General features: G+C 67.6%; 106 protein-coding genes (2 of these 106 running past the window's edge). 56 read left to right on the top strand and 50 right to left on the bottom strand.

Annotated features, from left to right (window positions below; translation table 11 throughout):
• The 4 genes in view from G6N35_RS18360 to G6N35_RS26945 are tightly spaced (at most 25 nt apart) and all read right to left on the bottom strand, a layout consistent with a single transcriptional unit that may run on beyond the window.
• Nucleotides 1-469: the 5' portion of an ATP-binding cassette domain-containing protein gene (locus G6N35_RS18360; protein WP_163805543.1), read on the bottom strand. It extends 353 nt beyond the left edge of the window; the window shows 469 of its 822 coding nt (coding positions 1-469); it begins with the start codon at nucleotides 467-469; the stop codon falls past the left edge of the window.
• Nucleotides 466-918: a MarR family winged helix-turn-helix transcriptional regulator gene (locus G6N35_RS18355; RefSeq protein ID WP_163805542.1), complete on the bottom strand. Its 453-nt coding sequence runs from the start codon at nucleotides 916-918 to the stop codon at nucleotides 466-468. The genes G6N35_RS18360 and G6N35_RS18355 overlap by 4 nt, the downstream gene beginning before the upstream one ends.
• A 25-nt stretch (nucleotides 919-943) precedes the next feature.
• Nucleotides 944-1444, bottom strand: coding sequence for a metallophosphoesterase family protein (locus G6N35_RS18350; protein WP_163805541.1), 501 nt, complete (start codon nucleotides 1442-1444; stop codon nucleotides 944-946).
• A 12-nt stretch (nucleotides 1445-1456) separates the two neighbouring features.
• A complete protein-coding gene (locus tag G6N35_RS26945) occupies nucleotides 1457-1633 on the bottom strand; it encodes a hypothetical protein (RefSeq protein WP_170313137.1) in 177 nt (58 codons plus the stop codon).
• A gap of 71 nt (nucleotides 1634-1704) precedes the next feature.
• Between G6N35_RS26945 and G6N35_RS18345 the strand changes: the two genes are divergently transcribed.
• Genes G6N35_RS18345 through G6N35_RS18335 form a run of 4 tightly spaced genes read left to right on the top strand, consistent with a single transcriptional unit; the run spans nucleotide 1705 to nucleotide 4042 of the window.
• Entirely contained in the window at nucleotides 1705-2004 is a 300-nt protein-coding gene (locus G6N35_RS18345; protein WP_163805540.1) for a hypothetical protein, read from the top strand.
• A 24-nt stretch (nucleotides 2005-2028) separates the two neighbouring features.
• The gene (locus tag G6N35_RS18340; RefSeq protein ID WP_163805539.1) at nucleotides 2029-3231 is read left to right on the top strand and encodes a CoA transferase; all 1203 of its coding nucleotides are present in this window, start codon (nucleotides 2029-2031) and stop codon (nucleotides 3229-3231) included.
• Nucleotides 3228-3386, top strand: coding sequence for a hypothetical protein (locus tag G6N35_RS27715; protein ID WP_322790615.1), 159 nt, complete (start codon nucleotides 3228-3230; stop codon nucleotides 3384-3386). Before G6N35_RS18340 ends, G6N35_RS27715 begins: the two co-directional genes overlap by 4 nt.
• Nucleotides 3383-4042: an acyl-CoA thioesterase gene (locus G6N35_RS18335; RefSeq protein ID WP_322790614.1), complete on the top strand. Its 660-nt coding sequence runs from the start codon at nucleotides 3383-3385 to the stop codon at nucleotides 4040-4042. Before G6N35_RS27715 ends, G6N35_RS18335 begins: the two co-directional genes overlap by 4 nt.
• Before the next feature lie 52 nt (nucleotides 4043-4094).
• Here G6N35_RS18335 and G6N35_RS18330 read toward each other — a convergent pair whose 3' ends face one another.
• Nucleotides 4095-4739: a TetR/AcrR family transcriptional regulator gene (locus G6N35_RS18330; protein WP_163805538.1), complete on the bottom strand. Its 645-nt coding sequence runs from the start codon at nucleotides 4737-4739 to the stop codon at nucleotides 4095-4097.
• Nucleotides 4740-6035: an acyl-CoA dehydrogenase family protein gene (locus G6N35_RS18325; RefSeq protein ID WP_163805537.1), complete on the bottom strand. Its 1296-nt coding sequence runs from the start codon at nucleotides 6033-6035 to the stop codon at nucleotides 4740-4742. It abuts the gene before it with no gap.
• A 140-nt stretch (nucleotides 6036-6175) separates the two neighbouring features.
• Between G6N35_RS18325 and G6N35_RS18320 the strand changes: the two genes are divergently transcribed.
• The 6 genes from G6N35_RS18320 to G6N35_RS18295 all read left to right on the top strand — a co-directional run bounded on the left by G6N35_RS18320 (nucleotide 6176) and on the right by G6N35_RS18295 (nucleotide 11010).
• The gene (locus tag G6N35_RS18320; RefSeq protein ID WP_163805536.1) at nucleotides 6176-7030 is read left to right on the top strand and encodes a magnesium transporter MgtE N-terminal domain-containing protein; all 855 of its coding nucleotides are present in this window, start codon (nucleotides 6176-6178) and stop codon (nucleotides 7028-7030) included.
• Nucleotides 7027-8265, top strand: coding sequence for an NRAMP family divalent metal transporter (locus G6N35_RS18315; protein WP_163805535.1), 1239 nt, complete (start codon nucleotides 7027-7029; stop codon nucleotides 8263-8265). The genes G6N35_RS18320 and G6N35_RS18315 overlap by 4 nt, the downstream gene beginning before the upstream one ends.
• Nucleotides 8266-8310: 45 nt before the next feature.
• Nucleotides 8311-9111 carry an enoyl-CoA hydratase/isomerase family protein gene (locus G6N35_RS18310; RefSeq protein WP_163805534.1) on the top strand — a complete coding sequence of 267 codons (801 nt, stop codon included), beginning with the start codon at nucleotides 8311-8313 and terminating at the stop codon, nucleotides 9109-9111.
• On the top strand, nucleotides 9108-10001 hold the full coding sequence (locus G6N35_RS18305) for an SDR family NAD(P)-dependent oxidoreductase (protein WP_163805533.1): 894 nt from the start codon (nucleotides 9108-9110) through the stop codon (nucleotides 9999-10001). Before G6N35_RS18310 ends, G6N35_RS18305 begins: the two co-directional genes overlap by 4 nt.
• Before the next feature lie 9 nt (nucleotides 10002-10010).
• On the top strand, nucleotides 10011-10616 hold the full coding sequence (locus G6N35_RS18300; RefSeq protein ID WP_179967384.1) for a GNAT family N-acetyltransferase: 606 nt from the start codon (nucleotides 10011-10013) through the stop codon (nucleotides 10614-10616).
• Nucleotides 10617-10686: 70 nt separating this feature from the next.
• Nucleotides 10687-11010, top strand: a complete 324-nt coding sequence (locus tag G6N35_RS18295; protein WP_163805532.1) for a hypothetical protein — start codon at nucleotides 10687-10689, stop codon at nucleotides 11008-11010.
• 30 nt (nucleotides 11011-11040) lie between these two features.
• Here G6N35_RS18295 and G6N35_RS18290 read toward each other — a convergent pair whose 3' ends face one another.
• The 8 genes from G6N35_RS18290 to G6N35_RS18255 form a co-directional block, all read right to left on the bottom strand.
• A complete protein-coding gene (locus tag G6N35_RS18290) occupies nucleotides 11041-12090 on the bottom strand; it encodes a glycoside hydrolase family 183 protein (RefSeq protein ID WP_163805531.1) in 1050 nt (349 codons plus the stop codon).
• 225 nt (nucleotides 12091-12315) lie between these two features.
• Nucleotides 12316-14448 carry a glycogen debranching protein GlgX gene (gene glgX / locus G6N35_RS18285; protein ID WP_163805530.1) on the bottom strand — a complete coding sequence of 711 codons (2133 nt, stop codon included), beginning with the start codon at nucleotides 14446-14448 and terminating at the stop codon, nucleotides 12316-12318.
• 103 nt (nucleotides 14449-14551) lie between these two features.
• On the bottom strand, nucleotides 14552-14980 hold the full coding sequence (locus G6N35_RS18280; protein ID WP_163805529.1) for a hypothetical protein: 429 nt from the start codon (nucleotides 14978-14980) through the stop codon (nucleotides 14552-14554).
• Nucleotides 14977-15714 carry a pyrimidine reductase family protein gene (locus tag G6N35_RS18275; RefSeq protein ID WP_163805528.1) on the bottom strand — a complete coding sequence of 246 codons (738 nt, stop codon included), beginning with the start codon at nucleotides 15712-15714 and terminating at the stop codon, nucleotides 14977-14979. The genes G6N35_RS18280 and G6N35_RS18275 overlap by 4 nt, the downstream gene beginning before the upstream one ends.
• A gap of 23 nt (nucleotides 15715-15737) precedes the next feature.
• The gene (locus G6N35_RS18270; RefSeq protein ID WP_163805527.1) at nucleotides 15738-16427 is read right to left on the bottom strand and encodes an HAD family hydrolase; all 690 of its coding nucleotides are present in this window, start codon (nucleotides 16425-16427) and stop codon (nucleotides 15738-15740) included.
• A 427-nt stretch (nucleotides 16428-16854) separates the two neighbouring features.
• A complete protein-coding gene (locus G6N35_RS18265; RefSeq protein ID WP_163805526.1) occupies nucleotides 16855-17712 on the bottom strand; it encodes an LLM class F420-dependent oxidoreductase in 858 nt (285 codons plus the stop codon).
• A 14-nt stretch (nucleotides 17713-17726) separates the two neighbouring features.
• Nucleotides 17727-19379: a SulP family inorganic anion transporter gene (locus tag G6N35_RS18260; RefSeq protein WP_163805525.1), complete on the bottom strand. Its 1653-nt coding sequence runs from the start codon at nucleotides 19377-19379 to the stop codon at nucleotides 17727-17729.
• Entirely contained in the window at nucleotides 19376-19753 is a 378-nt protein-coding gene (locus G6N35_RS18255; protein ID WP_163805524.1) for an ArsR/SmtB family transcription factor, read from the bottom strand. The genes G6N35_RS18260 and G6N35_RS18255 overlap by 4 nt, the downstream gene beginning before the upstream one ends.
• A 99-nt stretch (nucleotides 19754-19852) precedes the next feature.
• Here G6N35_RS18255 and G6N35_RS18250 point away from each other — a divergent pair, with 99 nt between their 5' ends.
• Nucleotides 19853-20863: a PHP domain-containing protein gene (locus G6N35_RS18250; RefSeq protein ID WP_163805523.1), complete on the top strand. Its 1011-nt coding sequence runs from the start codon at nucleotides 19853-19855 to the stop codon at nucleotides 20861-20863.
• Here G6N35_RS18250 and dinB read toward each other — a convergent pair.
• The 3 genes from dinB to G6N35_RS18235 form a co-directional block, all read right to left on the bottom strand.
• Nucleotides 20848-22047 carry a DNA polymerase IV gene (gene dinB / locus G6N35_RS18245; protein ID WP_163805522.1) on the bottom strand — a complete coding sequence of 400 codons (1200 nt, stop codon included), beginning with the start codon at nucleotides 22045-22047 and terminating at the stop codon, nucleotides 20848-20850. The two genes, G6N35_RS18250 and dinB, sit on opposite strands and share 16 nt — an antisense overlap.
• A gap of 31 nt (nucleotides 22048-22078) precedes the next feature.
• Nucleotides 22079-24613, bottom strand: a complete 2535-nt coding sequence (gene ponA2, locus G6N35_RS18240) for a transglycosylase/D,D-transpeptidase PonA2 (RefSeq protein WP_163805521.1) — start codon at nucleotides 24611-24613, stop codon at nucleotides 22079-22081.
• Nucleotides 24614-24693: 80 nt separating this feature from the next.
• Nucleotides 24694-25341: a TetR/AcrR family transcriptional regulator gene (locus tag G6N35_RS18235; protein ID WP_163805520.1), complete on the bottom strand. Its 648-nt coding sequence runs from the start codon at nucleotides 25339-25341 to the stop codon at nucleotides 24694-24696.
• A 76-nt stretch (nucleotides 25342-25417) separates the two neighbouring features.
• On the opposite strand from G6N35_RS18235, the gene G6N35_RS18230 reads away from it, so the two are divergent.
• The gene (locus G6N35_RS18230; RefSeq protein WP_163805519.1) at nucleotides 25418-26887 is read left to right on the top strand and encodes a flavin-containing monooxygenase; all 1470 of its coding nucleotides are present in this window, start codon (nucleotides 25418-25420) and stop codon (nucleotides 26885-26887) included.
• Here the strand turns inward: G6N35_RS18230 and rraA are convergent.
• From rraA to G6N35_RS18205, 5 genes are all read right to left on the bottom strand, one after another.
• Nucleotides 26884-27366 (bottom strand): ribonuclease E activity regulator RraA, encoded by a 483-nt coding sequence (rraA, locus tag G6N35_RS18225; protein ID WP_163805518.1) that lies wholly within the window; start codon nucleotides 27364-27366, stop codon nucleotides 26884-26886. The genes G6N35_RS18230 and rraA overlap by 4 nt on opposite strands.
• Nucleotides 27367-27371: 5 nt before the next feature.
• Nucleotides 27372-27878 carry a hypothetical protein gene (locus tag G6N35_RS18220; protein ID WP_163805517.1) on the bottom strand — a complete coding sequence of 169 codons (507 nt, stop codon included), beginning with the start codon at nucleotides 27876-27878 and terminating at the stop codon, nucleotides 27372-27374.
• An 89-nt stretch (nucleotides 27879-27967) separates the two neighbouring features.
• Entirely contained in the window at nucleotides 27968-28489 is a 522-nt protein-coding gene (locus G6N35_RS18215) for a copper resistance CopC family protein (protein ID WP_163805516.1), read from the bottom strand.
• Nucleotides 28486-29175, bottom strand: coding sequence for a YcnI family protein (locus tag G6N35_RS18210; RefSeq protein ID WP_163805515.1), 690 nt, complete (start codon nucleotides 29173-29175; stop codon nucleotides 28486-28488). Before G6N35_RS18210 ends, G6N35_RS18215 begins: the two co-directional genes overlap by 4 nt.
• Nucleotides 29176-29180: 5 nt before the next feature.
• Nucleotides 29181-29837, bottom strand: coding sequence for a DUF6474 family protein (locus G6N35_RS18205; RefSeq protein WP_163805514.1), 657 nt, complete (start codon nucleotides 29835-29837; stop codon nucleotides 29181-29183).
• Nucleotides 29838-30007: 170 nt separating this feature from the next.
• Between G6N35_RS18205 and G6N35_RS18200 the strand changes: the two genes are divergently transcribed.
• From G6N35_RS18200 to G6N35_RS18190, 3 genes are read left to right on the top strand one after another with little or no spacing between them, the layout of a single operon-like run.
• Nucleotides 30008-31069 carry a hypothetical protein gene (locus G6N35_RS18200; RefSeq protein WP_163805513.1) on the top strand — a complete coding sequence of 354 codons (1062 nt, stop codon included), beginning with the start codon at nucleotides 30008-30010 and terminating at the stop codon, nucleotides 31067-31069.
• Between the two features lie 48 nt (nucleotides 31070-31117).
• Nucleotides 31118-31609, top strand: coding sequence for an ImmA/IrrE family metallo-endopeptidase (locus tag G6N35_RS18195; protein ID WP_163805512.1), 492 nt, complete (start codon nucleotides 31118-31120; stop codon nucleotides 31607-31609).
• Nucleotides 31606-32739: an MFS transporter gene (locus G6N35_RS18190; protein WP_163805511.1), complete on the top strand. Its 1134-nt coding sequence runs from the start codon at nucleotides 31606-31608 to the stop codon at nucleotides 32737-32739. The genes G6N35_RS18195 and G6N35_RS18190 overlap by 4 nt, the downstream gene beginning before the upstream one ends.
• A gap of 45 nt (nucleotides 32740-32784) precedes the next feature.
• Here G6N35_RS18190 and G6N35_RS18185 read toward each other — a convergent pair whose 3' ends face one another.
• The 3 genes from G6N35_RS18185 to G6N35_RS26940 all read right to left on the bottom strand — a co-directional run bounded on the left by G6N35_RS18185 (nucleotide 32785) and on the right by G6N35_RS26940 (nucleotide 34618).
• Complete coding sequence (locus tag G6N35_RS18185; protein WP_163805510.1) at nucleotides 32785-33183, bottom strand: helix-turn-helix transcriptional regulator; 399 nt, start codon at nucleotides 33181-33183, stop codon at nucleotides 32785-32787.
• Nucleotides 33184-33754: 571 nt separating this feature from the next.
• Entirely contained in the window at nucleotides 33755-34288 is a 534-nt protein-coding gene (locus tag G6N35_RS18180; protein ID WP_163805509.1) for a peptidase, read from the bottom strand.
• A 171-nt stretch (nucleotides 34289-34459) separates the two neighbouring features.
• On the bottom strand, nucleotides 34460-34618 hold the full coding sequence (locus G6N35_RS26940) for a hypothetical protein (protein ID WP_170313136.1): 159 nt from the start codon (nucleotides 34616-34618) through the stop codon (nucleotides 34460-34462).
• A 568-nt stretch (nucleotides 34619-35186) separates the two neighbouring features.
• Here G6N35_RS26940 and G6N35_RS18175 point away from each other — a divergent pair.
• Nucleotides 35187-36248 (top strand): DUF4328 domain-containing protein, encoded by a 1062-nt coding sequence (locus tag G6N35_RS18175; RefSeq protein WP_163805508.1) that lies wholly within the window; start codon nucleotides 35187-35189, stop codon nucleotides 36246-36248.
• 4 nt (nucleotides 36249-36252) lie between these two features.
• Nucleotides 36253-37077, top strand: coding sequence for a glycerophosphodiester phosphodiesterase (locus G6N35_RS18170; RefSeq protein WP_163805507.1), 825 nt, complete (start codon nucleotides 36253-36255; stop codon nucleotides 37075-37077).
• Here G6N35_RS18170 and G6N35_RS18165 read toward each other — a convergent pair.
• The 3 genes from G6N35_RS18165 to G6N35_RS18155 all read right to left on the bottom strand — a co-directional run bounded on the left by G6N35_RS18165 (nucleotide 37074) and on the right by G6N35_RS18155 (nucleotide 39934).
• A complete protein-coding gene (locus G6N35_RS18165; RefSeq protein ID WP_179967482.1) occupies nucleotides 37074-38213 on the bottom strand; it encodes an LCP family protein in 1140 nt (379 codons plus the stop codon). The two genes, G6N35_RS18170 and G6N35_RS18165, sit on opposite strands and share 4 nt — an antisense overlap.
• Nucleotides 38214-38379: 166 nt before the next feature.
• On the bottom strand, nucleotides 38380-39081 hold the full coding sequence (locus tag G6N35_RS18160) for a CPBP family intramembrane glutamic endopeptidase (protein WP_163807766.1): 702 nt from the start codon (nucleotides 39079-39081) through the stop codon (nucleotides 38380-38382).
• Between the two features lie 82 nt (nucleotides 39082-39163).
• Nucleotides 39164-39934: a DUF2470 domain-containing protein gene (locus G6N35_RS18155; RefSeq protein ID WP_163805506.1), complete on the bottom strand. Its 771-nt coding sequence runs from the start codon at nucleotides 39932-39934 to the stop codon at nucleotides 39164-39166.
• A 93-nt stretch (nucleotides 39935-40027) separates the two neighbouring features.
• Between G6N35_RS18155 and pheA the strand changes: the two genes are divergently transcribed.
• From pheA to G6N35_RS18125, 6 genes are all read left to right on the top strand, one after another.
• The gene (gene pheA / locus G6N35_RS18150) at nucleotides 40028-40948 is read left to right on the top strand and encodes a prephenate dehydratase (RefSeq protein ID WP_163805505.1); all 921 of its coding nucleotides are present in this window, start codon (nucleotides 40028-40030) and stop codon (nucleotides 40946-40948) included.
• Nucleotides 40945-41631 (top strand): histidine phosphatase family protein, encoded by a 687-nt coding sequence (locus tag G6N35_RS18145; protein ID WP_163805504.1) that lies wholly within the window; start codon nucleotides 40945-40947, stop codon nucleotides 41629-41631. Before pheA ends, G6N35_RS18145 begins: the two co-directional genes overlap by 4 nt.
• A gap of 407 nt (nucleotides 41632-42038) precedes the next feature.
• A complete protein-coding gene (locus G6N35_RS18140) occupies nucleotides 42039-42299 on the top strand; it encodes a hypothetical protein (protein WP_163805503.1) in 261 nt (86 codons plus the stop codon).
• Between the two features lie 79 nt (nucleotides 42300-42378).
• A complete protein-coding gene (locus G6N35_RS18135; RefSeq protein WP_163805502.1) occupies nucleotides 42379-43950 on the top strand; it encodes a S53 family peptidase in 1572 nt (523 codons plus the stop codon).
• 16 nt (nucleotides 43951-43966) lie between these two features.
• Nucleotides 43967-45187, top strand: a complete 1221-nt coding sequence (locus G6N35_RS18130) for a phosphatidylglycerol lysyltransferase domain-containing protein (RefSeq protein ID WP_163805501.1) — start codon at nucleotides 43967-43969, stop codon at nucleotides 45185-45187.
• The gene (locus G6N35_RS18125) at nucleotides 45184-45924 is read left to right on the top strand and encodes a hypothetical protein (protein ID WP_163805500.1); all 741 of its coding nucleotides are present in this window, start codon (nucleotides 45184-45186) and stop codon (nucleotides 45922-45924) included. Before G6N35_RS18130 ends, G6N35_RS18125 begins: the two co-directional genes overlap by 4 nt.
• Nucleotides 45925-45942: 18 nt before the next feature.
• Here G6N35_RS18125 and G6N35_RS18120 read toward each other — a convergent pair whose 3' ends face one another.
• Entirely contained in the window at nucleotides 45943-46293 is a 351-nt protein-coding gene (locus G6N35_RS18120) for a metallopeptidase family protein (protein WP_163805499.1), read from the bottom strand.
• Complete coding sequence (locus G6N35_RS18115) at nucleotides 46293-47678, bottom strand: septum formation family protein (protein ID WP_163805498.1); 1386 nt, start codon at nucleotides 47676-47678, stop codon at nucleotides 46293-46295. Before G6N35_RS18115 ends, G6N35_RS18120 begins: the two co-directional genes overlap by 1 nt.
• A gap of 140 nt (nucleotides 47679-47818) precedes the next feature.
• Here G6N35_RS18115 and serS point away from each other — a divergent pair, with 140 nt between their 5' ends.
• The 5 genes from serS to G6N35_RS18090 all read left to right on the top strand — a co-directional run bounded on the left by serS (nucleotide 47819) and on the right by G6N35_RS18090 (nucleotide 51730).
• Nucleotides 47819-49072, top strand: a complete 1254-nt coding sequence (gene serS, locus G6N35_RS18110) for a serine--tRNA ligase (protein WP_163805497.1) — start codon at nucleotides 47819-47821, stop codon at nucleotides 49070-49072.
• Nucleotides 49069-49884, top strand: a complete 816-nt coding sequence (locus G6N35_RS18105) for a DUF5718 family protein (protein ID WP_163805496.1) — start codon at nucleotides 49069-49071, stop codon at nucleotides 49882-49884. Before serS ends, G6N35_RS18105 begins: the two co-directional genes overlap by 4 nt.
• 321 nt (nucleotides 49885-50205) lie before the next feature.
• Complete coding sequence (locus tag G6N35_RS18100; protein ID WP_163805495.1) at nucleotides 50206-50529, top strand: contact-dependent growth inhibition system immunity protein; 324 nt, start codon at nucleotides 50206-50208, stop codon at nucleotides 50527-50529.
• Between the two features lie 278 nt (nucleotides 50530-50807).
• Nucleotides 50808-51419 (top strand): hypothetical protein, encoded by a 612-nt coding sequence (locus tag G6N35_RS18095; protein WP_163805494.1) that lies wholly within the window; start codon nucleotides 50808-50810, stop codon nucleotides 51417-51419.
• Nucleotides 51420-51475: 56 nt separating this feature from the next.
• Nucleotides 51476-51730 (top strand): hypothetical protein, encoded by a 255-nt coding sequence (locus tag G6N35_RS18090; protein ID WP_246224350.1) that lies wholly within the window; start codon nucleotides 51476-51478, stop codon nucleotides 51728-51730.
• Here the strand turns inward: G6N35_RS18090 and G6N35_RS18085 are convergent.
• Entirely contained in the window at nucleotides 51727-52065 is a 339-nt protein-coding gene (locus G6N35_RS18085; RefSeq protein WP_163805492.1) for a hypothetical protein, read from the bottom strand. The genes G6N35_RS18090 and G6N35_RS18085 overlap by 4 nt on opposite strands.
• Entirely contained in the window at nucleotides 52062-53612 is a 1551-nt protein-coding gene (locus G6N35_RS18080; RefSeq protein ID WP_163805491.1) for an MBL fold metallo-hydrolase, read from the bottom strand. The genes G6N35_RS18085 and G6N35_RS18080 overlap by 4 nt, the downstream gene beginning before the upstream one ends.
• A gap of 74 nt (nucleotides 53613-53686) precedes the next feature.
• Between G6N35_RS18080 and G6N35_RS18075 the strand changes: the two genes are divergently transcribed.
• Genes G6N35_RS18075 through G6N35_RS18065 form a run of 3 tightly spaced genes read left to right on the top strand, consistent with a single transcriptional unit; the run spans nucleotide 53687 to nucleotide 56016 of the window.
• Nucleotides 53687-54460, top strand: coding sequence for a lysophospholipid acyltransferase family protein (locus G6N35_RS18075; RefSeq protein ID WP_163805490.1), 774 nt, complete (start codon nucleotides 53687-53689; stop codon nucleotides 54458-54460).
• A 6-nt stretch (nucleotides 54461-54466) separates the two neighbouring features.
• Nucleotides 54467-55204, top strand: coding sequence for a lysophospholipid acyltransferase family protein (locus G6N35_RS18070; protein ID WP_163805489.1), 738 nt, complete (start codon nucleotides 54467-54469; stop codon nucleotides 55202-55204).
• Nucleotides 55201-56016, top strand: coding sequence for an HAD family hydrolase (locus tag G6N35_RS18065; RefSeq protein ID WP_163807764.1), 816 nt, complete (start codon nucleotides 55201-55203; stop codon nucleotides 56014-56016). The genes G6N35_RS18070 and G6N35_RS18065 overlap by 4 nt, the downstream gene beginning before the upstream one ends.
• Here G6N35_RS18065 and G6N35_RS18060 read toward each other — a convergent pair.
• Both G6N35_RS18060 and G6N35_RS18055 read right to left on the bottom strand, forming a co-directional pair.
• The gene (locus G6N35_RS18060) at nucleotides 56013-57653 is read right to left on the bottom strand and encodes an N-acetylmuramoyl-L-alanine amidase (protein WP_163805488.1); all 1641 of its coding nucleotides are present in this window, start codon (nucleotides 57651-57653) and stop codon (nucleotides 56013-56015) included. The genes G6N35_RS18065 and G6N35_RS18060 overlap by 4 nt on opposite strands.
• Before the next feature lie 160 nt (nucleotides 57654-57813).
• Entirely contained in the window at nucleotides 57814-58773 is a 960-nt protein-coding gene (locus G6N35_RS18055) for a hypothetical protein (protein WP_163805487.1), read from the bottom strand.
• A gap of 246 nt (nucleotides 58774-59019) precedes the next feature.
• Here G6N35_RS18055 and glf point away from each other — a divergent pair, with 246 nt between their 5' ends.
• From glf to G6N35_RS17985, 14 genes are all read left to right on the top strand, one after another.
• Complete coding sequence (gene glf / locus G6N35_RS18050) at nucleotides 59020-60252, top strand: UDP-galactopyranose mutase (RefSeq protein ID WP_163805486.1); 1233 nt, start codon at nucleotides 59020-59022, stop codon at nucleotides 60250-60252.
• On the top strand, nucleotides 60249-62180 hold the full coding sequence (locus tag G6N35_RS18045; RefSeq protein WP_163805485.1) for a glycosyltransferase: 1932 nt from the start codon (nucleotides 60249-60251) through the stop codon (nucleotides 62178-62180). The genes glf and G6N35_RS18045 overlap by 4 nt, the downstream gene beginning before the upstream one ends.
• Nucleotides 62173-62718, top strand: coding sequence for a phosphatase PAP2 family protein (locus tag G6N35_RS18040; protein ID WP_163805484.1), 546 nt, complete (start codon nucleotides 62173-62175; stop codon nucleotides 62716-62718). The genes G6N35_RS18045 and G6N35_RS18040 overlap by 8 nt, the downstream gene beginning before the upstream one ends.
• A complete protein-coding gene (locus G6N35_RS18035; RefSeq protein WP_163805483.1) occupies nucleotides 62715-63629 on the top strand; it encodes a decaprenyl-phosphate phosphoribosyltransferase in 915 nt (304 codons plus the stop codon). The genes G6N35_RS18040 and G6N35_RS18035 overlap by 4 nt, the downstream gene beginning before the upstream one ends.
• Nucleotides 63595-65616, top strand: coding sequence for a terminal beta-(1->2)-arabinofuranosyltransferase (gene zomB, locus G6N35_RS18030; protein WP_407664560.1), 2022 nt, complete (start codon nucleotides 63595-63597; stop codon nucleotides 65614-65616). Before G6N35_RS18035 ends, zomB begins: the two co-directional genes overlap by 35 nt.
• A 108-nt stretch (nucleotides 65617-65724) precedes the next feature.
• Complete coding sequence (locus G6N35_RS18025) at nucleotides 65725-66777, top strand: esterase family protein (RefSeq protein WP_407664559.1); 1053 nt, start codon at nucleotides 65725-65727, stop codon at nucleotides 66775-66777.
• A gap of 120 nt (nucleotides 66778-66897) precedes the next feature.
• Nucleotides 66898-67914, top strand: coding sequence for an esterase family protein (locus G6N35_RS18020; protein WP_163805482.1), 1017 nt, complete (start codon nucleotides 66898-66900; stop codon nucleotides 67912-67914).
• Between the two features lie 160 nt (nucleotides 67915-68074).
• Complete coding sequence (locus G6N35_RS18015) at nucleotides 68075-68965, top strand: esterase family protein (protein WP_163805481.1); 891 nt, start codon at nucleotides 68075-68077, stop codon at nucleotides 68963-68965.
• Nucleotides 68966-69047: 82 nt separating this feature from the next.
• On the top strand, nucleotides 69048-69572 hold the full coding sequence (locus G6N35_RS18010) for a DUF732 domain-containing protein (RefSeq protein ID WP_246224349.1): 525 nt from the start codon (nucleotides 69048-69050) through the stop codon (nucleotides 69570-69572).
• 90 nt (nucleotides 69573-69662) lie between these two features.
• Entirely contained in the window at nucleotides 69663-70610 is a 948-nt protein-coding gene (gene culp6, locus G6N35_RS18005) for a carboxylesterase Culp6 (RefSeq protein WP_163807760.1), read from the top strand.
• A 268-nt stretch (nucleotides 70611-70878) separates the two neighbouring features.
• Complete coding sequence (gene fadD32, locus G6N35_RS18000) at nucleotides 70879-72771, top strand: long-chain-fatty-acid--AMP ligase FadD32 (protein WP_163805480.1); 1893 nt, start codon at nucleotides 70879-70881, stop codon at nucleotides 72769-72771.
• A gap of 204 nt (nucleotides 72772-72975) precedes the next feature.
• Nucleotides 72976-78297 carry a polyketide synthase Pks13 gene (gene pks13, locus G6N35_RS17995; RefSeq protein ID WP_246224638.1) on the top strand — a complete coding sequence of 1774 codons (5322 nt, stop codon included), beginning with the start codon at nucleotides 72976-72978 and terminating at the stop codon, nucleotides 78295-78297.
• Nucleotides 78294-79844 carry an acyl-CoA carboxylase subunit beta gene (locus G6N35_RS17990; RefSeq protein ID WP_163805478.1) on the top strand — a complete coding sequence of 517 codons (1551 nt, stop codon included), beginning with the start codon at nucleotides 78294-78296 and terminating at the stop codon, nucleotides 79842-79844. The genes pks13 and G6N35_RS17990 overlap by 4 nt, the downstream gene beginning before the upstream one ends.
• A gap of 129 nt (nucleotides 79845-79973) precedes the next feature.
• Entirely contained in the window at nucleotides 79974-82205 is a 2232-nt protein-coding gene (locus tag G6N35_RS17985) for a molybdopterin-dependent oxidoreductase (protein ID WP_163805477.1), read from the top strand.
• Here G6N35_RS17985 and G6N35_RS17980 read toward each other — a convergent pair.
• A complete protein-coding gene (locus tag G6N35_RS17980) occupies nucleotides 82202-83488 on the bottom strand; it encodes a glycoside hydrolase family 27 protein (RefSeq protein WP_163805476.1) in 1287 nt (428 codons plus the stop codon). The genes G6N35_RS17985 and G6N35_RS17980 overlap by 4 nt on opposite strands.
• Before the next feature lie 14 nt (nucleotides 83489-83502).
• Here G6N35_RS17980 and G6N35_RS17975 point away from each other — a divergent pair, with 14 nt between their 5' ends.
• The 8 genes from G6N35_RS17975 to G6N35_RS17940 all read left to right on the top strand — a co-directional run bounded on the left by G6N35_RS17975 (nucleotide 83503) and on the right by G6N35_RS17940 (nucleotide 91060).
• Nucleotides 83503-83736, top strand: coding sequence for a hypothetical protein (locus G6N35_RS17975; protein WP_163805475.1), 234 nt, complete (start codon nucleotides 83503-83505; stop codon nucleotides 83734-83736).
• Nucleotides 83737-83886: 150 nt separating this feature from the next.
• Nucleotides 83887-85332: an alpha/beta hydrolase gene (locus G6N35_RS17970; protein WP_179967383.1), complete on the top strand. Its 1446-nt coding sequence runs from the start codon at nucleotides 83887-83889 to the stop codon at nucleotides 85330-85332.
• A 47-nt stretch (nucleotides 85333-85379) separates the two neighbouring features.
• Nucleotides 85380-87263 (top strand): ArnT family glycosyltransferase, encoded by a 1884-nt coding sequence (locus G6N35_RS17965; RefSeq protein WP_407664630.1) that lies wholly within the window; start codon nucleotides 85380-85382, stop codon nucleotides 87261-87263.
• 40 nt (nucleotides 87264-87303) lie between these two features.
• Nucleotides 87304-88062: an SCO6745 family protein gene (locus G6N35_RS17960; RefSeq protein WP_163805474.1), complete on the top strand. Its 759-nt coding sequence runs from the start codon at nucleotides 87304-87306 to the stop codon at nucleotides 88060-88062.
• Nucleotides 88063-88300: 238 nt separating this feature from the next.
• Nucleotides 88301-88939, top strand: coding sequence for a porin MspA (locus G6N35_RS17955; RefSeq protein WP_163805473.1), 639 nt, complete (start codon nucleotides 88301-88303; stop codon nucleotides 88937-88939).
• Between the two features lie 34 nt (nucleotides 88940-88973).
• On the top strand, nucleotides 88974-89366 hold the full coding sequence (locus tag G6N35_RS17950) for a hypothetical protein (RefSeq protein WP_163805472.1): 393 nt from the start codon (nucleotides 88974-88976) through the stop codon (nucleotides 89364-89366).
• Nucleotides 89363-89785, top strand: a complete 423-nt coding sequence (locus G6N35_RS17945) for an RDD family protein (RefSeq protein ID WP_163805471.1) — start codon at nucleotides 89363-89365, stop codon at nucleotides 89783-89785. Before G6N35_RS17950 ends, G6N35_RS17945 begins: the two co-directional genes overlap by 4 nt.
• 9 nt (nucleotides 89786-89794) lie before the next feature.
• On the top strand, nucleotides 89795-91060 hold the full coding sequence (locus G6N35_RS17940) for a serine/threonine-protein kinase (RefSeq protein WP_163805470.1): 1266 nt from the start codon (nucleotides 89795-89797) through the stop codon (nucleotides 91058-91060).
• A gap of 187 nt (nucleotides 91061-91247) precedes the next feature.
• Here G6N35_RS17940 and G6N35_RS17935 read toward each other — a convergent pair whose 3' ends face one another.
• The 8 genes from G6N35_RS17935 to G6N35_RS17900 all read right to left on the bottom strand — a co-directional run bounded on the left by G6N35_RS17935 (nucleotide 91248) and on the right by G6N35_RS17900 (nucleotide 107056).
• A complete protein-coding gene (locus G6N35_RS17935) occupies nucleotides 91248-92747 on the bottom strand; it encodes an APC family permease (RefSeq protein WP_163805469.1) in 1500 nt (499 codons plus the stop codon).
• Between the two features lie 38 nt (nucleotides 92748-92785).
• Nucleotides 92786-96013, bottom strand: coding sequence for an arabinosyltransferase domain-containing protein (locus G6N35_RS17930; RefSeq protein WP_163805468.1), 3228 nt, complete (start codon nucleotides 96011-96013; stop codon nucleotides 92786-92788).
• A complete protein-coding gene (locus G6N35_RS17925) occupies nucleotides 96010-99288 on the bottom strand; it encodes an arabinosyltransferase domain-containing protein (RefSeq protein WP_163805467.1) in 3279 nt (1092 codons plus the stop codon). Before G6N35_RS17925 ends, G6N35_RS17930 begins: the two co-directional genes overlap by 4 nt.
• An 88-nt stretch (nucleotides 99289-99376) precedes the next feature.
• Nucleotides 99377-102610 carry an arabinosyltransferase domain-containing protein gene (locus G6N35_RS17920; protein WP_163805466.1) on the bottom strand — a complete coding sequence of 1078 codons (3234 nt, stop codon included), beginning with the start codon at nucleotides 102608-102610 and terminating at the stop codon, nucleotides 99377-99379.
• Nucleotides 102611-102612: 2 nt separating this feature from the next.
• On the bottom strand, nucleotides 102613-104454 hold the full coding sequence (locus tag G6N35_RS17915) for a galactan 5-O-arabinofuranosyltransferase (RefSeq protein ID WP_163805465.1): 1842 nt from the start codon (nucleotides 104452-104454) through the stop codon (nucleotides 102613-102615).
• Nucleotides 104455-104456: 2 nt separating this feature from the next.
• Nucleotides 104457-105236 carry a decaprenylphospho-beta-D-erythro-pentofuranosid-2-ulose 2-reductase gene (locus G6N35_RS17910; protein WP_163805464.1) on the bottom strand — a complete coding sequence of 260 codons (780 nt, stop codon included), beginning with the start codon at nucleotides 105234-105236 and terminating at the stop codon, nucleotides 104457-104459.
• Nucleotides 105237-105254: 18 nt separating this feature from the next.
• Complete coding sequence (locus G6N35_RS17905; RefSeq protein WP_163805463.1) at nucleotides 105255-106655, bottom strand: decaprenylphosphoryl-beta-D-ribose oxidase; 1401 nt, start codon at nucleotides 106653-106655, stop codon at nucleotides 105255-105257.
• Between the two features lie 35 nt (nucleotides 106656-106690).
• Complete coding sequence (locus G6N35_RS17900; RefSeq protein WP_179967481.1) at nucleotides 106691-107056, bottom strand: GtrA family protein; 366 nt, start codon at nucleotides 107054-107056, stop codon at nucleotides 106691-106693.
• A gap of 113 nt (nucleotides 107057-107169) precedes the next feature.
• Between G6N35_RS17900 and G6N35_RS17895 the strand changes: the two genes are divergently transcribed.
• Nucleotides 107170-107793 (top strand): HD domain-containing protein, encoded by a 624-nt coding sequence (locus tag G6N35_RS17895; protein ID WP_163805461.1) that lies wholly within the window; start codon nucleotides 107170-107172, stop codon nucleotides 107791-107793.
• Nucleotides 107794-107798: 5 nt separating this feature from the next.
• On the opposite strand, the gene G6N35_RS17890 is transcribed toward G6N35_RS17895, so the two are convergent.
• The gene (locus G6N35_RS17890) at nucleotides 107799-108413 is read right to left on the bottom strand and encodes an SHOCT domain-containing protein (RefSeq protein WP_163805460.1); all 615 of its coding nucleotides are present in this window, start codon (nucleotides 108411-108413) and stop codon (nucleotides 107799-107801) included.
• 90 nt (nucleotides 108414-108503) lie between these two features.
• Between G6N35_RS17890 and G6N35_RS17885 the strand changes: the two genes are divergently transcribed.
• Complete coding sequence (locus G6N35_RS17885) at nucleotides 108504-108938, top strand: pyridoxamine 5'-phosphate oxidase family protein (protein WP_163805459.1); 435 nt, start codon at nucleotides 108504-108506, stop codon at nucleotides 108936-108938.
• Here G6N35_RS17885 and G6N35_RS17880 read toward each other — a convergent pair.
• Nucleotides 108935-110440 carry an HNH endonuclease signature motif containing protein gene (locus G6N35_RS17880; RefSeq protein WP_163805458.1) on the bottom strand — a complete coding sequence of 502 codons (1506 nt, stop codon included), beginning with the start codon at nucleotides 110438-110440 and terminating at the stop codon, nucleotides 108935-108937. The genes G6N35_RS17885 and G6N35_RS17880 overlap by 4 nt on opposite strands.
• A gap of 41 nt (nucleotides 110441-110481) precedes the next feature.
• Nucleotides 110482-111105, bottom strand: a complete 624-nt coding sequence (locus tag G6N35_RS17875; RefSeq protein ID WP_163805457.1) for a DJ-1/PfpI family protein — start codon at nucleotides 111103-111105, stop codon at nucleotides 110482-110484.
• An 80-nt stretch (nucleotides 111106-111185) separates the two neighbouring features.
• Here G6N35_RS17875 and G6N35_RS17870 point away from each other — a divergent pair, with 80 nt between their 5' ends.
• Complete coding sequence (locus tag G6N35_RS17870; protein WP_163805456.1) at nucleotides 111186-112523, top strand: aminotransferase-like domain-containing protein; 1338 nt, start codon at nucleotides 111186-111188, stop codon at nucleotides 112521-112523.
• Between the two features lie 16 nt (nucleotides 112524-112539).
• Here G6N35_RS17870 and wzm read toward each other — a convergent pair whose 3' ends face one another.
• The 4 genes in view from wzm to G6N35_RS17850 are tightly spaced (at most 4 nt apart) and all read right to left on the bottom strand, a layout consistent with a single transcriptional unit that may run on beyond the window.
• On the bottom strand, nucleotides 112540-113370 hold the full coding sequence (wzm, locus tag G6N35_RS17865; protein WP_163805455.1) for a galactan export ABC transporter permease subunit Wzm/RfbD: 831 nt from the start codon (nucleotides 113368-113370) through the stop codon (nucleotides 112540-112542).
• Nucleotides 113367-114260 (bottom strand): galactofuranosyltransferase GlfT1, encoded by an 894-nt coding sequence (gene glfT1 / locus G6N35_RS17860; RefSeq protein ID WP_163807757.1) that lies wholly within the window; start codon nucleotides 114258-114260, stop codon nucleotides 113367-113369. Before glfT1 ends, wzm begins: the two co-directional genes overlap by 4 nt.
• On the bottom strand, nucleotides 114257-115069 hold the full coding sequence (gene wzt / locus G6N35_RS17855) for a galactan export ABC transporter ATP-binding subunit Wzt/RfbE (RefSeq protein WP_163805454.1): 813 nt from the start codon (nucleotides 115067-115069) through the stop codon (nucleotides 114257-114259). The genes glfT1 and wzt overlap by 4 nt, the downstream gene beginning before the upstream one ends.
• Before the next feature lie 4 nt (nucleotides 115070-115073).
• Nucleotides 115074-115343, bottom strand: the 3' portion of a protein-coding gene (locus tag G6N35_RS17850; RefSeq protein WP_163805453.1) for a bacterial proteasome activator family protein. The gene runs 243 nt beyond the window's last position; 270 of the gene's 513 nt are visible here — the last part of the coding sequence; its start codon lies off the right edge, out of view — the gene reads right to left on this strand; the stop codon is at nucleotides 115074-115076.

Here is a 115343-nt window from a genome sequence, read left to right as displayed (position 1 = left end):
GGGACGGTCTGGTCACCAGCGCCTGGGCCAGTTCGAGGCGACGCACCATGCCGCCGGAGTAGGTGCCTGCCAGCCGGTCGGCGACCTCGGTGAGCTGCATGGCCTCCAGCGCCTCGCGGACCCGGGCGCGTCGCTGTGAGCGGGGGACGTCGTAGAGTCGCGCGAACCACTCCACATTCTGCTGGCCGGTCAGCGCGGGTTCGATCGAAAGTTGTTGGGGCACATAGCCGAGGTTGTAGCGAATATCCATGGTGTCGCGCCGGGCGTCGAGGCCGAAGATCCGTACCTCGCCGTCCTGGATCGGGGTGAGCGTGGTCAACAGCCGCACGACCGTGGTCTTGCCGGCCCCGTTGGGCCCGAGCAGACCGAGTGTCTCACCGCTGCGGACCTCCAGTGAGAAGCCGTCGACGGCGGTGAAGTCGCCGTAGCGGTGGGTCAGCTGGCGGCAGTCGATGGCAGGTGTGGTCATGATCGGTTCTCCTGCAGTGTGTCGGTGATGGCGGCGAGCACCCGAAGCCCGGCAGTCAGCGCGCGGACGTCCTCGTCGTCCAACTGCCCGAGCGCCTCGGCCAGTGCGGCCCGACGGGCGGAGCGGGACGCGTCGGCGAGCTGCTGGGCCGGCTCGGTCAGGGCCAGCCGGCCCACTCGCCGGTCGGCCGGATCGGGCGTGCGGACCAGCAACCCGTCGGTGGACAGCTTGGACACCAGGGTCGACGCGGTGTTGGGTGCCAGCGCCAGCTCGGCCGCTGCCGCACTCACCGAGATGCCGGGCTGGCGGCCGACCAGACGGAGCAGCTCGGCCTGCGACTCGGTGAGACCCGGAGCAGCGAACGGGCCGCCGGCCGAGCGCCGCAAGGTACGCCGGAACCGGCCCACGGTCCTGAACAGGTCGGTGACGAGGTCGGTGCGGGTGTCCACACCCAAGAATACCTCTGTAACAGAGCTAATGCTTCGCGATCTCGTGCAGCCGGACTTCGCGCAGGCTGCCCGCGCTGGTCACCGCGGTCATATAGGTGCAGAAGGGCTGACGTCGCCGGTCGGTCGGTGAGCCCGGATTCAACAGGCGCAGCCCGGTGCGGGCGGTGGTGTCCCACGGGATGTGGCTGTGCCCGAACACCAGGACGTCGGTATCCGGGTACAGCTGAGCCATCCGCGCCTCGCGGCCCGAGGCGGCTCCGGTCTCGTGCACCACGGTGAACCGCAAGCCGTCCAGGGCGACGTCGGCGCGTTCGGGAAGCCGCGCGCGCAGCTCCGGGCCGTCGTTGTTGCCCCAGCATCCGATCAGCCGCCGCGATCGTTGCGACAACTCATCGAGGACTGCCGCCTCGATCCAGTCACCGGCGTGGATCACGACATCGCAGCGCGCCACCTCGTCCCAGACCTGTTCCGGTAGGTCACGCGCCCGTTTGGGAATGTGGGTGTCGGCCAACAGCAGCAGGCGCATGGCCCGATCTTCTCACCGCCCGTCGCGCTCGGCGCGGGCCTCCGCACCCGTCTCGCCGGCGTCGAAGCTGTCGTCGGGTCCGGTCTCCCCGACGTAGGTGCCGCTGCCGCCGTCCTTACCTGCGCGGGAAGAGGCGACGTTCTCGTCGGCGGCGACGTCTTCGCTGTGCTCGTCTGTCGGGTGGGTCATGCCGGCGGGCTACCCCGCGAACGTGGTGGCCAACCCTGTTTGTCGGGGCCTAGGCTGGGAACGAGGTGACCATGTCGAGCAATGACGTCGAGAAGCGCTGGCACGACCCGGCCATGTTCCGGTCGGCGGTGACCTATGTGGTCTGCTTTGTCGCCGTGGCGGCGGTGGCGTTCGCGGCCGCCGTCGCCTGGAACTCCCTGCTCGCGGGCATCCTGGTACCGGCCTCGCTGTTCGTCGGCGGGGTCGGGGCGTTGGTCCGGGCCTACCGGGTGTGGAAAGCCGAGGGCGTCTGGCCGATCTGGCAGGGTGCCGGCTGGTTCCTGCTGATGCTCACGCTCATCTGCCTGGGCGTACCGGTCGCGGTGGCGTGATCCGCCGACCGCCATACTCTTCGGGTGAACGGAACACCTGACCTGCCGCTGGCCGGCGTCCGCATCGTCGAGATCTCCAGCTTCGTGGCGGTACCGCTGGCCGGTATGACGCTGTCCCAACTCGGCGCCGAGGTGATCCGGGTGGATCCCGTCGGCGGGGCCGCCGACTACCACCGCTGGCCGCAGACCGACGCCGGCGAGAGCATCTACTGGGCCGGCCTGAACAAGGGCAAGCGCTCCGTCGCCGCGGACATGCGCTCGCCCGAAGGTCAACGCCTGGTCGCCCAGCTCATCATCGACAGCGGCATCCTGATCACCAATGTCGCCGGGCGGCAATGGCATTCCTACGAAACGCTGAGCGCGCTGCGGCCTGACCTGATCCATCTCGAAGTCGTGGGCCGCGCCGACGGCTCCACCGGGGTGGACTACACGGTCAACGCCGCGACCGGCTTCCCGATGGTCACCGGGCCCGCCGAGCACCGTGAACCGATCAACCACGTGCTGCCGGCCTGGGACGTCACCTGCGGGCTCTACGCCGCGCTGGCGATCGTGGCGGCGCTGCGCCGCCGGGACACCTCCGGCCAGGGCAGCGCCATCCGGCTGCCGTTGGACGATGTCGCGCTGGCGACGGCGGGCAACCTCGGCTTCCTGACCGAGGTGATGATCAACGGCACCGAACGGCCGCGGCTGGGCAACAGCCTGTTCGGCCAGTACGGCCAGAACTTCACCAGCAGTGACGGAGTGTCGTTCATGATCGTCGCCCTCACCGCACGGCACTTCCGCGATCTGGCCGAACTCACCGGAACCGCGAAAGCCGTTGCCGCCGTGGCAGAAGCGCTCGACGCCGACTTCACCGACGAGGGCCAGCGCTACGCCCACCGCGATGTGCTCTCGGGGCTGTTCGCCGCGTGGTTCCGTACCCACACCGCCGAGGAGGTCACGGCGGCGCTGTCGGCCAGCTCGGTGCTGTGGGATCGCTACCTCAGCTTCACCGAGGTCGCCGAACATCCGCGGGTCACGGCCAACCCGCTGTTCACCCCGCTGGACCAGCCCCGGATCGGCACCTATCTGGCGCCCAGCCTGCCGATGTCGGTCGACGGCGCTCACGTCGCGCCACGGCCCGCACCGGCGCTGGGCGACGACACCGCGGCAGTCTTGGCGCAGCATCTCGGTCTGAGCCCGGCGCAGATCGCCGATCTGGTCGAATCCGGCACTGTCGCACTGTGACTGACGTACTGCCTGGTCTGCTGGACGTCACGCCCGATGGTTCGGCGGCCGACCAGTTCACCGGCGCCGCTGCCGGACCGCCCGACAAGCGGGCCTACGGTGGGCACCTGGGCACCTGGGCGCCCAGGCGCTGGCCGCGGCGTGCCACACCGTGAATCCCGGGTTCTCACCGACCAGCCTGCACGTCCAGTTCCTGCGCGGCGGTGACGCCGGGGCCGCGGTCGACTACCAGGTCGAGCGGGTCTACGACGGCCGCACCGCGGCGTCCCGGCGGGTGCTGGCCCGCCAGGCCGGCCGGCTGCTGGTCAGCGCGACCGCCTCCTTCTCGGTGCCGGCCCACGGTCCCGAACACGCCCACCGCATCACCGCCGGGGACCCCGGGGCCATGACCGCCAACGGGCCGCTGGGCCCAGCGCCCTCGTTACCCATCAACGAGATCGACATCCGATCCGAAGACGGTTGGAGCACAGGGGAATTCGTGCGGCGGCTGTGGTGGCGGATCACCGTGCCGATGCCCGAGGACCCGCTGGTCCACGCGCGTGCCGCCGTCTACGTCACCGACATCTACGGCGTCGACCCGATCTTGCAGGTGCACGGACACTCGATGGTCGACCGCAGCCACCGCGCCGCCACCACTGAGTCCTCGGTGTGGTTCCACCGCCCGATCCGGGCCGACCGGTGGAACCTGCTGGAATCCCGCTCGCCGGCGGCGGCCCGAGGACGGGGACTGATGACCGCCGGCCTCTATGACGCCGACGGAGTCCTGACCGCCACCCTGGCACAAGAGGGACTGGCCGTCACCCGCACTTGATTCCGCGCGGTACCGTCGGCAGACACGCTCGCCGATATTGGGATCGTGTAAGTCACGCTCGCGAAGGACTGCGCCGGGCGCGGCGGGCCTGGCGTTCCCCGGCCAGTTCGCGGGTCTCGGCCGACGGTGCGCCGGCCAGCATCGCCGCGACGGTGTCGACGAGGTGGCTGGTGAACAACCGGTCGTCGGTGTGCGGCGCCGATGCGGCCCGCCTGCCCAGCTCGACCGCCGTGTAGATCACGGCGGCCAGCCGGGTGTGCAGCGCCACCGCCACCGGATCCAGCAGCGGCTCCACCGTGTCGCGCCAGCGCCGCATGCTGCTGTCCGGACCGCCGGTGACGTCGAACGCCGGCACCGGCCGGTTCAGCAGGTCGGCATGGATGCGCAGGAAGGCGGGGCCGCCGTCGGGATCGTCGAGTTTGGCGGCCAGTGGCCGCACCAGCGCGGCGGCCATCGAGCGTATCGAGGCATCGGCGGTGTCGAGCAGCGCATTGCGGCCGGCGTCGACGTCCGGCACATGCTTGGCGGCGATGGCCGCGAGCACCCCGGCCCGATCGGTGAAGTGGTACTGCACGGCCATCACGTTGCGGGTGCCTGCTGCCCTGGCAATCTCACGCAGGCTCACCGCGTCCACCCCGCGCTCGGCGAACAGGGTCTCGGCTGCGGCGACCAGATTGGGCCGGGTGTCCAGGGCCATCTAGAGTTCGGCGACGTCGTGTTCGATCAACGCGGCCAGCCGGGCCTGTGCGGCGGCGCGGCGGGTCGGAATGTGCCCGGAGCCGAATAGCGAATCCGCCGGCTCGTACTCCTTGAGCGTGCGGCGCGCCACCGTCAGCTTGTGCACTTCGGTCGGCCCGTCGGCGATGGCCAGCGACTGGGCCGCCACCATCATCTTGACGAACGGCATCTCGTCGGACACCCCGAGCGCGCCGTGCAGGTGCATGGCCCGCTGCACGACGTCGTGCAGCACCTGCGGCATGGCGACTTTCACCGCCGCGATATCGCGCCGCACCTTCTGGTAGTCGTGATACCGGTCGATCTTCCACGCCGTGCGCAGCACCAGTAGCCGGAACTGCTCGATCTGGATCCAGCTGTCGGCGATCTTCTCCTGGGTCATCTGATAGTCGCCGAGTGGGCCACGGCGGGTCTGCCGTGACACCGCCCGCTCGCACATCATGTCGAAAGCCTTGCGTGCCAAAGCAATCGTGCGCATCGCGTGGTGAACGCGGCCACCGCCGAGGCGGGTCTGCGCGATCGCGAACGCCTGACCCTCACCGCCGAGGATGTGGTCGGCGGGCACCCGCACGTCGCGGTAGCGGAGGTATCCGTGCCCGGCGCGTTCGTCGGACTCGCCTCCCACACCCACGTGCCGGATCACCTCGATACCCGGTGTTTCCGCCGGCACGATGAACAGCGACATCTTCTCGTGCGTGCGGGCTTCCGGGTTCGTCACCGCCATCACGATGAAGAACTCGGCGTTGCGGGCGTTGGACGAGAACCACTTCTCGCCGTTGATCACCCAGGAGTCGCCGTCCCGCTCGGCGCGGGTGGTGAACAGGCCGGGATCCGAGCCGCCCTGAGGTTCGGTCATCGAATAGCAGGACGATATTTCACCGTTCAGCAGTGGTTGCAGGTAGCGCTGTTTCTGCGCCTCGGTGCCGAACAACGCGAGGATCTCGGCATTGCCGGAATCGGGTGCCTGCGAACCGAAAACCGATGGTGCCCAACGTGATCTGCCGACGATCTCGTTGAGCAGTGCCAGCTTCACCTGGCCGTAGCCCTGGCCGCCGAGCTCAGGACTCAGGTGCGCGGCCCACAGCCCCTGCTCCTTGACCTGTTGCTGGAGCGGTCGCAGCACCTCGAGTACCTTCGGGTTCTTCTTTTCGTAGGGGTCCAGCGGGGCGAAGTCCAGCGGTTCGAGTTCGTCTCGCATGAACTCCTCGACCCAGTCGAGTTTCTTCTGGTACTCCGGATCGGTTTCGAAATCCCACATGGCGGGCCCCTTTTGTCCAATGCTCCGCTTGCGTCAAGGCGGCGCGAGCATAACGTGATGCAACTGCATTAATCAATGGTCACCGCGCCGACCTCGCGCCGGTTGGTCCCGCCAGTGCCGCAATGGGGCATGCTGCGACTGTGCTGTTACTCAGCCGGCTCGCCGGTCAGGATGTCCTCGCCAGCGACGGCCGCGTCGTCGGCCGACTCGCCGACCTGACCGCCGACCTGGTGGAGGAGTCCGGTCGGCACCTCGTCGACCGGATCGTCGTAAGGTCCGGCCGCAGAACCCAGCTCCTGATTCCTTGGCAGTACGTGGGCGCCCTCGGCCACCACCAGGTGGTGCTCACCCTGGCCGCGGCCGACGCCACCCGATTGGCCACCAGCGATCTCGACACCGCACTCGGTGAGCACGAGATCCTGTTGTTGCGCGACGTACTGGACACCCAGGTCGTCGACGTGGTGGGGCAGCGGCTGGCTCGGGTGGCCGACGTGGTGCTGGCCCGCACCGGGGACGGACGCCTCGAATTATTGGGTGTGGAGGTGGGTTTCAGCGCCGTCCTGGAGCGGCTGCGACTGCCCGCCCTGCGCCGTCGCCGCGAGGACATCATCGCCTGGCCGGATCTGCACCTAGCCTCCGAGCGCGGCCACAGCGTCGCACTCGCCACCCCGCGGTCGGCCGTGCACCGGCTCGACCCACGCGGGCTGGCCAACCTGGTCAGCCGGCTCGACACCGAGTCCGCCGCCGAGATCCTCAGTGCCACCGCCCCCGGCGTGGCCGCGGACGCGGTGCGCGCGGCCCACCCCGTCGTCGGAGAACGGGTGCTGCGCGCGCTGCCAGACCCCGAGGCGGCCCGGATCGTGGCCGCCATGCCCGCCGACCATGCCGGACGGTGGCGTGAACTCCTCGCCCACCCGCCTGCGCTGGGCGGCCGCAGATTCCTGCGGTTCCGGGTGTGGCCGCGCCGCCATCACCCCGTCGGGCCGACACCATGACCAGACCCGGCGCGATCCGCACCCGGGCCGCCGCACTGCTCGCGGTCGTCGGGCCGGGCCTGCTGGCCGGGCTGTCCGACGACGATCCGGCCGGCATCACCACCTATTCCGTGCTCGGCGCAGACCACGGCTATCAGCTGCTGTGGGTGTTGCTGCTGTCCACCGTCGCCCTCGTCGTCTTCCACACCCTGGCCGCCCGGATGGGGGTGGTCACCGGGCAGGGGCTGATCGGGCTGGTGCGCCAGCGCTACGGCGTCGGGATCGGCGGGGCGGTGCTGGCCGCCCTGGTGATCGCCAACATCGGCACCACCTGTGCCGAATTCGCCGGAATTGCAGCGGGTTTCGAATTGTTCGGGATCAGCCGCTACATCAGCGTGCCGGCCGCGGGCGTGATCGTCGCACTGCTGGTGCTGCGGGGCAGCTTCCATCGGGTGGAGCGCCTCCTGCTCCTGCTGTCCACGGTCTTCCTGGCCTACATCGCCTCGGGATTCCTGGCCAAACCCGACTGGGGTGCGGCGCTGCACGGCACGCTGGTCCCCACCATGCCGATGACGGGACAGGCGATCGGGATCGTCACGGCAACCCTGGGTACCACCCTGGCGCCGTGGGGCCTGTCGTTCATGCAGTCCTATGCGGTGGACAAGAAACTTCGCACCGAAGACCTGCCCGCCGAGCGGATCGACGTCGTCACCGGGGCGGTACTCACCGGGGTCATCGGCTTCTTCGTGGTGGTGGCGTGCGCGGCCACCCTGCACCGCGACGGGCACAGCATCACCGACGCCGCCGACGCGGCCGTCGCGCTGCAGCCGCTGGCCGGGGAGGCCGCCTCGACGCTGTTCGCCGTCGGCCTGATCGGGGCGGCATTCCTGGCCGCCTCGATCCTGCCGCTGTCGACGGCGTACTCGGTGTGCGAGTACGCCGGGCTGGAAGCCGCCATCGACGACCCGTACCGCGACGCCCGCACCTTCTATCTGACCTACGGCATCGTCACGTTCGTCGGCGCCGTCGTCGTGCTGACCCCCAACGTCCCGCTGATCGCGATCCTGGTGGGCACCCAGGTGCTCAACGCGGTGTTGCTGATCCCACTGCTGGTCGCGATGATCGGGCTCGGCCGGGACCGTGCCCTGATGGGCCGCTTCGCGATGGGCCGGGCCGCCACCATCGGTTATGCGATCACCACTACGGTGGTGGTGCTGTGTGTGGTCGCCCTCGGCATCACCTCGCTGCTCGGTTGATCGACGCCGGTCTGTGCCGCACCGGCGGTATGTCAGGATCGCTGGGTGAGCTCTGCGACCACCGTCCGCGTCGACATCGATGATGCCGGGGTCGCGCTGCTCACTCTCGACGGACCCGAACGGCTCAACGCCTTCTCCGGTGCCACCGCCAGTGCGCTGAGCCAGGCCTACCGCCACTGCGACAGTGACGACACCGTGCGCGCCGTCGTTCTCACCGGGGCCGGCCGGGCGTTCTGCTCGGGCGCCGATATGTCCAGTGCCGCAGCGTCATTCGATGCGCCAGGGAAGGGCTTCAGCGCCTCGCCGGTGCAGCCGCCGGCCTACCGGGTGCGCAAACTGGTCATCGCCGCCATCAACGGTCCGGCGATCGGGATCGGCCTGACGCTGGCGCTGCAGTGTGATGTCCGCCTGGTCGCCGCCGACGCCCCACTGGCCATCCCGCAGGTTCGCCGGGGGATGATCGGGGACTGCGCGGTGCACTACACGCTGCGCGAGGCCGTCGGTCTGGCCGTTGCCGCCGACATCCTGCTGACCGGCCGCACCTTCACCGGCACCGAGGCCGCCCGGCTCGGTATCGCCAGCCGCGCGCTGCCGGCCGCCGAGGTGCTGCCCGCGGCGTTGGAACTGGCCCGCGACGTCGCCGTCTACGCCAACCCCGCGTCGGTGGCCCACAGCAAGCGGCTGTTGTGGAGTGGGACCGACCTCGACCAGGTCGCCGAGGCGGAGACTACGGTGCATCTGAGCTTGATGGGTGGCCCGGATGCTGCCGAGGGGCCGGCTGCCTGGCGGGAGCGACGGCCACCGCGGTGGCGTTCGACGGCCGGTGAGACAGGAGATCCTGCATGACGGCGGCCGGCGCCAAGACCACAGCCGAGGTGCTTGACGGTGTCGACCTGAGCGGGCGCGTCGTCGTCATCACGGGCGCATCCTCGGGCCTGGGCCTGCAGACCGCACTCGCCATGCAGGGCGCCGGGGCCCAGATCGTCGCCGCCGTGCGTGATCTGGAGAAGACCCGCGCCGCCCTCGACTGCGAGGTGGTGCCACTGGACCTCACCGACCTGCGCACCGCACAGGCGGCCGCCGAGGCCATCGCCCACCGGCACAGCCGCGTCGACATCCTCATCAACAATGCCGGCGTGATGGCGCCGCCACTGTCGCGCACCGCACAGGGCTACGAATTGCAGCTCGGCACAAACCATCTCGGCCACTTCGTGTTCACCAACGGACTGGTCGGCAGCTTCGTCCCGGGTACCCGCATCGTCAACCTCAGCAGCCGCGGCCACCTCTACGGCGGCATCCGCTGGGAAGACCCGAACTACGACGACGAGTCCGGCTACGACAAGTGGCAGGCCTACGGCCAGAGCAAGACCGCCAACGTGTTGTTCACCGTCGAAGCCGAGCGGCGCTGGGGGCCAGGCGGAGTGCATTCCTTCGCCGTGCACCCCGGGGTCGTGGTCACCGAACTGGCCCGGCACATGACGCGGGAGGACTTCAGCGGCACGCTGGCCAACCTGGAGGTCACCGACGTCGAGCACGGCGCCGCGACCACCGTGTGGGCGGCCACGGCGCCGGAACTGGACGGACTCGGCGGGCTGTATCTCGAGGACTGCCACATCGCGGGACCGTTCCGGCCCGGGGTGCAGGGCGGCTATGCCGCCTTCGCCGTCGACCCCGAGCAGGCCGCCCGGCTGTGGGACTGGTCGCAGCGGCAGGCCGAACGCCATCTGGGTGACTAACCTTGCGGGGTGGCCATCGATGTCCGTCCCGCGCGCCGATCCGACATCCCGGCCATGGCCCGGGTGCTGGCCCGGGCATTTCACAACGATCCGGTCATCACGTGGATACAGCCCGACCCCGAGCGCCGCACCGCCGCGCTCCCCGGGCTGTTCGGAGCGCTGACCCGCCACCACTTCCTGCCCGGCCGTGGCGTCGAAGTGTCCACCAGCGATGACGGCATCGGGGGTGTCGCGCTGTGGGACCCGCCCGGCCGCTGGCAACAGTCCCCGCGCGAACAGATCGCGATGCTGCCCGCGGTGTTGCGCGCCGTCCGAGGCCGCCTGGCCGTCAGCCGGATCGTCACCGATCTGATGAAAGAGAACCACCCTGAGGAGCCGCACTGGTACCTCGCCGTCCTGGGCAGCGACCCGACGGTGCGGGGCACCGGGTTCGGCCGGGCGCTGCTGCAGTCCAGGCTGGAGCGTTGCGACGCCGAATATGCCCCCGCCTACCTAGAGTCGAGCAGCCCCGACAACGTGCCCTACTACGAGCGGTTCGGCTTCGAGGTCACCGGCGAGATCGTGGTACCCGACGGTGGCCCCACCCTGTGGCCGATGTGGCGCCGACCGCGCTGAGTGAGCCTGCCGTTTAGCGATGCGCCCACGGGGCAACCCGGAGCGGACGCCGAACGGAGGTTGATGCGCCATGACCGAACCGATGGATCTGCCGGAAGAAGGCGGTCCCGGGGACACCCTGAACCCCAGTGAGCCACTGGACTCCGATGAGGTGCGCAACGACGACGGCGACACCGTCGTCGATCCCCCCGAGGACTGGAGCGAGGCCAACAGGTTCGGGGTCAGCACCGCCGAGCAACTCGAGGGCGAGTCGTTGGACGCCCGGCTGGCCGAAGAGGAACCCGACGTCATCGCCGACGTCGAACCGGCCGACGACCCGCCGGGGCGGGCCGATCGCGGGCAGGTCAGCGGCACACCCGAGGACGGCGAGTCGCTGTTCGACGTCGTTGAGTGATCGATGTCGAGTGAGATCGTCGTCGGGTGATCAGCGGACCGCGGTGGTGTCGGCGAGCGTGACGCGGAACTGCATGACCCGATAGGGCCAGCCGTGGGCGGTGTTCCACTGCGACACCATCAGACCCACGCCACCGGTGCGGTCCAGCCGGCTGCCCGGCAGCAGATAGCCGCCGTACAACTGGGCCACCCGGCACCCGGCGTGGTCTTCGTCGTCCCAGGCGCAGCCGATGACCGGGCGCTGCAGTGGCACGGCGCGCAGGTCGGTCGTCGGATCGCCGAGCACCCGATAACCCAGCGCATAATCCGAGGAGAGGAAACCGCCCAGAACCCACTGGCCGGGACCCAGCCGGCGCAGCGACAGTTCGCCCCACTTCTCCCCGGGTCCGGTGATCGTCCCCGGCCTGCGGCCCCATCGCCGGGCGGCCGGATCCCATGCTGCGTAACGGCTTTCGTCGGCAAGATGGTGTGGGCGCACCCGTTGCAGGATGATGCCCTTGTCCCGCTGGAAGCCGGTGGACACCACATAGACCCAGCCGCTGTCGGGGTCGAAATCCCATGACCAGCACTGGCCGTGGCCGGAGTGCAGGCGGGCCGGGAATCGGGTGCCGAGGTTGTGCCAGGTGCTCCCGTTGTCACCGGAGCGCCAGATCTCCGTCCACACCACGTGCCCGAAACCGCGGTTCACGATCGCATGCAGGAACAGATCGTGACCGACGCGCAGCAGGTCCGAGGGGATCACTGTGCTGATGCCGCGGCGCAGCGGCCCCACGCGGTCGCTGTGCCGATAGCGCCAGAGTTGGTGGGCGTAGGCCGGGTCGGCTCCGGCGGCGCGGTGGTACACCACATCGTGGGTGGCGTCCCCGGCCCCGATGAGGATCACCGGCGAGCGCCAATCGCCGGCGCCGACGCGGTTGCCGGAGAAGGTGTCGCCGAAGACCGAGATCAGGTTGCCGTCAGCCGCCAGAACCGATGCTCCGAGATCGGTGCACGCCATGCCCCAGGTGTCGGTCAGGCCTGGGCCGGTCACGTCTTTGACCTTGCCCACAAAACCATCGATTGGTCGGTTTATCGCCGCCATGGGACCAGTGGATCATGACGGCGAGGTGACTCAGAAATTACCCCACACAAACACTTTCTGTCTGTTTGCTGGTTACTTGCAAATTGTTGAATACAAATCGCCCAAACCGCGGCGCGCCGCGGGCTGGGTTGTGATAATTCCCGCATGAGCCATGGCGGGTCCCCCGGAGGGGAGGGGACCGGCCATGGCTAATGCTCCGGGTCGGTGCCGGCGGTCTTCTCGGCGCTAGGCCTGGGCCTGCAGGACCACCATGGCCCGTGACTCGACCCGGACCGGACCGCCGGCCTTGATCGCGGCGGACTCCGCCGTTTCTCCTGGTCCAACCCCTGTATCGAGGACGATGTCCCAGGCTTTGCCGAATTCCGCCGGCGGCAGCGTGAACTCGATCGGCTCGTGATGGGCGTTGAAGCACAGCACGAAGGAATCGTCGACGACGCGTTGACCGCGGGGGTCCAGGTCGGGAATGCCCTGCCCATTGAGGTAGACCGCGACGGATTTACCGAAACCGGAATCCCAATCCTCATCGCTCATTTCCGAACCGTCTGGGCGGAACCAGGAAATGTCAGGTAGCCCTTCGCTGCCGCGCCGCCTTACCGGACGGCCATTGAAAAAGCGGCGCCGGCGAAAGACCGGATGTTCGCCACGAAGTGCCGATACCGTCGCGGTGAATTGCAGCAGCTCCGCGTCGGCGGTGGCCCAGTCGATCCAGGTGATCTCGTTGTCCTGGCAGTAGCCATTGTTGTTGCCCCCCTGGGTGCGCCCGAGTTCGTCCCCGTGGGAGATCATCGGCACCCCCTGGGAGAGCACCGTGGTGGCAATCAGGTTTCTTTGCTGACGCGCTCTCAGCGCATTGATTTCCGGATCATCGGTCGGCCCTTCGGCGCCACAGTTCCACGACTTGTTGTTGCTCTCGCCGTCGTTGTTGTCCTCGCCGTTGGCCTCGTTGTGCTTCTCGTTGTAGGACACCAGGTCGCGCAGGGTGAAGCCGTCGTGGGCGGTGACGAAGTTGATCGAGGCAACCGGCCGGCGGGCGGTGTGCTCGTAGAGGTCGGCAGATCCAGTCAGCCGGTAGGCGAACTCGCCCAGGCTGGCGTCCTCGCCGCGCCAGAAGTCCCGCACGGTGTCGCGGAACTTGCCGTTCCACTCCGTCCACTGCGGGGGGAAGTTGCCCACCTGATATCCACCCGGACCGACGTCCCACGGTTCGGCGATCAGCTTCACCTGGCTGACAGTGGGATCCTGCTGGACGAGTTCGAAGAACGCGCTCAGCCGGTCGACGTCGTAGAACTCGCGGGCCAGGGTGGAGGCCAGGTCGAATCGGAACCCGTCGACGTGCATCTCGGTCACCCAGTACCGCAACGAGTCCATGATCAGCTGCAGCGAATGCGGGTGGCCGACGTTGAGGCTGTTGCCGGTGCCGGTGTAGTCCATGTAGTACTGCTTGTCGTCGTCGACCAGGCGGTAGTAGGCGGCATTGTCGATGCCCCGGAAGCTCAGGGTGGGCCCCAGGTGGTTGCCCTCGGCGGTGTGGTTGTAGACCACGTCCAGGATCACCTCGATGCCGGCCTCGTGCAGGGCGCGCACCATCGCCTTGAACTCCTGGACCTGGCCGCCTGGGCTGCTGCTGGCCGAGTATTTGCTGTCCGGGGCGAAGAAGCCGATGGTGTTGTAACCCCAGTAGTTGGACAGGCCCTTGTCGATCAGCGTCGAGTCGTTGGCGAAGTGGTGCACGGGCATGAGTTCGATTGCTGTGGCGCCCAATGACTTCAGATGGTCGATGATCACCGGGTGGGCAATCGCGGCATACGTTCCGCGCACCGGCTCGGGGATGTCGGGGTGGGTTTGGGTCAGGCCCTTGACGTGGGCTTCGTAGATGATGCTGTCGGCGTACTCGCGCTGCGGCGGCCGGTCCACCCCCCAATCGAAGTACGGGTTGATGACCACGGATTTCGGCATGTTGGCCGCCGAATCGTCATCGTTACGGCTGTCCGGGTCACCGAAGGTGTAGCCGAACAGTGATTGATCCCAGTCGAATTGGCCGTCGATGGCTTTCGCGTACGGGTCCAGCAGCAGCTTGTTCGGGTTGCAGCGGTGACCCTGCGCCGGGTCGTTCGGCCCGTGCACGCGGTAGCCGTAGCGCTGGCCGGGTTCGATGCCGGGCAGGAAGCAATGCCAGACGAAGCCGTCCACCTCGGGGAGAACCACCCGCGACTCAGTACCGTCATCGTCGAACAGGCAGAGCTCGACGCGCTCGGCCACCTCGGAGAACACCGCGAAGTTGGTGCCGGAGCCGTCGTAGGTGGCTCCCAACGGATAGGCCTTGCCGGGCCAGACCTCAGACGCTGCTGCGGTGGTCACGTGGTACTCCCTCGATCGGCGGGTGGACTGTGCCGGGTACCCCGGATGGGCGGTGGCTCAACCCCGGATGGCTGTGACGGTCATGACAACTATCGGGCGCGGCTCAGGGCGAGGCCTCGTGGCCCCGGCGCCCCTTGGTGCGGCGGCGTTCCTTCATCTCGGCCTCGAAGACGTGGCGCTGACCGCCCATCAGCTCATCGCGCACGGTGCGTTCGTGGTCTCGCAGCCTGCTCCAGTAGTCGTCGTCGAACTCCTCGACGATCTGAAACGTCCACCGGCCGGACAGCACGTTGCGCCCCACCATGTCGGTGCCGAGCCGGTCGGCGATCTCGGGGTGGCCGGCATCGCGCAGCTTGTCGCAGGAGTCCCCGAGCAGGAGATCGGCGTGCCCCATCAGTTGATGGAAGGAGTAGAGGTGTCCACGGGCCCGTTCGACGTATTCCAGTGCCTCCGAAAGAGTTCCGACCGCTTCGACGGTGTCGTCGTCGATGCCGTCCGGGCGTCGCTCCAGCAGGTTCTCATCTTTGATCATGGGCGGGGTCCCCTTTCTCGGGTGTATCTGAGGTAGACGTAGTCGTCGACGGTCATCGCGTGGCCCAGCGCCATGCGCACCGGGGCCGCCAGCGCGGGCGCTCCCGGCCGGGAGGTCGCGGGCGTCGCCGCCAGTGTGGGCGAGAGGGTCAGGCACATCTCGTCGACGAGGTCGTGGGCCACCAGTTCGTCGAGCAGGGTGGGACCTCCTTCGCACAGGATCCGGCGCAGGCCGCGGGCGCGAAGAGCGGTCAGTGCGGCGGGTAGGTCGACGCTGGCGTCGCCGGCCAGCACGACGTCGGCGCGGGCAGCCAGCTGCGGTGCGGCACCCAGCACCGCGTCGGTGGTGACCACGATCGGCGGGGCGCCCGCGTCAGCGAACAACGATGCGGGCAGTCGACCGGTGTGGGTGACCACCGCGATCGCCGGGGCGGACTCGGCGCCCCAGCGTGCCCGGCGTTCGGCGACCTGCGCGGTGGACAGCTTCACCGGCCCGTACCGCTCGGCCCGTGCGGTCCCGGCGCCGACCAGCACGACGTCGGCGTATCCGCGCAGGGTGAGCAGCAGGTTCTGGTCGGTCGGATCGGACAGCGGCCCCACGACACCGCCGAAAGAAGCCGCGCCGTCGAGTGTGGACACCATGTTGACCCGGACACCATCGGGTGGGTCGCGGTAGTAGGCGGACAGATCGGCGGGCGTGCTGTCGGACGGCAGCTGCTGGACCGGCCGGATCATGGGCAGTCTCTACCCGAACCCGATCAGGGCAAAACCTCGTGCGCCAGCAGTGTCGACAGCGGGCTGCCGCCCATGCCCGCCAGCAGGTGTTCGGCGTCCTCGTAGACCGCCGCCGCGCCCGCGGTGTCGAGTTCGGCGCGGGAGATCCCGCCCGACAGCACACCGATGCAGGCGACATCGGCGCGCCCAGCGGCCTCGACATCCCACACCGTGTCGCCGACGAACACGGCGTGCTGCGCGCTGACCCCGGCTTTGTCCATGGCCACTTTGACGATGTCGGGCCGCGGCTTGGCCGTCTCGACGTCCGCGGACGAGGTGATCGCCGAGACCAGGTCGTCGCAGTCCAGCGTCGAGCGCAGCAGGACCAGTTCGTTGTCCGGGGCCGAGGTGGCCAGCACTACGTGCAGGCCCAGTTCGACGACCCGGGCCAGCAGCTCCCGCGCGCCCGGAAGGACGGCCAGTAGCGCGGCGTCCGACTCGTAGTACCGGGTGTGTAAGTCCTTGAGCTGCTTCTGGATTGGCTCGGGTGCACCGCCGGACAAGGTGTCGACGAGCTGTGCGCCGTCCATTCCGATGCAGCGGTGGATGCGCCAGGCCGGCACCGGGAGGTCCATGTCGGTGAAGGCCCGCTGCCAGGCGTGCACATGCAGATAGTTGGAGTCGACGAGGGTCCCGTCGATGTCGAACAGAACAGCCGGCCGTGAAGTTGTCATAGCCGAGGGTTCCCGTTTCCCGGGGACTGAAGCCGCGCGGCGGGGTGGGCGGTCAGACGCTGATGGTCACTTCCGCCACTTTCGTCGCACCAGAATCATCTGACTTTAATGCGGCGCGCCTGCCGCGGTTTGCAGTGTGATCTATGTCTAATTGCTGGAGCGGTCGCTGCGGTAAAGTAGTGCTCCGGTCATTGGACAGTCGACCACAGGAGTGATCCTTGTGTACCTCAACCCGATATCTCGCTCGCGGGTCGCGCGTATAGCCTGGTCCTTGTTCCGGCATCCGGTGCGGAGCCGGGCGTTCTCGGAGAAACACGAACGACTGGTCACCGCCGACGAACTCGTACGCTTCGGGTTCTAGCAACACTTTCGGGCGGTAGTTGACGCCGCCATTACTTTGCCGGGTGTTATCAAGCCGTTATCTGGCTCAGGCTGTCGGTGTCCACAGCCCTGAATCGCGGATGGCCTCGGCGAGAGGTTCCAGAACCGCGGGGTCGTGCGGGTTGGGCAGATAGATGATCGCGAGGTCCAGTCCCTCGGCGCCCAGGGCGATGGCGTCCTCGATGACGCCGCGGTGGCCACGCTCAGGGTCGATCCGAACGTGCGCCGACAGCATGATGTCCTTGGGATCGCGGCCGACGTCGGCGCAATGTGCCTTGAGTACGTCGCGCTTGCGGGCGAACTCCTCGGGCGGTCCGCCGACGAAGTTCCAGTGGTCGGCGTACTTGGCCGTGATGCGCAGCGTGCGCTTCTCCCCACTGCCACCGATGCAGATCGGCGGGTGCGGGCGCTGTGGTCCCTTGGGCTCGTTGCGGGCGTCCTTGAGCTGGTAGTACCGGCCGTCGAAGTCGGTGGTCTCCTGGCTCAGCAGGCCGATCAGCACCTGGCAGGCCTCTTCGAACCGGTCGAAGCGCTCCTTGATGGTGCCGAGCTCGATGCCGTAGGCGCCGGACTCCTCCTCGTTCCAGCCCGCGCCGATGCCGAGCTCGAGCCGTCCCTCGGAGATGATGTCCAGCGCCGCAGCCATATTGGCGAGCACGGCGGGGTGCCGGTAGTGGATACCGGTGACCAGGGTGCCCACCCGCAACCGGGTGGTCGCCTGCGCCAGGGCCGTCAGCGTGGTCCAGCCCTCCAGGCAGGGGCCGGTGGGATCGGAGAAGATCGGATAGAAGTGATCGAACGTCCAGCCGGACTCGTAGACGTCGATGTCGTCGGCGGCCTTCCAGACCGCGAGCATGTCGGCCCAGGTGGTGTTCTGCGGTGAGGTCTTGAACGCGAATCGCACCAGACCAACCCTACTCAGCCTGGCTGAGTGGGTGCTGCGACGTGCGAGCGGGCGTGGGCGATCGCGTCGTCCAGGGAGTCGATCAGGTGGTTCTCGTGCCGCAGCGCCTCGACGATGCCGATGCTGGACAGCAGCGCCATGTGTTCGGGTTGGACGCCTTTGATGATCACCGTGATGCCGCGCGCCTCCAATTCCTCGGCGATCTCGGCCAGCGTGTGTGCGCCGGTGGCATCGAGCATGCCCAGCTGTGACATCCGGATGATCACGACGGACACCTCGGGATGATCTGAGCTGGTGATTTCACTGGAAATACGTTCTGCCGCACCAAAGAACATCGCTCCATCGAGTCGCAGCAAGGCGATTCGCTCGTCACCGGGCTGCCGCGGACCGGGCAATTCCTCACGCACCACACTGCTGCGCCGCGCCACCGTACGCAGCGCGAAGAACGCCGCCACCACCAGGCCGATTTCCACCGCCTCGATCAGGTCGAAGCAGATCGTCACCACCGCGGTCAGCACGAAGGTGGCCGCGTCCGAGCGCGTCGAGCGCAGGATCTTGCCGACCGTGCCCGCTGAGATCATCCGGAACGACGTCACCATGAGCACACCGGCCAAGGCGGCCAACGGAATTGCCGAGACCGGTCCGGTCGCCAGATACACCACGGCCAGCAGCAGCAGCGAGTGCACGATGGCCGCGACCCGGGTGCGGGCGCCGGAGCGGACGTTCACCGCGGTGCGTGCGATGGCACCGGTGGCCGGCATCCCACCGAACAGCCCGGAGGCCACCGACGCCAGGCCCTGGCCGACGAGTTCGCGGTCGGGATCGTAGGGACCGGTCGGGGACATGGTGGCGGCCACCCGCGCCGACAGCAGCGACTCGATCGCGGCGAGTGCGGCGATGGCAAGCGCGGCACCCAGCAGGGTACGTAGCGCGCTCATGTCCGCCTGCGGCATCACCGGCGCGGGCAGGTGGGACGGGAGTTCGCCGATGCGGGCCACCGGGAGGTGGGCGACGACGACGAGCACGGTGGAAACGACCACTGCGGTCAGGGATTCCGGAATGCTGCGGTGCAGCCGGGGCAGTCCGTTCATGAGTACCGCGACCAGTCCGACGATCGCCAGTGTCCGCCATGCCGAGGACCAGTCGGCGTGCGTGATCACCGACCAGGCGGCGGGAAGTGTGCGCTGCCCGGCCGGGGCGGCGACCCCGAAGGCGGCAGGCACCTGCTGCAGGAAGATGATGGCTGCGATGCCGAGGGTGAACCCCTCGATCACCGGCCAGGGGATGAACGTCACCGCACGGCCCAGGCCGGAGACGCCGGCCGCCAGCACCAGCACGCCGGCCAACACCGTCACCAGCGCGACACTGCCGATTCCGTGCTGGGCGACGATCGGTGCGAGCACCACCGCCATCGCGCCGGTGGGCCCGGACACCTGGACGTGGGATCCGCCGAACACCGCGGCGACCAGGCCGGCGATGACGGCGGTGATCAGACCCGCGGCCGCACCCACGCCCGAGCTGATGCCGAACGCCAGGGCCAGCGGCAGCGCCACCACGCCGACGGTGATGCCGGCCAGGATGTCGCGCCGCCAGGACCTCGGCAGGTCGGCGTAGTCGCTGCGGTGGGGAAGTAGCCGGGAGATGGTGCCCGCAGCCCGGGCGATCATTGCGGGCCACCCACCGGGGGCAGGGCGTCGAACGCTTCGAGTTGCTGCTGCTGGGCTTTGAGGGTGTCGGCCAGGAAGGTGCGGGCGATGACGAGAAGGTTCGAGATCGATGGATGCGCGAGCTCGTAGTAGACCGCGTTGCCGACGCGCTGGGCCTGTACCACCTGATGGCGCTTGAGCACGGCGAGGTGCTGGGAGAGCAGGGTCGGTTCGATCTCGGTGCCGGCGAGGATCTCGCTGACCGTGGTGGGCCTGGCGTTGGCCGACAGGATTTCCAGGACGCGGATCCGAGCGGGGTGGGCGAGGGCCTTGAACAGGTTGGCCTTGATCTCGTACAGGGGCCGATCGGTGTCGCCGGGAGAGGTGCTGGGCACCGTTCACCTCGGTTCATGATGATTTGACGGATTGAACAAATTCTCAATCCACTGTAGCGCGCCCACGGCTCCCGGCCCAAACCGGAGCACACTGGAGGCATGGACCCGGTGGCCGCCCTGCGCGAGATCGCGTACTACAAGGACCGTGCGCGCGAGGACAGCCGCCGCGTGATGGCCTACCGCAAGGCCGCCGACGTCGTGGAGTCGCTCGACGAGGCCGCGCGCGACCGGCATGCGAAGGCCGGTACCTGGCAGTCGCTGCCCGGGATCGGACCCAAGACAGCCAAGGTCATCACCCAGGCCGTCGCGGGTCAGGTGCCCGACGCGTTGGTCGAATTACGTTCGGCGGCAGAGGATCTAGGGGGCGGTCACATCAGGGAAGCGATCAGGGGCGATCTGCACTGTCACTCGAACTGGTCGGATGGCTCAGCCCCGATCGCGGAGATGATGACGACGGCCGCTGCGCTGGGCCACGAGTACTGCGCGCTCACCGACCACTCGCCCCGGCTCACCATCGCCAATGGTCTCTCGGCAGATCGGCTGCGCCACCAACTCGACGTCATCGATGAGCTGCGGGACACGCTGGCGCCGTTGCGGATCCTCACCGGCATCGAGGTCGACATCCTCGATGACGGCACTCTCGATCAGGACCCCGACTTGCTGGACCGCCTCGACGTCGTGGTGGCCAGCGTGCACTCGAAGCTGTCGATGGATGCCCCGTCGATGACCCGCCGCATGGTGCGCGCCGTATCCAACGCCCGGGTCACCGTGCTGGGCCACTGCACCGGCCGGTTGGTCAGCGGTGCCAGGGGACTGCGACCCGAATCGACGTTCGACGCCGAGAAGGTGTTCCAGGCCTGTCGAGACCACCGGACAGCCGTCGAGGTCAATGCGCGCCCGGAGCGCCGGGACCCGCCGACCCGGCTGCTCAACCTCGCGCTGGAGATCGGTTGCGACTTCTCCATCGACACCGACGCCCACGCGCCCGGTCAGCTCGACTTCCTGGGTTACGGCGCCCAGCGCGCACTCGACGCCGAGGTTCCCGTCGAGCGCATCATCAACACCTGGCCGGCCGACAGGCTGGTCGGCTGGGCTCAGTCGGGAAGCTGAGGCATCTCCAGACCCGGGTCCCTGCCGATCAACACCCCGCGCGTCAGTGCGGCGTTGCCGTACCGGCGCCGCACCTGATCGACGGCGGCATCGAGGTCGACGGCATCCAGGGTCTGCCCGTCCAACGGCAATTCCAGTTGCTGCGCTCCATCGCGGTCGATATTGGACACCGCGAAGCCGATCAATGTGATCCCCTGTGCGGCAATCAAAGGCCATGCGGCGCCGACGAGTTCACGCGCGGCGGCAAGGATCGTCTCGGTCGACGAGGTCGCCCGCGGCATCGTGTGGGACCGGGTGACCCGGGTGAAGTCGTCGAACCTCAGCCGCAGTACCACTGTGCGGCCGGTGCGCTGGGCGGCGCGCATCCTGCGGGTGATCCGGTCGACCAGACCGACCACCACGGCGTCCAGTTCCGCCGGCGTCAACCGGGTCCGGCCCAGTGCCCGTTGGGCGCCGACCGAGCGCCGGTGCCGGGTGGTCTGCACCTTTCGGCGGTCGATGTTGCGGGACAGCGCGAACAGCTGGCGGCCCATCGCTGCACCGACCATCGAGGCGAGCATCGACTCGCTGAGCTCCGCGACCTGCGCGACGGTGTGAATGCCATGGGCCTGAAGCTTTTCCGCTGTCTTGGCGCCGACCCCCCACAGCCGGCGCACCGGCAGTGGATGAAGGAACTCCAGCTCGCCCTCCGGGGGCACCAGCAGCAACCCGTCGGGCTTGGCCTGCTGGCTGGCGACCTTGGCCAGGAACTTGGTGCGCGCGACACCGACCGTGATCGGTAGGCCCACCCGGTCGCGGACGTCGTGGCGCAGCCGCGCGGCGATCTGCACCGGCTCGCCGGAAATTCTCCGCAGCCCCGACACGTCGAGGAAAGCCTCGTCCACCGAGAGTGGCTCGACCACCGGCGAGGTATCGCGGAAGACCTCGAACACCGCCGCACTGGCGCGGCTGTACGCCGACATCCGCGGCGCAACCACCACGGCGGACGGGCAGAGCCGGCGGGCCTGCTGCCCACCCATCGCCGTGCGGACGCCATAGGCCTTGGCCTCGTAGCTGGCGGCCAGCACCACACCCGTGCCGACGATCACCGGCCTGCCGCGCAGCGACGGATCGTCACGCTGCTCGACCGAGGCGTAGAACGCGTCGAGGTCAGCGTGCAGGATGGTCGCCCCGTCGCCGGACACGACCCGATGCTCGCACGGCCGTCCGACAGTTCTACGGCGGCGGCGGTGGCGCTTCCGGCGCGGGCGGCGGCGGCTCAGGCGCCGGTGGTGGTGGAGGAGGTGGCGCGGGCGGGGGTGGCGGTGGCGGCGCCGGCGGTGGGAACACCGGGATCGTGATGGGCGGCAGGCCGGGGATCTCAATGATCTGCACATCCGGCGGCGGAGCTTCGGTCGGCGGCGGTGGTGGTGCGTCCGGCGGAGGTGCACTCGGCGGCGGGGCGGGTGCCACGCCGTTGCTGGTGTTGATCGTGATGATCGAACCCGGGATGGTCTTGCCCTTGGGCGTGGTCCCGACGATCGTGCCCTTGGACAGGTAGCTGTTGACCGGGGTCGGTTGATCCGAGACCTGGAAACCGGCGTCACGCAGCTTCTTCTTGGCGGCGTCCAGACTCAGCCCGGTGATGCTGGGTACCTCGCTACCGGGGCCGCCGTCCACATAGCGCGGATCGGTGGGCGGCAGCGAGATCGGACCGAAGGTGTCGGCGATCGGCTTCATCGCGGTGAACCAGGTCCGCGCCGGTTCGTTACCCCCGTAGAGGTTGCCGTAGCCGCACTTGCGCAGCGGCCACGAGCACAGGCCACCCGGCTTGGTGGAGTCGTCGAAGATGTAGTTGGCCGCCGCGTACTGGTTGGTGAAACCCAGGAACCCCGACGATCGGTGCGATTCCGTCGTGCCGGTCTTACCCGACATCGGCAGGTTCCAGCCGACCGAGCCCGCCGAGGCCGCAGCGGTACCGCCGGTGGCGTCCTTGCTCAAGGCGTTGGCCAGGGTATTGGCCAATCCCGGCGACACCACCTGCTCACATTTGGCCGTCTCCACGGCCACCGGCTTTCCGCTGCGGTCGAAGATCTCGGCGATCGGGCTCGGCGGGCACCACATGCCTCCCGACGCCAGCGTCGCGGCCACGTTGGACAGCTCCAGCGCGTTGAGCTGGAACGGGCCCAACGTGAACGAGCCCAGGTTCTGCCGCTTGATGAAGTCGGCGAGGCTCTCGTTGTTGTTGGGGTCGTAGGCGCGTGCGGTGCCGGGCTCGGCGTAGGAACGCAGCCCGAGTTTCACCGCCATGTCCACCGCCCGCGGCACCCCGATCTGCTGGATCAGCCGGGCGAACGCGGTATTGGGCGACTGGGCCAGCGCATCGGTGACGCTCATCGGGGTGCGGTAGCCGCCGGCGTTCTTGACGCACCACGTCTCGGGTGGGCAGCCGGGGGTTCCACTGGTCCCCAGGCCCTTGCCCTGAAAAGTCGGCGGCACGTCGAGCTGGGCCTTGATGCCCATCCCCATATCGAGGGCCGCGGCGGTGGTGAAGATCTTGAAGATCGAGCCGGCCCCATCGCCGACCAATGAAAAGGGTTGCGGCTGAACCGTTTCGCCGGCATCCAGGCGCAGGCCGTAGTTGCGGTTGTCGCCGATCGCGAGCACCTTGTGGGAATCCTGGCCCGGCCGGATCACGGTCATGACGCTGGCCACCCCGTCGAGCGTCGGGCTGGCCACCGAGTCGATGGCCTTCTTGACGCTGTTCTGCACGTTGGGGTCCAGCGTGGTCTTGATCAGGTATCCGTTGCGGGCGATCTCCTGCTTGCTGATCCCGGCTCGGGCCAGATACTGGAGCACGTAGTCGCAGAAGAACCCGCGGTCGCCGGCAGCGATGCAGCCTTCCGGCAGCGTGGCCGGCTGCGGCAGGATGCCCAGCGGCTGTGCCCGGGCCGCCCGCAGTTCGTCGGCCTTTTCCGGCAGGTTCTCGATCATGGTGTCCAGCACCAGGTTGCGGCGGGCCAGCGCGGCCCCGGGATTGGTGTAGGGGTTGAGCGCGCTGGTCGACTGCACCATTCCGGCCAGCAGTGCCGCCTGTTGCCAGTTCAGGTCGGCGGCGTTGACACCGAAGTAGGTCTTGGCGGCGTCCTGGATGCCGTAGGCGCCGTTGCCGAAGGACACCAGGTTGAGGTAGCGGGTCAGGATCTCGGGCTTGGTGAGCACCTTGTCGAGCGCCAGGGCCATCCGGATCTCGCGCAGCTTGCGGGCCGGGGTGGTCTCGATCGCGGCGCGGCGCTCGGCGTCGGTCTGGGCGTTGACCAGAAGGTTGTAGTTCTTGACGTACTGCTGCTCGATCGTCGAACCGCCGCGGGTGTCCTCGTCACCCTGCAGGTAGCCGACAAGTCCGGTGAGGGTGCCCTGGATGTCGACGCCGTTGTGGTCGGCGAAGCGTTTGTCCTCGATCGAGACGATGGCCAACTTCATGGTGTCGGCGATCCGATCGGTGGGCACCGGCCAGCGGCGCTGGGCATAGATCCAGGCGATCGGGTTGCCCGCGGCATCGACCATGGTCGAGACGGTGGGCACCGTGCCCTCCAGCATCTCGGTCGAGTCCGACGCGGCAACGTCGGAGGCGTGGTTGACCACCACCCCTGCGCCGCCGACGATCGGGAACAACAAGGCGGCGACCAGTACTCCGGCCAGCACGCAGTACAACGCCAGCCGTCCGACGGTGGCGCCCGCGGTGGGCTCCGCCGGTTGCTCTTCCGACATGTTTGCCAGATTAGGGGCAACCGAAAGGCAATCTGGCCAATCTACGGTCGGGTTAATTAATCGGTGACCAAAGTCTCGGGTCAGATGCCTGCGCCGGTGCCGTAGATGCTCATCGCCCACACATGGGCCACGGCCGTCAGGGCCGCGTCTTCGGGCAGTGTCGGCTCCTGGTTGCCCTGCGCGGCGAACACCACCCGCTCGTTCATCAGGTTCAGCGCGGTAGCCAGGTCACGCGCTCCGATGGTCACCGGCGCCGCCCCGCGGGCCCGCTCGGCCTCGATGAATCCGGTCGTGTGGTCGATCCAGGCCGTCATGAATTGCGACCACAGGTCGCGCAGTTCGGCATTTGCGGCCATCGCGGTCAGGCCGGCGACGGCAACGCCGCGGTGCGGGCGCAACGCCTCGAAGAACGCGAAGATGCCGTCGCGGCAGACCTGTTCGGGGTCGGTGGCCGCAGCTGGATCGGGACTCTGGACCGCAGCCGGGTCGGTGGCCGCGATCATCCGCGCGAACAACCGCGCCAACACCGCTTCCTTGGACGGGAAGTAGAAGTAGAACGTGGGCCGGGACAGGCCTGCGCCCTTGGCCAGGTCGTCGACCGAGATCTCGCCGAAGGGCCGCTCGTCGAGCATGCGCTCCAGGGTGTTCAGGATCGCCGACTCGCGCTCGTCGCCCGACGGGCGGGTGCTGCGGCGGCCTCTGGACCGGGTGGGGCTGGCGGTCGACATGGCCACCACTTTACAGCGCGTCGGGTTTTTCAACACAATGTTGACCTATTCAACACCGCGTTGATAGCGTGACGCCATGACCGAACACGTCGATGTTGTGATCGTTGGTGCAGGAATCTCCGGGATCAGCGCTGCCTGGCATCTGCAGGACCGGTGCCCGGCCAAGTCGTTCGTTGTGCTGGAGCGGCGCGCGAATCTGGGCGGTACCTGGGACCTGTTCAAATACCCCGGCATCCGGTCGGACTCGGACATGTTCACCCTGGGCTTCCGGTTCAAGCCGTGGACGGACACCAAGTCGATCGCCGACGGTCCGTCCATCATGAGATACCTGCAGGAGACCGTGCGGGAGTACGGAATCGACCGGCACATCCGCTACGGCCAGCGCGTGGTCGCCGCCGACTGGTCCAGCGCCGACAACCAGTGGACGGTGCGGGTCGAGTCCGACGGTGAACAGCGCGAGATCACCTGTTCGTTCCTGTTCGCCTGCAGTGGCTACTACAACTACGACCAGGGCTACTCCCCGGAATTCCCCGGCGCGCAGGACTTCACCGGCACGATCGTGCACCCGCAACACTGGCCGCAGGATCTCGATTACGCAGGCAAGCGGATCGTCGTGATCGGCAGCGGTGCCACAGCGGTGACGTTGATTCCGGCGCTTGCCAATTCGGGCGCCGCCCAGGTGACCATGCTGCAGCGCTCACCGACCTACATCGGTGCGCTGCCCGATATCGACCCGTTCGCCACCCGGGTCAACAAGCTGCTGCCTGCCAAGCCCGCATACGTGATCAACCGATGGAAGAGCATCGTGTTCCAGTCCGCCCAGTACGGCATCGCCCGCCGCTTTCCGGGCTTCATGCGCAAGCAGCTGATGACGATGGCTCAGCGCCGGTTGCCGCAGGGCTACGACGTCGAGCGGCACTTCGGCCCGAGCTACAACGTGTGGGACGAGCGACTCTGCCTGGCGCCCAACGGCGATCTGTTCAGGGCCATCCGCACGGGTCAAGCCGAGGTGGTCACCGACACCATCGAGCGCTTCACGCCCGGTGGGATCCTGCTCAGCTCGGGTCGCGAGCTGTCGGCCGACATCATCGTCACCGCAACGGGTTTGAACCTCCAGCTGTTCGGTGGAGCCGAGATCTGCAAGGATGGCGCACCGCTGGACCTGACCGGCACCATGGCCTACAAGGGGATGATGCTCTCCGGCGTCCCGAACATGGCGTTCACCATCGGCTACACCAACGCGTCATGGACGCTGAAGGCCGACTTGGTGTCCGAATTCGTCTGCCGCGTACTCAATTTCATGGACGAGGCCGGATTCGACCATGTCGAACCCGCCAGCCCGGAGTCGGGTGTCGAGGAGCGACCGCTGCTCGACTTCACTCCCGGATACGTCCTGCGCGCACTGGACCGGCTCCCCAAGGCGGGCTCGGTGGCACCGTGGCGGCTCAAGCAGAATTATCTGCTGGACTTGCGGCTGATCCGGCACGGCAAGGTCGACGACGAAGCGCTGGACTTCTCCAAACGGCGTGCCGCAGTGGGTGTTTAACCCGCAGGTGTGACGACGATCCCGTCGTCATCGCTGTAGGCAACCTCGCCCGGGGCGAAGGTGACACCACCGAAACTCACCTGCACATCGCGTTCGCCGGCACCGGTCTTGGTGCTCTTGCGGGGGTTGGTGCCCAACGCCTTGATGCCGATGTCGAGGGTGCGTAGCGTCGCGGCGTCGCGCACCGCGCCGTGCACGATCAGCCCGGCCCACCCGTTGGAGCGGGCTAACTCGGCGATGAGGTCACCGACGAGCGCGGTGTGCACCGAGGCGTCACCGTCGATCACGAGCACCCCGCCATTGCCAGGTTCGGACAGCACCGATTTCAACAGCGCGTTGTCCTGAAAGCAGCGCACGGTGCTGATCGGCCCGGCGAATTCGGCCCGAGCGCCGAACTGGCGGAACTGCACATCGCAGCTGCGGACGTCGGGCCCGATGTCGTCGACGAGGTCGGCGGTCGGGCGGAACACGACACTCACGCGAGTCAGTCCTCCTGGCGGTGGCGGCGGCGCCGCACGAGCAGAGCGATCAGCACGGCCGCTGCGAAGGCCACTGCGAACGGCAGCGGTGAGCGGCTCTCCTCGGCCACCGCGGGCACCGCCGGCTTCGACAGCGGGCTGGCCGCCTGCTCGACCGACGACTTGGCGTGGGCGGCCGCCTCCCGGGCGGCTTCGGCCAGCGGAGCGGCACCTGGTGCGGTGGGGCCGGCTACCAGTGCCGGGTGCGGGGCGGCTGGTTCGAGCGCGGGCGGCGGGACCGGGGCGTCGAGCGCAGGCGGCGGTACCTTCTTGGCAGGAGCCTTCTTCGCGGGTGCCTTCTTGGCCGGATCGGTCGCCTTGACCGGCGCTTTCTTGGCGGGAGCCTTTTTGGCGGGAGCCTTCTTCGCCGGGGCTTTCTTGGCCGGCGTCTTCTTCGCCACGGCCTGCTGGGGCGGTTGTGGCTCAGGCGGCGTGGCACCACCCTGGTCGGGCTGGTCCTGCGCTTCTGCCATCGGGCGTGCTCCTTTGCAGTGTCTTCTCACCTACGCCGGCGGTACCCATCATGCCAGCGGGGTTGCGGGCAGGTTCGGGCCGACCGCCGTCAGGACCGGCGGCGCAGCGCCACCGCGGCACCCGCGGCGACCAGCACAACCGCCGCCACCACGAACGGCCACACCGGCAACGCGTGCGTGGCGGTGCTCGCCGGTGCCGCCGCAGCAGGAGCCGCAGGAGCCGCCGACGTCGGCGGTGCCGGGGTACCGGCGGTAGCCAGCGTGAAGGACCACGAACCCGAGACGACGTGGCCGTCGGCCGAGGTCACCCGGTAGTTCACCGTGTACCGCCCCGCCGGTCCCAGCGGGCGAACGCCGACGCTGACCGTCGCCCCCTGGACCTGCGGTGAACCCTCGGACCACACCGCCGCGTCCGGACCCACCACCGTCATGGCGGCGAACTCCGACTGCATCTGCTCGTTGAACGTCGCAGTCACCCGCGTCGGGCTGGTCTGCAGCGTCGAGTCCTGGGCGGGATCCGCAGTGAGCAGGAAGGCATGCGCCCAGGCCAGACCCGTGCCGCCCATCGTCATGGCGGCGGTCAACAGGATGACGGCGGCGATCCTTCTCATGTTCGTCTCCTGGTCAACGCGACACCGACGCCGATGGCGCCGACCAGCAGCGCCCCACCGGCGAGGGCACGCGCGGTGTTATCCGGGGGCGCCTCGTTCCGCGCTGCGACCGACGGCGCCGACGGTGTCGGCGGAGCGGGGGGTGCTGTCTGGCTCGCGTGGTGCTCCTGAGCGTCGTGCGGGCCCGCCGTCAGCGCCAGCGTCGGCGCCGGGAACTCAGCCTCTCCGCCGCCGGCCGGCGGCGGCTGATCCCAGTGCACCGTCGTGCCGTCGGCGTAGGTCTGCACGACCGGGAACGTCACCGAATCGGCGTCCGGCAGCTGGATCGAGATGGCGAACAGCTCGAACTGCTGCGCTCCGATCCCGGAGTTGGGGGTCGCGGTGAAGGTGACCGCGCGGTACGCACCGTCGGCGGTGCGATCCAGGGTGGCGGTCCAGCCGGCCAGCACGTCGGTGCTCGCGGAGGCAACGTTGGGCAGCGTGATGGTGACTTGTGTTGTGGGCGAGCCCTTTTCGGACTCGTTGGGTACCTGGAAGGTCACCAGGGCGTCGTCGCCGCGCACCGCGTGGTCGGAGGCGACATGGACGTGGGCGGCCGCGGTGGCCATGCCGACCCAGGACCCCAGAGCGAGGACGGGCAGCACCGCGGACAGGGTCAGCAGGCGTGACCGGCAGCGGGACGGCATTGCGGTCAGAGCACGCCCAGGCGGGCCATCAGGTCGGCGTCGATACCGTCGAGCTGTTCGGCGATCGCGGCGTGCGCGTCCCGGCGTCGCGGGCCGGGCATGTTCTCGGCGGCCGTCACTGCAGCGGACAACGCGGACAACCGCTCGGTCATCGCGGCGACGAACTGCTTGGTTTCGGCGTCCTTCGGCTTCTTGGCGGCGACGGCCCGCAGGGAACTCTCGGCTCCGGCGATCCGGGCGGACAGCTGACCGCCCTGGCCGGAGAACTGGCCGAGCTGGCTCAGCGGGACGCCGAGCCGGTCGGCGCGGCGCTCGTCGATGACACCCCGGGCGGCGATCGCCGCCCGGTAGGCGATCGGCACGACGACGGGCGCCAACAGCCGGGAAACCGTCAGGGCCCGGCGGATCCGGGTGGGGGACAGGAGTTTGCCCTCCCGTACCGCCTTCAGCTCGGCCTCGGCAACCTTCACCGCCGCCCGATCGGCATCGCGGGCGGCCTTCAGCTGCGCCTTGATCGCCTTGTTGCCGGCGCGCTCGCCGGCCTTGATCCGCTTGGCCTCGTTCTTGGCGGCCAGACGTGCCTCCAGCTTGGCGCGGGCCTTGATCGCACGGGCCTCCGCACGACGCGTCGCACGGCTCTTGCGCTTGGTGAACAGGCCCATCCCTGTTGCCTCCCGGGTAGGTCGTCGACGGTCGGCGAGGGGGCTCGCGACCGGGTGTGCCCACCCTATCGCCCGGGCCGAGGCGGCCGACCACGACCTGCGCATATGCCACAATGATCGGATAGCTTCCGACTCGGCGCGCCGACAGCGCCGCTAACTCGAGGAACCCTGTGAACCGGTCGCCTGTGCGGGCCGCTGCGATTAGCTGGATCGTTGCGTGCGGTGTGCTCTATGCCGGTGCGGGCACGTTCGCGGCGGTGCCGGCCACGGCGGCGCCAGGGACGGTTCATAACGGGCCGGACGGCTCGGATAACGCGGGTGACTCAGCTAGCAACCCACCGGTCACCGGTGGTCACCGGCATCGCGGGCCGGGCGGCAGGCCCGGCGGCACGAAGGGCCCCCAGGGCACCGGGCAGGCCAGCGCGCCCGGTGGCGACAGCACCGCCGGTCCCGGGGCGGGCCCAACCGGTGGCCACCGTATCCCGCGGCCTGCGCACGTTCCCGGCCCGTCCCCCGGTGAACCGGGCGAAGGCGGTTCACAGACTCCGACGGAGCCGGGCGGTGAGACGCCGGTGCCCCCCGAGGACCCCGACTTTCCGCCCCGGCCGCCGGATTGGCCCCCGGACCTGCCCTGGCCGCCGTGCGGGGGCAACCCGGGTACCGGCAACGGGGGCAGCGTCGGATCCCCGGGCCCCATCAGCGGTATCTCCCGGCCGCCGCAGAGCGGTGGGGGTGGCAGTGGCGGCGGGATCGGGTTCCCGCCGGTGAGGATTCCGTCGGTGCCGGGCATTCCCAGTGAACCGACCCCGGTCAGTGTCGAAGGCGGCACCGCCCCGCCGGTGGCCACCGGCGAACCCGCGACGATCGGGCTGCCGCCGGTCATCGGGCTGCCGCCGGTGTTCGAGGCGCCACTGCGTCCGGTCGCCCCGCCCAGCGGGGCCGGACCCGCCGAAGCCCGGCCCGGTCCCCGGGGCAACCCGGCCAGTGAACCCAACGCCAAGGCGGAGCGCCTACCCGCCAGTGCCGGCATCGGTACAGAACCACCGCCGTCGTTTAGGGTGGGCTATCCCGAGTACCTCCGGGACGCCAAGATTGGTGAGGTCGCCGCGCTGGCCCTGCCCGGATTCGCCGGCCTCGTCGCCCTGACGGCGCTCGGCGGTGTGCTCGGATATCGCCAAGCACGGGCCGGTCACGGGGTGCGGGCTGCCGGAACCGCACGGTTCCTGCGGTGATCACGGCACGCCCCAGCGGGCCGGCAGCCGACTGGGGAAGGGGTTGAGATGTCGGCCAGTCGCCAGGTCACCAAGGCGGTCAACGACGTGCTCGACCTGGCTCCCCGACAGGGCGAGGTGTCGCTGAGCCGGCTGGTCGCCGCAGTCAGCGAGCATCAGGGCAGGCCGATCGAGATCACCATGGCCGACCTTCCGCCGGGCGTGTGCGGACAGTGGCGGCAGTACGCCGATCACGATGTCTTCCTCATCCAGCACGGGCTGCCGACCTGGGACCGCACCCTGGCCCACGAATTGGGGCACTTGGTCCTGGGCCATTTCGGCACCCCCGTCACCGAAGCGGCGCGCGACGTGACGGAAGTGGCCAGCGACGACCTCATCGGCTACATGCTCAACCAGCGCACCGGATGTATGGGCCCCAGCGGTGAGGACGCCGAGCAGGAGGCCGAGGATTTCGCCGCGTTGTTGCTCTATCGGCTGGGCCGGCTCCCGTCGGACCGCTCCTCGATCGTCCAAGTCCGCCTCGGAGAGGCGTTTGGTTGATCGTCTGGGTGATCGCCGGCCTGCTGGGAATGGCCACCGGCCTGCGTATCGGCTGGGCCCTGGTGAACAAGCAATCGGTGGTCAGTACCGCGATGATCGTCGCGCTGGGCAGCCTGGCCCTGGTGGCGGCGTTGAACTGGCCGCCGCTGACGCTGCTGATCGACACCACGCTGCACTGGCCCAACATCTCGATCGGGCTGAGCCAGGTCGCGCTGATCGGCTGCGCGGCGGGCAGTTGCGTCATGATCACCACCGTTGCCTCCACCCGTAGCCCCGCGGCGACGCGTCGCGTCGCGGTGTTCCAGTACCTGGTCGCGGCGGTCATCGCCGTCGTCACCCTGGTCCTGTTCTTCGCCGAGGGACAGCAGTCCGAGATGGCGCCGCAGGAATATCTGCGTCGCAATCTCGGCTCCACCAGCACCTCGCTGCCGTGGTTGCTGCCGCTGCTCTACGTCTTCCTGACGTTGACCTTGGTGCTCTGGGCCGGCATGCGGCACTCCAACCGGACCCGGCGTGGCCGGGCCTTGTTCGTGTTCACCATGGGTATCGCACTGATCGTCGCGGCCAGTGCCTTCTGCCTGATCCGGGCCGCCGGCAGCACCAGCCTGGTTGGGGTGGGGACGGCGGCGACGCTGCTCGGTGCTGCCATGGCGATCGTGGCGGCCGGATCGCTGCTGCCAGCCATCGAGGACTGGTTCGGCGGCCGCCGGGAGCTCAAGCTCATCGATCCGCTGCTCCAGGAACTGGAACGTCGTCAGCCTGACGTGGGCATCGGTGAGCGCCCGCGTGGCCCGCTGGTGTTCCGGGTGGCCGAACGCCTGTCGCTGATCTCCGATGCGTTGTACCTGGAGGCCACCGCGGCGCACCACGTGCACGCCGGGCGGGCCGAGAACGCCCTCGATGTGCTGACCGACGCCCGGCGACCGGCCGTCGGCCCGACTGAACAGGCGGCGGCGATCGCCGCGTGGATCAATGCCGGTCGCGACACGCCGCGGGTGGCCACGCCGGCCGCTTACGGTGACTTTCCCGGCCTTGAATGGCTCCGTCAGCCGGAGACGTACTCCGACCGGGAATGGATCCTGGAGATCGCCCGCCAGTACCAGGCGCTGGCGAGGACGCCGCTCGCCTGATCATCGCTTCGATGTTGCCGTGCGGTACGGCTGCCCGGCTACGGGCTAATCGTCGAGGTGCTCCCGACGGCGCAGCTCATCGACCTTGGAGACGATGTCCTGCTGGGCTTCGGGGGAGAGTCCGACCGTGCGCGCGGCAATCCGCCGCACACCCTCGTCACGCATGTTGGCGAGCCACGTCAGCTCCTTGTCGAGCTTCTCGTAGTACTCATCGTCGGTGAAGTACGCCGGCTTGATCCGGAAGAAGTTGGCAAGCGCGGTCATGGTGGTGGTCGACGGGTTGGTCCGGTTGCCTGAGCGCAGCTGAGACAGATACGGGGCCGACATGGTGACGCCTTCAGCTTTCAGCGCAGCGATCACTTCTGCAGAGGTATGAGGACCGCGGCCCGGCGGATACACCGTGTCGAACAGGCGATTTAGTCGCGCCGAGAACGTCGTGCTCATTCCTTTGACCTCCACATGCTGGAACAGCGGTCGTTTGCGTTGGCTTATTTGCTGATCATCGTAGCGACACATGCTCCGACAACCAAGTGCAAACTATCGCATAATTGACGGGCGCGGTCATTTATGTCGATCTGGCAAACAAATCTGATAACCAGCTGAGACCCGTCACCAGCCCGGCCGGACTGCCCGTAGGCAAAGAATGCGGTGGTCGCGACGGGTACGGCCCAGCATTCGGGCCGCCGCACCGCCCGGAGATACCGGCGGTACCGCTGGGCAACCACCTGCGGAATCTGAGCCTCCCGCGATTCGCTTTGCTGTACAGCGGTTTCAATAGGCTGTCGGTAGATGCCGCGGGTGTCAGCAGCCAATGCGGGCCTGGTCATGCCGCCTGGTTCGATAAAAAACGCAGCGAGTGCGAGGCCCTTCAGGCCGGCGCGGACGCGTCACCGGGTCTGGCGCGCACGACCGCGGGACCGTTCGTCGCGTGGCTCAGTGCCGCCAGCCCGAGAGGGACGCGGGGCATCTGCTCGGCGCGGGAAACGGCGCCGGGAAACCGGACCGCCGAATCGCGCTATGCCGCCAGCAGCATCGCGAGTATCGCGGTGTCGGGGTGACTGATCGGGTCGACACCCACCCGGCTGACCATGCTCGTGATGGTCCCGTCCGACTCTGCCTCGACCCAGGCCGCGCGGTGTTCGAGGCCCAGGTGTGGAAGACCGGGCAGCAGCACGCATCCCGACGCCGCGCCAGAGCATTCCGGCAACGACGGCGTGGTTTCCGAGGGCGGATGCAGCATCAGCAGTGCTGGCGGCTGGCGATCGGCGAAATGCCCTGGTGCCACCGCGGATTCGCCGACCACGGTGCCCTCGGCGAGGACCAGGCCCACGGTTCCCGGCTGCGGCTTGTCCGGGAGTTCTTCTCGAACGCCGAAAATCGTTGTGGTGGAGAGCAGTCCGGGAAGGGACGCCACCCGCACGGCGACCATCAGCAGTTGCGCCCATTCCTTGGTGGAGTTGGGCCAGCGGCCGGATACCACGAAGCCCTTCAGGGCGCCACGAGAGTGAAAGGGGGCGACTTCAACCGCGCGCCCGGATCCAGTTTCCATCTCGCCTCCGCGACACTCAGTACGTCTTGGTGCGACACGACAGCGGGTCGGTTCGGACCAGGATGCGGCACCGTGTGGCTGGCACGCAAGAGGACACGAGTGCTAACGGTGTGCGAACAGCAGACGTCCGGAATGCCGACGTCGAGCACGCGCCCGGAATCTACCGGCGGATCAGAACAGGACGATCAGCGCCAGGATGCCCAGCAGGACCAGAGCGATGACGCTGGCCCGCATGGCGGCCATCAAGTACGAGCGGTTGCAGGTCGACGATGGCACGTACCACTGCGATGACTGCGACGCGGACTGCTGCCCGAAAGAGTGCGACGCCATCAAACCGTCCTGACCTGTGTGTTCAACCAGCGCTCCCGGTGAAATATGTCACAGAACCGAGTGTGAGCGCGATCATAACCCCTCGTGCAGCCGGAGGAAAATCCTGTCTGACACCGGCTCTGGTGGCCGCCCAGAAGTCGATGATTGATCCGCTGGGTGGCCGGGTATCCGGATCCCGGCCGGCCTCCCGGGGGTGCCCGGCGTGTCGTGCGGCGCGTCGCGGGCAGGGGTCAGGCCGTTAGAGGACCAACGAATTTCGCTCAGCCGTGATCAACCTGTTGATCGGCTCGCCCACACGCCCCCTGGTTATCCACAAGTTGGCGCCGCTCACACGCGTCCATGGTGCGCTAAGTGGCCCTTTACTGGTCGAACAGCCTGTGGATAAGGCTGTGGAAACTGTGGATAGCCCAGACATTGCTGTGGCGTGGCCGCGGTTCAAGCGGCACCGCGTGCCAGAACCCGAGGCCGGAAAGCTGCGAAATTCGTCGCTGCCTCTGGCGCCGGGTGGATCGACGGTGTGGCCGGTCGCTTCGCCACCCGCCGCAGTGGTCCTCGCTAGGCTGGTGCGGTGATTCAGGTGTGTTCCCAGTGCGGGACGCGGTGGAACGTGCGCGATCGGCAGCGCGCCTGGTGCCCCCGGTGCAACGGGGCGCTGATGGCGCCGGTCAATCCGCCCGAACCGCAGTGGAGCCCGCGCACCGCCACGCCGCCGCAGACCCGGCCGCCGGCGCCGCCGGCCAACCCGCAGCGTCCGCCGGCCGGATTCCGCTGGATCGCCGTCCGGCCCGGGCCGCCCCCGCCGCCGCGCCGCCGCCGTCGCCCGCTGGGGCCGACGCCGCGCTACTTCACCATTCCGCGCTGGGGGCTCGTGGACCCCCTGGCGTCACCGGCTGACGCGGAGCACACCGCCACCAAGCAGGGTCCGCAACCCACCACCGTGCGCGCCGCCCTGCTGTCGGCGGCCACCATTTTCGGCGTTGCCGCCGTCATCCACATCGTTCGATACGTGCTGTTGCTGATCAACCGCACCACGCTGCTGCCGCCGCTGGTCGCGGGCGCTGCGCTGTGGCTCGGTGTGGTGATCAGCCTGGCCGCGATCGTCGCGGTGATCCTGGCGGCCATCGTGATGACGTCGTGGCTGATCGCCCGGCGGTCCGCGGTGTACCAGTTCCGCGGCCAGGACGACCCCCGCCCGGCGTGGGCGCTGTGGGCCGGGTGCCTGGTGCCGGTGGTCAATCTGGTCTGGGCGCCGGTCTTCGTGATCGAACTGGCGCACGCGGAGGACTCGCATGCGCGGCTACGCCCGTCGATCACCGCGTGGTGGGTCGCCTGGGTGTTTTCCACGGGCATCTCGATCTTCGGTATCGCCACCAGCTTCACCACCGAGCCGCAGGGAATCGCCGACAACACCGTCACGGTGATCATCGCCTACCTGGTCGGGCTGGCGACCGTGCTGCTGGTGTGGCGGGTGTTCGACGGCTTCGTCCGCAAGCCGGTGGAGCGGCCATTGCACCGCTGGGTGGTGGTCGCCGACGAGAAGGCCGACGAGAAGGTCGGGCAGGAACCGGCGCCCGACGAATCCGAATCTTCCCCAGCGGTTGAGTCGGAGCGACAGGAACCGGCAGCATAGGTCTATGACGACGGCCGACGGAGCGTTCGGCGGGCACCCTTTCGTGGTGGCCCACCGCGGCGCGTCGGCAGACCGCCCCGAACACACCCTGGCCGCCTACGAGCTCGCCCTGCAGGAGGGCGCCGACGGGGTGGAATGCGATGTGCGGTTGACCCGCGACGGCCACCTGGTGTGTGTGCATGATCGGCGGGTCGATCGCACCTCGACCGGCAGTGGCCTGGTCAGCGAGATGACCCTGGCCGATCTGAAACGGTTGGAGTGGGGCGCCTGGCACAGCAGTTGGCGGGCCGACGGCACGCTCGGGGACACCGGGCTGCTCACCCTCGACGATCTGGTGCGTCTGGTGCTGGACTGGAACCGTCCGGTCAAGCTCTTCATCGAGACCAAACACCCGGTGCGCTACGGCGCACTGGTGGAGAGCAAGGTGCTGGCGCTGCTGCACCGCTACGGCATCGCCGCTCCGCCGTCGGCCGATCTCTCCCGCGCCGTGGTGATGTCGTTCTCGGCCGCCGCGGTATGGCGGATCCGGCGCGCTGCCCCGCTCCTTCCGACCGTGCTACTCGGGGAGACCTCGCGGTATCTCGGCGGCAGTGCGGCCACCACGGTCGGAGCCACAGCGGTCGGCCCGTCGATCGCCACCCTTCGGGAGCACCCCGAACTCGTCGACCGCGCCGCCGCGCAGGGCCGCGCCATGTACTGCTGGACCGTCGACCACTACGAGGATGTCGGTTACTGCCGTGACCTCGGCGTCGGTTGGATCGCGACCAACCACCCCGGCCGCACCAAGGCCTGGCTGCAGAACGGCTTGACCGTCCCCGGGCCCGATTAGGGCTGCGACTCCAGGACCTGCTGCGGAATCGGCGCGTCGGTGCGCAGCGCGTCGAACAGCGCCGTGGCGGCGTCGGAGTCCCACAGCACCACTGAACCGGATTCGTTGCCGGTGAATTCGCCGATCGGCACGGTCAGCGCGGTGGTGGAGCCGTGCAGGGCCCAGCCCAGCCTCGCGAGGTCCCAGACGTGGTCGCCGTCGTCGACGGTCAGTGAGGCCACTGCGGCGTGCGGCACCGAATACCAGCGCCAGGGATTGAGCCACACCGCCGGGCTGCTGGCCCGGTGCAGCAGTGCCGCCATGAACTCGCGCTGGTGGATCATCCGGTCCAGGTCGGCTCGTGGGGTGGCGCGGCTTCGGACGTAACCCAGCGCATTGCGTCCGTCCAGGGTCTGGCAACCGGCAGGCAGATCGATGCCCGCCAGCGGATCGTTGATCGGGTCGGCCGGGCACACCTGCACACCGCCGAGGGCGTCGACCAGTCCGGCGAACCCGCCGAAGCCCACCTCGGCGTAATGATCGAGGTGCAGTCCGGTGGCCTGTTCGACCGTCTGGGCCAGCAGCGGCGCCCCGCCCTCGGCGAACGCGGCGTTGATCTTGTCCTTGCCGTAGCCGGGGATCGCCACATAGGAGTCGCGGGGGATGGACACCATCGTGGTGGGTGCGCCCGAGCCCAGCGCGGGGATGTGCACCACCAGGATCGTGTCGGTGCGGCCATTGCCGAGGTCGCCACCGGTGGCCAGTTCGGCCTGCTGTTCGGGGGTCAGATCTGAGCGGCTGTCCGAGCCGACCAACAGCCAGGTGGTGCCGGCGCCGGGAGCGGGCCGGTCGGTCGCCGCGCCGAAGACGGGAATGCGGCGCAGTGTCGAGTCGATCCAGACGCCGGTACCCACCAGCGCGGTGACGGCGACGAGAACCAGCACGAACAGGGATACGAGGATCCGGCGTCCCCAGTGCTTTTTCTTCTTCGGCCGAGCCGGCCTCGGCGGCGGTGCGGCTGGTGCCACCGGCGGCGCAGGACGGCGGGTGACCGGTGGGGGTGGGGGAGCGGGGCGCGGCGGCGGTGCCGGTGGCGGTGTGCGGCGCGGCGGTAGGGGAGGTACAGGCGGTGGTGGAGCCGGTCTCGGCGCGGGCATCGGTGCCCGGTAGCCGGGGGCGCGGCGGATCACCTGGGGCGGCTCGCGGCGCGGCGGGAGCGACGGCGGCGGCGGGGGTGCCGGCCGGGCGATCGGCGTGGTGGGCTGATCCGGCACATTCCGGTTCGGCCAATCGTCGCTCACCGCTTCAATTTACGTGCCAGACCTATTTCAACCAGCCAAGATGACCGGCCAACAGCGCGTATCCGACAAATGCGACGGTGTCGATGAGGCCGTGTGCGATCACCAGGGGCCACAACCTGCCGGTCCGGGTCCAGGCGTAGCCGAACACCAGGCCCATCACCAGGTTGCCCAGCCCAGCCCCGAAGCCCTGGTAGAGGTGGTAGGTCCCGCGCAGCACGCTGGAGGCCACGATGGCCCGGTTCTGGCTCAGCCCAAGCTGTTTGAGGCGGGTGATCAGATAGCCGACGACCACCACCTCCTCGGCGAAACCGTTGGCGAAGGCAGCCAGGATCAACACCGGGATCCGCCACCAGCTGTTGTGCAGCGCGGAGGGTTCCACCTCGGCGTTCATCCCGAGCCAGCGTGCGGCCAGATAGAAGAGCAATCCCGGGATGCCGATGAGGGCCGCCAGCCCCAGTCCGCCCAGGAGGTCGGCGCGCCAGCGCACCCGGCCCAGTCCGAGTCGGGCCGGGCTGATCCCGCCGCGCCACAGCAGGTAGAGGGCAAGTGCGCCCCAGGCCACCAGTTGGGCGATGGTCGCGAGGTTGAGTCCCAGGTTGATCAGGTCATAGCGGGACAGGTTCTCGTTGAGCCGGACCCGCCGGCCGGCCAATCCGGACAGCACCGCATCGATGAGTTGGAGGACCGCGGTGGCTGCGCTCACCCCGAAGCTGACGGCCAGCATGACGCCGACCTCGATGCGCCATCCCCGCCGTGTCTCGTCCGATTGGTCGTGGGGCGCGCTCACCCCGTCACGGTAGCGGCCGTCAGAGACGGCGCGCCCTGAGCCCGTTGACGAAGGGACAGCCCATCAGCATCCGGATCGCCCGACCCAGATCACCGACGTCGGCCACCGGGTTGGGGAAGGGCAGCCGGACGTCGTGGTCCCCATCCGGGCTTTCCACGCGTAGCCGAACCCCGTAGCGGTCCAGCCCGAGTGGGCGCACCTGGCCGCGACGCAGTGCTGCGGGCAGCTTGCCGGCCAGCCGGTTCAGCACCTCGGGGTGGTCCTTGTCGAGGTGCTGCAACCAGGCCGCCTCGAATTCGCAGAACGGGTCGGGTTGGGCGGCCAGCAGATCGGCGACGGCGACCGGTTCGGCACCGGTGGCGTCGGCGACGACGACGGAGTCGGCTCCCAGCAGCAGCAGACTCTGCCCGGCCCCGATGTCCAGCAGTGCTGGGTCGGGGTTGTCGGTGGCGATCATGTCGACCATCTCGCGCACGGTGTGCGACGGCACCGGGTGTACCTGGCCCCGCACCCACACCAGGGATCGGACCGGTTCCCGCAGCGGCAGCGGTGCGTAGTCGGTGAGTTCCAGGACGGCGGCCACGCCGTCGGCTCCCGCCTCCGTCGCGGCGCGCGCCATCGCCGAGTCGCTGGGGACCGTGAGGGCGAATGAGCCGTCGGGCATGAGGTGGTGGATCGGTGCCGGGGCCGGTGGCACCGAGTCGGCGGCCAGGATCGCCCCGGCAGCGTGCACGCATGCGCTGCGCACGCGTTCGGCGGTGGTCGGCGTCGAGAGCGTCGCTGAGGTCATCACGCACCTTCCGTTAGTGAGGTAAGCCTAAGTTAACTTTCGGCCTTGGGTGACGCAAGGCTTTCCCGGCGTCCTACCGGATAGGGTTGGGACGTGGCCCGCATCGCCTACCTCGGACCCGAGGGCACGTTCACCGAAGCGGCGCTGCTGAAGATGATCGCCGCGGGCGTGGTTCCCGCCGGGGGCGACCTGCAGCCGCTGCCCCTGGACAGCACACCGGCAGCCCTGGCGGCGATCCGCTCCGGCGCCGCCGAGTTCGCCTGCGTGCCGATCGAGAACTCCATCGAGGGCACCGTGTTGCCCACCCTCGACAGCCTGGCCACCGGGACACCGCTGCAGATCTACGCCGAACTCACCCTCGACGTCGCGTTCAGCATCGTCGCCCGCGACGGGGTGGCCGCCGACGATGTGACGACCGTCGCCGCGTTCCCGGTGGCTGCCGCCCAGGTACGGCGGTGGCTAGCCGATCACCTGCCCGACGCCGAGGTGGTGCCGGCCAACTCCAACGCGGCCGCTGCGCAGGATGTGGCCGCCGGACGCGCCGACGCCGGGGTCAGTACCGCGCTGGCAGCCGCCCGATACGGGTTGTCCACCCTGGCCGATGGTGTCGTCGACGAACCCAACGCCCGGACGCGCTTCGTCCTGGTGGGGCCGCCAGGGGTGCCGCCGGCGCGGACCGGTGCCGATCGCACCTCGGTGGTGTTGCGAATCGACAACGCCCCCGGCGCCCTGGTCGCAGCGATGACCGAGTTCGGCATCCGCGACATCGACCTGACCCGCATCGAGTCCCGTCCCACCCGGACCGAACTGGGCACCTACATCTTCTTCCTGGACTGCGTCGGGCACATCGACGACAACGCGGTGGCCGAGGCGCTCAAGGCGCTGCACCGCCGGTGCGCCGACGTCCGGTTCCTCGGCTCGTGGCCGACGGAGTCCGCGGCCGGTGCGGTGCCACCACAACTCGACGAGGCCGACCGCTGGTTGGCCAGGCTTCGGGAAGGCGATCCGGCATGAGTGGACGGCTGATCCTGGTCCGTCACGGGCAGTCCCACGGCAACGTCGAGCGTCGGCTGGACACCCGGCCGCCGGGTGCCGACCTCACCGAACTCGGCCGTGAACAGGCGCGCGCGTTCGCCCGCGCGCGTCAGGCGCCGCCCGGGCTGCTGATCCATTCGATTGCGCGCCGCGCCGCTCAGACCGCGGGTGAGATCGGATCCGAGTGGCGGGTCGCCGCGGCGGAGATCGACGGCATCCACGAGGTCCAGGCGGGCGACCTGGAGAACCGTAATGACGAGGACGCCATCGCCGAGTTCAACGCGATCTATCAGCGTTGGCACGAGGGTGACCTCGGGGTCGCCATGCCGGGCGGCGAGAGCGCCCGCGACGTGCTCGACCGCTACCTGCCGGTGATCGCCGACCTGCGGGCGCGCTACCTCGACAATCACGACTGGCATGAGGACATCGTGGTGGTCAGCCACGGCGCGGCGATCCGGCTGACCGCGGCGACGCTGGCGGGTGTGGAGGGCAGCTTCGTGCTGGACAACCACCTGGCCAACACCGAATCGGTGGTGCTGGCGCCCATCACCGACGGCCGGTGGAGCTGCGTGCAGTGGGGGACGAAGAAACCGCCGTTCTACCCCGAGCCCGACGTCCACCCGGTCGAGGACGCCCTGGAGTCCGCCGACCCGATGGGCTGAGCGGGTCAGACGGCGAGCGACTCCAGTATTTGCTGGGTGCAATCGCAACCGACCGAATCGCAGTCGATCACCAGCCCGTGCAAAATTAGCTCCGGGCTCTCGCAGCCGTCCTCGGTGCACTCCGCCCGATGCCGTGAATGGCGAATCAGAGTCCCGTGGCAATGGGCCAGTCCGGCAACGCAATCTCGGCAGTTCATCCCCACTGTTCGTTCATAGCACCCCGGTGTGACACCGTGTCGTTGCCGCGCGGGTGCGGTCACGTGTGGTTACGCCGGGGGCGAAAGCAGGATGCAATTGCTGAGCGGTTGCGTTATCTTTAGTGCTCTCGGCCCTTCGGGGGTGGGCTGGTTAACTGCCGGGCCAGCCAGCTTTCTTTATGTACCCGGCCTAGAAAGTTAGGACTGACCATGATGTCACGTCGTCTGACGCGTCAGATCGCCCTCTTTGCTGGCGGTCTCGCGATCGTCGGTATGGGCTCGCTGACCGCGTGCTCCAAGGAGAAGGAAAAGGCTCCGGAGACCACGTCGCCCACCAGCACGTCCGCTCCTGCGCCGTCGCCCACCGAAAAGGCCATCTCGCCTGGTGGCGCCAACTCCTTCACGCCCACCGTGAAGGCTCCGCCGGCTCCGACCGCGCTGCCCGGCAACGTCATCACCGGCGGCAACTGAGCCACCCCGGCCGGCGACCGTCCGCAGTTTCCACTGACCGACAGTGAACCGGAGATACCGTCCCCGAGCGCTGTCCGTGATGGGACTGCTGACGGTGCTGGCCGTTGCCGCGACGCTGGTCGCTGATCTGCGCCACCCCGCGACTCCGGTCGTGGCGGGCGCGATCAGCGGCCCGTACGCGAATCTTCTGGCCAGTTCGACGGACCTCGGTCCGGCCCGGACCGACCACGTCCAACTCACCGCGGCCCTGCGTGCTGCCGACCGACCCGATCAGCTGATGGGATGGGCGCAGCAGCAGGGCCTTTCGGTGCGTTGGCGCCCCGGTGACACTTGGGCTTTCATCGAGGGAACGCCCGCCGCGGTCGGCGGTGCGTTCGATCTCGATGTGCACGACTACCGCGGCAAGCGGGGGCAGGTGTTCTACGCCTCCCCACAGCAGCCGGTGGTCCCCCATCCGCTGCAGGCGGAGGTCACCGGGTTGGGGCGCATCCTCGGGTATACGCCGCACCACGAGTCCGTCCCGCCGATGCTGCCGCGCGAGGTGCCCGACCAGGGCTTGACGCCCAGTGACCTGCTCCGCACCTACAATGCAAAACCGTTGCGCGACAAGGGTTTCAGCGGCAAGGGCCAGACGGTCGTGGTGTTCGCGTTCGACGGCTTCGACCAGGCCGACCTGGACATGTTCGCCACCACGTTCAACCTGCCGAAGTTCACCCCCGAGGTGGTCGGCGGCCAACCCGACGCCCGTCGGGGCGAGGCCACCATGGATCTGGAGACCATCCACGCCATCGCCCCGGACGCCAAGAAGGTGCTGGTGAACGCGCGCAACACCGTCGAGGGCGACGGGTCCTACGAGAAGATCGCCACGATGATGGAGGACACCGAGCGCCGGTATCCCGGGGCGGTGTGGAGCTTCTCGATCGGCTGGGGCTGCGACAAACTGATCACCGCGGCCGACCTGGTCCCGGTGCGTGCCGCTCTGGCCAAGGCGCACAAGTCCGGAACCACGTCGTTCAATGCCAGTGGAGATCTGGCCGGACTGGAATGCAAAGGCGGCCAGGAATGGTCGTCGCCGCCGAGCGACAGCGACGTCGGCCTGGATGCGGTGGCGTCCATGCCGGAGATGACCGACGTCGGCGGCACCACCTTGTCGACCGACGCCAAGGGCGAATGGCTGGCCGAGCAGGCTTGGTTCGACGCACCGTTGTCGCAAGGCACCGGTGGTGGTGTCTCGACACTCTTTGAGCGACCCGACTGGCAACAGAGTCTCGACATCGGCACCGGCGAGGGCCGGCGCCTGACACCGGATGTCGCCGCCGTCGCTGATCCGTTCACCGGCGTCAAGATCGTCTTCAACCAGCAGGTGGTGGTCGGTGGCGGGACGTCCTTGGCGGCGCCCATCTGGGCCGGGCTGACCGCGGTGATGAACCAGTTCCTGATCAACCGCAACGGCCGCCTCATCGGCGACCTGAACCCGCTGCTGTACCACATTGCCGAAGGCGCACCCCTGCCCGCATTCCGCGATATCACCTTGGGCGGCAACGCGGTGGCGACCGCCCGTCCGGGGTATGACCTGGTGACCGGCCTGGGTACACCCGATATCGAGAACCTTGCGCAGAACATCCTGGTGACGCAGAAGGTGATCGATTGACCAAGGGGGGTTGCACATGAGTGGCGACACCGACACCGACACCGGCCCGGACGAGGTACCCCGGATCGAGTGCTCGGTGTGTGAGATCGACGTTCCGGCCGGGGCTTTTTGTGGTTATTGCGGTGGGCACCTCGAGGACAAGCCTCGCCGCGGCCCGAAGTGGTTGCGGCAGGACACCTTCGGCGCGGCACCCAACGAGAGCGTGCTGCGGCCCTCGATCACCAGTTCGTTGTTTCCACATCTGCCCAATCGGTCCCGGATCCCGTTCCGGGTCGGCTTGATCCTCGTGCTGGTCGGGCTGGTGGGGTTCTCCATCGTCAAACTGCCTGCTGCCCTGATCACCGTTGCGGCCCTTGGTCTTCCGCTGCTGTTCGTGCTCTACATCAGTGAGTCGCAGGTGTACCGGGAACTGTCGACGGTCTCGCTCGCGATTGCAGCTCTGCTCGGGGCCGGCTTGGGTGTCGGCTGGGTGCTGTTGACCGGTGAGATGGTGGCCCGCGCCTACGGCGTGCCGATGGCGGCCGGCCTGGCCATTCACCACCTGGTGCGTGAAGGTGTGCTGATTCCGGCCGGCGGCATGATCCTCATGCTCGTCCCGACCCTGGTGGTACGGCTGTTCGCCGGAAAGTCGCGAGAATCGTTGGACGGCTTCGTGATCGGTACGCTGGCCGCCCTGATGTTCACCGCCGCCGCCACCCTGACCCGGCTGGCACCGCAGTTCGCCACCGGTCTGCTGGCCCATGCCCGGCCGATCAAGAGCCTGCTGGTCGAGGCGGGCATCAGTGGGGTCACCATCCCGTTGACGGCCGCGGTCGGCGGCGGGATGGTGGGTATCGCGCTGTGGTTCCGCGGCCAGACCGAGAATCCCCATGAGCACCCCGCGCGTACCCGAGCGGCGTTGTGGTTGTTGGCGATCCTGGTGGTCCTGATCCACACCGGTGTGGCCATCACCGACATCGTCGGGATGCCCCAGATGCAGATGCTGGTCATCCACATCGTGATGACGATCGTCGTGCTGATCCTGCTGCGAATCTCCTTGCAGATGGCGCTGTTACGTGAGGCCAAGGACCCGATCCAGGAAGGCGAACCGCTGCTGTGCGTGTACTGCGAGCACGTCGTGCCTGACATGGCGTTCTGCCCCGCCTGCGGGGTCGCCACCCGGGCATCGTCCCAGTCGTCGCGTCAAGACCGTCGGGAGGCGCGGCCGGTGCGTCAGGTCGCGACGGAGGGGTCGTGACAAGCGCAACTGCGGTCAAAGAGGAGCGCTTCCAAGGTTATGCGGTGCCGGCGGGCACCTACGTCGCCCCGGAGATCAAGCGCACGCGGATCAGCCGCACGGTCGGTATCTGGACTGCCGGGATCGTGCTGGTGGCTGCGGCCTTGGTCGGGGTGTCACTGATGGTCACCAAGAAGGCGCCCCGGTTCATGTGCCCGCCGGAGTGCGGCCGGCCGCCCACCGGCACGCCGGTGGCGGCGCTGCCCCGCTACACCGCCCCGGACGGCTCCTTCTCGGTGTCCTATCCGGCACCGGAGGCCGCTTACGAGGTGTCCCAGGGCGAACGTGGTATCACCGCGAAGTTCACCGCCGGGGATACCGGTGTGCTGCAACTGTTCTCCGAGCCGGCCCGCGGCCGCCAACCTCGCCAGATCGCCCTGGATCTATTGAAGCAGAAGTTCCCCGACGCCAAGATCGCCTACGAGATCCCCAATGCGATGGTCGGCTACCAGCCCGGTTACGGCGAGGTCGCCGACAGCTGGCCGCAGGGAACGTCCAGCAGCTACATCCGGATCCGCACGGTGATACTGGTGGCGGTCAAGAACGATCTGGCGCTGGTGGCCGGTGCGGTCGGGCCGTACCACGCCTTCGGCCCGGACTTCGGGCCCGGCCTGCCCTCGGGGGCCAATCTGCAGATCGCCCAGGACATGGGCAAGTACGTCAACAGCTTCACCTGGAAGGGCGACCCGCCGCGCTGATCGGGCGCCGACAAGCCTTCAGGCCCAGCCCAATTCGTGCAAGCGGTCGTCGTCGATCCCGAAGTGGTGGGCGATCTCGTGGATCACCGTGATCGCCACCTCCTCGACCACATCGTCGTCGGTGTCGCAGATCTCCAGCAGGCTGTCGCGGTAGATCGTGATGGTGTCCGGCAGGGCGCCCGCGTAGGTCGAATCCCGCTCGGTCAGTGCGATGCCCTCGTAGAGCCCGAGCAACTCGGGATCTTCGGGGTGTCGGGCCTCGACGAGCACCACCACGTTGTCGATGGCAGCGGCCAGTTTCGGCGGGATCAGATCGAGCGCGTCAGAGACCAGATCCTCGAACCGCTGCGGGCTCATCTCGACGGGCACTAAGCCGCCGGCGGCGCGATGACGGGGTCGACGGGTCCGGGCGGGGGACCTGGCGGCAGGCCACCCTCCATGGGCGGTGCCTCGTTCGGCGGGGCGACCGGCGCGGCCGGTTGACCGTTGATGACATTGCCCGCCGGTGGGGGAGCCGCCGGGGAGCTTGGTGCAGCGGTCGGCGAGGGTGCCTGCGACTGGCTGCTCGGCGCGGTCGACTGCTGCGGCAGATGCTGGGTCGGCTGCTGTTGTTGCTGTTGGCTGCCGGTGGACTGTGAGGTGTCGGTCGACGGCGAGTAGGTGGTCGATGGGGTATCGGGTACCAGCGGGATCGGCGGCATGTTGAGCCGTTCCTCGGGGATGTCTGGCGGCGGGACCGGCGGCATCCCGTTGATCAGCAGCGGCCCCTTGGCCGGGTTGATCAAGGTGGCCCAGCCACCGTTGCCCAGGGTGGCGCCGATACTGCAGGACACCTGGTGGCTGCCCGCGCTCCAGCTGGGCAGCGAGATCGTGCTGTAGATCAGGGTCAGGGTGGTGGTGCGCAGCTGCAGCGGGGCCAGGTAGGCGTCGGTCATCTTGGTGCAGGCGTCCTTGATGAACGCGTCCTGGTCGGCGTCCGCCGGCAGGCCGCCGGGGAACTTCTCGGCCAGGTTCACCGAGCCGGTGACCTCCATGGCGTGCGGGGCACCGCAGTCCACCGGAACGTCGGTGGGCTGGCTGGTCGAGGGATCGATGCCCAGGCAGGTGCCCGCGGGCCACACCTTGGACTGATCCAGGTCGGCGACCTTGCCCTTGAACGCGATCTGCTGATTGTTGGCTCCGGGCAGCTGCAGACCGCACAGCATGCGGCGCTCTCCGGACTGCTTCCAGGCCTTGTCACCGGCCCACAGCATGCTGATGGTGAAGCGGCTGTTCGGGTCGTACTTGGCGCCCATGTAGCGCTCGACTGCCGGCTGGCATTGCTCGAGGCTGATCTGCTGGATGCGGGCCGGGGACGGCGGTGCGGCATCGGGGCCGTACTCGGAGCCCGGGAAGGTCCGCATGTCGACGGACTGGGCCACCTCGAAGCGGTGGTCGTCCTTGCAGTCGACGATGGTCGCGGCATCGGGGGATTTGTCCGGCCAGGTCAGGCAGCTGCCGGCCTTGGCGTTGGCGAAGGCCGCGGTGCCCTTGGAGCCGACGAACGGATCACTGCCGGCGTAGCCGGTGAGCCGATTGCTCATGCTGACCGGCAGGGCGGTGAGCACACCGGCGATCAGCAGGCCCCCGAGCGCGGTCAGCAGGAGCGCACGCCGGGTCGACGTGGCCTGCAGGGTGCCGAGGAATGTGCGCCGCGACCGGGCAGGCTTGGCCTCCGCGGTGGGCGTCTCCTCGCGCTCGGATAACTCCAACATCGCGTCCCATTCTGTCAGGCGCGCCGAGCCGTGTGACAAGTGATGCAGAAGTAATGTTATGGGGTTGTGCTGTGCGGTCCTGCTGCCGACAGCCGGAGGGGCTGACGCACCGCTGCACTGACGAAAGTAGGGTTCAGGGCGTGATCGACCTGAAACTGCTGCGCGAAGATCCTGATGCCGTGCGTCGATCCCAGCTCAGCCGTGGCGAGGATCCGGGTCTCGTCGACGCTCTGCTAAACGCCGACTCGGCTCGCCGGTCGGCGATCTCCACTGCCGACACCCTGCGCGCCGAACAGAAGGCCGCCAGCAAGAAGGTCGGCGGGGCTTCTCCGGAAGACCGGCCGGCCCTGCTCGAGCGGGCCAAAGAGCTAGCCGCCCAGGTCAAGGCGGCCGAGGCGGAACAGGCCCAGGCCGAGGCGGCCTTCACCGCCGCGCATATGGCGATCGGCAACGTCATCATCGACGGTGTCCCGGCCGGCGGCGAGGACGACTTCGTGGTGCTCGACGTCGTCGGGGAACCCCGGGCGATCGAGAACCCGAAGGATCATCTCGAACTGGGTGAGAGCCTGGGGCTGATCGATATGGAGCGCGGCGCCAAGGTGTCGGGCTCGCGGTTCTACTTCCTGACCGGTCGCGGCGCCCTGCTGCAGCTCGGCCTGCTCCAGCTGGCCGTGCGGGTGGCGACCGACAACGGTTTCAGCTTGATGATCCCGCCGGTGCTGGTGCGCCCCGAGGTCATGGCGGGCACCGGTTTCCTGGGTGCGCACGCCGACGAGATCTATCACCTCGAGGCTGACGACATGTACCTCGTCGGTACCTCGGAGGTACCGCTGGCCGGCTACCACGCCGACGAGATCCTCGACCTGTCGGGCGGCCCGCTGCGCTACGCCGGCTGGTCGTCATGCTTCCGGCGGGAAGCCGGCAGCTACGGCAAGGACACCCGCGGCATCATCCGGGTGCACCAGTTCGACAAGGTCGAAGGCTTCGTCTACTGCAAGCCCGAGGACGCCGAGGCCGAGCATCAGCGGCTGTTGGGCTGGCAGCGCGAGATGCTGGCCCTGATCGAGGTGCCCTACCGCGTCATCGACGTCGCCGCAGGCGACCTGGGCTCCTCGGCCGCCCGCAAGTTCGACTGCGAGGCCTGGGTGCCCACTCAGCAGACCTATCGGGAACTGACCTCGACGTCCAATTGCACGACGTTCCAGGCGCGCCGGCTGGCTACCCGCTACCGCGACGAGAACGGCAAGCCGCAGATCGCGGCGACCCTCAACGGGACGCTGGGCACCACCCGGTGGCTGGTCGCGATCCTGGAGAACCACCAGCAACCGGACGGCAGCGTGCGGGTTCCCGCCGCGCTGGTGCCCTATGTGGGGACGGAGGTCCTGCAACCATGATCGACCTCGACCTCGACGAGATGCGCGGCTGGTTCGGCTTCGGTGTGGCGGGTAACTTCGCCGGACACCTCGACCAGGCCGGCGAGGCTGTCGACTTCGCGACAGTGGTGGCCAAGGAGGGTGCGCCCAAGGGGATCTTCCCTTGGTACGCACCGGGTTACGACAGCTTCCTCGGCGAGTTTCCGCTCTCGCACGACGCGCTCATGGTGCCGGAGACGACGGAAGCCGACGGGCCGCTGAACCTGCAGATAGAACCGGAGGTCGGTCTGGCCTGCGAGGTGGTGTGGGACGGCGACACCGTTGTCACGTTGCGGCCGTTCGCACTTGGTGCGTTCAACGACTGCTCGATCCGCCGGCCCAACGCGCCGAAGATCAGCTTCAAGAAGAACTGGGGCCCGGCGTCCAAAGGCGTTGCCCACGAATTCTTCGAGATCAGCGATCTGACCCCGGATGGCCCGACGGCCACGTTGCGGCTGCTGTGCCATCTGCGGACTGCCGACGGTGTGCACCACGAGTACGGGGTGGACAGCCCGCTGCTGGGCTACTCCTACTACGGCGAGGTGCTGCTGGACTGGATCGTCGAGCGGCTGGCCAACCAAAAGGGTTCGCCGGATACGCCGTTGGAGGATGTCGGTGCGTTGATGGTGGCGTGCGGGCGGCCCACGAACGTGCTGATCGGTATCGGCGCCACGAAGTACACCAAGCTGGGTGAGACGACCTACCTCAAGACCGGCGACGAGGCGATCGTGCGGGTGTACGACACCGCCAGCGACGCGGCATCCGAACTGCGCCAACTGGTCTGGGAGCCCTAGCCCCCTTTCCCTGTTGCGCCCAAACCGACGAATGAGCGCAGAAGTGCGAGGGCATTGTCAAGCGGTGAGGGAAACATTTAGGCGGCTTGGCTAATGAGCGCGGCCATTCTTTGTGCTGGAGTGTCCAGACCCAGGGTTGGTCGTGGACGTCCAAGCTTGGATAGAGAACGGGGCGGTCGGCAACTTGCAGTTGGAAGCACCCTTCAATGGAGGATTGGTACTTATGCGGAGCGCAGCCGATGTGTCTGTTGGAACCGCTGTCAGACTTGTCTTGGTGGGCAATGGTTCTGGCGGGTTCTACGTGTTGACCGGATTTCCAAAATGATCGAACGCGACCCAGCCTTCCCCGCACTGAAGCACTTCTTTGCGGCGTATTTCCATCAGGACTGGGAGTGCGACGCAGCAGACAGTCACGAAGTCGTTGCCGATTACCTGACTTCGGAACATCCGGCGCCAGAACAACTCCGAATACTGGTAGCCGGTATCGACAGGTTACGTGAGTCATACTCAGAGGCCGAATTGCCCGCAGTACTAAGCGAACCCTTGGGATCGTATTACAACGTCATCGCACCCGAGACATTCAACTCGTGGCTGGCTGCCATAGCAGCACAGCTCCAACGCGCCGCGACAGACGCGTCCCAGTAATTGCACAGACTTCTTCTTCGTCGTTGATCTGGAACACCGGAACACCGTCGGCCCACCGCGCGGGGTCCGGTCAGCCGGTATCAACGCCCGCAAAAGCCGGGGTGGGTGAGGTCTTTCTCGACTCCGAACACCGAGCCCGACAGATTCCCATCATGGACGGCTATCCAGCGGGCAGTCGCCCAGATCAGATGACGGCAGGTCCCTATGTCGTCGTCTCGCAGAACAATACGAAGGTAAAGATTCCTCTCAGCGAACACCCCACTTTGGGAGTTGAATAAATGGCAAATGTCGACAGAGTCGCAGCGCTTGTCGAGGATGTCCGGGAACTAATCCCCGTTGGCACCTATGGCTTGTATGAACTGATCTGGACGCTGAATAGTCAGTACCCAGAACTCGATTGGCAGGCCAAGGCCGAGGATTCGATGTCAGCAGTGGAACAGTTCGTCCGCGAAGACGGCGTGCGGATCGTCATGCGGAACTGGCCGTCGGGCGAGATAGTTCGAGAAGCGTTGTTGTCTGACATCAGTCCGTCAGATTTTGAGAACCCCCCGAGGGCGCTCCATACGCTGCGCTCGCGTCCAGGGAGTAAGCCGACAATGGATCAGCCGTGGAGTGAGCGTCAACGGTGTCCCGAAATCACCTACTACGCGCTACTGACCGATGAGGGGGTGCCGGCCGGCTTGATACGTCGTATACACCTTCCGCTCGTCCCTTTGGACGAGTCGCTGCGCAGAGACTTGAGCTGGCGCCGCACGGAGTTCCTACGCAAATATCAACTGGGGCACAATGAAAGCGACTATCGACAGATCTCCGCGGATGAGGCTGAAGCCTTGATCGACAACTGGCGAGTCAAGTGGCAGAGCGAAGACACAGATCAGCAGCACGAATGACTGGTGGCAGTTCATGAACGAATCACACTTGAGCTGTGGAGGTCTAGGTGAGCCTCGTGAAGACGTTCTTCTCCGAACAGCATCGATTCTGGCTCGGTATAGAGACCGAATCGGGAGTTCATTTCGCCTCCATACCGGTTAGCAATCAGATGGCCGACTACGTTGAGGCATACAAGATCACCGATGCGGAGTATGAGACATTCCTCGCCGACGTAGACGCTGCGGCCGCCTTTGTCGAGTCCTGTCGGCGGCATGAACAAGACGAGCGTCTAGTCCTGCGGCCAGGTTCTGATCGGGGAGTTCCTACCTAGCCCCCCAGCAGCTCGTCCAGCACTGCCACGAACTCCCGCGGCTTCACCGGCGTGAACGCCGGACTGGGATGGGTTCCGGGCACGTCCAGGGTCACCAGGGTCGACTTGATGGGCCGATAGATGTCCAGCGGCAACCAGCGCCGCAGATCCGAGCTTCCCCACAGCCGGAACCGCTGCAGGAACATCCCCAGCGGCTCGGCTTTGTAGCCGCGGATCGACTGCAGCGGAATGATTTTCGACGTCCCGGAAGGGAAGTGATAGCGCCGCAGGGTCAGAGCGTGGCGATCCAGCTGGACCAAGCCGTCGTCGTAGTACTGCTGCGGCGGGCTACTCACGTTCGTGAACACCTGATCTCGTGCCCCTTGGTGGTCAGGCACTTTCCGTTCTCCAGATTCCACTGCCAGCCGTGCAGGTTGCACGTCAGCGTCGAACCCTCCACCACACCGAACTTCGACAGATCCGCCTTCAGATGTGGACACCGGCGCTGAATGTTCCAACCGTCCAGGGTGATATCAGTGGTGTCGTCATGGGTTTCGGCAAACCAGCCGTCGGCATAGGCGATCCGCTCGTCGGTCAGGCACTTGAAGAAGGTGTACAGGTACTCGTTGTACCCGCCCACCCGCCAGGCCCGGAACCGGGTGGACAGGAAGATCGTGTTGACCCAGTCCGGTTCCTTGTCGCGCAGCACCGTGCGCACCAGTTCCGGGGCGATACCGAATCCGTAGCGGAACTTCTCGTCCGGAATCGGCTCCCGCACAGTCCGCTTCGGGAAGTCCAACACCACCGTCTCGGGCCCCATCCGCAGCTCCACCGGATAGCCGATGCCATCGCAGATCTGGTCGCTCTGCAGCATGATCGGCTCGAACAACGCCCGCAACGGTTCCAGCAGCGGTTCGCCGGTGGCCGGCGCCCAGCCCGCCTTCTCGGCGGCCAGCACCGGTGCCATGCGCTGCGCGTACGCCTCGATGTAGTCGGCCTTGCCGGTGGTGAAGATCGCCTCGACCTCGTCGGTCGGCAGCGGGTGGGTCAGGGAATTCAATTGCGAGCCAGTGAAATCGGCTACTGATCCGGGGATCATCAGCAGGCCGCCGGTATGCCCGTGCTGGCGCATCTGATCCAGGAACACCATCTCGTCGGGGAAGATGTTGGCCGGATCCCCGTGATCGTCGTTGAGGTCACGCAGCTCAGGGTCTAGGAAGCACGGCGGCCCCGCCGACGGGATCACCCACGTCGCGCCCGTGTCGGCGATGTACTGCCGGCAGCGGTCCATGCCGCGCTGGCGTTTCTGGCTGCCGAACGACGCTTTGGCCCGCTCGGGCATGTCGTAGACCATCGGGTACCAGATGGCACCGGAGTACTGCAGCATGTGCACGTCGATGTGGCCGAACTCCTCGGCCAGCACATCCACGGCCAGCGGCCGCGAGTCGTTCATGTTGAACACCGTCGTGGTGCCGTCGGAGACCACCAGGCCGGAGTCGCCGATCGGCCCGTCCGCCGGTGCGCGCAGCGCGATGATCATCACGTCCAGCTCGCCCTTGGGTCCGCTGATCCGGTGCTTGACCCCGTCGGTGGTCTCGTAGAACCGGTGGAAGCCCAGCTTCTCGAACTCGCGCTTGAGATCGGGCACCGGGAAGTCCGGCAGCAGCACGACGGCGTCCTTGTTGACGTGCTCGGCCAGCAGCTTGGGGTCGAAGTGATCCTTGTGCAGGTGCGACACGTAGAGGTAGTCGCAGTCACCGATCGCCGCCCAGTCCAGACCGCTGTTGTCGGGGAAGACGAACCAGGACCCGAAATATGCCGGGTTCAGCCAGGGGTCGCACAGGATGCTTCCCGCCGGGGTGTCGATCCGAAAACCGGCGTGACCAATGCATGTGACCTGCACGTATACCCTCTCCAATGGTCGTGGCACCCAACACGAGCTTAGCCCCAGCGGCCTCTACGGTTAGGCTGGCCGCTGTGGAGCCGGTCTACGGAACAGTCATCCAGCTCGCCCGCCTGGTCTGGCGCGCGCAGGGGCTGAAGTTCACCGTGTCCGGGGTGGAGAACCTGCCCGTCACCGGTGGCGCCGTGGTGGCGATCAACCACACCAGCTATTTCGACTTCACCTTCGCCGGCCTGCCCGCCTACCTGCAGAAGCGTGGCCGCAAGGTCCGCTTCATGGCCAAGCAGGAGGTCTTCGACCACAAGGTCACCGGTCCGATCATGCGCAGCCTGCGCCACATCCCGGTGGACCGCGACAGCGGTGCGGCCTCGTTCGATGCGGCCTGCCTGGCGCTCAAGGCCGGCGAACTGGTCGGCGTCTACCCCGAGGCGACCATCAGCCGCAGCTTCGAGCTCAAGGAGTTCAAGTCCGGTGCCGCGCGGATGGCCATCGCCGCCGACGTGCCGATCATCCCGCACATCGTCTGGGGCGCTCAGCGCATCTGGACCAAGGACCACCCGAAGAAGATGTGGCGGCCCAAGGTTCCCATCGCGATCGCGGTGGGCGAGCCGATCCAGCCGACGTTGCCGCCCACCGAGCTGACCGCGCTGCTCCGCTCCCGTATGCAGCATCTGCTCGAGCAGGTGCAGGACGCCTACGGCCCTTACCCGCCTGGCGAGTTCTGGGTGCCCAGCAGGTTGGGCGGGGGCGCGCCGACGCCGGCGCAGGCGGCCGAACTCGAAGTGGCCGAGGCTGCGGAGAGGGCGGCTCGCCGTGCGCAGCGCGACGGAACAGGACCGCCGGGGTAGGCGGGCGTGGAACCCGTCTTCCGCACCCTGGAGATCATTGCCGGCAGCGCGGTCAGGGCGGTCGGCACCAGGATCACCTACCAGGGCTTGGAGAACATCCCGCCGCGCGGGGGTGCCGTCGTCGCCATCAACCACACCAGCTACATCGATTTCCTGCCGGCGGCGCTGGGCACCAAACGGCGCAACCGCCGCATCCGGTTCATGATCAAGGCCGAGATGCAGAATGTGTGGATCGTCAACTATCTGATCGGCCGCACCGGTGCGATCCCGGTCGATCGTCAGGCCGGTGCGCAGGCCTACGCCGAGGCCGTTCGTGCGCTGCGCGCCGGTGAGCTGGTGGGCGTCTATCCGGAGGCGACGATCAGCCGGGCTTTCGAGCTGAAGGATTTCAAGAACGGGGCGGCACGCATGGCGTTGGAGGCTCGGGTTCCGATCGTTCCCTGCATCGTGTGGGGCGCACATCGGGTGTGGACCAAGGATCACCCGAAGCGGCTGGGCCGCAACAAGATACCCTTCACTGTGCACTACGGCGATCCGCTGTCGCCGACTGGATCGGTGACCGAGCTCGACTCCGCGCTCAAAGAGCGGATGAGAAGTATTCTGCGGGACGTGCAACTGGCCTACCCGCGCCCGAAGGGGGCGTGGTGGGTACCGCAGAGCCTGGGCGGCAGCGCCCCGACACTGGACGATGCCAGAGGTCTCGACGAGGCCGAACGCGCCCGCCGGGCCGGGGAGCGTCGCTGATGCTGCCCGCTCTGATCGCTACCGACGTCGACGGCACTCTGCTGGACGACGAGGAGCGGGTCACCGACCGGACCCGCCACGTCGTGCAGGCCGCGGTGGCCTCCGGGACCACGTTCGTGTTGGCGACGGGTCGTCCGCCGCGCTGGATCCCACCCATTGTCGAGGCACTCGGCTTCGCTCCGATGGCGGTGTGCGCCAACGGTGCCGTGATCTACGACCCCGACCAGGACCGGGTGATCTCCGCCCGCACGCTGCCGGTCGACGTGCTCGGTGAGCTGGCCGAGATCGCCACCCGGGTGATTCCCGGTGTCGGTCTGGCGGTGGAGCGGGTGGGTCGCAGTGCGCATGACTCGGCCACGCCCCAATTCGTCAGTTCGCCCGGCTACGAGCATGCCTGGCTCAACCCCGACAACACCGAGGTTTCGATCGAGGACCTGCTGAGTGCGCCGGCGGTCAAACTGTTGATCCGCAAGGCCGGTGCCCGCAGTTCCGACATGGCTGAGATCCTCGCCAAACACATTGGTGTCCAGGGTGATATCACCTACTCGACCAACAACGGCCTGATCGAGGTCAACCCGATCGGGACGAGCAAGGCCACCGGTGTCGAAGAGCTGGCCCGGCCGTTGGAGATCACCGCCGAGGACGTGGTGGCCTTCGGGGACATGCCCAATGACATTCCGATGCTGCGGTGGGCCGGTCACGGGGTGGCCATGGGCAATGCGCATCCGGAGGCGATGGCCGCGGCCAACGAGGTCACCGCACCCAATACCGACGACGGTATGGCCCGTGTCCTCGAACGCTGGTGGCTCTAGCTGGCCGGTTCCAGGATCGGTGCGGCGGGACGGCTGAAGCGCTCGAGCTGAACCGGCGGACCGTCGGCGGGCGGGGGCGGCATCACCAGGGTGAGGCCGTCGATCACCCGCAGCACATTGTGGGTCTGGCGGTCGAAGTTCAGCGTGCCGTGCTGGAAGTTCTGCACGATCCACTCGGGTTCCTGGATCTCCCCGCTGGTCGGCAGGCCCAGGGCGCCCCGCTCGTAGCCCAACGACGCCCACGCCTCGTAGATCGCCCCGGTCAGGGGTTGTGCCCCGCTGGCCGGGGACCAGTACATCGCGCCGTGTTCGAAGGTGGCATACCGGGTGTCGCCGTCACCGGCGGCCTCAGGACTGGTCGGCGCGCCGAGCGGACTGTCCTTGCCGCCCATGGCATCCCAGCGGTCGAAGATCGCTCCGCCACGCAGCGAGTCGACGAGGTCGGGTGGCCGGTTGAACCGGGCGGCGATGTCGCGGATCGCGGGGATGGCGGCGTAGCCCGCATTGCCCGGGCATTCGGTGTTGCCGACATCGCGGTGGGCGAAGATCGTCGGCAGTGTCGGCGTCGCACCGGCCGGGAAGAAGGTGTATTCGCCGCCGGCCGATGTCAATTGCACTGTGCCCAGCGGGTTCACGTGGTCGAGCCCCATCCGCCAGCCGAGCAGGCGGCCGACGGTGCGGACCATGATGTCGTCGGGCGGGGTGGTCTCGAAGTCGCCGATCATCGACACGCCCCAGACGTCCTTGTTGAAGCCGCCAGTGTGAGAACCCAAGACGTCCTTGGTGATTCCGCCTGCCCGGCCTTCGAACACCTGGCCGTACTTGTCCACCAGGGCGTTGTAGGCGATGTCGCACCAGCCTAGGGTTCGGGTGTGGTAGGCGTAGATGGACCGCACGATCTCCGCCGAATCCTCCGGCGCGTAGTCGTTGCTGCCGGCGGTGTGATGGACGACGGCAGCGCGGATTCCGGTGCCGTATGACGGTGTGCCACAACGTAAGTGGTCATCGGCCCCCCATTGGGCGCGGCTGATGATGTTGGGCGGCTGGCCCGGCCCCAGCGCCGCGGTCGGCGGGTTCCACTGGGCATCGACGGGTGCCTTGGGTGGCGTGATCAGAACCGCCGAGATGTTCTGGGAGAAGGGCTGCTCGACATTGGCCGGGATGTAGCCGAGCTCCTTGCCAGCGTCCAGGCCGTGCTCAGGGGGAGCGGTGGTGACCGGCGCGCCCGCGGGCCGGTTGACAGAGATCTGGACAGCGGTGGTGGTTCCGACGAACACGGGGTCGGTGCCGCGCGGCCCGCCGCCCTGGCCGTCGTTGGCGTTGGACTCCAGGGTGTCGGCCTTGTACCAGGGCCCCCATGTTCCGTCGGCGCGTTTGGCGCGGATCTGGGCCGTGGTGCCGGTCAGGTCAGTCCCGGTGAGTGCGACCATCGAGAAGGGGGTGGACTGGCTGATCTCGCGGATTGTCTGCCCGCCGCCGAGCCCGGTCAGCGGCTGCTGGTTGAGCACGGTGTCGGCCGCGCGGGGGCCGTCCTGGTGTCCGGTGCCCGGTACTCCGCTGATCGCCCACGGCAGGATGACGACAGTCGCCGCAACCGCGGTGAACAGGATCGTCGGCGTGGGTCGTCGGGACGGCACACAGCGATGTTACGTATGTGCTATCTGATGCCCGTGTTTCGACACGGACCAGTGTGAAGAAAGTGATATTTGAGCCCTGCAACGGCACCGCAGGGGCCTCTCCGGGTGCACAGACCTTCCGGCCGGCCCCACCCTGCGGTGCCGTTCCGATGCAGGCTTCTTATCCGGCCGGAGCCGCTGCTGCAGGTGCCGCCGCCGCTCCCGCCGAGGCGCTTTGAATCGCCTGCGTGATAGACGGCATCACAACACCTTTGAGCAGGTCAACGGCCTGCCCCACACCAAGCTGGTTGGCTGCACTGCTCAGATCGCTGATGATCCCGCCCGAGCTGGTCGGCGTGGTCGGCACCGCCAGCGAGGGATCCCCGAGGATCGGGTAGGTCCCGGCGACCGGGCCCAGCGGGGCGCTGATCGGTTGCTCGTTGGGCAGGCCGAGGCCAGTGGCTGACGGGCTGGTCAGCGACGAGGTGCCCAGCTGCGGGGTGGTCAGTCCGGGGTTGGTCAGACCCGGATCGGTCAGCGACGGCGTCGTGGCGGCCGCTCCACCGGGCAGCGTGGCGCTGGGCGTGGTGAGACCCGGGGTGGTCAGGCCCGGCGTGGTGAGACCCGGGGTGCCGACGCTGGGCGTGGTGAGACCCGGGGTGGTCAGGCCCGGGGTGGTCAGACCCGGCGTCCCGACGCTGGGCGTAGTCAGGCCGGGGGTAGTCAGGCCGGGGGTGGTCAGGCCGGGCGTGGTGAGACCGGGGGTGGTCAGACCGGGCGTGGTGAGACCGGGCGTGGTGAGACCGGGGGTGGTCAGGCCAGGCGTGGTCAGGCCGGGGGCGGTCAGGCCAGGCGTGGTCAGCGACGGTCCGGCCTGCACGGGTTGCGCGCCGGCCGGGCTCAGGCCCGTCGGGAGCGGCGGGATGTTGATCCCGAACTGCGACAGGCCCTGCTGCAGGGCGGACAACAACTCGTTGGGCAGGTCGGTGACGACAGCGGCCTGGACGAAATCACGGTGTTCGGGGGCCTTGGTGCCGGAGGTCAGCTCCATGACACCAACGGCTGCAAACGGACTTGCGACGGCCAAGGCGGCGACTGCGCTCATGGCTGTCGAGAGCTTGCGTCGACGACGGTTCGGCACGGAAGTCTCCTCAATCTAGACATCAGTTCATGTCTGAACTTCTTCGAGAGCCTCGACATTCGGCCGTGCGCCGAGACCGAAGCCAACGTGTTCGATGGTACGGCTGTGACTGGTGTGCTTAGAGTGACGATGCGGAATCGTGAGCTAATCGCGACCTTGATTTACTAGGAGCGCCAATAGATCTGCCGATGGCACCCCGGCTTGAGATGCGGGTCACAACCCCGCGGTCGGATACCCTAGGCGCCGATGACGTCTCCTGATTCCCTGGGCCGCCAAGCCCCCTACGACCTCTTCGTCGTCGGCTCCGGCTTCTTCGGTCTGACGATCGCCGAACGTGCGGCCACTCAGCTGGGCAAGCGCGTCCTCGTCGTCGAACGCCGCGGCCACATCGGCGGCAACGCCTACTCCGAACCGGAGCCGCAGACCGGGATCGAGATCCACAAGTACGGTGCGCACCTGTTCCATACCTCCAACGCGCGGGTATGGGATTACGTCCGCCAGTTCACCGATTTCACCGGCTATCAGCATCGCGTGTTCGCCATGCACAACGGCCAGGCCTACCAGTTCCCGATGGGCCTGGGTCTGGTGGCGCAGTTCTTCGGCCGGTACTACAGCCCTGACGAGGCCCGGGCGCTGATCGCCGAGCAGGCGGCCGAGATCGACACCGCGGACGCCCAGAACCTCGAAGAGAAGGCGATCTCCCTGATCGGCCGCCCGCTCTACGAGGCGTTCGTCCGCGACTACACCGCCAAGCAGTGGCAGACCGATCCCAAGGAACTGCCCGCCGCCAACATCACCCGGCTGCCGGTGCGCTACACCTTCGACAACCGGTACTTCAACGACACCTACGAAGGCCTGCCGGTCGACGGCTACACCGCGTGGCTGGAGAACATGGCCGCCGACGACCGCATCGAGGTCCGCACCGACACCGACTGGTTCGACGTGCGTGACGAGTTGCGCGCCCAGAGCCCGGATGCCCCGGTGGTCTACACCGGTCCGCTGGACCGCTATTTCGACTACGCCGAGGGCCGGCTGGGCTGGCGCACCCTGGACTTCGATGTCGAGGTCCTGCCGATCGGTGACTTCCAGGGCACGCCCGTCATGAACTACAACGACATCGACGTCCCCTACACCCGGATCCACGAGTTCCGGCATTTCCACCCCGAGCGGGACTATCCGGCCGACAAGACTGTGATCATGCGGGAGTACTCGCGCTTCGCCGACGATGACGATGAGCCGTACTACCCGATCAACACCGAATCCGACCGCGCGCTACTGGCCACCTACCGGGCCAGGGCCAAGGAGGAGACCGCCTCGGCGAAAGTGCTCTTTGGTGGCAGGCTGGGCACATACCAGTACCTGGACATGCACATGGCCATCGCGAGCGCGCTGAGCATGTACGACAACGTCCTGGCCCCCCACCTGCGCGACGGGACGCCGTTGGCCGGGCCGGACCAGACCGAAAGCAGCACAGCATGAGCGACATCCCGTCCGGGCCCATCGCGGCCGGCGAAACCAAAGCGGTGAGCCTGCTCGCCCGCGTGATCCTGCCGCGTCCCGGTGAGCCCCTGGACGTCCGCAAGCTCTACATCGAGGAGTCCGAGACCAACTCCCGGCGCGCGCACGCCCCCAACCGCACCACGCTGGAGATCGGCTCGGAATCGGAGGTGTCCTTCGCCACCTACTTCAACGCCTTCCCGGCCAGCTACTGGCGCCGGTGGTCGACGCTGGATTCGGTGGTGCTTCGGGTGGAGCTGACCGGCTCGGCCCGGGTGGACGTCTACCGGTCCAAGGCCACCGGAGCCCGGATCACCGTCGGCGGCACCCAGGTCACCAGTCCGGACGCCGACACCCCGACCGCCGCGGAGTTCGAGATCGGCCTGGACCCGTTCGAGGACGGCGGCTGGATCTGGTTCGACATCACCACCGACAGCAAGATCGTGCTGCACAAGGCTGCCTGGTATGCGCCGGTGCCCGCCCCTGGCCGGGCCAACATCACCGTCGGTATCCCGACGTTCAACCGTCCCGCCGACTGTGTCAGCGCCCTGCAGGCCCTGACCTCCGATCCGCTGGTCGACGAGGTGATCGGCGCGGTGATCGTCGCCGACCAGGGCACCAACAAAGCCAGTGCGCACCCCGACTTTCCCGCTGCGGCAGCGCTTTTGGGTGATCGGTTGACCATCCACAACCAGCCCAACCTGGGTGGCTCGGGCGGGTACAGCCGGGTCATGTACGAGGCGCTGAAGAACACCGACTGCGAACAGATCCTGTTCATGGACGACGACATCCGCATCGAGCCGGATTCGGTGCTGCGGGCCCTGGCGCTCAACCGATTCGCCAAGACCCCCACCCTGATCGGCGGGCAGATGCTCAACTTGCAGGAGCCGTCGCACCTGCACGTCATGGGTGAGATCGTCGACCGGTCCAACTTCATGTGGACCAATGCGCCGCACACCCAGTACGACCACGACTTCGCCAAGTACCCGCTGGCCGACGACGAGGACCGCAGCCTGGCGCTGCACCGCCGCATCGACGTCGACTACAACGGCTGGTGGATGTGCATGATCCCGCGCCAGGTCGCCGAGGAGCTCGGTCAGCCGTTGCCGCTGTTCATCAAGTGGGATGACGCCGACTACGGCCTGCGCGCCGGCGAGCACGGCTACGGAACCGTCACCATGCCGGGCACCGCCATCTGGCACATGGCCTGGAGCGACAAGGACGACGCCATCGACTGGCAGGCCTACTTCCACCTGCGTAATCGGTTGGTGGTCTCGGCGCTGCACTGGGACGGCGACATCCGGGGCCTGCTCGCCAGCTCGCTGAAGGCGACGTTCAAACACCTTCTCTGCCTTGAGTATTCGACGGTGGCGATCCAGAACAAGGCCATCGCCGACTTCCTGGCGGGCCCTGAGCACATCTTCTCCATCCTGGAGTCGGCACTGCCCGAGGTCCGCAAGATGCGTGAGCAGTACCCCGATGCCGTCGTACTGCCGGGGGCTACCTCGTTGCCCAAGCCCAGCGGCCGGACCAAGGTTCATCGTCCGCCGGTTTCCCTGCCCGCCATCGCTTTTCGGCTTAGCCGCGGCGTGATCCACCAGCTGCGCAAGGAAGACCCTCAGCACCACGAGCGTCCGCAGCTCAACGTGCCCACCCAGGACGCCCGGTGGTTCCTGTTGTGCAAGGTCGACGGTGTCACCGTCACCACCGCCGACGGCCGCGGCGTGGTCTTCCGGCAGCGTGACCGCGCCAAGATGTTCGCGCTGCTGCGGACCTCGCTACGCCAGCACATCGCGCTGGCCCGCAAGTACAACCGGATGCGCAAGGTGTACCGCAAAGCCCTGCCGGTGCTGTCCAGCAAGGAAAAGTGGGAGACGGTGCTGTTCGACCAGGCTGCGATCAATGCCTGACGGCCGCGAGCCCGTCGCACCGCCGCCCAGCGGTGAAGTCGCCGCCCTGGTGGCGGTGCAATCCCGGCTGGCCACCCCGCCGGTGCTGACGGTCGCCCGGTCGATGTCGCACTTCGGCGAACACGCCCAGGGTTGGGTGGCGCTGTCCGGGCTCGGTGCGCTGCTCTCGCGCAAGCGGCGCCGGGACTGGCTGCTGGTCGGCGTCGGAGCTGTTGCCGCGCACGCCGCCGCGATCGCCATCAAGCTCGTGGTGCGTCGCAAACGCCCGCATCACCCGGCCATCGCCGTCAATGTCGGCACGCCCAGTGCGCTGAGCTTCCCCTCCGCACACGCCACCTCCTCGACCGCCGCGGCTATGCTGCTGTGCCGGGCCACCCGCTCACCTCTTCCGCTGGTTGTGGTGCCTGCGATGGCCCTGTCGCGGCTGGTGCTGGGCGTGCACTACCCGACCGATGTGCTCGCCGGGGCAGCTGTGGGCGCGGTGGTCGCGCGTACTGTCGCACGCTTTGCCTCACCGCAGAAGGAGACGCACACGTGAGTGAGGAAGCACCGCTGGTCGCCGGGCCGCCGAGCAATCTGGCCGCGGGCATCGTCAAGGCCATCCGTCCCCGCCAGTGGGTGAAGAACCTGCTGGTGCTCGCCGCTCCGCTGGCGGCACTCGGTCGCGACGTGCACTACGACTACGGCGACGTCCTCTTCAAGGTCTCGATCGCGTTCGTGGTGTTCTGCCTGGCCGCGTCGTCGATCTATCTGGTCAACGATGCGCGCGACGTGGAAGCCGACCGCGCGCACCCGACCAAGCGGTTCCGCCCCATCGCCGCCGGTGTGCTGCCGGTGGGGCTGGCCTATGGCATCGCCGTGGTTCTGGCAGTGGCGTCGCTGGGGATCGCGTGGTGGCTCACCCCCCAGCTGGCGCTGGTGATGGCGATCTACATCGGGATCCAGCTGGCCTATTGCTTCGGGCTCAAACACCAAGCGGTGCTTGATATCTGCATCGTGTCCTCGGGATTCCTGATCCGGGCGATCGCGGGCGGTGTGGCCGCCGGCATCCCGCTGTCGCAGTGGTTCTTGTTGGTGATGGCGTTCGGCTCGCTGTTCATGGCGGCCGGAAAGCGTTACGCCGAACTGCAACTCGCCGAACGCACCGGCGCCAAGATTCGCAAGTCGCTGGAGAGCTACACCAGCACCTACCTGCGCTTCGTGTGGACGTTGTCGGCCACCGCCGTGGTGCTGTCGTACGGTCTGTTCGCCTTCGAGCGGGACGGCAACACCGGTTCCTGGTGGGCGGTTTCGATCGTCCCGTTCACCATCGCGATCCTGCGCTACGCCGTCGACGTCGACGGCGGACTGGCCGGCGAACCGGAGGAGATCGCCCTGCGCGACCGGGTGCTGCAGATGCTGGGGCTGTTGTGGATTGGAACGGTCGTTGCCGCGATCGTCTTCAGTTGATCTGCTGACCGCGCAACCCGACGAGGTAGCGCCCGAAGGGCCCAAACCGTTGTGGGCCCCGGCTTTTCCGTTCACCGTCACCACTCGGGTCAGCGTGTGGGTGGGCGTGGTGGTGGTCGCCGGACTGTTCGGTTGGGGCGCCTGGCAGCGCCGCTGGATCGCCGATGACGGACTGATCGTCCTGCGCACCGTCCGTAATCTGCTGGCAGGTAACGGCCCGGTGTTCAACGCCGGTGAGCGGGTCGAGTCCAACACCTCGACGCTGTGGACGTATCTGAACTACCTGGGTGCGGTGATCGGCGGACCGGTCCGGCTGGAGTACGTCACCCTGACCCTGGCGCTGACGTTGTCGGTGGCCGGGGTGGTGCTGGTGATGCTCGGCACCGCCCGGCTCTACGCGCCGCGCCTGCAGGGCCGTCGCGCCCTGCTGGTGCCCGCCGGCGCCCTGGTCTACATCGCTATCCCGCCTGCCCGCGACTTCGCCACCTCCGGTCTGGAGAACGGCTTGGTGCTCGCCTGGATCGGCCTGCTGTGGTGGATGCTGGTGTGCTGGTCGCAGCAGCAGCGCGACCGCGCCTGGTTCACCGCCGCCCTGGCCGTCGTCGCCGGGCTCAGTGTGCTGGTGCGCCCCGAGTTGGCCCTGATCGGCGGCGTCGCGCTGGTGATGATGCTGGTGGCAGCCCGTGGCTGGCGCACCCGCTTGCTGATCGTGGTCACCGGTGGTCTGCTGCCGGTGGCCTACCAGATTTTCCGGATGGGCTACTACGCCTTGCTGGTGCCCCAGACCGCATTGGCCAAGGACGCCACCGGCGACAAGTGGGGCCAGGGTCTGATCTATCTGGCCAACTTCAACAAGCCCTACGCACTGTGGATCCCGGCGCTGTTGCTGATCGCGCTCGGGGCGGTGCTGGTCCTGACCCGCAGCGCGCCGTGGTGGATTACCCCGGCGGATGCCCCCGGTGGTGGCTACCGCCGGTGGGCCCGCCTGGTGCAGAGCCCCGCGGCGGTGGTGATCTTCATGGTCGTCAGTGGGCTGCTGCAGGGCCTGTACTGGATCCGCCAGGGTGGCGACTTCATGCACGGGCGGGTTTTGCTGACACCGGTGTTCTGCCTGCTGGCCCCGGTCGCGGTGATTCCGCTGACCATGCCCGAGCGCACCCGGTTCGCCCGCGACAAGGCCGCCCTGCTGGCCGGCGGTGCCGCAGTCCTGTGGCTTGCGGTGGCCGGCTGGTCGTTGTGGGCGGCCAACTCGCCGGGGCTGGGCTCCGATGCCACCCGGGTGACCTACTCAGGCATCGTCGACGAGCGCCGCTTCTACTCGCAGGCCACTGGTCACGCCCACCCGCTGACTGCCGCCGACTACCTGGACTACCCGCGGATGCGCGCGGTCGTCGTGGCCATCAACAACACCCCCGACGGTGCGCTGCTGCTGCCCTCGGGTAACTACGACGTGTGGGACGTCGTGCCCGCGTTCCCGCCGCCGCCTCCGCCGCCCGGCGTGCCGATGGACACCTGGCGCCGCGAAATCGCGCCTCACACAGTCTTTTTCACGAACCTGGGCATGGTCGGGATGAACGTCGGACTCAACACCAGGGTGATCGACCAGATCGGTCTGGCCAACCCGCTGGCCGCCCACACCGCCCGGCTCGAGGACGGCCGAATCGGCCACGACAAGAACCTCTTCCCAGACTGGGCGGTCGCCGAGGGGCCCTGGCTCAAGAAGCATCCCTACGTCCCGCCCTACCTCGACGAGGGCTGGATCAAAGAAGCCGGAGTTGCCCTGCAGTGCCCGGAGACGGCCCGGAAACTGGAGTCCATCCGGGCTCCGCTGGGCATCCGCCGCTTCCTGTCGAATGTGCTGCACTCGCTGGACTACACCAGTTATCGCATCAATCGGGTGCCCCAGTACGAGCTGTTGCGCTGTGGGCTGGATGAGCCCGAATTGGACGGCACCCCGTACACTGGCTTACCGGCCACTGGGCCCTAGCCGTCAGGGGACGTTAGCTGGGAGGGCCCCGGCCGGTAACGCTGCGGTCAGATCGCGGCGATACACAGACAAAGTCGGGTAATGCGGCACACGCATGCCGTGGAACGGATGACAGAACAACCGATGCTTCGCGCAGTGAGTGGACCGGGCGTGCGCGCCCGTCGCCACCGGCTGGTCGCCATGGTCGCCGCCGTCCTGATGATGTCGGGGCTGACGGCGACGTCGGTGGGTGCGCCGCGTGCCGCGGCCTTCTCCCGCGACGGGCTGCCGGTGGAGTACCTCGACGTGTATTCGCCGTCGATGGGCCGCAACATCCGCGTGCAGTTCCAGAACGGAGCCGCCACGGCCCCGCCCGCGCCGAACGCGCCCGCTGCACCCTCCGCACCCACCAAGGCGGTCTACCTGCTCGACGGCCTGCGCGCCCAGGACGACTACAGCGGCTGGGACATCAACACTGCGGCCTTCGAATGGTTCTACGGTTCCGGGGTCTCGGTGGTGATGCCGGTCGGCGGGCAGTCCAGCTTCTATTCGGACTGGTACTCACCGTCGAGCTTCAACAAACAGCCCTACACGTACAAATGGGAGACATTCCTCACCGCTGAGCTGCCGGAGTTCCTGGCCGCCACCAAGCAGGTGTCGCGCACCGGAAACGGTGTGGTCGGTCTGTCGATGTCCGGTGGCGCGGCGCTGATCCTGGCCGCCTACCACCCGCAGCAGTTCAGCTACGCGGCGTCGCTGTCGGGATTTCTCAACCCGTCCTCGGTGCTGATGCAGCAGGCCATTCGAGTGGCGATGCTGGACGCCGGCGGCTACAACGTCGACAACATGTGGGGCGCCCCATGGGATCCGGCGTGGAAGCGCAATGACCCGGTCAAGCAGGCCGCCGTCCTGGCCCGCAACGGCACCCGGTTGTGGATCTACTGCGCGCCCGGCGGGCAGACCGACCTGGACCAGGGTGCCGACCCCGGTTTGGCGCTGAGCGCCAACAGCCTGGAGTCGATGGCGATCAAGAGCAACAAGGATTTCCAGGCTGCCTACGTCGCGGCCGGCGGCGCGAACGCCACCTTCAACTTCCCGCCGTCGGGCAATCACTCCTGGCCGTATTGGGGCGCTCAGCTGACCGCGTTGAAACCCGATCTGATCAGCACGATCAACCGATGAAAGGCGATCACGGGCAAATCTCTGAAGAGGAACGATCACATCACATGTGGTTGACTACGAAGGCACGGCTGCGCGGATCGCATGCGGTGCGGCACACACAAAAAGGATGGGAATAGTTGTATGAAGTTCGTTGAGAAGTTGCGTGGCGCATGGCTGCGCCGGCTGACGGTGGCCACCGCGGCCGCTGCCGTTCTGCCCGGCCTGATCGGCGTCGTCGGCGGCTCCGCAACGGCCGGGGCGTTCTCCAAGCCGGGCCTCCCGGTGGAGTACCTCGATATCCCGTCGGCCGGTATGGGCCGCGATATCCGGGTGCAGTTCCAAAGCGGTGGCGCCAACTCGCCCGCGGTGTACCTGCTCGACGGTCTGCGTGCGCAGGACGACTTCAACGGCTGGGACATCAACACCCCCGCCTTCGAGTGGTACTACGGCTCGGGCCTGTCGGTGATCATGCCCGTCGGCGGCCAGTCCAGCTTCTACAGCGACTGGTACAAGCCGGCGTGCGGCAAGAACGGCTGCCAGACCTACAAGTGGGAAACCTTCCTGACCCAGGAACTGCCCGCGTACCTGGCTGCCAACAAGCAGGTCAAGCCGACCGGTAGTGCCGCCGTCGGTCTGTCGATGGCCGGTTCGGCCGCGCTGACCCTGGCCATCTGGCACCCCGAGCAGTTCCCGTACGCCGCGGCGCTGTCCGGCTTCCTGAACCTCTCCGAGGGCTGGTGGCCGTTCCTGGTGAACATCTCGATGGGTGACGCCGGCGGCTTCAAGGCCGATGACATGTGGGGCTCCACCGGTGACCCGAACAACGCCTGGAAGCGCAACGACCCGCTGGTCAACATCCAGAAGCTGATCGACAACAACACCCGCATCTGGATCTACTGCGGTGACGGAAAGCCGTCGGACCTCGACGCCGGCACCAGCAGCGGCAACCTGTTCAACGCGAAGTTCCTCGAAGGGTTCACCCTGCGGACGAACAAGACCTTCCGTGACACCTACCTCGCGGACGGTGGCACCAACGGTGTGTTCAACTTCCCGGCCAACGGCACCCACAGCTGGGGCTACTGGGGCCAGCAGCTGCAGCAGATGAAGCCCGACATCCAGCGCGTCCTCGGGGCCACCCCGACGACACCTGCGAGCTGACGCAGCGACACCAGCCCAACGGCGGCGACCTCATCGAGGTCGTCGCCGTTGGCGTATGAGGGATCTATCACGTTGCGGTCACAGCGTGTGATTCACTACGTGCGGGTGGGACGGGCTTTTTGAATCGAACTTTGTAGCGGCAAGTCGACGTGAGGTGGCCATGAAGCTGTTGTCGAGACTGTTCCACGGGGCGTGCGCGGTGGCCCTCACGGTCGGCCTGTGGGGCGCGACCGCCCCGACCGGCCACGCGGCCGACGTCGAATACCTGATGGTGCCGTCGGCGGCCATGGGGCGCGATATCCCGGTGGCCTTCATGGCTGGCGGCCCGCACGCCGTGGTCCTGCTCGACGCCTTCAACGCCGGTGACCCGGTGAGCAACTGGGTGACCGCCGGCAACGCGATGAACACCCTGGCGGGTAAGGGCATCTCCGTGGTGGCCCCGGCCAGCGGCGCCTTCACCCTGTACACCAACTGGGAACAGGATGGCACCCGGCAGTGGGAGACCTTCCTGTCCGATGAGCTGCCCAACTGGCTGGCCGCCAACAAGGGCCTTGCACCGAGCGGGCATGCGATCGTCGGCGCCTCGCAGGGCGGCACCGGCGCGCTGATGGAAGCCACCTTCCACCCCGACCGGTACCGCTACGCCGGGTCGCTGTCGGGTTTCCTGACCCCGTCGAACACCTTCATGAACGGCGCGATCACCGCGGGGATGAACGAATTCGGCGGCGTCAACACCCAGGCCATGTGGGGAGCTGCGCAGCTGGGCCGGTGGAAGTGGCATGACCCTGACGTGCACGTGCAGCTGGTGGCGGACAACAACACCCGGTTGTGGATCTTCAGCCCGCAGACGACCACCTGTTCGGATGTTCCGGCCATGATCGGCTACTGCGACCAGGCCCAGGGCAGCAACCGCACGTACTACGCGCACTACCGCTCGGTCGGCGGGCACAACGGCCACTTCGACTTCCCGACCAGCGGTCAGCATGACTGGGGCAGCTGGTCGGCACAGCTGGCCGCGATGTCCGGCGACCTTGTGGCAGCCATCAAATAGGGGACATTCGGCAGCGAACTGTTAGCCATCCGCAACCACTCGTGGATCCTGAGTGCAGCTGTTGACCCGGTACCGTGGAGGCGTGCAGCCATCGGATGCCCGCATGCCCGGCAACGCTGCCGGTGACCCTGCCGGCAGTTCGGTGGCGCCCGTCGGCAGGCCCCGGCAGGTGCTGGTGGCCGGCATGCTGGTCCCCGCAGCCTGGCTACTGATCGGCTGCAGTGCGGGGGAGGATCTGGTCACCACGGCGGCGCCCGCCGAACAGGTGCTCGGTCCGGTGCACGGCCAGGGTGCCTCGCTGTCGCCGGACAGCGGGATGCAGTCGGCCAAACTCGACGTCACCCCGGTGCAGCGGTCCTTCCTGGACGCGCTGTCCGCGGCGGGCGTGCACCCCTCCAGCGAGTTGCAGGCGCTGTCCATCGGCTCCTCGGTGTGTCAGGCCCACGCGGCCGGCCAGAGCGATCAGGCGGTGTGGGACTACATCGCCCCGATGGTGCGCAGCGACGTCGACGATGCCCCTTCGCCGTCACCGCCGACGGCGTCCGATACGCAGGTCAATGCGGTGACGGCGGATTACATCCGGATCGCCACCCAGCGGCTCTGCTAGCAGGGAGACAACAACCCCTTGGCTCGCAAAACCCGGACGAATGCCCGGCGTCGCCGCCATCGCATCCTCGGCCTCGTCGCCGCAGTCGCGATGGCCGTCGCCGTGGCCCTGATCGTCGCCATCATCGTGATCGTCGTGCGCAAGCCGGAGTCGCCACCCACCGCGGTGCCGCCAACGGCCGTTCCGCCGACGGCCACCACACCCGGCAAGAAACCGCGTCCGGAATTCCAGAACGCCAGTTGCCCCGACGTCGACATGATCGCCATTCCCGGCACGTGGGAGTCCTCGCCGACCGACGATCCGCTCAACCCGACGCAGTTCCCGATCGCGCTGTTGCGCAATGTGACCGGACCGCTCACCGATCAGTTCGGCCGGGACCGCCTCGAGGTGTACACCGTTCCCTACACCGCGCAGTTCCACAATCCGCTCTCGGCGGACAAGCAGATGTCCTACAACGACAGCCGCGCCGAGGGAACCCGCGCCGCGGTCAAGGCCATGACCGAGATGAACGAGCGCTGCCCGCTGACGTCGTACGTGATCGTCGGCTTCTCCCAGGGCGCGGTGATCGGCGGTGACCTGGCCAGTGACATCGGTAACGGTCGCGGACCGGTCGACGAGGATCTGGTGCTCGGTGTCACGTTGATCGCCGACGGGCGGCGACAGGTCGGTGTCGGCCAGGACGTCGGACCCAATCCGCCGGGTCAGGGCGCCGAGATCACCCTGCATGAGGTGCCGGTGCTCTCGGCCATGGGCCTGACCATGACCGGTGAGCGTCCCGGCGGGTTCGGCGCGCTGAACAACCGGACCAACCAGATCTGCGCGCCGGGTGATCTGATCTGCGCGGCACCGGAACAGGCGTTCAACATCACCAACCTGCCCGAGACCCTCAATGTGCTCGCCGGGGGCGCCGGTCAGCCGGTCCATGCCATGTACAACACGCCGCAGTTCTGGAACCTCGACGGCCAGACCGCGACGGCGTGGACACTGAACTGGGCGCGCGATCTGATCCAGAACGCGCCTCAACCGAAACACGGATGATGCGGTACCGACACGCGATCCGATTTGGCCGCCGCCGCTACTGCGCCTAACATTAAGAAGAAAATAAGAGCTACGGCGTCGACCGTTGGCGAGGACGGCATCACACGTCCGAACTGGCGGGGGCATCCTGATCTCGGTTCAGCCGGGACTTAGGTGTTCTCTGTACCATCTGTGAGGTTTGGGGCCCGCGACGCAGGGTGACCGGTGGCGCGACCTACGCGCGGCCGCCGAAGGGCCCGACACAGATGTGTTCTGACAGGAGAGTGGTATGCCGTTCCATAACCCGTTCATCAAGAACGGCCGGATCACCTTCCCCGAGGGCGCCAGCGTGGTCAAGCATGTCGAGCGCTGGGCCAAGGTCCGCGGCGACAAGCTGGCCTACCGTTTCCTGGATTTCTCCACCGAACGCGACGGTGTGGTCCGCGAACTGCGCTGGGCCGACTTCAGCACCCGCAACCGCGCCGTGGCTGCCCGGCTGCAGCAGGTGACCCAGCCTGGTGACCGGGTGGCCATCCTGTGCCCGCAGAACCTCGAATACCTGATCGCCATGTTCGGCACCATGTACTCCGGCCGGATCGCCGTCCCGCTGTTCGATCCGTCCGAGCCCGGTCACGTCGGCCGCCTGCACGCGGTGCTCGACGACTGCACCCCGTCGGCGATCCTGACCACCACCGAGGCCGCCGAAGGGGTGCGCAAGTTCTTCCGCACCCGCCCGGCCAAGGACCGCCCCCGCGTCATCGCCGTCGACGCCGTGCCCGACGAGGTCGGTGCCACCTGGGAGCACTACGACGACATCGACGAGACCACTATCGCCTACCTGCAGTACACCTCCGGGTCGACCCGGATCCCCACCGGTGTGCAGATCACCCACCTGAACCTGGCCACCAACATCGTCCAGGTGATCGAGGCGCTCGAAGGCGAGGAAGGCGACCGCGGCGTTTCGTGGCTGCCGTTCTTCCACGACATGGGCCTGATCACCGCGCTGCTGTCGCCGATGATCGGGCACTACTTCACGTTCATGACGCCTGCGGCTTTCGTGCGCCGTCCCGGCCGCTGGATCCGCGAGCTCGCCCGCAAGCCCGGTGACACCGGCGGCACCATCTCCCCGGCACCCAACTTCGCCTTCGACCACGCGGCACTGCGCGGTCTGCCCAAGGACGACGAGGAGCCGCTGGATCTGTCCAACGTCAAGGCCATCCTCAACGGCAGCGAGCCGATCTCGGCGGCCACTGTGCGCCGGTTCAACGAGGCGTTCGGCCCGTACGGCTTCCAGCCCAAGGCCATCAAGCCGTCCTACGGCCTGGCCGAGGCCACGCTCTTCGTGTCGACCACGCCGTCCTCCGACGAGCCCACGATCATCTCCGTCGACCGCGACGAGCTGAATGTCGGCCGCTTCGTGCAGGTGCCCGATGATTCACCGAAGGCGGTCGCCCAGGCCGGTGCGGGCAAGATCGGCGTCGACGAGTGGGCGGTGATCGTCGACCACGAGTCGGCCACCGAGCTCCCCGACGGGCAGATCGGCGAGATCTGGATCAGCGGCCAGAACATGGGCACCGGGTACTGGAACAAGCCCGAGGAGACCGTCGCGGTCTTCCAGAACATCCTCAAGTCACGGACCAGCCCGTCGCACGCCGAGGGCGCGGCCGATGACGCGACCTGGGTGCGCACCGGCGACCTCGGTGCCTACCACGACGGCGAGCTCTACATCACCGGCCGCACCAAGGACCTGGTGATCGTCGACGGCCGTAATCACTACCCGCAGGATTTGGAGTACTCCGCGCAGGAGGCCACCAAGGCGGTGCGCACCGGATTCGTCGCGGCCTTCTCGGTGCCGGCGAACCGGCTGCCCGACGAGGTGTTCGAGAACGCCCATTCGGGTCTCAAGCGCGATGCCGACGACACCTCCGAGCAGCTGGTGATCGTCGCCGAGCGCGCCCCCGGTTCCCACAAGATGGAGCTGGGCCCGATCGTCGACGACATCCGCGCGGCGGTTGCGGTGCGCCACGGTGTCACGGTGCGTGACGTGCTGCTGACCCCGGCCGGTGCGATTCCGCGTACCTCCAGCGGCAAGATCGGCCGGCGTGCCTGCCGTTCGGCCTATCTGGACGGCACCCTGCGCAGTGGGAAGGTGGCCAACGCCTTCCCGGACGAGACGGAATGACGACCGAAAGAAGTTCCTAAGTGGTCGATGGAGCGTGCGGCACGAAACCGTGGTCGAACGCTCCCTCGCACGAGGTGAGGCCTCAGCATGTCTGAATCAAACACGCCCCCAGAAGATTCCACGATCGCAAGCAACCCCGCGGAGGGCAGGAGCGAAGCGACCGGGGAATTGGCCGAGGACGCGCCAACGCCAGCCCGCACCGACATGACCGTCGCGGAGATGCGCGAGTGGCTGCGCAACTGGGTGGCCAACGCTACCTCGCAGTCGCCGGACAAGATCGACGAGTCCACCCCGATGGTCGAGCTGGGTCTGTCCTCGCGTGACGCGGTGGCGATGGCCTCCGATATCGAGGACCTGACCGGGGTCACGCTGACCGCCACCGTCGCGTTCCGGCATCCGACCATCGAATCACTGGCCACCGTGATCATCGAGGGCGAGCCTGAGGCCGAGTACAACGAGGACGGCCAGGACTGGGTCCGCACCGTCGACGAGGGCGTATACAACATCGCCATCGTCGGCCTGGCGACCCGGTTCCCCGGCGATATGAACACCCCGGACGAGATGTGGCAGGCGCTGCTGGAGGGTCGCGACGCGATCACCGACCTGCCCGAGGGCCGCTGGGCCGAGTTCCTGGCCGACCCGCGGATCGCCGACCGGGTGGGCAAGGCCGCCACCCGTGGCGGCTATCTGAGCGACATCAAGGGGTTCGACGCCGAGTTCTTCGCGCTGTCGAAGATGGAAGCCGACAACATGGATCCGCAGCAGCGCATGGCGCTGGAGCTGACCTGGGAGGCGCTGGAGAACGCCCGCATCCCGGCGTCGAGCCTGCGCGGCACCGATGTCGGCGTCTTCATGGGTGCGTCCAACAACGACTACCAGTTCCTGGCGGTCGCTGATCCGACGACGGCGCACCCCTATGCGATCACCGGCACCACCAGCTCGATCATCGCCAACCGGGTGTCGTACTTCTACGATTTCCGCGGTCCGTCGGTGGCGGTCGACACCGCCTGCTCCAGCTCGCTGGTGGCCACCCATCAGGGTGTGCGGTCCCTGCGGTCGGGTGAGATCGACGTGGCCATCGTCGGTGGCGTCAACGCGATGATCACCCCCCTGGTCACGATCGGCTTCGACGAGGTCGGTGGCGTTCTGGCACCCGATGGCCGGATCAAGTCGTTCTCCTCTGACGCCAACGGGTATTCGCGCGCCGAGGGCGGTGGTGTCCTCGTGCTCAAGCGGCTGGCCGACGCCCGCCGCGATGGTGACGAGATCCTGGCCGTGATCGCCGGTGGCGCGGTCAACCACGACGGCCGCTCCAACGGCATGCTGGCGCCCAACCCCGACGCCCAGGCCGAGGTGCTGCGCAAGGCCTACCGGGACGCCGGTATCAACCCGCGCTCCGTCGACTACATCGAGGCGCACGGCACCGGAACCATCCTCGGTGACCCGATCGAGGCCGACGCGCTGGGCCGCGTCATCGGCCGGGGCCGTTCCGCCGACCAGCCCGCGCTGCTCGGGGCGGTCAAGTCGAACGTGGGCCACCTGGAGTCCGCGGCCGGCGCGGCCAGCCTGGCCAAGGTCGCATTGTCGTTGAGCCGCAACAAGGTTCCGCCGTCCATCAACTACTCCGGACCCAACCCCTACATCGACTTCGACGGTATTCACCTGAAGGTCGCCGACTCCGTCACCGAATGGCCCCGCTACAGCGGCCATGCGGTGGCCGGTGTGTCGGGCTTCGGTTTCGGTGGGGCCAACGCCCACCTGGTGCTGCGCGAGGTGCTGCCCACCGATCTCATCGAACCCGAACCGCAGACAGATTCGGCCGACAAGCCGGACACCTCTGCCGCCGACGCCGTCTATGTGGGTGGTGTGCGGATGGACGAGTACGGCGAGTTCATCGACGATGACGACGAGTACAGCGCCGCGGCAACTGCCTTCGCTGACGACGCCGAGCCGGAACTGCCCGGCCTCACCGAGGAGGCCCTCGAGCTCATCGAGGCCGCCCGTGCCGAGCTGGAAGCTGCGCAAGACAAGCCGGCTCAGGTTGTCCCACTGGCTATTTCGGGATTCCTGACCTCGCGCAAGCGCACTGTGGCTGCTGAGCTGGCGGACTGGATCGACAGCCCGGAAGGCCGGGCGGCGTCGCTGGAGTCCATCGGGCGTTCGCTCTCGCGGCGCAACCACGGTCGCTCCCGTGCGGTCGTGATGGCCCACGATCACGACGAGGCCGTCAAGGGTCTGCGCGCGATCGCCGACGGCAAGCAGAGCCCGCTGGTCTACAGCGCCGACGGTCCGGTCACCAACGGCCCGGTCTGGGTGTTCGCCGGATTCGGTGCGCAACACCGCAAGATGGGCAAGGAGCTCTACCTGCGCGACGAGGTGTTCGCGGAGTGGATCAACAAGGTCGACGCGCTGATCCAGGACGAGCGTGGCTACTCGATCGTCGAGCTGATCCTCGACGATGCGATCGACTACACCAACGAAACCTGCGAATACCCGATCGAAGTCGTCCAGACGGTGATCTACGCACTGCAGATCGCCCTCGGTGAACTGCTGCGCCACCATGGCGCGACGCCGGGTGCGGTGATCGGGCAGTCGCTCGGCGAGGCCGCCGCGGCCTACTTCGCCGGCGGCCTGTCGCTGGCCGACGCCACCCGCACCATCTGCTCGCGCGCCCACCTGATGGGTGAGGGCGAGGCCATGCTGTTCGGTGAGTACATCCGGCTGATGGCGTTGGTGGAGTACTCCGCCGACGAGATCAAGACGGTGTTCTCCGACTACCCGGATCTGGAGGTGTGCGTCTACGCCGCACCGACCCAGACCGTGATCGGTGGGCCGCCTGAGCAGATCGACGCGATCGTCGCCCGCGCCGAAGCCGAGGGTAAGTTCGCCCGCAAGCTGCAGACCAAGGGCGCCAGCCACACTCAGCAGATGGACCCGCTGCTCGGCGAGCTGTCCGCGGAGATCACCGGCATCGACGCTCACCCGCTGCAGGTCCCGTACTACTCGACGGTGCACGAGGGCAGCCTGATCCGCCCCGGCGGCGAACCGATCCACGATGTCGAGTACTGGAAGAAGGGGCTGCGGCACAGCGTCTACTTCACCCAGGGCATCCGCAACGCCGTCGACAACGGTCACACCACATTCCTGGAGCTGGCTCCGAATCCGGTGGCGCTCATGCAGGTTGGCCTGACCACCGCATCGGCCGGCCTGCACGACGGGCAGCTCATCGCGACCCTCGCCCGCAAGCAGGACGAGGTCGCGTCGATGGTCGCGGCCATGGCTCAGCTCTATGTCTACGGCCACGACCTGGACTTCCGAAGCATGTTCGGCCCCGGGGATTACGCCGCGATCCCGCCGACCCGGTTCCGGCGCAAGGAGCACTGGCTCAACGCCCAGTTCTCGGCCGACGGTGCGACGATGATCCCGGGCACCCACGTGGCGACCCCGGACGGCAGACATGTCTGGGAGTACGCCGCCAAGGGGCAGACGGATCTGGCCGCTCTGGTGAAAGCCGCTGCGGTGCAGGTACTTCCGGATGCCACCCTGACGGCGTCCGAGCAGCGGGCGGTGCCCGGTGAGGGTGCCCGGCTGGTGACCACCCTGACCCGGCACCCCGGCGGCGCCTCGGTTCAGGTGCACGCGCGGATCGACGAATCGTTCACGTTGGTCTACGACGCCATCGTCACCCGCTCCGGCGCGGTGTCGGCGCTGCCCGCCGCGGTCGCCACCGGCGTCGCGGTCACTGCACCGGTGCAAGCCCCGGCCGTCGAGGAGCCGGCGGACGATGCGTCCATCCTGCACGACAACCTGGCCGCCGGCGCGGGAGTGGCTGCGACACTGGGCAAATGGTCACCGGACACCGATGAGACCGTGCACGACCGGCTGTCGCTGATCGTCGGCAGTGCCATGGGCTACGAGCCCGAGGACCTGCCGTGGGAAGTGCCGCTGATCGAGCTGGGCCTGGATTCGCTGATGGCGGTGCGGATCAAGAACCGCGTCGAGTACGACTTCGACCTGCCGCCGATCCAGCTGACCGCGGTGCGCGACGCCAACCTCTATGCCGTCGAGAAGCTCATCGAGTACGCGATCGAGCACCGTGACGAGGTCGAGGATCTGGCCGAGGCGCAGAAGGGCAAGACGGCCGAGGAGATCGCCGCCGAGCAGGCCGAGCTCATGGGCGGTGCGACCACCGTCGCCGAACTCGAGGCCAAGCTGGCCGAGGCCGGTCACCCGATCGCGGCCGAAGCGACAGAAGCGGCCGCACCCGAGCCGAATGTTCCGCCGCCGCCCACCAACCCGGCCGGTCCGGCCATCCCGCCGCCGCCGACCGATCCGTCGGGTCCTGGGGCCGGAAAGTCCGCCGGGGCGAGCGAAGCGACGGGAAAATCCGCCGCCGCCAAGGCGGCTGCGAAGGTTCTCACCCAGGAGGCCGTCACGGAGGCCCTCGGTGCCGACGTGCCTCCGCGTGAAGCCGCCGAACGGGTGACTTTCGCGACCTGGGCCATCGTCACCGGCAAGTCGCCGGGCGGCATCTTCAACGAGTTGCCCGCCGTCGACGACGAGACCGCGGGCAAGATCGCCCAGCGGCTCTCCGAACGCGCCGAGGGCACCATCACCGTCGAGGACGTCCGCGCCGCCAAGACCATCGAGGAATTGGCCACGACGGTGCGTGAGTTCCTCGAGGCCGGCGAGCTCGAAGGCTTCGTGCGGACCCTGCGTGCGCCCAAAGAGGGCAGCAAGCACGTGCCGGTGTTCGTGTTCCACCCGGCGGGCGGCTCGACCGTGGTCTACGAGCCGCTGCTCAAGCGCCTGCCGGCGGACACCCCGGTGTACGGGCTGGAGCGGGTCGAGGGCTCGATCGAGGAGCGGGCCGCCGAGTACGTGCCCAAGCTGATGGAGATCAACGGCAAGGGTCCCTACATCCTGGCCGGCTGGTCGCTGGGCGGGGCGCTGGCCTACGCCTGCGCGGTGGGCCTCAAACGCAACGGCTGCGACGTCCGCTTCGTCGGTCTGATCGACACGGTGCGCGCCGGCGAGGAGGTGCCGCAGACCAAGGAGGAGATCCGGGCTCGCTGGGACCGTTATGCGTTGTTCGCCCAGCGCACCTTCAACGTGGAGATCCCAGAGATCCCCTACGCGCAGCTCGAGGAACTCGACGACGAGGGCCAGGTGCGTTTCGTACTCGACGCCGTCCAGGAGAGCGGAGTGAACATCCCCGGCGGTGTCATCGAGCACCAGCGGACGTCATACCTGGACAACCGTGCCCTGGACACCGCCAACATCGAGCAGTACGACGGCCACGTCACGCTCTACATGGCCGACCGCTACCACGATGACGCGATCATGTTCGAGCCGCGCTACGGCATCCGTAAGCCCGACGGCGGCTGGGGCGAGTTCGTCTCCGAACTGGAAGTCGTCCCCATCGGGGGCGAGCACATCCAGGCCATCGATGAGCCGTACATTGCGAAGGTCGGCGCTCACCTGAGCGAGGCGATCAACCGCATTGATGCTGAGGAGAACCAGTGACCGCCAGCACGACCGCCGAGAAGCTCGCCGAACTCCGCGAAAAGCTGGAGCTGGCAAAGGAACCCGGTGGTGAGGCGGCTGCCGCCAAGCGCGACAAGCGCGGCATCCCGAGTGCCCGGGCCCGCATCCACGCGCTGCTCGACCCGGGCAGTTTCCTGGAGATCGGCGCGCTGGCCCGCACCCCGGGTGACCCGAACGCGCTGTACGGCGACGGTGTGGTCACTGGCCACGGCACCATCAACGGCCGCCCGGTGGGGGTGTTCTCCCATGACCAGACCGTGTTCGGCGGATCGGTCGGCGAGATGTTCGGCCGCAAGGTCGCCAAGCTGATGGAGTGGGTGGCCATGGTCGGCTGCCCGATCATCGGTATCAACGACTCCGGCGGTGCCCGCATCCAGGATGCCGTCACCTCGCTGGCCTGGTACGCCGAGCTCGGCCGCCGCCACGAGCTGTTGTCCGGTGTGGTGCCGCAGATCTCGATCATCCTGGGCAAATGCGCGGGTGGCGCGGTCTACTCGCCGATCCAGACCGACCTCGTGGTCGCCGTGCGCGACCAGGGCTACATGTTCGTCACCGGGCCCGACGTCATCAAGGACGTCACCGGTGAGGACGTCACCCTCGACGAGCTCGGCGGCGCGGACTACCAGGCCCGCTACGGCAACATCCACCAGGTGGTCGACTCGGAGAAGGACGCCTTCCAGTACGTCCGGGATTTCCTGGAGTTCTTGCCGCCCAACACCTTCGACGACGCACCGGTGATCAACCCGGGCCTGGAGCCCGAGATCACCCCGCACGATCTCGAACTGGACAGCCTGGTGCCGGACGCGGACAACACCGCCTACGACATGCACGAGATCCTGATCCGGATCTTCGACGACGGTGACTTCCTCGACGTGGCGGCCCAGGCCGGTCAGGCGATGATCACCGGGTTCGCCCGCGTCGACGGCCGCCCGGTCGGGGTGATCGCCAATCAGCCGATGTACATGTCGGGTGCCATCGACAACGAGGCTTCCGACAAGGCGGCCCGGTTCGTCCGGTTCTGCGACGCGTTCAACGTGCCGCTGGTCTTCGTCGTCGACACCCCGGGTTTCTTGCCCGGTGTGGAGCAGGAGAAGAACGGCATCATCAAGCGCGGCGGCCGGTTCCTGTACGCGGTGGTCGAGGCCGACGTGCCGAAGGTGACGCTGACCATCCGCAAGTCCTACGGCGGTGCGTACGCCGTGATGGGTTCCAAGCAGCTCACCGCCGATCTGAACTTCGCCTGGCCGACGGCCCGGATCGCAGTGATCGGTGCCGAGGGTGCGGCCCAGCTGTTGGTCAAGCGGTTCCCGGATCCCACCGCACCGGAGGTGCAGAAGATCCGCGCGGACTTCATCGAGGGCTACAACCTCAACATGGCGATTCCCTACATCGCCGCCGAGCGCGGGTTCATCGACGCGGTGATCGAACCTCACCAGACTCGGCTGCTGTTGCGCAGGTCGCTGAAGCTGCTGCGCGACAAGCAGATCAACCGGGTGCTGCGCAAGCACGGCCTGATCCCGATCTAACCGCTCCGACCAGCGGCGATCCGCTATCCACAGACGTTACTCACACCTGTGTAATTCGGAGTAACTTAGGCAGCTGTCAATTTTGACAAAACCACGGCCGGGGTCGGCGTACCGACTTACCGTGACAGGGTGACTGCAGAGCCGCTTGCCCCCACCGGCCGGGACGGCCGCCACCTCTACACCTGCCCGCTGTGTGAAGCCATGTGCGGCTTGGAGATTCAGGTCGACGGCGGGCGCGTCACCAGTATCCGCGGCAACCCGGACGACGTCTGGAGCCGCGGTCACCTCTGTCCCAAGGGCACCTCGCTCGGGGCGGTTCACCACGACCCGGACCGCATTCGCCGGCCGATGATCAAGGTCGACGGCCAGTGGCGCGAGGTCAGCTGGGACCAGGCCTTCCGGCGCTGCACCGAGCTGCTGGCCCCGGTGATCGCCGAGCACGGGATCGGCGCGCTCACCTGCTACACCGGCAATCCGCTGGCGCATTCGTTCTCGCTGGGCCGCTACACCGGGGTGCTGCTGGGGATGTCCGGCATCCCGGTCAGCTATTCGCCGGGGACGGTGGACCAGTGGCCCAAGAATCTGTCATCGCATCTGATGTACGGCAACTGGTGGGGCTTCCCCGTTCCCGATATCGAGCGCACCGACCTGTTGGTGATCATGGGCGCCAACCCGGCCGCCTCGCAGGGCTCGTTGCTGGCCGCCCCGGACGTGATGGGCCTCATCGGCCGGATCGACACCGTGATCGTCATCGACCCGGTCCGCACGCCCACCGCAGCGAAGGCCGACGAGTGGCTGCCCATCACCCCGGGCACCGACGCGGCCCTATTGATGGCCGTCGTGCACACCCTGTTCGACGAGGGCCTGGTCGACCTCGGCGGCCTGGCCGAGCATCTCGACGGCGTCGACGCGCTACGCACGGCGGCCCACGACTGGACGCCCGAGCGCGTCGCGGGCGTTACCGGCATCTCCGCCGAACGGACGCGCGAGCTGGCCCGTCAGCTCGCGGGAACCGAACGTGCCGTCGTGTACGGCCGAATCGGCTTGTGTAATCAGGAGTTCGGCAGTCTGGCCAGCTGGCTGGTTGACGTCGTCAACATCCTCACCGGACACTTCGACACCCCGGGCGGCGCGATGTTCCCGCGCCCGGCGGTCTGGACCGTCACGTCCCAGCCGCAGCCGGGCCTCGAGGGCGGTCTCGCCGAGTTCGGCCGTTGGCAGACCCGGGTGCGCGGCGCCAAGGAGGTTCTCGGTCAGGTACCGGTGTCCTGCCTGGCCGAGGAGATCGAGACGCCGGGGGAGGGCCAGATCAAGGCCTTGATCACCGTCGCCGGCAATCCGGTGCTGTCCACCCCGGCCGGACACCACCTCGACGAGGTGCTGCCCCAACTTGACGCGATGATCTCAGTTGACCTGTGGCTCAACGAAACCACCCGGCACGCCGACGTCATCCTGCCGGGGCTGTCGCCGTTGGAGCAGCCGCACCACGACGACTTGATCCTGGCCTTCGCGATCGGCAGCATCGCCAACTATTCGGCGCCGGTTTTCGCACCGGAAGATCCTGGCCGGCCCGAGGAATGGGAGATCCTGGTCCGGCTCACCGGGCTGTGTGCGGGAACCCCTGCCGAAGATGTCGACGTCGCGGCCATCGACGACGGCTTCTTCGACTACCTGTGCTTCACGCAGGGTCTCGACGGCGCCGACATCCGACGCCACTACGACAGTGGCGGTCCGGAACGGATTCTCGATCTCACGCTGCGTACCGGCCCGTTCGGCGACCAGTACGGCACGAACCCCGACGGGCTCACCCTGCAGAAGCTCAAGGACAATCCCAACGGCATCAGCTTCGGCCCGATGGTGTCGCAGGTCCCCGAGATCCTGGGCACCACCGACAAGAAGATCAGGCTCGCGCCGCAGTACCTGCTCGACGACCTGCCCCGGCTGGCGGGCCGGTGCAACCGTGAGCCCGATGACCTGGTGCTGGTCAGCCGCAGGCATCTACGTTCGAACAACTCATGGCTGCACAATGTTTCGGCACTGATGAAGGGCCGCGACCGGTGCACTCTGCTGATGCACCCCGTCGATGCGGCCCGCCGCGGGGTATCCGACGGTGCCACCGTCAGCGTCAGTTCATCGGCGGGCAGCATCGAGGTGCCGGTGGAGGTGACCGAGGCGATCAAGCCGGGTGTGGTGTCGATGCCGCACGGATGGGGTCACGGCCTGCCGGGCACCCGGATGTCGGTGGCCAACGACTCACCCGGGGTGAACACCAATGTCCTTTCGCCGCCAACGTTTCTCGACGAGCCGTCGGGTAACGGTGCGCTCAACGGCATCCCGGTCACGGTGGCACCGCTCGGCTAGCTGCAGCGCGGATCGATCCGCAGTACCTCCGTCGCATGCGCGGCCAACCGCTCGGCGCTCAGGTCGCCTGTCGTGGTGTGGTCGGTGTGCGCCCACAGGTCGCGCACCCGGTAGCAGGTTGCAGCGGGCAAGCCCACGGCCGCAGCCGTCGTGGCCAGCGAGACCGGTAGCGAGCCCGGGTTGAGCATCGACACGGCGACCGCGCCCCCCGCAAGGGGTTTGACCATGATGCGGGGATCGTCGGGCAGCGGGCGGGCCTGCCGAACCAGCGGGTCCTGGTCGACCGCGATGATGTCGCGATTGGTCAAGATGTCGCGGGTCTGTGCCGTCATCGAGCGAATATCGTTGCCCGCCAACAATGGTGCGGCCATCATCGCCCACAGTGACACATGGGTCCGCTGCTCGTCGTCGGTCATGCTGGGACCGTGCTCGTCGGCCAGTGTCTGTGCCATGCCGGGATGGCCGGCTACGAAGTCGGGCCATGTGATCCCGGCGACCAGCATGTCGGGGTCGTTGACGTAGCCCGGCCGGCTGCGCGCCGCCAGCTGGTTGGCTATCCGCACCTGTTCGACCACTCCGAGAACCGGTTCGGCAGAGACGAATTCGGTGCGCCACAGCGGAACCAAGTCGATGGTGTTGCGCGCCATATCGGCGATGGAGGACCAGTCGTAGTCCGCCCCGGCGCCGGGGTCACCGGAGGTGTTGGGGTTGATGCTGTAGATGATGGATCGTCCGCTCGCGCGCAGCGCCTCGCGCATGGCGGTGAAGCGAGCAATCTGATCGGACCGGTTCTGATCGGTGCTGCACCAGTCGTACTTCAGGTAGTCGACGCCCCATCGGGCGAAGGTATGCGCGTCGGCCGACTCGTGACCGGCGCTGGCATTGCGCTCACCGATCCCGCACAGTTCGTAGCTCGGGCTGGCGTAGAGGCCCAGCCGCATCCCACGGTCGTGGGCATATCGGGCCAGTGCGGCGATTCCGTGGGGAAACCGGTCGGGATCGGCCTGCAGGTTGCCGTCGGCGTCCCGGTCGGTGGCGGCCCAGCCGGCGTCGAGATTCACGTACCGGTAGCCGGCGTCGCGCATCCCGGAGGACACCATCGCATCGATGGTCTGCTCGACGGTCTGTTCGGACAGCAGGATGCCGGAGTTCCACGAGTTCCACCCCATCGGTGGTGTCGCGATGGTCGGTGCGCTGGGACCCGGGGTGGGTGTGCTCGTGCACCCTGCAAGGGCGAAGCCCAGGACGGCTAGGCGGCAGAGGATCGACGAGGTTCGGCGCATGGCGCAACAGTAGGGTGCCGTCCACCGAAGTGCGTGCGCGCCAGACTTTCGATGCGTTCGGCTTGCTCTGTATCGGTGAGATCGGCCGCCACCAGAAGGAATTGCGTGCTGCTGTAGCCGTGGCCTATTCGCACCAACTTCACAGGATCTCGGTCTGTGGCGACCACCCGATAGCCGGCATCGAGCAGGGCGCGGGCAAGGGTGAGTCCGCGCTCCGTGCCGGCGTCTGGGACGAGCACGACCGGTGAGTCGTCGAGAGGTGTCGCAATGGTTGTCATGGCCTCAGTCAACGGGTCCGAGGTGAGTGGTTGCTATGTGGCCGCTGCGAATTCGCGGTGCTGCGGGTGAGTTCAGCTGGTTGACACGATCCGTACAGGCGGGTACCGCATCCTGGTACGGTGCCGCCGAACGGCCCGACGCCGACACCAGTCCCGCAGCCCGTTCTGATGCCGCGGCTGCCCGACCCCGACTTCAACAAGTTCGGGCACGGCCTATCGCTGCTCGGGGGCTGGCTGCCGACCGCCATCCAGATCGGGACATTCGTGGTCGTCATCGTCGCTGTGGGGTGGCGGTCTCGCCGGTGGCGGCTGCGATGGATCCCGGTCGTCGCCGCCGTCGGCGTCGGCGGTGCCTGCACCGCCCGAGCCTGGATGGATTCGGAGGGCTTGGCGTCGAACCCGGCACCGCTTCAGTTGTGGGTCTGGACCGGGGTCAGCGTGGCAACGGTGTCGGCGGCGGTACTCGGCTGGAGCAGCGCCGCATCGTGGCGACGGGCGTTGTCACTGCTGGCCATTCCGCTCACGGCGCTCAGTACGTTGGTGATACTCAATCAATGGGTCGGCTATTACTCCACGGTGCAGCGGGCGTGGGGTGATCTGACCTCGGGTCCGTTGCCGGACCAGATCGCCGAAAGCGATCTGGCCGCCCTGCGCAACACAGTTCCGTCGACCGGCAAGCTTCTGGTCATCGATACACCGGACACTGCAAGTGGTTTCAAGCACCGCAGTGAATACCTCTACCTGCCGCCGGTCTGGTTCGCCGGGACCGTGCCGCCTCGGTTGCCCGCCGTGATGATGATCGGCGGCGAATTCGGGAACCCCTCGAACTGGATCCGGACGGGCAACGCTGTGGCGACCGCCGACGCCTTCGCTCGTGCCCACCGAGGCTGGGCTCCGGTGCTGGTGTTCGTCGATTCGAGCGGCAGCTTCAACAACGACACCGAATGTGTGAACGGGCCACGCGGTAATGCCGCCGACCACCTCACCCAGGAGGTCCGCCCTTCGGTGGTGTCCCGATTTGCCGCCTCGGCCGCACCCGGTGACTGGGCCGTGGTCGGGTGGTCGGCCGGTGGGACCTGTGCGATGAACCTGGTGGTCATGCATCCAGAGCTCTTCACCACCTTCGTCGACATCGGTGGTGATCGCGGGCCGAATTCCGGCACCAAGGAGCAGACCGTCGAGAGGCTGTACGGGGGCAATGCCGCGATGTGGGATGCCTTCGATACCCGCACCGTGATGAGCAGGCATGGGCCGTACTCCGGGGTGGCGGGACTGTTCAACGATTCGCAGGAGCCACCCGACGACAAGACCAAGGATCTTCCGGATCGGCACGACGACCGGCTTGCCCCGGTCGGGTACGGCGGTCACGGGGATGAGGATCAGTTCCGGGAGAAGGGCGCCCTTCCGGACCTGTGTGCGGCGGCCATGGCGGTGCAGATCGATTGCACCCTCAGGGTTTACGTCGGCTATCACACCTGGCAGTTCGCCCAGCGAGCGTTCGTCGATTCATTGCCCTGGTTGGCCGAACGGCTACATGGACCCGGTGCCGGTGCTGTCGGCTCATAGGTCGCACACAAGCAAAACCAAGCCCTGACACGTGTTCGGCTGTCGAAATAGACTCTGTGACCGCAATTCTTCACCACCTCCACACCCCCGCCGAGACGGCGGAACCTCGCCGGCTCGGGTTGTCGCGCACCGCATGGCGACGCATCGGCCTAGCTGCCTTGCTGATTGCCACCGCCTGCACGTATCTGTGGAACATCACCATCAACGGCATGGGCAATGCGTTCTACGCCGGCGCCGCGCAGGCCGGTTCCAAGAACTGGGAAGCACTGTTGTTCGGCTCGGTCGATCCGGGGAACTTCATCACCGTCGACAAGCCGCCGGTATCGCAATGGGTGATGGGCCTGTCCGGGCAGACCTTCGGATTCAGCAGCGCCAGCATGCTGGTACCCGAAGCGCTGATGGCGGTGGGTGCGGTCGCCCTGCTGTACGGCGCAGTCCGCCGGATCGCCGGAACCGGTGCAGGTTTCGTGGCCGGCACGGCGTTCGCGTTGACCCCTGTGGTGGCGTTGATGTTCCGCTACAACAACCCGGATGCGGTGATGGTCCTGCTGATGATGGCCGCCGCTTACTGCACGGTGCGGGCTCTCGAACGCGGGAGCGGCACGTGGATGACGCTGGCCGGGTCTGCCCTGGGGTTCGCATTCCTGGCCAAGATGTTGGAGGGCCTGATGGTGGCCCCGGCGATAGGCGTTGTCTATCTGCTGGTGGCGCCGACGTCGGTGCGGCGCCGGCTGGCACATCTGGCGGCCGCGATGGCCTCCTGCCTGCTCTCTGCGGGTTGGTTCGTCGCACTGACACTGGTGTGGCCGGCGTCGTCTCGGCCCTATCTGGCCGGCTCGACGGACAACAACTTCATGAACCTGGTGATCGGGTACAACGGCCTGGCGCGGATCCTGGGCCGCAACCATACGGGTGCTACCGACGCTCACGCCGGACCTCCTGCTGACTTCGGTCACCAGAATGCTGGTATCACAAGGCTTTTCAGCGGTGAGTTCGGCCTCGAGATGAGCTGGCTGCTTCCGGCGGCGCTGCTCGGTCTGGTGTACGTCCTGGTGGTGCGCGCGCGTGCTCCGCGGACCGACCTGGTCCGCGGCGGGGTGGTGCTGTTCGGTGGCTGGCTGCTGGTCGACGGACTCGTCCTGAGCTATATGAAGGGGATGGTGCACCCGTACTACTGCCTGTCGGTGGTGCCCGCGGTGGCCGCGCTCGCCGCCATCGGTGGGTGCGAGATGTGGCGCACCCGCGACCGACTCCGCGGCCGGATCAGTGTGGCGGCGAGTGTTCTGTTGACCGTGCTCTGGAGCTGGTGGCTGCTGGACGGCAATCAGCACTGGGCGGCGGCCGTGCGTTGGGTCGTGCTGGCGGTCGGGGTCGCCGGGGTCGTCACCCTACTGGTGGCGTTGAGCACGAACCGCAGCGGACTCGCCGCCGCGGCACTGGCCGTCGGTGTCCTCGCCGGGGGAATGGGCTCGGCCGGTTATGCTTTCGCGACCATTGCGGTACCGCACACCGGTGGGATGGCCCAGGTCGGTCCCGTTCAGCGGGCTCACGATGGTGCTGATCGGCCGGATGGCTCGGGCCAGGAGTCCAACACCCAGCTCGACCGTCTCCTGGCGGGCACCAACACGAAGTGGTCGGCGGCCGTCAATGGCTCATCGGCAGCTGCCGCACTGGAATTGGCCACCAACACCTCGGTGATGGCGATCGGTGGATTCGGCGGTAGCGACCCCGTTCCGTCGCTCACCCAGTTCCAGTCTGACGTCGCTGATCATGAGATCGGCTACTACGTCGTCTCCCCGGGAAACCGGCAGGGACCCGGTCATGGCAACCAGCACGCCGACATCACGGCGTGGGTCGCCGCCAACTTTGCCCCCAAGGCTGTCGGGTCGGCCACCGTCTACGACCTGACGGCCCCACCGAAGTCGGCCTAACCCGGCCCTGGCAACGGCACAACGTCCCTACACTCCAGTCATGACGCATACCGATACCGACGCCGTCCGCACCGCAGGAGCGGCGATCGGCGAAGCCGTCAGCATCTTCATGCTCAGCCCGGAGACGATGCAGAAGAGTCTGGCCGCCGGCTACCCGGATCCGTTCGCCGCCTACTTCGCCGGTCGGGGTGGGGTGCTCGGCCGCGCCACCGACACCACCGTCAACGCCGTCTTCGCGGTGTTCGAGCCGAACGTCGTCCGCGCCTGCTGGCAGGCTGGTGTGGCCGTCCGCGACGCTCCGGACAGTGCGCAGCTGTATTGGGAGCAGGCAGCCGAGTACGGCCGGGAGCACCTGAGCGCAGTCCAGGGTCTGGACCGGCTTGCGGAGTTGGGCGAGAAGGTGATCGCCGCGGCGCCGGAACCCGGTCTGCCGTTGTACGCCGGCTGGCGTGCGATGCCGCTGGCCGACGATCCCGCGGGGCGGGCCTTCCAGGTGATGTTCATCCTGCGCGAGTTGCGAGCCGCCGTGCACTTCAACGCATTGACGATCTCAGGCATCACCCCGGTCGAGGCGCACCTGCTCAACAAGGGCCCGGACTACGCCGCGTTCATGGGATGGCAGCCGCCCTACGCCGATGTCGAAGCCTCGAAGAAGGACCGCTACGCCGAGGTCGAGAACCTCACCAACCGCCGGATGGCCGAGATCGTCGGTGCGGCCCTGACACCCGGCGAGGCAGACGAGCTCGCGCAGCTGAGCACCGAGGCCCTCAAAACCTTGAAGAATGCTGGGAACAGCTAGATCAGCTCGTCGCGATTCTTGGGTTCAGGGCCCGCGCCGCAACGAATTCAGAGCGCGATTCGGTGTTTGCCAAGTGCATATAGTCGCAGTTGAGGCATGATGAATGGCGTTGCCTGAAGCCGTCGTTCGTCGAGCTGGTACCGGGGCAAGGGGTGGCGAAGCAATTGCTCATGTGGCACCCTCCGGATACCTATTTGCACAGGAAACTGCCAGGGAACGTTCGACGACAAGGGAGACCATGAAGGTAATTGGCCGGCTGCTGGTTGCGATGATCGCCGCGATAGCGGGATTGTTCGTGGGGGCAGGCACCTCGAATGCGGGGCTGGACAATCAGCTGAGTCTGGTCGACGGTGGTGGCCGTACGTTGACGGTTCAGCAGTGGGACACCTTCCTGGACGGCGTGTTCCCCCTGGACCGCAACCGGCTGACCCGTGAGTGGTTCCACTCCGGCAAGGCTGTCTACAGCGTTGTGGGCCCCGGTGCCGACGAGTTCGGGGGCACCTTGGAGCTGGGTTACCAGGTCGGCTTCCCGTGGTCGCTGGGTGTGGGCATCAACTTCAGCTACACCACCCCCAACATCCTGCTCGACGACGTGAACCTGTCCCCGACGGGCTTCAACCCGCTGGGCTCGATCATCACCCCGAACCTGTTCCCGGGTGTGTCGATCAGCGCTGACCTGGGCAACGGCCCCGGTATCCAGGAAGTGGCCACCTTCTCGGTGGATGTCTCGGGCGCAGGCGGCGCCGTCGCGGTGGCCAACGCCCACGGCACCGTGACCGGTGCGGCCGGCGGTGTGCTGCTGCGTCCGTTCGCCCGCCTGATCTCCAAGGCCGGTGACTCCGTCACCACCTACGGCGAACCCTGGAACATGAACTGAACCCACCTGCGTGGCAGCTGGCTACGATGCCGGGGTGCCCTGGGAACAACTGCCCCTGATCGGTGGGTGGCTTCGCACCACACGTGTCGAAGCCACCCGCCTTTCCGTTGCGGCGGTCACCAGGATCACCGAGCTGGTGCTCGATCAGATCGACCTCACCGCACTGGTCCGTGAACGCGTCGACATCGACGCCATCGTGGCCGATGTCGACATCGACGCCATCATCGCCCGCATCGATCTGATCGGGCTGGCCGACCAGATCATCGACGGCGTCGACCTGCCGGCGATCATCCGTGAATCCACCGGAACCGTCACCGCCGAGGTGATGACCGACGTGCGCACTCAGACCGCCCGAGCCGACGACGTCGTGTCCGGCTTCGTCGACCGGATGCTGGGCCGCAGCTCCGAACCGCGAGAGTCGCTGTGACCAACGCGGGCATCGTCTCGCGCGGTCTGGCGGCCTTGGTGGACATCGTGGTGGTGGTCGTGACGATGGGGCTGCTCTATCTGGGGCTGGCGCTGACCACACTGATCCTGCGCCCGACGTCGTTCCGGTTCCCGGCCCCGAATCTCATCTTCTCCAGTGCGGTGACGATCGGGGTGTCGGTGCTGTACCTGACCGTCTGTTGGACGCTGTCCGGGCGTACGGTCGGCGCGGTGCTGCTGGGTGTGCGCGTGGTTGGCCGGGGCGCCGAGCTGCTGACGCTGCCGGTCGCGGTGCTGCGGGCGGTTGCCTGCGTGCTGTTCCCGATCGGGCTGCTGTGGGTGGCTGTGGACCGCGGCCGCCGTTCGGTCCAGGACATCGTGCTGGGCAGCCGCGTCGTGTATGACCGTCCGAGTCAGTAGGATGCCCCAATGCCGTTAGCGGACGGCCAGATTGTTGCTGGTTACACCATCTTGCGGACCCTGGGCGCCGGTGGGATGGGTGAGGTCTACCTGGTCCAGCATCCCCGGCTGCCGCGCCGCGATGCGCTGAAGGTGCTGGGCTCGGCGGTCAGCCGCGACGAGGAGTACCGGCAACGGTTCAATCTCGAGGCCGATATGGTCGCCACGCTCTCGCATCCGCACATCGTCACCATCTACGACCGCGGTGAGTTCGACGACAAGCTGTGGATCGCGATGGAGTTCATCGACGGGACCGATGCCTCGCATCTGCTCGCCGACCGCTATCCGTATGGCATGCCACCCGACGAGGTGGCGCGGGTCGTCACCGCGGTGGCCGAAGCACTCGACTACGCCCACAGTCGCGGACTACTGCACCGCGACGTCAAGCCGGCCAACATCCTGCTCGGCCACCCGGAGTCCGGTGACTCACGAATTGCTTTGGCGGACTTCGGTATTGCCCGGTGGATGGGCCAGTCGAGCAATCTGACCGGCACCAACATGACCGTCGGGACGGTCGCTTACGCCGCGCCGGAACAGCTCAAGGGTGAGGAGATCGATGGCCACGCCGACCAGTACGCACTGGCCGCCACCGCCTATCACCTGCTGACCGGGATGCCGCCGTTCCAGCACACCAACCCGGCGATCGTGATCAGTCAGCACCTCAGTTCGGATCCGCCGGCCATCGGGTCCAAGCGCCCGGAACTGGCCGGCCTGGGGCCGGTGTTCGCCAAGGCGCTGGCCAAGGATTCCGGCGCCCGTTACGCCCGGTGCGTCGATTTCGCCCGCGACCTGCGCCGCGGTCTGGGAGCCGCCGAGTCCGAGTGCGGTGCGGTCCTGGCAACCGCGTTGTCCCCGGCGACGGGTGGAGCGCAGAAGGCGGGTGCCTCGCGCGCCCGGCACGCCAGACCGGAGTCGAGCCGGTCCCGACGACGGCTGCTGGTCCCGGCCATCCTGGGGGTGTCCGTCGTCATCGGCGGTGCTGCCGCTGGGCTCAGCCTGTTCAATCACCGGGACGTCGACAGCGCGGCCACGACGGTGTCGGCGCCACCGCCTGCCACATCGGGTCGGATGGACCTGCCGATCGTGGTGATCGGCGCCAACTGTGCGGTGCTGGGCGCGGCGGCCGTCAGCGAGACGGGCGCGCCTGCCTATTGCGCGCACGCCTCGCCGGGGGCACCGGCCACGGTGTGGTCACTGCAACCGGAAAAGTTGCTCAGCGATCCGCAGGGTCATTGATCAGAACGGAATCCACTGGCCCAGGAACCAGAAACCCCAGCCGTGGCCGTCGCCGGCCTGCATCGGCTGGACCCATTGGTAGGTGTTCGACAATGACGTCAAAACGACTATTTATCAATGCCTTTGACACTAGTTGCCATGTACCACCAGGCATGCCGGGTGGGCGGGCACGCGGGTATCGCCGGCATCAGGTCCGCTCTCTCCGTAGCGTCTGACCCCGGAAGAAGGCCGGCGCCTTGATGTTCCACAGGATCATCAGCACCACCCCGAACGCCAAGCTGAGCACACCGACGACGAACACCGTGCCGATACCGGCGACGGATCCGCCGGAACCGTACTCCGGATCGATCATGTGGTAGGCCTCGACGATGCCTACCGGTATCAGGATCAACGCCCCGATGCCGGGCAGGATCACTTGTTCCAGTGCGGTTTTCACCGACTGGAATGCTGTGCGCCAGAAGTACACCACCGAGGACACCGCGACCACCGAGTAATAGGCCATGATCGCGATCCCCACGCTGTAGACCGAGTCTTCGACGATGCTCTCACTCACCAGGGTCAGACCGCCGTAGATAGCGAGACTGGTCAGCCCGATCACCCAGGTGGCGAACTTCGGGGTCTGACTCACCTGGTCGACGGAGGCGAACCGGTTCGGCAGCGCCTTGTACGTCGCCATCGACAACACACCGCGCGCCGTCGGCATGACCGTCGACATCGTCGCCGAGAACGCCGAGATACCGACGATAAGTGCCGCGATCACCGCACCCCGGGTTCCGATCGCTTCTCCGGCCAGCGTAGTGAAGACGTCGTCGATGTTGGTCGCATTCGTCAGACTGGTCGGGCTGTTCTCGTCGATACCGGCGAAAGCCAGTGCGGCAACGCTGAATATGACGTAGGTGACCACGGTGATGATGATCGCCGTGACACCGCTGCGGCCCGCCTGCTCGGGGGTTCCGGCGGTCTCTTCCGACATCGCCAGCGAGGCATCGAAACCCCAGAAGATGAAGATGGCGACCAGGAAGCCGCCGAGCAGTGCCCCCGGGCTCTGGATCGCGAACGGGTTGAACCATTCGAGCGAGAACGGTTCGGCCGTCGGATTCTGCTGCCCGCGCACGGCCGCGATGATCATGATCACCGCGAACAGTGCCAGGCCGCCGTACTGCACGATGGTCAGGATCAACGTGGTTCGGGAGGATTCCTCGGCGCCGCGCGCCACCAGCCAGGTCGTGGCCAGGATGAACACCGCCGCGACCAACACGTTGAACCAGGTTGGCGGTTCAGCCAGACCCAGCACCACCGCGGTGGCGTTGACCAGGATTCCGGCCGCGCCCACACCGGCCAGGATGCTGGACAGAATCAGTGCGTACCCACCGATCCAGCCGATGTGCGGGGCGATGGCCTTGGACCCCCAGGTGAACACCGTGCCCGCATCCGGTGCCGCGTCGGTGAGGTGCTTGTAGGCCAGGGCCACGAAGTACATCGGGATCACCGCGATGATGAACACGATGGGCAGCTGGTAGCCGGACTCGGCGGCACCGTGGCCCAGCGCGCCGGTCAGGGAGTAGGCGGGTGCGGTGGCGGCCAAACCGATCGCCACCGCCCCGACCAATGAGACCGATCCCTTCTTGAGGCCCTTGGAACGAAGGCCGTGCATCAAAGGGTCGATGCTCACCGCGTCGTCAGCCATCTCCGGATTGTGTCACCGCGGTCAGGCGGCGGAGGCCGCTACGCCTTGATCCGGATCCGTCCCGGCTTCCACAGCCCGCTGTGGGTGGCGGTGCCCAGTTCGATCTGGGCCGGTTCGGCGTCGACGATCGTGTCGAACTTGCGCAGCGAACCCCAGTCCCGGCCCCAGTCGTGGGACAGGTAGGTCGCCATCACGCTCTGCCGGAGCAGCAGATCACTGATGCCCAGCAGGCCGCCGTTGCGGCCGTCCTCCCAGGTGTCGGTGTCCTGCTTCTTGGCGGTGTAATCCGGCGTGATGCGGAACTTCGGCACCTCGGTGACGCCGTTGGCGTGCAGCATCGGCTGCTGGCACGGGAACGCCAGGCCCACCGCCCAGTCCATCAGAACCGGCTGGGTGGATCCCAGGTACTCCTGAACCGAGCGCAACTCCGGCACCCGCGGCGGGGTGACAGCGATCCAATCGCCCTGCGACAGCGAGCGGTCTTGGGCGACGATGCGCACCACGGTGGCGTCGGTCGGCATCTCTGAGCGGGCGAATCGCAGGTTGCGCCACGACGGGGCGGGGCCGAGATCGTAAGGCACCACCCGGCCTTCGGGCACCGGCGCACCGTCGGGCCCGAGCCTGGCGTACTCGAGCTCCACGGTCTGGCCGTCGGTGAACCCGTTGAGCACACTACGGCCGGCGAGGGTGCCCGCGGCGGTGACCACCACGAGCGGATGTCCACCGTCGTTGGGGGGCAGGGTGTACCACGCCGAGTTCAGCGTGGCCTCCTGCTGCGGTCCCTCGGCGTAGCTACCGGCCAGGGCGACCCGCGCGGGGTCGAGGCCGTAGGGCAGCGGCACCGTTGATCCGTTGACGCCGGGCGCGCTCAGCTTGATCGGCTGGTCCCAGTCGTAGTCGGTGCCGGGCTGCGGATTGGTCATCCGGATCGCCTCGGCCACAATGTGATCCGGTACGCCGTTCGGTGTGAAGCCGACCGGTTTGGTGCCGCCCAGCGGGCCCAGCGGTCCGTAGTCGCCCGGCAGCGGGCTCAGGAAGCCAGCATTGGGGTCGGGTTCGACGAGCACATCGTCGGCCAGTCCGCAGCCGCCGGAGAACGACCGCAGGTTGGCCCACGCGTTGGAGTAGGTGGGGTACTGGCGCACGATGCCGGCGGTCATCGAGCCGACGAACACCACCACCATGAGACCGGCGGCCAGCGGGATGGGAGCCGCGGTGACGGCCCGCGCCAGCCGGCCCTCACCGCGGTCTCGCGAACTGAAATGCAGCAGCAGGGTGTAGAGCGCCGACACCGCGAACAGGAAGAAGAAGATGGTGCTGACGGTGATCCCGGCGATGCGCGGCATCGCGTTGTTGAACGGAACGCCATAGCTGGAGACGTACCACCAGCCGTTGGTGGTCGCGAAGCACAGTGCCAGCACGAACAGCACCGCGGTGACGACGGTCATCCGATTGCGCGACCAGCGCAACACCTTCGGCGACACCAGCACGGTGGCCAGCGCGGCCATCGCCGCGCCCACCGCCGCGAACAGCCCGAAGTGGTGCACCCACTTGGTCGGGGTGAACATCAGGAAGAACATCGTCGCGAAGATGACGCCCATCAGTCGCCAGGCCGGACCGCGGGCCACGCCCGCAACCCGCTTGCGCCGCAACATGATGAACATCGACGTGAACAGCGACAGTGCGGTGATCAGGAAGCCGAACCGCCGGGACAGTGAACCGTCGACGGTCGGCAGGATCAGGTAGTAGTAGCGCAGGTTCTCGGTGTACCAGGCCTGGCTGGGTCCGATAGCGGTGCGAATCCTGGTGGCTTCCAACACCGTTGCCAGCGTCTGGTCGGCGAACACCACGACCAGCACGATCGTGCCCGCGGCCAGCAGCGGGGCGATCAGCGGCCAGGTGCCGACGATCCCGCGGCGGCGGACCAGGATGCGCAAGATCGGGCGGCCACCGGCGATCAGGGCGGCCACCGCGATCAGTCCGGTGGGCTGGATGCCGAGGGTGAACGCGGCACTGATGATCGCCAGCGCGAACGGTGTCAGCCGGCCGGAGATGATGGCGCGTTCGATGAGTACGTAGGTGATCAGCGCCCCGGTGGCGATCTGGCCTTCGGGGCGCAGGCCGTTGTTGAACGGCATCCACGCCGCCATCAGGACCAGGCCGGCCGCCCACAGCGCGGGCCTGCTGGCCTCGACGGCCGGGCCCAAGCGGGGCAACACTTCCCGCGACAGCAGCAACCAGCACACCAGCGCGCAGATCAGATCCGGCAGCCGCATCCAGATGCTGGCGTCGCTGACGTGGGTCATCAGGGCCAGCACGTTGTAGAACCAGCCGAACGGATCTTCCGGGCTGCCGAACCAGCGGAAGTAGTTCGACATGTAGCCGGCGTGGTCGGCCACCCGGGCCATGCCGAGGATGTAGCCGTCGTCCGAGGAGTTGGCGCCGATGACATGCCACACCAGGAACCCGGTCACCACGGTGGCGTCGACCGCGGTGAAGGTGCGCCAGCGCTGCGGGATCACGGCGTGCATGCGGTGGCCGTCGAGCCGGTCCAGGCGCCACAGCGCGGTCAGCGCCACAGCGGTCGCGGCAATCGCCAGCAGCATCGCGGCCAGCTTGAGTGCGGTGGGCTTGCTGGAGAACCGGGTGTCGATGGTGGCCGAGAAGTTCAGGCCTGCCGGCGCCGGTCCGGTCAGGTCGGTGAACACCCCGACGATCGCGGGCCGCAGGTTCGGGTCCGGGAACCCGCTGCGCATCTCCTTACCGGTCGTGGGATCGGTCAATCCCACAAACGTCGCGAACGTGCCGGACTCATCGGAGGTGATCTCGATCCGCGAGCATCCGCCGATCTTCGAACGCGGCACGCTGGCGATCACCACGTTGCGGTCGGTGATGTCGACCCGCTGCGCGCTGACGTTGACGAACAGCGAATTCAGCGCTGCCTGTTTGCCTTTTTGCGGTGCCAGGCCCAACACCAGCCCGCCCTGGGCGGGCATCGTGTCGATCACGTCGCACGGGATGGTGGCCGACAGCGACACCGGCGCCTGCGAGATCAGCGGGGCGGTGACATTGCTGAGCTGGCCGCCTGTGCCCGATGTCGCGGCTCCCTGCGGCCAGTTCAGCGTCGCGGTGGTCTGCACCACCGGCAGCAGGGGCGTCAGCACCGACAGGACGAAGCCGATCAGCCCTGCGATCGTGGCAACCCATCGGGTGACCTTCACGTCGTGGGCCGCGTCGCGTGCGTTGGCAGCAAGAGTCTGTGTCATGGGAGTGCCCTGATCGGTCCGTTACGGCTCCAGCCGAACACCTTCACCGAACCCTGGTCGATCACCGCGTTCGGGGCCTGGTCGGCGGGCACCAGGCGGATGTAGCGCTCCAGGGCACCCCAGTCGCGGTACCAGTCGTTACGCAGATAGGTCGGGATCGTCGCCGTGGTCAGCAGGGCCTGGATGAACAGGAACGGGCCACCGGCGCGGGCGGACTGCCACATATTCGACGACACCACAACCTGTTTCAGGTTGGGCAGGATCCGGTACTCGGGTAGCTCGGCGACACCGAGGTGTTCGGAGAACGGCCGCTGGCATGGGAAGTTCGCGGCGGTGGCGATGTCCATCAGGATCGGGGTCTGCGAACCGAGGAACTGTTGTGCGGTCTGCAGTACCGGCACCCGCGGCGGAGTGAAGCCGAACCACTGGTCATCGCTGAGGTTCGGGTCATCGGCCACGATGCGCGCCACGTTGGCCTCCGCCGGCGCCCACGCCAGGGGGAAACGCAGGTTGCGCCAAGCCTTTTGGGCGATGACGTCGATGGGCTGCACGGAGTTCAGCGCCTGGAAGCTGCCGTCGGGCCGGTGCACACCCCACTGCAACTTCAGCGACTGGCCGTAGTTGAACTGGCCCTCTTCGTCGTAGAACCAGATGGCACCCGCCGCGGCGATGGTCACCAGCGGACGGTCCGGGGTGCGGGGCGGCAGCTGGTACCACGCCGAGGTGGCCTTGGCGGCCACGGTGTTCTCCTTGTAGGAGCCCATCACTGGAGTGGTCTTCGGATCCAGGCCGAACGGCAGGAACACGCGTGAGCCGTTCACACCGACCGGGCCGTAACCGCCGCCGGTGCCCGCCGCGTAGGCGATACCGACGTTGGGTTTGTTGGGGGAGCCGTCGGAGTTCACCGTGCCGGGGTTGGCGACGAACGGCGTTGCGGGCTCAAGGGTGTCGCTGATCCCGTTGGGGGTGAAGCCAACCGGGTTCTCTCCGCCCAGCGGCCCGTACTCGCCCCACTTCTGGCCCGGAACCGGTTGCAGCATACCGGCATTGGGGTCCGGCTCGACCAGCACGTCATCGGCCATGGCGCAGCTGTTCTTGGACAGTCCGGAGCTCAGCGCGGAGACGTTGGCCTTGGCGGTGGTGTACACCGGGTAGCGCTGGACGAAGGCCTTGGTCATGGAGCCGACCTCGAGCAGCACCATGATGATCGCGACGATCAGCAGCGGGGTGGACGCCAGCACCCGGTTGCGGCGGGTGTTCTTGACCTCGGTGTGCCCGGCGTAGTCCATCCGGAAGTGCAGCCAGCCGGCCAGCAGGCCGGTCACCACGGCCAGGCCGAGGAACATGCTCGTCACCGGCTGGTGGGCGACCACCGGTTGCCGGTCGAACCAGGGCACCCCGTAGTTGCCCACATAGAACCAGCCGTTGATACCCGAGGTGGCCCACGCCAGGACGAACAGCAGAGCGGTGACCCACAGGGCGAGATTGCGTCGGCTGTGCAAGCCAACCCGCGCGAACGCGAACGCCGCCACCCCGCCGAGCGCACCAGCTAACCCGGCGAACGCACCGAACTGCACCGCCCACTTGGTCGGGGTGAAGGTCAGCAGCAGCAGGCCGATCGCGGTGCTGCCGACCAGCCGCCACACCGGCCCATTGGCCACACCCGGTACGCTGCCGCGCCGCAGCAGCACGGCCAGCAGGCCGAACAGGCAGAGCAGCATCACCAGCACGGCGAACCGGCGAGTCAGCGAGCTCTCGACATTGTCTTCGACGGTCAGGAAGTAGTACCGCAGGAAATCCTGGTACCAGGCGATCGTCGGGCCCACCACGTACTTGATGCGGGCCGATTCGGCGACCGTCGCCAGGGTCTGGTCGCGGAACACCACCACGAAGATCGTCGACAGGGCCGCGGCCAAGGCGGCCAAGGCGGCCACCGGGGCCAGCACACCGTCGGTCCGGCGGCGGGTGCCGATCACCCCGAACACCGCGCGGGAACCCACCAGCAGCGGCGCGAGGGCGATCAGACCCTGCGGCGCCAGCGTCACGCTGAACACGGCCACCAGGACGGCGATCGCCGCCGGAACCAGCCGGCGGGTGGCGATCGCGTTCTCCACCAGCGCCCAAGCCGCCAGCGTGCCGAAGGCGATCAGCGGCTCGGGACGGAGGCCGTTGTTGAACGGCAGCCAGGCGGCCAGGAATACCGCGCCGGCCGTCCACACCGCGACCCGGTCCAGAGACAGCCGCCGGCCCAGCCGCGGCAGCACCCAGCGGCTCAGGATCAGCCAGGTGCCCAGGCCGGCCAGCGTGGCGGGCAGCCGCATCCAGATACCGGCGGTGCTCACCGAAGCCAGGTGCGCGAGCACCGATTGGTACCAGTCGAACGGTGCTTCGGTGGTTCCGAAGAAGCGGTAGTAGTTGGCGGTGTAGCCGGCGTCGCCGGACACCCGGGCGATGGTCAGGTTGTAGCCGTCATCCGAGGAGATGGCGCCGATGACATGCCAGAGCAGCAGGGTGCCGAGCACGGCGATGTCGGCCAGCCAGGTCGCCCAGCCGACCCGCCAGAACCGCCGCCACGCACCGGCGACCTTGCGCCCCGAGCGGGCGTCGAGCACCCACAGCGCGGCGAGGGACGCCACCACGCACAGGATGCCCAGCGTCATCACCGCGAGCTTGAGCGACGTCGGTTCGGTGATGAACCGGGTGTCGATGTCGATGCGGGCTGACAGTCCCGGCTGCGGCGGCACCTTCAGGTCGGTGAAGATCCCGGCGATCTGCGGCTTCTTCTCCGGCGACAGGGTGCCCGTCGCACCAGGAATCCCGACGAAGTCCGCTCCTGCCCCGACCGGGCCGCCCCACAGGTGCAGGCTGCGGCACGCCGGGGTGGCGATGGCGGTACGCGGCGCCACGGCGGCCACCGTGTCGCGGAAGGCGACGACGACGGTGTCGGCGTTGGCCCGCACGAACAGACCGTTACGACTGGCGTCGATACCGGCCGGGGGGATGGTGGAGAACACCAGGCCGCCCTGGGCGGGAAGCGACGCGATCGCCTGGCACGGGATCGAGACATCGATCGACTGCGGCGCCCCGGAAACCAGTGGTGCGGTGATGTCGCTGACGTTGCCGTCGGCTGCGGGCGCCTGCGGCCACTGGATGGCCGCGGTGGTCTGGGTGACGGGCAGCAGTGGGGTCAGGCCGCACAGCAGAATCCCGAGAACGCCGGCGACGACGGCGACGAGCTTCGCGATCCGGGCGGAGTCGGAACTGTCGCTGGGCACGAGGCTCGATGGTAGGCGACGCAGCTTGGCAGACTCCGAAGGCCTGCGGGCGTGCTGGCGATTTGAGACTGGATCGCAGCCTTGCGGACTATGTCGGGCGCAGCGGCGCCGGGCTCCACCACCCGCTGCGGGTGGCGGTACCCAGGTCCAATCGCGCCGGCTGGGCGGCGGGATAGAACGGGTTGAGCCGCTGCAGGGCGCCCCAGTCGCGGAACCAGTCGTCCTTGAGATACGTGGGCACCGTCACTGCGCGGTAGAGCAGTTCGCTGATGCCGAGCGGGCCGCCGCCGATGTTGTCCATCACCGGCGAATTGGCCTCGGCGCCGAAGCGGTCGGGCAGGATCCGCCACTTGGGCGGCTCGATCACCCCGTTCTGGTGGCCGAACGGCCGCTGGCAGGGGAAAGCCAGACCGACCAGCCAGTCCAGCAGCACCGGATCCTGCGAGCCGACGACCTCCTGCAGCGTGCGCAGCTTGGGGATGCGGGGCGGGGTCACCGCGATCCAATGCTGTGGTGCGAGGTCGTCGTCGGAGGCGATGATCCGGATCTGGGTGGCGTTGCGCGGGATGGCGGCCAGCGGGGCGCGCAGGTTGCGCCAGGCCGGTGCGGCACCGATATCGGCGAAACCGAGGGCACCGCCGGGCTTGTTGGCGGCCGCGCCGGCGTCGGTGGCCCATTGCACCTGGACCTCGTCCTGGTCGAAGCGGCCCGCCGCCGAGACCACCAGCAGCGGTGACGACTGCCAGCCGTCCGGCAGCCGGTACCACGCCGAGCGCAGCTTGGCCGGCTGTTGGACGCCTGCCCGCCAGCTGCCCAGCACCGGGGTACGGGTGGGGTCCAGGCCGTAGGGCAGCCGGGCCCGCGAGCCGTTGACCCCGCCGGCGGCGGTGATGCCGCCCTCGGTGCCGGCCTCGCTGCTGGTGACGACACCGTCGGTGTCACCGAGGCTGCCACCGCCCGGCGGTTCCATCACCGGGTCGGCCGACACGTCGGCGGGCACCCCGCCGGGGGTGAAGCCCTCAGTCGTGGCACCCAGGCCGTCGCCCACGGGGACGCCGATCGGCGTGAGCATGCCGGCGTTCGGGTCGAGTTCGACCAGCACGTCGTCGGCCAGCCCGCACGTCTTGCCGGTGAGTGCCTGCAGGTTCGAGCGTCCCACCGACCATGCCGGCCACTGCTCGGTCATCCCGAGGGTCAGGGACAGCACCTCGAAGATCACCAGCAGCCAGGCCACGATCGCCAGCGGCGAGCCGACGATGCCCGACCACCAGCGCCGCGGGCCAGGCTCCCGGTTGTCCCGTCCAGAGAAGTGGAACCAGGCCGCCAACAGCAGGGCCAGCACGCTCAGGCCGAGCAGCATGGTGGTGAAGCCGAAGTGCCACTCGGGGAACTGATTCGACCACGGCACCCCGAAGTTGGAGACGTACCACCAGCCGTTGACGCTGGCGAACGACAGCGCCGCCACGAACAGCACTGCTGCGGCGAACACCGCGCGGTTACGTCTGGAGCGCAGCACGTGCGCGGTCACCGCGACGGCGGCCAGCGCGCCCAGCGAACCGGCCAGCCCGGCGAACACGCCGAAATGATGGGTCCACTTGGTCGGGGTGAACATCATCGCCAGGAACGAGATGATCGTGATCCCGATGATCCGCCGGCTGGGTCCGGCGGCGGTGCCCGGGATGTGGCCGCGGCGCAGCATCATCGCCACCGACACCGCCAGGGCGACCAGCAGTGCCAGGACGGCGAACCGGCGCGCGACCGACCCGTCCGGGCTGGCCATGAACAGCCGCTCGTAGCGGATGTGCTCGTCGAACCAGCTCAGGCTCGGGCCGACGGCGGACTTGAGCATGTTGGCCTGCACCTCGCCGACCAGGGTCTGGTCGCGGAAGATGAGGATGATCGTCACCGTCGCGGCAGCCAGGATGGGCGCGAGCAGCGGTAGTAGCCCAAACTGCCGGGAGCGGCGGTGCAGGATCGTGCGGAGCGGGCCGATGGCCACCAGCAGCGCGCCGATCGAGGCGATGCCCGTCGGTCCGGAGAACAGGGTCAGCGCGCCGACGATGCAGGCGAAGGCGACCGGAAGCAGACGGCTGGTGGCGACCCCGCGCTCGACACAGATCCAGGTCAGCAGGATGCCGATCGCGATGATCGGCTCGGGGCGCAGGCCGTTGTTCAGCGGCAGCCAGAACGCCAGGAACAGGCCGGCCGCGGTCCACGACGCCGCCCGGGTGGTCTTGACGGCGTGGCCCAGTCGGGGGATCACTTCGCGGCTGATGATCCACCAGCACGCCAGCGCCATCACCAGGGTCGGCAGCCGCATCCAGACGCTGGCCGTCGACACGTGCGCCCATAGCGCAAGCAGGTCGTAGTACCAGCCGAACGGTGCCTCGGGGGTGCCGAACCAGCGGTAGTAGTTGGCCATGTACCCGGCGTGCTCGGAGACCCGGGCCATGGTCAGGATGTAGCCGTCGTCGGAGGTGTTGGCGCCGACGAAGTGCCACCACACCAGGACCGCGATGACCAGGCCGTCCAGCGGGCGTACCGACCACCATCGCGGGGGTAGGAACCTCCGGTGCCGCATCCCGTCGGCGGTGTCCAGGATGTGCAGCGCAACCAGCGCGACGACGGTCAACAGCAGACCGAGGATCATCGCCGCCATCTTCAGTGCGGTCGGGGCGCTGCTGTAGCGGGTGTCGATGGTGGCCGAGAGGCGCAGACCCGGCGGGGCGGCGCCGGACAGGTCGGTGAAGACGCCGACGATCTGCGGCCGGAAGTCGTAGCCGCCGCGCTCACCCTTGAGTGGCGCGCCCGGGTCGTCGCTGTCGGCGGCCTTCGTGAGGCCGACGAACTCTGCGGTCACCTTGTCGGCGTGGGCGGTGAAGGTCAGCTTCTGGCAGGCCGGGCTGAGCACCTGGGACAACGGTGCCACCAACACCGGGGTGTTGCGCACGACGACCACCAGGCTGTCGTTGGCGCGCTGGATCAGCAGCCCGCGGTCGACGGCCTTGGGGGCCTGCTTGGGCACGGTGGACAACAGCACGGTCCGGCCCGGACCCTGCAGGCCGGCCGCTGCCTGGCAGGGCACCTCGATGTTCAGGTCGGTAGCGACATAGCTGATCAGCGGTGCGGTGACGCTGTCCAGGACGCCGTTCTGCGGCCAGTTGAGCGCAGCGGTGGTCTGCTTGACCGGCAACAACGGGGTGAGGATCGCCAGCAGGGCGCCCAGCAGTCCGGCGATGACGGCAACGAGGCGCGCGGTTCGATACTTCGCCCGCGTCTGTTCCACGGAGCTAGATGGTAATTGCCGGTCCGGCGCACCCATCGCTACGGATTCCTGATGGCCAGGATGAACGGTCCGATGTCCTTGACGGTGAACTGCGGGCCGGTGAACAGATCGGCACCGAATTCGACGGTGTAGCGGCGGACATTGGGCTGGTTGGGGTAGACGTCCTGAGCCAGTCGCAGGGTGTAGGTGTCGTTCGCGCCGCGACGCATCAGGAACACCGTCGGCGGTGTCCACGGCAGCGCGTCGAGAGCTTTGGCCAGCTGGTCGGGGCTCTTGAACTTCGCCCACGATTCGATGGCGGCCGCGCGTTTGTCGAACTCGGCGAGAGGGTTGGCGTAGTGCGAGGTCAGGCCCTGGAACCCGTAGTACGGGTAGTAGGACAGGAAGCTGTAGTCGGCCGTGAGCACCACGGTCTGTTCGCGTGGGCGGCCGGTGACCTGTTGGATCGCCTCGTCGACCTGGGGGTAGTACTTCTCGGCGCCGGGTGGGCGGCGGTCGCCGCGCTGGCCGTTGCCGTCGGTGTCGGTGTAGGCGACGGCCAGGTCGGGGCGCAGTACGTCGGGGATGTCCTGGCTGAAGCCGATGGCGCCGATCAGCCCGATCGCCGCGGCCACCGGAATAGTCTTGCGGCTGGTGCGGGCGGCCAGCGCGAGGGCGACCTCGATGAAGCCGAATGCACCGGCCGCCGAGAGCAGCACGGTCAGGGTGGGCTGCAGCCGGAACGACAGCAGCGTCGTCCCGACCAGCGTGGTCAGCATCGACAACAGCGACCAGGCATACAGCGACAGCACCCCGATGCCCAGAGCGGCGGCCCTTGTCGACGATCGTGCGCGCCAGACCAGCCATAGCGTGCCCAGCATGCACAGCGCGCCCAACAGCGAGAACTGCAGCATCGGGAAGGTCAGGACCGCGCCGTCGGCGGGCAGGTAGTGCTGGGCGCTGCCGGTGTCGCTCATCGGGCCCTTGGCTGCCCGCAGCAGGAACGGCAGCCAAGTGAGCATTGCGATGGCGCCGGCGATCGCACCGGCCACGGCCAGCCGCAGCAGCGGTTCGACGCTCCGGCGGGCGACTGCCACGACCAGGGCCATGACCACGACAGTGAACGCTGTGTAGCCCAGCAGCAGGGTGTAGAAGGTGGCGGCGACGCCGAGGAAGACGCCGACGCCGATGACGGCCGCCCACCCGCCCCCTCTGGTCTTGCCCCTGAGCCCCGACCACGCCAGCACCAGCACCGGCGGGATCAGCACGGTGATCATCGCGGCATACGGCTCCGGTGAGCTGTAGGCGAGCGTCACCGCCGCGGTGGCGGTCGTCACGACCAGGGCGTACTCGAACCGGATCAGGCTCGACCACAGCACCATTGCCAGCACCACGGCCACCGCGATCGAGGTGATGGCCCAGGGTTTGAACATCTCCCAGGCCGGGGTGCCGGTGAGCGCCGCGGCCCGCCCGCCCAGCCAGAACCACCCCGGCGGGTAGAACGGCGGCAGCCCCGAGTAGGTCATGTCGTGCAGCGCGGGGCTTTCGGTGAGCCGGGTGAGGTACTCGGTGCGGAACTGCTGGTCCACCGAGATCCCGAACAGATAGAGCTTGGTGGCGCCCAGTGGCATGCCGAGGGTCACGACGGTGAACGCCGCGAGGATCACCGCGGCCGCGATACGCGCCAGCCAGGCATATCCGCGGCGCCAGACGACGCCGGTAGCCAGCAGCAGGACCAGAGCGCCGACCTGTCCGACGGTGGTCAGGGCGTGTAGCTGGTTGGACGAGGGGAAGGCGGGCCACTCGACGGTGGATATCGCATACAGCGCGACCGCCGAGACCACCACCGCGATGGCAGCTGCCAGAGCCAGATGGCCGACGGTGGCCAGGGCTTTGCGCATGTTCAGAGCGGCAGCTTGCGGAAGATCGGGCGCGGGATGTGCCGCAGCACCGACATCAGCACCCGCACCTGGCCGGGGGCCCACACCAGCGACTTGCCCTTGGCGGCCGACGTCACCGCCAGTTCGGCGACGTCTTCGGCGTCCACCGTGAACGGCGCCTCTTTGGCACCGGTGGCCTTCCAGTGTTCGAGCGTGGTGGTGGTGCGGACCTGGCCGGGCCGGATCACCAGGACGTGAACACCGAACTCCTGCAGCGCTTCTCCGAGACCGAGGTAGAAACCGTCCAGGCCAGCCTTGGTGGAGCCGTAGACGAAGTTGGACCGGCGCACCCGCTCACCGGCGACCGAGCTCATGGCGATGATCTGGCCGAAGCCCTGGGCCTTCATCTTCTGGCCGATCAGCACCCCGACCGATACCGCTGCGGTGTAGTTGATCTGGGCGCTCAGTACGGCCTTGGACTGGTTCTGCCACAGCTCCTCGGCGTCCCCGAGGATGCCGAAAGCGACAATCGCGACGTCGACATCTCCTGCCGCCCAAGCCTTTTCGATGACATCCGGATGGCTCTTGGTGTCCAGCGCATCGAAGTCGAGGTACTCGACGGATTTGGCGCCGGCCGCCTCGAGTTGGGCGATCGCCGCCTCCCGCTTGGGCGCGTTCGGCAGATCGGCCAGGATGATACGGGCTTTCGCGTTGCGCAGGTAACGCTCGCAGATGGCCAGGCCGATCTCGGAGGTACCGCCCAGCAGCAGGATGGTTTGCGGGTTGCCGGTGGCGTCGATCATTTTTGGCGCGGTGCCTTTCTACAGAAGTTCTAGACGTCGGGCCATGTCGGAGGCGAACACGCCATTTGGATCGGCCTTGCGGCGCACTGCAATCCACTCATCAATACGCGGATACATCTTGTGGAAGTTCTCCGCGCTGACGCGCGAGTCCTTGGCCGTATAAACTCGGCCGCCGAATTCCATTGCAAGGCGGTCAAGTTCGTTGAGGAACTCGTTGACCCCGGCTTTCATCGGGAAGTCCATCGCCACGTTCCAGCCCGCCATCGGAAAGCTCAGGGGCGCCCTGTTGCCGGGCCCGAACAGTTTGAAGACGTTGAGTGCCGAGTAGTGGCCGCTGGTCTGGATCCACCGGATGATGTTCTTGAACTCATCGAGGGCGTCTGGGGGCACGAGGAACTGATGTTGCGCGAAACCCGCTGGCCCATAGGCGTTGTTCCAGCCGCTGACCAGGTCAAGCATGTGGTAGAACTGCGACAAGTTCATGATCTTGCCCTGATAAGTGCCGCCCAGCCGGTAGTAGACCTCGCCGATCGCGCTGAATGACAGCTTGTTCATCGCGCTGATCGGGAAGATGTCGGGCACAGTCAACAGTTGCGGCGCGTCGAACTTCAACGGGTTCTTCGCGAGCTTCTTGGGCAGTTGGTCGACCCGGGCCAAGCTTCCCCGGCTCACCGCTGCGCGACCCAATTTCGGTGGGGGACTGATCAGGTCGAACCAGGCGCTGGAGTAGGTGTACTTGTCGTCGCTGCCGTCCAGGTGCACGGCGATGGTCTCATCCAGATTCGCGGTGCTCACGCCATCGGCGATGAAGTATGCGGTCTCGGTTCGCGTCATCGCGATCCTGGCACGAACGACAATGCCGGTGAGGCCGTTGCCACCCACGGTCGCCCAGAAGAGGTCGGCGTTCTCGCCGTCCGGGGTCAGCGTTCGTACATCGCCGTCGGCCATCAGGAGGTCCAGCGACAATACGTGGTTGCCGAAGCTGCCGGCGCTGTGGTGGTTCTTACCGTGAATATCGGAACCGATAGCTCCGCCGACAGTGACTTGCCGGGTACCCGGGAGCACTGGGACCCACAGGCCGAACGGCAGCGCGGCCTTCATCAGCTGGTCCAGGCTCACTCCGGCGTCGACGTCGGCGATAGCTGTCTCGGAAGAGAGCGAGTGAATGCGGTTGAGCCGCGTCATGTCGACGACGATGCCGCCACCGTTGCAGGCCTGGTCGCCGTAGGACCGCCCGAGACCTCGTGCCAGGATGCCCCGCCGCAGGTGGGCTGGGCTGGAGGAATCGGCGTCGGCCACCTGTCGGACAGCTGCGGCGATGACCTCGACGTCGGGTGTCGACAGAACCTGCGCAACAGTGGGCGCGGTCCGGCCGAACCCGGTGAGGGAGCGCGGTGTCAAGGAAGGTTCGGTAGCCATATCAGTGCCACAGGTTACCGTGCGAGGCCTCTGACTTAGGCCAGCCGGAAGATCCAGACCCGTTGCACGATGAAGTTGATCACTGTCGCGGTGCCCTGTGCGATCACGAACGCGACCGGGATCGCCCAGGTGCGGTAGTCCAGTAGATGCAGCGTGACGTGGTTCAGTCCGACCTGGACGGCGAAGGTCAGCGCATAGAGCGCCATCACCGCGATGAAGCGGGAGCGGCTGGGTGGTGCCTGGAACGTCCAACGCCGGTTGATCAGGTACGCGGTGATGGTCCCCACGATGAAGCTCAGCGCCTTGGCCGAGTCGACCTGGATACCGACGGACTTGTAGAGCAGTACGTATAGCCCGAAGTCGACGATCGCGGACAGGCCACCGGTGACGATGAAGCGCACGACCTGCGTCTTGAGGCTCAGCGGGGTCGTCGGGGTGGTGTCGGACACGCGTGAAGCTTAGTTACTGCCCGGGTGGGTGCGCGCCTGCGCCGCGGCCTGTGCACCATTGAGGGGTGCAGGATCTGCTCGAGACGTGGGTGGCGTTACTCGCCCGGCACACCGCGAACACCGGCGCGGAGGCGGTGGGCCGCGCGCTGCTGGCGTCGTGGTCCGAGCCGCATCGCCGGTATCACTCGGTGGACCACCTGCGCGACATCCTGCGCCATGTCGAGGAACTGGCTGCGCTGAGCGATGACGCCGACGCCGTGCGGCTGGCGGCGTGGTACCACGACTCGGTGTACGCGGGCCGCCCCGATGACGAGGAACTCAGCGCCCGCCGGGCCGAGGACGAGTTGTCCGGACTCGAAGTGGAACCAGAGTTGGTCGACGAGGTGGCCCGCCTGGTGCGGATGACCGTCACGCACGATCCAGCCCCGGGTGATCACAACGGTGAGGTGCTCTCCGATGCCGACCTGGCGTCGCTGGCGCTGTCTCCCGAGCGGTATGTGTCCAACACCGCCGCCATCCGCGCCGAATACGGCCACATCTCCGATGACGTGTTCCGCAAGGGGCGGCTGCAGGTGCTGGCGAATCTGCTCAGCGGGCCCGGGGTGTTCCGCACCGAGTACGGTAGGCAGCGTTGGGAGGCGCCGGCCCAGGCGAACCTGCGCGCCGAGTTGTCGACGCTGACCGACTGATCGGGTCAGATCTCGCCGAGGATCCGGCGCTTCTGCTGCTCGAACTCTTCGTCGGTGATCAGATTGCGGTCCTTGAGCGCGGCCAGCCGCTCGAGTCGGTCGACCGGATCCGGCGCTGCGGGCGCAGCCGGCTGGGGCTGTGCGGCCTGCATGGCCGCCATGGCCTGTTGCTGCATCTCGGCGCCGCGCTGCATCATCTGGGCGCGAAACGCGTTCGGGTCGGCTATGGCATTGCGGATCATCTCGGCCACCGGCATTCCCATCACCTGACTGCCGGCCAGATCGGGGCGGGCAGCGGTGATCGCGTCGATGGCGGTGGTGGCCGGCGACTGCGGCTGCTGATCCAACTCGATCCTGCTGTGGTCCTTGGGGTCGTAGCGCACCGTCACCCGGGTCCCCGGCCTTGGTCGGTTCAGTTGGGGCAGCAGCGCATGCAGGGTGGCCTCGAACGAAGGTTCGGACTCGGGGAGTACGCGCAACTGCAGCTTCCACCGAATCTCGCTGTTGCCCACAAGATTTGGGTTCCCAATGCTGACCGACACCGAGGTTTGTTCCGCGGCCAGGATGTCGGCGTACGCGCGCACGCCGACCTTGTCCAAGCGGCCACCGAAGCCGAACACCCACCGAGCGTAGCGCGCCGTTAGCTCAGGCGCTGGCGAAGGGCCGTTCGACCCTATTCGGGCCGCTGGTTGCCGGAGCAAGATCTGGCCATGACAGTCCAACAGGGTCCGATTACGGTCCTCAGCGCTGACGAGAGTTGGGATCTGCTGAACAGCGTTGCGCTGGGTCGGCTGGTCACCCACATCGGCGACCAGCTGGAGATCTTTCCCGTCAACTTCGTCACGCAGAACGGCACGCTGCTGTTCCGCACCGCCGAAGGTACGAAGCTGTTCAGCACGGTGATGAACGACAAAGTTCTCTTCGAGGTGGACGACCACACCGTCGCCGATGGGTGGAGCGTGATCGTTCGGGGCACCGCGCAGGTGTTGTCCGCCGCCGATGACATCCACGAGGCCGACCGTGCGCAACTGCTGCCGTGGGTGGCCACCGAGAAGTTGCGCTACGTGCGGGTCACGCCGACGGAGGTCTCCGGCCGACGGTTCCAGTTCGGGCCGGAGCCCGATCACGGTGCGTATCCGAGCTAGAAGGGCGCCGGTGCGTTGCGGTCGGCGACGTAGGCGTCGTTCATCGCGCGCTCACGGGTGATATTCGCGGCGCGTTGAGCAGCCCTGGTTCGTCGTCGCATGGGCATCGTCAGGCCGGTGGCGCGGACCGGTCTGTCTGACGGAGCGGGGAGTTCGTCGGTGGTCGTGACCCATTGCGGGATCAGCAAGCGGCTGCCCGGATGGGTGACGTATCTCCGCCCGGCGGGCGATGTCCAGATGAGGGTGCCGTCCGGCAACTGTCGGTCGGACCAGCCGTCCCAGAATGTCTTGAGCAAGTGATGTTTTCGGCACTTGCAGGACAGGTTCGACGCATGCGTGGGGCCGGCTGGCCATGGCACGGTGTGGTCGATGTCGCACATGTCCGCCGGCACATCGCAATTAGGGAACCGGCAGGTGAGATCGCGCATCCGGACGAATTCGGCCAGCGCCGCCGATGGCCGGTAGCCGGACTCAGGCTTATCGCTGGGCCGGCGTACATGGCGCACCTTCGCACCGGACCGGATCATCTGGGCCAGCAGGGCGGGTGCCACCACCCCGCCACGACCCGTCAGCACGGCGGTCGACGGCTTGGCGGTCGGCGCAGGTTCCGGGTTGGGTGCCAACGCCTCGGCCAGTGGCGTGTCCCGGGTCACCCGCGGTGGCGTGGTCTCACCAGACATGGCCGGATCTGGTTGCCCCTCAAGCGCTTCGGCCTCGCTCAGGACGTGGATCACGATGCTCGACGCCCGGCCGTCGTCCGCACCTGACGCACATTCGGGCGAACCGCAGGTGCAGGCCAGGCGATCGGATCCCGCAGCCAGTGCGCCGAGGGCGTCAGCGCGTCGCTGGCCGATCGTCCGCGGATCGTCGTCGCAGACGGCGTGCGCCATCTGGGTGAGCCGGCGATCCAGCAGCGCGGCATCGGTCGTGAACAACCGGCCGGTGAGGGTTGTGGTCCCGGCCGCCTCGTCCTTGGAGCCCAACCGCACATCGCGGCTGCGTGCCGTCACCCTGGTGCGTCGCAGTGCACCTGGGTCATACCGGTCGATCCAGACGTCGATGGCCTGCGCCAGTTTGTAGTCCGACATCGGACCCCACGCCACTGCCGCCTGCGCAAGTGCGGCGTCGATGAGCGCGAGTGCCTCGTCGTCCCCGACGTTCATGGTGCGCCAGGAGATCGCGCGGCACACCTGATAGCTCAACCGGCCGGCCAGGAAGAGAGCACCCACTTGAGGCAATCGATAGCGCATCGCCTCGCTGAGGTGCATCTCGCCCGAGGCGCGGCCGTGCGGTATGCCCAGGGCTGCGGACACCTCAGCGGCCGCGGAATCCCAGGAATCGCATGCCCACCGATCTCGCTGGTCCCCGCTGCAGCGGCGTCGAACCAGCTCCCCGATCGCCGCGATCCGCTGCGCCGCGGCCTTGGCCTCGGCGACGGCCCACTCCTCAATGGCGGCGACTACAGCGCCGTCATCAGCGGAAACAAGGCCGGTATCGAACATGTGTTCGAGTATACCCGGGCCGCCGACAAGCCGCAGAATCCCTAGACAGATACCTGCAAATGGGAGGCCAGATACGGCGCGATGGCGTGCCATGCTCGGTCGACGTACTCGTCCTTCTCGCCCACGGGTGCGACATAGTGCAGGCCCGCCCGGGCCTCCTCTTCGCCGCGCAGTCGCGCGATGAGCCAGGCCGCAAGGTACGGCGAGGACAGGCAGCCCCCGGCGGTGGCGACATTGCCCCTGGCGAAGAACGGCTGGTTCAACACGTCGACCCCGGCTGCGACCACCCACGGTTTCGTCGTCAGATCGGTGCAGGCCGGCACGTCGCGCAAGAGGCCGAGCCGGGCCAGGACCAGTGCCCCGGAGCATTGCGCACCGATGAGTTGGCGCTGCGGGTCCAGCCCGCTGAGGACGTCCATGATCGCCGGAGTCTCGACCACCTCGCGGGTCGCGATGCCACTGCCGACGATCACCGCGTCGGCGGCGAGGGCCTCCGTCAAGCTGGACATCTGCCCGATCGTGACGCCATTCATCGACGTCACCCGCTCGGTGGGGGTAGCGACGGTGACCCGCCAGTCATCGGCCTGCACGCGGTTGAGCACGCCGAGTGCGATCAATGAGTCCAGTTCGTTGTAGCCCTCGAAGGTCAGGATGGCGATGTGCATGAAGAGTCCTTTCGTCGTGATGAGACGGTAGGAACTCCCATGCATGACGGTCAAAGAATTGTCATGCATACAATCCGGGCGTGCCAGCAGCCCGCTACAAGCCGATCTTGGACGCACTGGCCGCCGACATCCGCAGCGGCCGGCTCAGTGCCGGAACGCAGTTGCCGACGCATCGGGATCTCGCGGCCAGCGCAGGAATCGCCGTGGTCACTGCCTCGCGCATCTACGCCGAACTGCGCGCAATGGGACTGGTCAGCAGCGAGCAGGGGCGCGGGACGTTCGTTCGTGACCTCGCACTCCCGCCGGGTCACGGTATCGACCAGCACGCCCTCGCCGGCGACATCGTCGACCTGAATTTCAACTATCCCGTCCTGCCCGACCAAGCCGCCCTCCTGCGCCACGCATTGCGGGAGCTGGCCGGTTCCGGCGATCTGGACATACTGCTGCGCTACCAACCTCACGGGGGCCGGGAACGCGACCGAGCCGTGGTGGCCACCCACCTGCTCAGCCGCGGACTCGATGTCACTCCCGATCGCGTTGCCCTCGTCAACGGCGCCCAACACGGGCTGACTGTCACCGCGCTGGCGACCTTGCAGCCGGGGGACGTCGTCGCCGCCGACGCCGTCACCTACCCCGGCTTCAGAGTGCTGGCCGAAGCACTGCATCTCGAATTGGCGCCGCTACCAACAACTGTGAACGGCCCAGATCTCGATGCGCTGAAGAGCCTGTGTCGGCGCCGGCCGGTTCGCGCTCTCTATGCCATGCCGACATTGCACAATCCGCTGGGCTGGGTTCTCGACGGCGAAGCCCGGAAAGAGTTGCGGGACATCGCCTACGAGCATGAGTTGCTCATCATCGAGGATGCGTCCTACGCCTATCTGGTAGACCGGCCGCCGCCTCCGCTGGCAGCGCTCGCGTCCGAGCACACCGTGTACGTCTCCGGTATCTCCAAGAACGTCGCCACTGGCCTGCGCGTCGGATTTGTGGTGGCGCCGGCGGGCCGAATGCCCGCCATCGAGCGCGCAATCCGCGCGACGACCTGGAACACTCCCGCGCTCACCACCGCGATCGTGACCCGCTGGCTGGCGGACGGGACAGTGGCACGGTTGGAAGCTCAGAAGCGAGCCGACGCCTTGCGCAGGCAGGCCATGGCAGCCGACGCGCTGAAGGGGTTGGAGCAGTCCACCTATCCGACGTCGTACTTCACCTGGGTGAAGCTGCCCGACAACGCCCGAGCCGACCGGATCGCCGCCACCCTGTCCGAGAGCCGGATCTCGATCTCGACAGCGGAGCCGTTCGCCATCACCGCGAATCCGCCGCAGGCGATCCGCCTTGCGCTGGGATCCGCCAGCCTTGCCGCACTTCCCGACGCGCTCAGCACGGTCAGGCGTGCCATCGAGATGGATCCCTATGCGTGATCCCTCCCGCGACCGACTACACCCAGTACGGAACGCGCGCCCGGTACTGCCGCAGCGCGAATGCCGCCACCAGCCAGCCGACGATCGTCAGGCCCACCACCACGATCCAGTGCCGCAACTCCTGGTGAGCACCCAGCAGCGGGGACCGCAGGATGTCCAGATAGTGCAGCAGCGGGTTGAGCTCGATGATCTTGGCCCACTTGCCGGCACCCTGCTGCTCCAACGTGTTGGCGTTCCAGATGATCGGCGTCATGAAGAACAGCAACTGGACCACCGAGAACAGCAGCGGCCCGATATCGCGGTAGCGGGTCGCCAGGATGCCGAAGCAGAACGACACCCACACGCAATTCAGCATGATCAGAATCAGTGCCGGGATCACCGACAGGTCGGCCAGCGACCAGGGTTTGGGGAAGATGATCGCGATCACCACGTAGATGACGATGTTGTGGCCGAACAGGATCATCTGCCGCCACACCAACCGATAGACGTGCACGGACAGCGGAGTCGGCAGCTGTTTGATCAGGCCCTCGTTCGCGATGAACACGTCGGCGCCTTCGAGGATCGCCGCGTTGATCATGTTCCAGATGATCAGCCCCAGCGTCACGTACGGCAGGTGCTCGGCCAGGGGCAGATGGAACAGCTGGGAGTACAGCGCACCCATCGCCACCGCGGTGGTGCCGGTGGCGATGGTGATCCAGAACGGGCCCAGAACCGAGCGGCGGTACTTCTGCTTGATGTCCTGCCAGCCGAGATGAAGCCACAGCTCACGCTTGCGGAATCCGTCGATCAGGTCGCCCCACGCCCGCGTGAACGTCTTGGACTGGGTGGCGGCGTCGGTGAAGGTCACGCTGAAGGCCTCCCGAACCTCTCCTTACGGCCCATGCGCCGCAATCGAATCCATTCGCGTAGTCCGGCGGGATCGCGACGGGTCACCAGGAAGTACCACCCGAAGCGCAGCCATTCCTGCGGCAGGAGTTTGCGCAGACCCGGCTGCGACAGCAGGTAGCCGCGGTTGCGGTAGGTGAAGAACCGCTTGGCCGGATCGTCGGGGTATTGGGTGTGCATCCGGCCGCCGAGGATCGGCTTGAACTCGTCGGTGCCGTAGGGATGCAGGTACACCGCGTCCAGGCAGGTGCCGAACGGCAACCCGCTGCGGACTAGCCGCCGGTGCACCTCGACCTCGTCGCCGCGGACGAACAGCCGAATATCCGGAACACCCACGGCGGTCAGGGTTTCGGCGCGGAACAACGCGCCGTTGAACAGCGAGGCGTAGCCGCTCAGGAAGCTTCCGCTGCCCAGCTCGCGTGGATGGCGAAGCCATTTCAGACCCTGACGGACTGGGAACGCGAACCGCTCGGGGTCGTCGAGATCGCACACCATCGGTGAGACCTCGGCCAGTCCGTGCCGGGCGGCGCAGGCCAGCAGGGTGGCGAGCACTTCGGGATCCTTGGGCCGGCCGTCGTCGTCGGCCAGCCACACCCAGTCCGCGCCCAGCGCGAGGGCATGCAATATCCCCAATGCGAAACCACCTGCGCCACCGAGGTTTCGGCGTGACCCGAGGTAGGTCGTCGGCACGGGTTGCCCGGCTACCAGATCCTGCACCCGAGAATCGTTATCGTTGTCCACCACGATCAGGTGGTCGATCATCCGGCTCTGGGTGGTCAGGACGTCGAGCGATTTGGCCAGTTCGTCCGGACGTCGGTGGGTGACGACGACGGCGCACACCAACTCGGTCACGGCTGCGTCGACCAATCCGCCTTGTGTTCCTCTAGGACCTCGCGTACGTGGCGGGCGGCGTCCTCGCCCTCGTAGGCGCGCACCACATCCTCGATCCCGCCGCTCATCCGGACCGTACCGTGGTCGATCCACATCGCGGTCTTGCACAACCGGGCCAGGAATTCATTGGAATGGCTTGCGAAGACCAGGATTCCGGACCGCTCGACCAGCGCCTGCAACCGGTGCTGTGCCTTCTTCAGGAATTCCGCGTCGACGGCGCCGATGCCCTCGTCGAGCAGCAGGATCTCCGGGTCGATGCTGGTGACCACACCCATGGCCAGTCGCACCCGCATACCCGTCGAATAGGTGCGCAGCGGCATCGACAGGTACTCGCCGAGTTCGGTGAACTCGGCGATCTCGTCGACCTTGGCGGCCATCTGCTTGCGGGTCTGCCCGAGGAACAGCCCGCGGATGATGATGTTCTCGTAGCCGGAGATCTCCGGATCCATCCCGACGCCGAGGTCGAAAACCGGTGCGACACGGCCACGTACGGTCGCCGAGCCGCGGGTGGGCTCGTAGATTCCGGACAGCAGCCGCAACAACGTCGACTTGCCGGCACCGTTGTGGCCGACGAGCCCGACCCGGTCGCCCATCTTCAGGGTCATGGTGATGTCGCGCAGTGCCTCGATGACGACGACGTTGTCGGTGTTGCGGCCGATGGCGCCACCGGCCTTGCCGAGGAACGCCTTCTTCAGCGATCTCGTCTTGGCGTCGAAGATCGGGAACTCGACCCAGGCGTCGCGGGTCTCGATGTAGGGATCGGCTGACACTGGGCTACAGGTACTGCCCGGTTCCGTGGCCGGGGCCGCCGGGGACTCCGGGCTGACCCATGCCGGGCGGCAATGCGCCCTGACGCATGTGCTCCAGCTGCGCGCGGGCCGCCATCTGCTGGGCGAACAGCGCGGTCTGGATGCCGTGGAACAGCCCTTCGAGCCAACCGACCAGCTGGGCCTGCGCGATGCGCAGTTCGGCGTCGGACGGGATGCTGTCCTCGGTGAACGGCAGGGCCAGCCGCTCGAGTTCGTCACGCAGCTCGGGAGCCAG

The sequence above is a fragment of the Mycolicibacterium anyangense genome (genome assembly GCF_010731855.1).
In the GTDB taxonomy this organism is placed as follows: Bacteria; Actinomycetota; Actinomycetes; order Mycobacteriales; family Mycobacteriaceae; genus Mycobacterium; species Mycobacterium anyangense.
This window is presented reverse-complemented; position numbering and strand designations above follow the sequence as displayed.

Excerpts from the sequence above, each read along its gene's own strand:
- glf (WP_163805486.1), top strand. The coding sequence starts at position 59,020 with ATGACGTCTCCTGATTCCCTGGGCCGCCAAGCCCCCTACGACCTCTTC.
- G6N35_RS17930 (WP_163805468.1), bottom strand. The coding sequence starts at position 96,013 with ATGACACAGACTCTTGCTGCCAACGCACGCGACGCGGCCCACGACGTG.
- G6N35_RS18220 (WP_163805517.1), bottom strand. The coding sequence starts at position 27,878 with ATGGCAGAAGCGCAGGACCAGCCCGACCAGGGTGGTGCCACGCCGCCT.
- G6N35_RS18135 (WP_163805502.1), top strand. The coding sequence starts at position 42,379 with ATGGGACTGCTGACGGTGCTGGCCGTTGCCGCGACGCTGGTCGCTGAT.
- G6N35_RS18015 (WP_163805481.1), top strand. The coding sequence starts at position 68,075 with ATGAAGCTGTTGTCGAGACTGTTCCACGGGGCGTGCGCGGTGGCCCTC.
- G6N35_RS18145 (WP_163805504.1), top strand. The coding sequence starts at position 40,945 with ATGAGTGGACGGCTGATCCTGGTCCGTCACGGGCAGTCCCACGGCAAC.
- G6N35_RS18180 (WP_163805509.1), bottom strand. The coding sequence starts at position 34,288 with ATGGAAACTGGATCCGGGCGCGCGGTTGAAGTCGCCCCCTTTCACTCT.
- G6N35_RS18165 (WP_179967482.1), bottom strand. The coding sequence starts at position 38,213 with ATGCCCGCGCCGAGACCGGCTCCACCACCGCCTGTACCTCCCCTACCG.
- G6N35_RS18210 (WP_163805515.1), bottom strand. The coding sequence starts at position 29,175 with ATGCCGTCCCGCTGCCGGTCACGCCTGCTGACCCTGTCCGCGGTGCTG.
- ponA2 (WP_163805521.1), bottom strand. The coding sequence starts at position 24,613 with ATGTCGGAAGAGCAACCGGCGGAGCCCACCGCGGGCGCCACCGTCGGA.
- G6N35_RS17880 (WP_163805458.1), bottom strand. The coding sequence starts at position 110,440 with ATGTTCGATACCGGCCTTGTTTCCGCTGATGACGGCGCTGTAGTCGCC.
- G6N35_RS17915 (WP_163805465.1), bottom strand. The coding sequence starts at position 104,454 with ATGCGCAAAGCCCTGGCCACCGTCGGCCATCTGGCTCTGGCAGCTGCC.
- G6N35_RS18095 (WP_163805494.1), top strand. The coding sequence starts at position 50,808 with ATGGCAAATGTCGACAGAGTCGCAGCGCTTGTCGAGGATGTCCGGGAA.
- G6N35_RS18205 (WP_163805514.1), bottom strand. The coding sequence starts at position 29,837 with ATGGGCCTGTTCACCAAGCGCAAGAGCCGTGCGACGCGTCGTGCGGAG.
- G6N35_RS17875 (WP_163805457.1), bottom strand. The coding sequence starts at position 111,105 with ATGCACATCGCCATCCTGACCTTCGAGGGCTACAACGAACTGGACTCA.
- pks13 (WP_246224638.1), top strand. The coding sequence starts at position 72,976 with ATGACCGTCGCGGAGATGCGCGAGTGGCTGCGCAACTGGGTGGCCAAC.
- G6N35_RS18155 (WP_163805506.1), bottom strand. The coding sequence starts at position 39,934 with ATGACCTCAGCGACGCTCTCGACGCCGACCACCGCCGAACGCGTGCGC.
- G6N35_RS18235 (WP_163805520.1), bottom strand. The coding sequence starts at position 25,341 with ATGTCGACCGCCAGCCCCACCCGGTCCAGAGGCCGCCGCAGCACCCGC.
- G6N35_RS17960 (WP_163805474.1), top strand. The coding sequence starts at position 87,304 with ATGACGCATACCGATACCGACGCCGTCCGCACCGCAGGAGCGGCGATC.
- G6N35_RS26945 (WP_170313137.1), bottom strand. The coding sequence starts at position 1,633 with ATGACCCACCCGACAGACGAGCACAGCGAAGACGTCGCCGCCGACGAG.
- G6N35_RS18315 (WP_163805535.1), top strand. The coding sequence starts at position 7,027 with ATGACCAGACCCGGCGCGATCCGCACCCGGGCCGCCGCACTGCTCGCG.
- G6N35_RS17940 (WP_163805470.1), top strand. The coding sequence starts at position 89,795 with ATGCCGTTAGCGGACGGCCAGATTGTTGCTGGTTACACCATCTTGCGG.
- G6N35_RS18325 (WP_163805537.1), bottom strand. The coding sequence starts at position 6,035 with ATGTGGGATTTCGAAACCGATCCGGAGTACCAGAAGAAACTCGACTGG.
- G6N35_RS17920 (WP_163805466.1), bottom strand. The coding sequence starts at position 102,610 with ATGGGTGCGCCGGACCGGCAATTACCATCTAGCTCCGTGGAACAGACG.
- G6N35_RS18040 (WP_163805484.1), top strand. The coding sequence starts at position 62,173 with ATGCCTGACGGCCGCGAGCCCGTCGCACCGCCGCCCAGCGGTGAAGTC.
- G6N35_RS17905 (WP_163805463.1), bottom strand. The coding sequence starts at position 106,655 with ATGGCTACCGAACCTTCCTTGACACCGCGCTCCCTCACCGGGTTCGGC.
- G6N35_RS17910 (WP_163805464.1), bottom strand. The coding sequence starts at position 105,236 with ATGATCGACGCCACCGGCAACCCGCAAACCATCCTGCTGCTGGGCGGT.
- G6N35_RS18140 (WP_163805503.1), top strand. The coding sequence starts at position 42,039 with ATGATGTCACGTCGTCTGACGCGTCAGATCGCCCTCTTTGCTGGCGGT.
- G6N35_RS17935 (WP_163805469.1), bottom strand. The coding sequence starts at position 92,747 with ATGGCTGACGACGCGGTGAGCATCGACCCTTTGATGCACGGCCTTCGT.
- G6N35_RS18270 (WP_163805527.1), bottom strand. The coding sequence starts at position 16,427 with ATGACAACTTCACGGCCGGCTGTTCTGTTCGACATCGACGGGACCCTC.
- G6N35_RS18305 (WP_163805533.1), top strand. The coding sequence starts at position 9,108 with ATGACGGCGGCCGGCGCCAAGACCACAGCCGAGGTGCTTGACGGTGTC.
- G6N35_RS18025 (WP_407664559.1), top strand. The coding sequence starts at position 65,725 with ATGACAGAACAACCGATGCTTCGCGCAGTGAGTGGACCGGGCGTGCGC.
- G6N35_RS18160 (WP_163807766.1), bottom strand. The coding sequence starts at position 39,081 with ATGCTGGCCGTCAGCTTCGGGGTGAGCGCAGCCACCGCGGTCCTCCAA.
- G6N35_RS17980 (WP_163805476.1), bottom strand. The coding sequence starts at position 83,488 with ATGCGCCGAACCTCGTCGATCCTCTGCCGCCTAGCCGTCCTGGGCTTC.
- G6N35_RS18185 (WP_163805510.1), bottom strand. The coding sequence starts at position 33,183 with ATGAGCACGACGTTCTCGGCGCGACTAAATCGCCTGTTCGACACGGTG.
- G6N35_RS18290 (WP_163805531.1), bottom strand. The coding sequence starts at position 12,090 with ATGGCGGCGATAAACCGACCAATCGATGGTTTTGTGGGCAAGGTCAAA.
- G6N35_RS18045 (WP_163805485.1), top strand. The coding sequence starts at position 60,249 with ATGAGCGACATCCCGTCCGGGCCCATCGCGGCCGGCGAAACCAAAGCG.
- G6N35_RS18275 (WP_163805528.1), bottom strand. The coding sequence starts at position 15,714 with ATGATCCGGCCGGTCCAGCAGCTGCCGTCCGACAGCACGCCCGCCGAT.
- G6N35_RS18250 (WP_163805523.1), top strand. The coding sequence starts at position 19,853 with ATGGACCCGGTGGCCGCCCTGCGCGAGATCGCGTACTACAAGGACCGT.
- G6N35_RS18020 (WP_163805482.1), top strand. The coding sequence starts at position 66,898 with ATGAAGTTCGTTGAGAAGTTGCGTGGCGCATGGCTGCGCCGGCTGACG.
- G6N35_RS18170 (WP_163805507.1), top strand. The coding sequence starts at position 36,253 with ATGACGACGGCCGACGGAGCGTTCGGCGGGCACCCTTTCGTGGTGGCC.
- G6N35_RS18215 (WP_163805516.1), bottom strand. The coding sequence starts at position 28,489 with ATGAGAAGGATCGCCGCCGTCATCCTGTTGACCGCCGCCATGACGATG.
- culp6 (WP_163807760.1), top strand. The coding sequence starts at position 69,663 with ATGGCCGTCGCCGTGGCCCTGATCGTCGCCATCATCGTGATCGTCGTG.
- G6N35_RS18195 (WP_163805512.1), top strand. The coding sequence starts at position 31,118 with ATGTCGGCCAGTCGCCAGGTCACCAAGGCGGTCAACGACGTGCTCGAC.
- G6N35_RS17885 (WP_163805459.1), top strand. The coding sequence starts at position 108,504 with ATGACAGTCCAACAGGGTCCGATTACGGTCCTCAGCGCTGACGAGAGT.
- G6N35_RS18130 (WP_163805501.1), top strand. The coding sequence starts at position 43,967 with ATGAGTGGCGACACCGACACCGACACCGGCCCGGACGAGGTACCCCGG.
- G6N35_RS18100 (WP_163805495.1), top strand. The coding sequence starts at position 50,206 with ATGATCGAACGCGACCCAGCCTTCCCCGCACTGAAGCACTTCTTTGCG.
- G6N35_RS18350 (WP_163805541.1), bottom strand. The coding sequence starts at position 1,444 with ATGCGCCTGCTGCTGTTGGCCGACACCCACATTCCCAAACGGGCGCGT.
- G6N35_RS18295 (WP_163805532.1), top strand. The coding sequence starts at position 10,687 with ATGACCGAACCGATGGATCTGCCGGAAGAAGGCGGTCCCGGGGACACC.
- G6N35_RS26940 (WP_170313136.1), bottom strand. The coding sequence starts at position 34,618 with ATGGCGTCGCACTCTTTCGGGCAGCAGTCCGCGTCGCAGTCATCGCAG.
- G6N35_RS18105 (WP_163805496.1), top strand. The coding sequence starts at position 49,069 with ATGATCGACCTCGACCTCGACGAGATGCGCGGCTGGTTCGGCTTCGGT.
- G6N35_RS18345 (WP_163805540.1), top strand. The coding sequence starts at position 1,705 with ATGTCGAGCAATGACGTCGAGAAGCGCTGGCACGACCCGGCCATGTTC.
- G6N35_RS18260 (WP_163805525.1), bottom strand. The coding sequence starts at position 19,379 with ATGATCGCCCGGGCTGCGGGCACCATCTCCCGGCTACTTCCCCACCGC.
- G6N35_RS18115 (WP_163805498.1), bottom strand. The coding sequence starts at position 47,678 with ATGTTGGAGTTATCCGAGCGCGAGGAGACGCCCACCGCGGAGGCCAAG.
- G6N35_RS17955 (WP_163805473.1), top strand. The coding sequence starts at position 88,301 with ATGAAGGTAATTGGCCGGCTGCTGGTTGCGATGATCGCCGCGATAGCG.
- G6N35_RS18330 (WP_163805538.1), bottom strand. The coding sequence starts at position 4,739 with ATGGCCCTGGACACCCGGCCCAATCTGGTCGCCGCAGCCGAGACCCTG.
- fadD32 (WP_163805480.1), top strand. The coding sequence starts at position 70,879 with ATGCCGTTCCATAACCCGTTCATCAAGAACGGCCGGATCACCTTCCCC.
- G6N35_RS18230 (WP_163805519.1), top strand. The coding sequence starts at position 25,418 with ATGACCGAACACGTCGATGTTGTGATCGTTGGTGCAGGAATCTCCGGG.
- G6N35_RS18280 (WP_163805529.1), bottom strand. The coding sequence starts at position 14,980 with ATGATCAAAGATGAGAACCTGCTGGAGCGACGCCCGGACGGCATCGAC.